A 115,343-nucleotide genomic window follows, 5' to 3' on the forward strand; every position below is an offset into this window, starting at 1 on the left:
TCATCCGATCCTGATGGAGATCGAGTGAAGTACACCTTCGACTGGGGAGATGGAACAGTATCTGTCACATCCTTCGTCGGATCTGGTGTCTCAGAGAGTTCTTCTCATATCTGGTCTGTTGCTCCCGGATCTACCAGGACCTTCAGCGTCCGCAGCCGGGCCACAGATGAGAAGGGATTGGACTCCGGCTGGTCCGGTCCACTGTCGGTCACCATAACCGGCCCGCCCGTCACCGGTGCACAGGATTCACCGACCACCCCATCAATTCCTTCCGGCCCTACAACAGGCTACTCTGGAGTATTCTATAGCTTTATCACCAAAGCAAGCAATCCCAGTGGAGGCCAGATAAGATATACATTCGACTGGGGAGATGGAACTGCTGCTACTACATGCCTGGTAGATCCAGACTGCCCCATAACAGTCGCTAATAAATGGGCTGTGGCCTCTGGATCAAAGGCCTTTGATGTCCGCGTTAAAGCCATAGATGAGAAAGGAATTGAATCCGGCTGGTCTCGACCATTATCGATCACCATAACCAATAACGAAGCTCCCATCAATAGTCCGCCTTCAGCCCCCTCGACGCCCTCCGGCTCGACATCGGGCGACTCGGGGTCATCTTACACCTACTCCACCAGGGCAACAAATCCCGATGGAGACCGGGTTAAGTACACCTTCGATTGGGGCGATGGAAGCACATCAGTCACCTCCCTGGTCAGCTCAGGTTCCACAGCCAGCACATCTCACAGCTGGACAGTTCCCTCTGGCTCGACCAGGACCTTCAGTGTGCGCTCTCGGGCCACAGATGAGAAGGGTCTGGACTCCGACTGGTCCCGACCGTTGTTGGTTACCATAACCGGTCCTGCACCAGTGAACAACCCACCGGCTGCGCCTTCGACGCCCTCCGGCTCGACATCGGGCGACTCGGGGTCATCTTACACCTACTCCACCCGGACAACAGATCCCGATGGAGACCGGGTTAAGTACACCTTCGATTGGGGCGATGGAAGCACATCAGTCACCTCTCTGGTCAGCTCAGGTTCCGCAGCCAGCACATCTCACAGCTGGACAGTTCCCTCTGGCTCGACCAGGACCTTCAGTGTGCGCTCCAAGGCTACAGATGAGAAGGGTCTGGACTCCGACTGGTCCCGACCGTTGTCGGTTACCATAACCGGTCCTGCACCAGTGAACAATCCACCGGCTGCGCCTTCAACCCCCTCCGGCTCGACATCGGGCGACTCGGGTTCATCTTACACCTACTCCACCCGGACAACAGATCCCGATGGAGACCGGGTTAAGTACACCTTCGATTGGGGCGATGGAAGCACATCAGTCACCTCCCTGGTCAGCTCAGGTTCCGCAGCCAGCACATCTCACACCTGGACAGTTCCCTCTGGATCGACCAGGCCCTCCCGTCTCCGCTCCGGGCCTACAGATGAGAAGGGTCTGGACTCCGACTGGTCCCGACCGTTGTCGGTTACCATAACCGGTCCTGCACCAGTGAACAACCCACCGGCTGCGCCCTCAACCCCCTCCGGCTCGACATCGGGCGACTCGGGTTCATCTTACACCTACTCCACCCGGACAACAGATCCCGATGGAGACCGGGTTAAGTACACCTTCGATTGGGGCGATGGGAGCACATCAGTCACCTCTCTGGTCAGCTCAGGTTCACAGCCAGCACATCTCATACCTGGACAGTTCCCTCTGGCTCGACCAGGACCTTCAGTGTGCGCTCTCGGGCCACAGATGAGAAGGGTCTGGACTCCGACTGGTCCCGACCGTTGTTGGTTACCATAACCGGTCCTGCACCAGTGAACAATCCACCGGCTGCGCCTTCAACCCCCTCCGGCTCGACATCGGGCCACTCGGGGTCATCTTACACCTACTCCACCCGGACAACAGATCCCGATGGAGACCGGGTTAAGTACACCTTCGATTGGGGCGATGGGAGCACATCAGTCCCCTCCCTGGTCAGCTCAGGCTCTACAGCCAGCACATCTCACAGCTGGACAGTTCCCTCTGGCTCGACCAGGACCTTCAGTGTGCGCTCCAAGGCTACAGATGAGAAGGGTCTGGACTCCGACTGGTCCCGACCGTTGTCGGTTACCATAACCGGTCCCGCACCAGTGAACAATCCACCGGCTGCGCCTTCAACCCCCTCCGGCTCGACATCGGGCGACTCGGGGTCATCTTACACCTACTCCACCCGGACAACAGATCCCGATGGAGACCGGGTTAAGTACACCTTCGATTGGGGCGATGGAAGCACATCAGTCACCTCCCTGGTCAGCTCAGGTTCCACAGCCAGCACATCTCACAGCTGGACAGTTCCCTCTGGCTCGACCAGGACCTTCAGTGTGCGCTCCCGGGCTACAGATGAGAAGGGTCTGGACTCCGACTGGTCCCGACCGTTGTCGGTTACCATAACCGGTCCTGCACCAGTGAACAACCCACCGGCTGCGCCCTCAACCCCCTCCGGCTCGACATCGGGCGACTCGGGTTCATCTTACACCTACTCCACCCGGACAACAGATCCCGATGGAGACCGGGTTAAGTACACCTTCGATTGGGGCGATGGAAGCACATCAGTCACCTCCCTGGTCAGCTCAGGTTCCACAGCCAGCACATCTCACAGCTGGACAGTTCCCTCTGGCTCGACCAGGACCTTCAGTGTGCGCTCTCGGGCCACAGACGAGAAGGGCCTGGACTCCGACTGGTCCCGATCGTTGTCGGTTACCATAAAGGGTTCATTGCAAGGTGCGAATAGACCACCTGCAACACCATCGATTCCCTCTGGGGAAATAGGCGGACGATCAGGAAAGACCTATAGCTACGTTACCAAAGCGACTGATCCTGATGGAGACCGGGTAAAGTATATCTTCGATTGGGGAGATGGCAGCACATCTGAAACATCCTTTGTCAGCTCTGGCACGCCTGCAAGTGCATCCCACGTCTGGATTATTGAACCTGGAACAATCAAGATCTTTGAGGTTCGCGTGAAGGCCATAGATGAGAAAGGCGCAGCCTCAGGTTGGTCTAATATAGTGTCTATCTATATATTGGCAGATAGAGAGGAACGTCCACCCACTATACCATCTAAACCGTCCGGCCCCACCTCTGGAATCTCTGGGGTGTCTTACTCCTACTCGACATCGTCCACTGATCCAGATGGTGATATGATCAAATATATATTCGATTGGGGAGATGGATCTTTCGAGACTGATTTCTTCCCCTCTGGGCAGACTGTGACTGCTACCCATAGCTGGAATGTCCCGGCTGGAACTACTAGAAGCTACAATGTGCGTGCTTTAGCTTCGGATAATAGGAATGTGATCTGTCCGTATCCGTATTGGTCAGAACCGCTGGTGGTCACCATAAGGGGCCCAGGAGCTTCGGTTGCCGCTCAAAGGTTGAGCTTGCCGGCTGAAGAAGGTGAAGCATCATTTGCTGAGACCGAAGAGGTTGTTCTCAACATCCCCCTCAATGATCTCAATTATCCGTCAGCTACGCAGATCGAAGAGAACGATCCTGTGGATACAGGGATCGAAGAGGACGATCCTATGGGTGCACTAATCGAAGAGGACGATCCTATGGATGCACAGATCGAAGAGAACGATCCTATGGATGCATGGATCGAAGAGGACGAACCTATGGATGCATGGATCGAAGAGGACGAACCTATGGATGCATGGATCGAAGAGGACGAATCTATGGATACAGAGATTGAAGAGGACTGCTGTTTTGCAGAGGATGACACATATACCATAGTATCGTGTGGTGGTGAACTGAGAATAGGTGCTCCTGGTGTGCTCGGAAATGATCAATACGGCAATGAGAAATCCTTATCCGTAAAGAGCTACACCCAGCCAGCACATGCAGCCGATTTCATCATGAATCCAGATGGCTCTTTCATATATACTGCCAATCAGGATTATTGCGGCGAAGACAGCTTTACCTACACAATAAATGGAGATTGCCCATCCAATGAAGCCACAGTCATCGTCTTCGTGGACTGCGGTTTACAGAATGAAGAAGAGGTGAGCCTTTCATAAGGAGGGAATGAGGGAGGAATAGCCGCAAATGGCTATTCTTTTCCTATCACCAAGGAATTGCCCAGCCTTGAAGTTGCCTTTATGAAAAGATTGAGGATTAGATAGATCCTCGAATGATAAAAATTTTTAAAATTTTTTTAATTAACTGTAATTGACACAGTGTCATATGTTGGATTGTTGAATCCTATATTGTCTGCCACTTCAACTCGAATGGTATATTCTCCAGGCGGCAGGGTGAACTGGCTCGTTCCCGTCGGCTCGTCGTTGACGAGGCACCTGGAGTACAGCTTGCCTACGTTAGAGGCAGATACCAGTGACCGGACTGTGATCAGATCCCCAGCGTCGAACTCAGCACCATTGGCAGGCTTAAGGATCTTTACATATTCTACTGCGGCTATTGCGCCGCCCATGATTGCGAAGAGGGCAATCAAAAGCATCAGTGTTCTCATTTCTAATTCACCCTTCTCTACAGTTAGATATTTTTTTTATTGATACTAGTGATACTTATCTGATATAAGTAACTTACGACAGTACTTAAGATATTTGCTCAGCTCTTAAATAATATGTTATGTAATAATTATCTTAACTTTAAATATTCATTTGTAGTGACGTCCTTTACCGAAAATACATAATGATGACCTCACAAATCCCAGGTCAAGAGAATGGTATATGGCTCAGGCTGCCTTCAAACGATGCCGAGGCCTGTGGAGAAAACAGCCTTAATTATTTCTCATAGGTTTTAAAGACTGGGTCCACGGATTTCAACTCAAAAAATTATCGGGCATCGCGAGATCTAGATCTGATTCCTCAAAGCTTATTTGAAGGTAAAGGTCTCAGTCCTCGGGGATCCGTCTTATAGCCCTACTCTCTTCTTCATCATCCTCCTAGCTTGGCGAAACAGGATTGCAGACACAGTGCTGAAATGTATAGATAATTCCAGGTTTTTTGCTAAATTGTGTGGAATCTCATCCCAGAGGATCTTTTCTTTGTGTTTTATTATGAAGTCTATACAACAATCGCTATCTTGAGAACATTTCATCTTTCGGTCGCGATTCCCTCGCCCGCCTTCTAAAAGAAAGAATCATTCTGTTTGATATCTCTGCAGTGAAGCTCAAATATACCGATCTCACTGCAAATGAAAAAAGGCATAAAGATGAGGGAGGTGATATCCCTGGTTTGCCCACAGAAAGCAGCGCGAAGCCGGCATAGGATTTCTGCCATGCTCAGTCAATGCTCAAGTGCAACCTTGATCCAATTGAACTCAACATCTTGACAACGCAGAGATCATGCAATATGAATGTCTCTTGGAGTGCTTCGTCCTTACCATATAATAAATTAATAAATCATAGTCGATCTTTGAAGGGTCTACTGGCCTGGTCAGCCATTCAGCATCGACTATTAGATATCATCGCCTGATGCGAGAACCGAAGATATCTCTTTAGGAACTTACATAAGGTTATAAGATACAATGATTTTAAATATCTTAGATCTAATATCTATAAGCGACGTCCTTTTAAATGGACGAGGGACAGGGCTCAATCAAACTGGTCATTTGTATTGAGCATTCCCCGGCAGGCAGAATGTATGATGAAGACCTTGGATCGGCAATTGTATCGGATAAAAGGATGGCACAGCATTCCCCAATCCTTATGCTCATCATGTGTCCCTTGTCTGGATTTAAGGTCCACAATACATTCAAGCCAGGGTACCATCATAAATCGTGGTGTATCGGAATGAAACGAGATCGGCTCATGGAGAAAGGGCATCAAGAGAATGCGTCTAATGCTGGATTGAGATTGTCGGGATCCTCTCTTCAGCCTACAAGGGCCTACTTGGACCTGAATTCTGTATCATATACAGATATGAGCCAGGATTTCGCTTGTGTAGAGGTGATTTGATTTGAGAATTAAAATATGGCTAATGGCTACTCTCCTGATCGGGCTGCTCTTAAGCTTCTCTGCATCAGCGGAGACAACGCCGCCATCTTGTGGTGAAGTGCCCATTCAGCAGCTCAACTATGCGAAAACAGCCGAAGTTGACAAGTTCGATCCGTCTTTGGGAGAGCTAAAATCTGTCACAATAACTGTGGAAGCCTGTGGCTATGCCTGGCGTACATTAACGAACCAAGATAAAATCCCAACCGGAGTAGATTACACTGCTATTCTCGTGGCAAATATGGTCTCTGACATACCAGGCGTAGGTGAGCAATATTTCGAGATCGGAGAGACTTTTAAATTTCACTTGATGCCGGGCGAAAGCTATGAGATGCTGATCGGCTCGCAGGCGAGCCCTAAATGCGATTACGGTGAGTTTACCATAAGTGATCCTGCCGATCTGGCTAAGTACGTAGGTGCCGGGCAAAGATACAGATTCCAGTTGTGACGAATAGCGGCATCCAAGTCTCAGGGAGCACTGAATGGTCATCTAGTGGTGAAACCTACATGGGCGTCATAATCTGTGTCACATATGAGTATGACGTTCCAGCTTGTATAAGCGGCAAGAAGATAAATGACCGTACAGGCCAAGGCATTGAAGGCTGGACCATCAACCTTCTCAAAGATGGAGCAGTAATCGATACCACTCAGACTGACTCTGATGGCTATTATGAATTCTGCGACCTTCTGCCAGGCAACTACAGGATCTGTGAGGAGGATAGAGATGGCTGGATGCACGTGGATTCATCCTGCAGAGATATAACCCTCAGCGGCGAGGATGTGGAAGATGTGGACTTCCATAATGTGCCACTCCTTTGCATCAGCGGCCACAAGTTCAACAGCAAGACTGGAGAGGGCCTCTCTGGCTGGACCATCCAGCTCAAGGATTCGACTGGAGCTGTCATAGCTACTACCACAACCGGCACTGGCGGCTACTACGAGTTCTGCGGGCTTGAAGCTGGCGATTATGAGGTCTGTGAGGTATTGAAACCCGGCTGGAATGCTGTAGGTCAGATCTGCATAGATGTGACACTTATCAGCCAGGATTCTACAGACAACGACTTCGAGAATGAGCCTATTATTCCGCCATGTGTGTGCCCGTTCCTGATCAAGAACGATCTGTACACTGCTTCCTGCAATGAGGTCAAAGTCGTTGATGCCGATAATGGAATCCTAGCCAATGATCCTGCTGGCTCAGTAGTGCTCAATCCGGAGTCGATAACCATTGATCCCAAGTATGGCACCCTCGAGGTCAATGAGGATGGCTCCTTTGTCTATGATCCCACTGTAGCCACTGGCCGCATCAGCTCTGGCACCTATGTGATCTTCAAGTACAACGCCAACAACGGGTACTGCGATTCCAAGTATCCTGGAATTGCCAAGATTCAGGTCAGCTGCCCCAGACGATAAACATCTAAAATTTTAATTTTTTTATACTTTTAATTTGCCATTAGAGCATATCAAGTCGATCTTTTGGGCCTTCCGTTGACATATTTGAAAAATAAAGAGCAAAAAGAGTCTTTTCGAGTTGCTCGACCACTAGCTTCAAGCTTGCAGTCAGAGCCTTGCCTATAAAGACCATTTTCGTCCCTCCTGACCATCCCAACCATAGCAAGCTGCAGGAAATTAGTTTTAAAATTAAATAATAAATTGTAATGAATCTTGATGGTCCGATGAGCTAGGCAGCCATCGGCATTGAATATTAAATATAATCGTCTGAATGCAAGAACAAGAGATACATTTTAGAAACTAACATAAGGGTATAAAATACAATGATTTTAAATATCTTAGATCTAATATCTATATGCGACGTCCTTTTAAATGGATGAGGGACTGGGCTCAATCAAACTGGTCATTTGAATTGAGCATTCCCCGGCAAGGCAGAATGTATGATGAAGACCTTAGATCGGCAATTGTATCGGATAAAAGGATGGCACAGCATTCCCCAATCCTTGTGCCCGTTTATGTGTCCCTTGTCTGGATTTAAGGTCTGTAATATATTCGAGTTAAAGCACCATCATAAGTCATGGTGTATTGGAATGAAGCGAGATTGGCTCATGGAGAAAGGGTATCAGGGAAATGTGCCGAATGCTGGATTGGGATTGCCGGGATCCTCTATTCAGCCTATTAGCACCTGAATCTGAATTCTGTATCATACACAGATATGGGCCAGGATTTCGCTAGTGTAGAGGTGATTCGTTTGAGAATTAAAATGTGGCTAATGGCAACTATTCTGATAGGGCTTCTTTTGAGCTTCTCTGCATCAGCGGAGACAATATCACCACCCTGTGGTATGGTGCCCATTCAGAAGATCAACTATGTGAAGGCAGCAGAAATTGATAAGTTCGATCCGTCTTTAGGTGAGCTAAAATCTGTCACAATAACTGTGGATGCCTGTGGTTATGCATGGCGTACATTAATGAATAAAGATCAACTCCCATGTGGAGTAACTTACGCTGTTGTTCCCTCGGCATGTGTGCTCTCTGATATACCAAGCATAGGTCAGAAGATTTTACAGATTGGAGATTTTTATGATTTTCACTTGAATCCGGGCGAAAGCTATGAAATGCTGATCGGATCGCAGGAAAGCCCCGTATGCGATCAGGGTGTGTATACCATAGGCGATCCCGCTGATCTGTTTGAGTACATAGGTGCCGGAAAAAAGATGGAAATTCCAATTGTTACGAACAGCAATATCGTAGTCATTGGGAGTTCTGACTGGTCATCCAGCGGCGAAACCTACATGGGCGTCACAATCTGTGTCACATACGAATATGACGTTCCCGCTTGTATCAGCGGCAGGAAGATAAATGACCGTACGGGCCAAGGCATTGAAGGCTGGACCATCAACCTTCTCAAAGATGGAGCAGTAATCGCTACCATTCAGACCGACTCTGACGGCGGTTATGAGTTCTGCGGCCTCCTGCCAGGCGACTACGAGGTCTGTGAGGAGGATAGAGATGGCTGGATGCACGTGGATTCACCCTGCAGAGATATAACCCTCAGCGGCGAGGATGTGGAAGATGTGAACTTCCATAATGTGCCACTTCTTTGCATCAGCGGCCACAAGTTCAACAGCAAGACTGGAGAGGGTCTCTCTGGCTGGACCATCCAGCTCAAGGATTCGACTGGAGCTGTCATCGATACTACCACAACCGTCACTGGCGGCTACTACGAGTTCTGTGGGCTTGAAGCAGGCGATTATGAGGTCTGTGAGGTATTGAAACCTGGCTGGAAGGCTGTAGGGCAGATCTGCATAGATGTGACACTAATCAGCCAGGATTCTACAGACAACAACTTCGAGAATGAGCCTATTATTCCGCCATGTGTGTGCCCGTTCCTGATCAAGAACGATCTGTACACTGCTTCCTGCAATGAGGTCAAAGTCGTTGATGCCGATAATGGAATCCTAGCCAATGATCCTGCTGGCTCAGTAGTGCTCAATCCGGAGTCGATAACCATTGATCCCAAGTATGGCACCCTCGAGGTCAATGAGGATGGCTCCTTTGTCTATGATCCCACTGTAGCCACTGGCCGCATCAGCTCTGGCACCTATGTGATCTTCAAGTACAACGCCAACAACGGGTACTGCGATTCCAAGTATCCTGGAATTGCCAAGATTCAGGTCAGCTGCCCGAGACGATAAACATCTAAAATTTTAATTTTTTATACTTTTAATTTGCCATTAGAGCATATCAAGTCGATCTTTTGGGCCTTCCGTTGACATATTTGAAAAATAAAGAGCAAAAAGAGTCTTTTCGAGTTGCTCGACCACTAGCTTCAAGCTTGCAGTCAGAGCCTTGCCCATAAAGACTACTTTCATGTATTCGCCGACTCAATTTTGACCCCCCTATTTAAGGAAACGCCAGTTCGTTTTTGACCCCCCCCCCAAAAAGGAAAGCCTTCCCTCTCCAAGTACTCTGAGAGGTGGGCGGTAAGGTGAAAACGATGGCAGATGTACGTAGAATCGTAGACCTGTACGAACTCCATAAGTCCTACAAAAAAGTAGCCCGCGAACTGAACATATCCCGGAACACTGTGAAAAAGTATCTTCATCAGGTCAAAGATGTGCAAGAAGGATTGGCGGAGGAGATCATTCCCAAAAACCGAAAGATCGTTCAACCCTCTCGCGTTCTCACTGATCTTGTCCGTCAGAAGATACATCAATATCTTGAGTCAAACATGGGATGCCCCAAAAAACAACGACTCACGGCAAAAAGAATCTGGGAGCTTCTCGTCCAGGATGGTCATAAAATAGGTTATACCACGGTCAGGACGAAGTCGTTCGCTGGAAACGCACTAATGCACCCCGAGAGGTGTTTATCTTGCAGGAGCCGCGCATTGGTCAGCGTGCAGAATTCGATTGGGGCGAAGTCACACTCAATATCGCCGGAGTATGGCAGAAATTCTACCTTGCGGTCTTCGTCTTGCCCTTCTCGCTCTATCGATTTGCTCGCCTCTATAACAGATCAACCCGTCTGGAAGTGATCCAGGCCCACATCGAATTCTTCCGCGAGATCGGCTCAGTTCCCGAGGCGATATTCTATGACAGAATGGCTGCTGTATACGATTCTCGAAAGCAGCAGTTCAATGATAAATTTCTGGAATTCTCTATGCATTTCGGTTTTCAGCCCTGTGTCTGCAATCCAGCTTCACCTAACGAGAAAGGGACAGACGAAGAAAGTGTAGGCTATGTCCGGCGTGCCACTTTCAGCGAAAGGAGTTCATTTGCATCCATAAATGAGGCTGCTGAATGGCTAAAAATGCGCCTTGGCGAGATAAACGGCCATCCTGTCTATCGTCGATCCGATGTGCCGGTCCAGGGCCTTGATCAAGAGCGAGCCTTGATGCATCCATTGCCAACACTCGAATTTGAAAACTGCGAACTGAAACGTGCAACTATTTCGCGGTATTCATTGGTAAATTTGACGGGAACTTCTACTCAATTCCGGATACATACCGTCCTCGATATATTACACTGAAGATGTTGGTGGATAGGATCGAGTTCCTTGATGGAAACGATATCATTGCAGTTCATCGTCGATTGGCTGGGAATCAGAAGTATTCGCTTGATATCGCTCATTACATCAAGACTTTTCATCGCAAACCGGGTGCGCTCCCAAATTCCAGAGTTTTAGCTCAGGCAGATGAACTGATTCGGGATGCTTTCAATCGCTATTATGCGAATGATCCAAAAAAATTTCTGCCTATTCTTGACCTGATAAAAGAGACCTCCCCTGAAAAATTTTCAACCGCTCTTGCGATCCTAAAAGAACAGAACATCCATCCGACCAGCGATAGCATTCGGTTTTGCTTCATCAAACCAATGCTCTGATGGTTGAGCCCTTTGACATCGAGGGTGGTTTCGAGGTCCTGGAGCCGGATCTCACCATATTCGATCAGTTTATGGAGGGATAGACTGTGGAACCGAATCTTGCAGATCTATGTAAACAGTTGCGACTGAGCGGAGTCTACAACTACGTCCTGGACTATCAGCCTGATAATGAGGATATGCTGCAGTTTCTGACTTCAGCATTGCAGTCCGAACTCGACAAGAGACATCTGAACCGCCAGATGAGAGCGCTTCGGCAAGCCGGCTTTCCGACAAAAAGAGGTTCGAGGATCTATTGATGGATGATTTGCCGCAAGATGGGCGAGAGGCTATTCCTGAACTAAAAGCGCTTGCGTTTCTTAAAGAAAGGAGGAATGTTATTCTCATCGGAAATTCAGGAACCGGCAAGACTCATATGGCTATTGCGGTAGGGATCAAAGCATGCGAGGAGAACTATCGAGTTGTATTTCGCTCCGCAGCGGCATTGGTCAATGAGATGATCGAAGCGAGAAAGATAACAGGCTCTCAATTTATATCAAACAGTTTAAAAGGTTGATCTCCTCATAATTGATGAGCTTGGGTACGTAACATTTGATCTCGCTGCTGCTGAATTGCTATTTCAGTTGCTTGCAGCACGATATGAGACTATGAGTACTATCATTACCTCGAACCTGGGATTTTCAGATTGGGTGAAGGTATTCCATGACAGGACTCTAACCGCAGCAATTCTGGATAGGATTACCCACCACGCGCTGATACTGAACATGAACGGAGAGTTTCCGCAGAAAGTAGCGAGACGTGAACTTTATACTCTATGAGTTAGGTTAGCCGTCTAAGGGGGTCAAAATCGGATCGGCGCGGGGGGTCAAATTTGGACCGGCGGATACACTTTCATCCCTCTTACCATCCAAACAGCAGAAAGCTGCATGATATTAGTTTTAAAATAAGTTAATAAAACATAATTGATCTTGGGGGTCTGTTTAGCTGAGCTGTCATCGGCACCGATTATTAAATATGACAACCTGAATGCGGGGAGACCCTTTAGAAACTAACATAAGGGTCTAAGGTACAATGATTTTAAATATCTTAGATCTAATATCTATTAAAGACGTCCTTTTAAATGGACGAGGGACCGGGCTCAATCAAACTGGTCATTTGCATTGAGCATTCCCCGGCAAGGCAGAATGTATGACGAAGACCTTGAATCGGTAATTGTATCGGATAAAAGGATGGCACAGCATTCCCCAATCCTTGTGCTCGTTAAGTGTCCCTTGTCTGGATTTGAGGTCTATAATACATTCGAGGCAGAGTAACATCATAAATTGTGGTGTATCGGAATGAAGCGAGATCGGCTCATAGAGAAAGTGCATCAAGGGAACATGTCGGATGCTGGATTGAGATCGCCGGGACTCTCTCTTCAGCTTTTAAATATCTACTTTCAGCCCGAAGTGTGCATCAAATACAGATATGAGCCAGGATTTCGTTTGTATAGAGGTGATTCGATTTGAGAATTAAAATGTGGCTAATGGCTACTGTTCTGATAGGGCTGCTCTTAAGCTTCTCTGCATCAGCAGAGACAATAGCACCACCTTGTGGTATGGTACCCATTCAGCAGGTTAACTATGCGAAAACAGTCGAAGTTGACAAGTTCGATCCGTCTTTGGGTGAGCTAAAATCTGTCACAATAACTGTGGATGCCTGTGGTTATGGATGGCGTACATTAACGAACCAAGATAAAATCTCAACGGGTGTAGATTATTATGCAATTCTCACGGCAAATATGGTCTCTAGCATACCAAGCATAGGTGATCATATTTTACAGATTGGAGATACCTTTGATTTTCACTTGGATCCGAACGAAAGCTATAATATGTTGATCGGCTCGCAGGAAAGCCCTAAATGCGATTACGATAAGTTTATCATAGATGATCCTGCTGATCTGGCTGCATACATTGGTGAAGGAGAAAAGCTGAGTATTCCAGTTATTACGAACAGCAATATCCAAGTCGCAGGGAGCACTGAATGGTCATCTAGTGGTGAAACCTACATGGGCGTCACAGTCTGTGTCACATATGAGTATGATGTCCCGGCTTGCATCAGCGGCAAGAAGATAAATGACCATACAGGCCAAGGCATTGAAGGCTGGATCATCGACCTTCTCAAAGATGGAGCAGTAATCCGTACCACTCAGACCGACTCTGACGGCAGTTATGAGTTCTGCGGCCTCCTGCCAGGCGACTATGAGGTCTGTGAGGAGGATAGAGATGGCTGGAAGCACATGGATGAGCCCTGCAGGGGTATAACCCTCAGCGGTGTGGATGTGGAGGGTGTGGACTTCCGTAACGTGCCACTCCTATGCATCAGCGGCCATAAGTTCAACAGCAAGACTGGAGAGGGTATCTCTGGCTGGAGCATCCAGCTTGAGGATTCTACTGGAGATGTCATAGCTACTACCACAACCGGCACTGAAGGCTACTACGAGTTCTGCGAATTGGTGCCAGGCGATTATGTGGTCCGTGAAGAGAGCAGAGATGGCTGGAAGCACGTGGACCCCGAGGATCCCTACACCGCTGTGGCTCTTGATGATAAGGATGTAGAAGGCATCGACTTCTATAATGTACCTCTCTTCAGCATCAGCGGTCACAAGTTCAACTATAATACACAAGAGGGTCTCTCCGGCTGGACAATCAGCCTTCTCAAAGATGATGTCCTAATAGCTACTACCACAACCGATGCTGATGGCTACTATGAGTTCCTCAAACTTGAACCGGGAGATTATGAGGTCTGTGAGGAGGATAGAGATGGCTGGAAGCACATGGATGAGCGCTGCAGAGATATAACCCTCAGCGGCGAGAATGTAGCAGACGTGGACTTTACCAATGCCCCACTTCTGTGCATCAGCGGCCATAAGTTCAACAGCAAGACTGGAGAAGGTATCTCTGGCTGGAGCATCAAGCTTGAGGATTCTACTGGAGATGTCATAACTACTACCATAACCGACACTGAAGGCTACTACGAGTTCTGCGGATTGATGTCAGGCGACTATGTGGTCCGTGAAGAGAGCAGAGATGGCTGGAAGCACGTGGACCCCGAGGATCCCCACATCGCTGTGGTTCTTGATGATAAGGATGTAGAAGACATCGACTTCTATAATGTGCCTCTCTTAAGCATCAGCGGTCACAAGTTCAACTATAATACACAAGAGGGCCTCTCCGGCTGGACAATCAGCCTTCTCAAAGATGATGTCCCAATAGCTACTACCACAACCGACGCTGATGGCTACTATGAGTTCCTCAAACTTGAACCGGGAGATTATGTGGTCTGTGAAGAGGATAGAGATGGCTGGAAGCACATGGATGAGCGCTGCAGAGATATAACCCTCAGCGGCGAGGATGTGGCAGGCGTGGACTTTACCAATGCCCCACTTCTGTGCATCAGCGGCCATAAGTTCAACAGCAAGACTGGAGAAGGTATCTCTGGCTGGAGCATCCAGCTTGAGGATTCTACTGGAGATGTCATAACTACTACCACAACCGACACTGAAGGCTACTACGAGTTCTGCGGATTGATGTCAGGCGACTATGTGGTCCGTGAAGAGAGCAGAGATGGCTGGAAGCACGTGGACCCCGAGGATCCCTACACTGCTGTGGTTCTTGATGATAAGGATGTAGAAGACATCGACTTCTATAATGTGCCTCTCTTCAGCATCAGCGGTCACAAGTTCAACTATAATACACAAGAGGGCCTCTCCGGCTGGACAATCAGCCTTCTCAATGTCCCAATAGCTACTACCACAACCGACGCTGATGGCTACTATGAGTTCCTCAAACTTGAACCGGGAGATTATGTGGTCTGTGAAGAGGATAGAGATGGCTGGAAGCACATGGATGAGCGCTGCAGAGATATAACCCTCAGCGGCGAGGATGTGGCAGGCGTGGACTTTACCAATGCTCCACTTCTGTGCATCAGCGGCCATAAGTTCAACAGCAAGACTGGAGAAGGTATCTCTGGCTGGAGCATCCAGCTTGAGGATTCTACTGGAGATGTCATAACTACTACCACAACCGACACTGAAGGCTACTACGAGTTCTGCGGATTGATGTCAGGCGACTATGTGGTCCGTGAAGAGAGCAGAGATGGCTGGAAGCATGTGGACCCCGAGGATCCCTACACTGCTGTGGTTCTTGATGATAAGGATGTAGAAGACATCGACTTCTATAATGTGCCACTCTTCAGCATCAGCGGTCACAAGTTCAACTATAATACACAAGAGGGCCTCTCCGGCTGGACAATCAGCCTTCTCAAAGATGATGTCCCAATAGCTACTACCACAACCGGCGCTGGCGGCTACTATGAGTTCCTCAAACTTGAACCGGGAGATTATGAGGTCTGTGAAGAGGATAAGGCTGGCTGGCAGCACATGGATGAGCCCTGCAGAGATATAACCCTCAGCGGCGAGGATGTGGAGGGTGTGGACTTCCATAATGTGCCACTCCTATGCATCAGCGGCCATAAGTTCAACAGCAAGACTGGAGAGGGTATCTCTGGCTGGAGCATCCAGCTTGAGGATTCTACTGGAGATGTCATAACTACTACCACAACCGACACTGAAGGCTACTACGAGTTCTGCGGATTGATGTCAGGTGACTATGTGGTCCGTGAAGAGAGCAGAGATGGCTGGAAGCACGTGGACCCCGAGGATCCCTACACCGCTGTGGTTCTTGATGATGAGAATGTAGAAGACATCGACTTCTATAATGTGCCACTCTTCAGCATCAGCGGTCACAAGTTCAACTATAATACACAAGAGGGCCTCTCCGGCTGGACAATCAGCCTTCTCAAAGATGATGTCCCAATAGCTACTACCACAACCGGCGCTGGCGGCTACTATGAGTTCCTCAAACTTGAACCGGGAGATTATGTGGTCTGTGAAGAGGATAGAGATGGCTGGCAGCACATGGATGAGCCCTGCAGAGATGTAACCCTCGAACTAGAGAATGTGGCAGACGTGGACTTTAGCAATGCCCCACTTCTGTGCATAAGCGGCCACAAGTTCAACAGCGAGACTGGAGATGGTCTCTCTGGCTGGAGCATCCAGCTCAAGGATTCAACTGGGGCTGTCATAGCCACTACCACAACTGGCACTGGCGGCTACTACGAGTTCTGTGGGCTTGAAGCAGGCGATTATGAGGTCTGCGAGGTATTGAAATCAGGCTGGAAGGCTGTAGGACCGATCTGCATAGATGTGACACTGATCAGCCAGGACTCTACAGACAACGACTTCGAGAATGAGCCGGATATTCCGCCATGTGTGTGCCCGTTCCTGATCAAGAACGATCTGTACACTGCTTCCTGCGATGAGGTCAAAGTCGTTGATGCCGATAATGGAATCCTAGCCAATGATCCTGCTGGCTCAGTGGTGCTCAATCCGGAATCAATAACCATTGATCCCAAGTATGGCACCATCGAGGTCAATGAGGATGGATCCTTTGTCTACGATCCCACTGTAGCCACTGGCCGCATCAGCTCTGGCAGCTATGTGATCTTCAAGTACAACGCCAACAACGGGTACTGCGATTCCAAGTATCCTGGAATTGCCAAGATTCAGGTCAGCTGCCCCAGACGATAAACCTCAAAAATTTTAATTTTTTTATTTTTTTTTAAATTGACCATCCTCGCTTATCAGCCGATCTTATGGGTTTCTTCTGATATGCTAAAGAGTAAGAACATATAAATATTTTCATTATAATTACTTAATACTTAGCTGTAAGCTTACAGTCAGGGCCATGAAGGCATTCTTAACTGGGAGATCACTCTTATCAAGCCTGATGGCGAAACGGTTCGCAGCAAAACCGATATAAATGGCGATTACTCATTCTCAGGCCTTGCCCCAGGCGACTATAAGGCCTGCGAGGAGACCCGCGATGGCTGGATTCCCAAGGATCCTATCTGCAGAGAGGCAGCTCTTGTGGATGAGGATATAGAGGGATCGACTTCCAAAATGAACCGCTCTTCTGCATCAGCGGCCACAAGTTCAACAGCAATACCGGTGCTGGAATCCCTGGCTGGTGGATCACCCTCAGCGATGCAAATGGCGCAAAGACCAGGAAACAAACCGGCACAGGCGGCTACTATGAATTCTGCAAGCTGGCATCAGGCGAATATACAGTCAGCGAAGAACTCAAGGCTGGCTGGAAGCCGATCGGGCCGGCCAGTATACCGGTGATACTTGATTGTGCAGACTCTGAGGACAACGACTTCGAGAATAAGCCGGTCACTCTCCCCTGCATGTGCCCGTTCTTCATCAAGAACGATCTGTACACTGCAAGCTGCAAAGAGGTCAAAGAGGTCAGGGCGGACAAGGGAATACTGGCCGATGATCCCGCTGGCTCAGTGGTGCTCTATCCCGAGTCGATAACTATCGATCCCAAGTACGGCACCATTTAGGTCTTCGAGGATGGCTCCTTTGTCTATGATCCCACTGTAGCTACTGGTCGCATCTATTCTGGCACCTATGTGGCATTCAAGTACAATGCCAACAATTGATTCTGTGATTCCAGGTATCCTGGGATTGCCAAGATACAGATCAGGTGCTGAAGAGAGCAAAGCGCAAATACTGATTTTTAATTTATTTTTTTTTTAAATCGGTCTTTGCAGCGATCAAGACTGTTGCCCCACGAACTCTTCTGTCATATATGAAGGGGCAAAAATGACCTCTATCCAAATGCATTAAGGCCTGCAAAAAAATGGGTTTGTGGCGAAAGCTTCAGACTCCGCTCAGATATTCACCGACGGCCCTTCCACTCAGATACTCGCCGACTTCCCTTCCACTTTGGGATTTCTCGTACAATCTATCGATATCTGCATCTGAAAGCATGTTCATATCATTGGTGCTTACTTTCATGCCCGATGATCCATCGATCTCGTGTACAATGCCTTTTGAGGGGACGGTTTTGTTGGTAATAAGAACTGGCTTGCTCAGGTCTATTGGAGCGTCCATCTTATCGTCCATCTTGTTCATCAGCATAGCTGGATCTTCTCCGAAGTTGGCCCTCACCCAGGCGTTGTACAGGTCAACCTTGGCATTGAAGCCATTGATATCCTTTCCATCAAGGGCAAGCTGGTAGGCCTGGCCCATCTCAAAGCCTCTCTTTAAGCCCTCCATGGCTCCAATCTGCCAATCAGTATATTCTGCGGCCACTGCCAGGCCTGCCAGACACAAAAGTATCGAAATATACACCATTTTATTCTTCATACTCAATCACTCCTTTTTCCGGTAAGCATCTATCTTAACACCGAGGGCAGTATGTAGCCCTTGCTCTCCCTCACAACTGGAGGTTCAACAGCCACATAACCATCTATGTAGAATGGCTCACTGGTGTAAGGATCCAGGTAGAAGTACTTCATCTCCCCTGTGTCGGGAATCTTGTAGGCATAGATCGGATAACCCTTGAAGGGGTCGACTCCCACCTGAGCTATCCCGCCCTCAGTGGCATTAAAGCCTTTCCAGGTGTTAAATGGATCAGTTAAAAGCTCCCCATCCACAAGCAGGCTTCCTTTGGGCGCCTTTCCCCAGCTCCAAAGGGTATCTTTCTCGCTCTTATTTTCTGTCGTTTTGTTCGATTGGAAATCATCTGCCTTCAGGCTTGCCAGTATAGTCCTGCCGGACTCTCCGCTCAGGCTCTGGTAGCTGCTGGCACTCTGGGCAGAGCAATCCCATAGCAATAGACAAGCTAATGCTATGACCATTACTGCCGATGCAGTCTTCATACCGAACCCACCAACTAAAGGTTGTCTCCCGACGATAAAAGGCTTTCGCAAGGCAATTCTTTAATTTTATCTGAGTATCGAAGGCAATCGATATTGTTCTTCCTGGATATAATGCCCGGAGAAAGGAGTGAAGCTAGCATATATCGGCTCGCCAGTCTCCGGATTGAAGTAAACATATACCAGTTTTCCGGTATTGGTATCCATATATGTATAGTAATGCTGCCCGGTGATCGGATCAATATAGGTTTTGACCTTCTCTCCCGTAGCCGGATCGATATAGGAATAGGCTGGTATATCTCCATATGGATCGACAAGCGAATAGCCCAGCCAATCGCGGATAATGCTCAGGTTCTTCAATCTGTACTTTGGATCGCCTACGATATTGCCGTCCACAATCAGGCTGCCTTTGGGCGCGCCTCCCCAGCTCCAGATATTTTGATTGCCCTCTTTTTCCTCTGTCTCCTCTATCTCCTGAGCATTCGAGGCTTTAAAACTGCTCAGGACATTTCTGCCGTAGTCTCCGCCAACGTTCTGAAAGCCGTCTCTCTCCTCAGCAAGAGCGCTTCCGGCCAAGAGGCATGCTATAAGCATTGCTGGTAATGCCATTGAAGCTGCAGATGCAGTTCTCATACTGACCCCATTGGCACTGGAAGGGCTCAGGGCAATAAAAAGCTTTCGAGTTCATCCTGTTTTTGTGCAGGGGGAATGATGACCGTTCTTTTCATATGCATGGCGACAATACTCATTTATCTGTTCATCTGACGAGAGGTGAGAATTATTATCATCCATCAGTTCTTCGTCCCTGGCATCGCCCATAGCTCCTACCTTGTCGCTGGAGATAATGCCTGTGCAGTCATCGACCCGGAGCGCAACATCCTCCCATACCTTGATTCTGCCCGGAGGATGGGCCTTAAGATCACCCATATCCTGGAGACGCACCTGCATGCAGACTTCATATCAGGCCATCTCGACCTGGCGGAGGCCACTGGTGCCAGGATATATGTTCCCGCATCCGGCAATTGTGCTTTTCCTCACCAACCTTTAAAGGAGGGTGATTCTATCAGTTTGGAGGATATAGCCTTCTCAGTTATCGAGACCCCAGGCCATACCCCAGAGCACATCTGCTACATTGCCGCCGACATGAGCAGGGCAGATGCTCCCGTCTCTCTCTTTTGTGGTGACACCCTCTTCGTGGGGGACGTGGGAAGGCCGGACCTCTTTCCCGGGAGGGCAGATGAGCTTGCCAGGGCCCTTTATCATAGTCTGCAGGAGAAGATCCTCACCCTTCCCGACCACTGCGAGGTCTATCCAGCTCATGGCATGGGATCGCTCTGCGGACGCTCGATGAGCGCGAAGAGGAGCAGTACCATTGGCTATGAGAGAAGGTACAATTATGCCCTGCAGATGCAGGATATCCAGGAGTTCGTGCACTCCTTAACCTCGAATATGCCTGCTGCTCCGGACCATTTCGCTCGCTGCTCTGAGATCAACCGGGTGGGCCCCAGGCTCATGAAAAGCCTATCATCTCCTCAGCCTATGGGCCCGAAGGCCTTCTTTGATAGCACCAGATCTGAAAGAACGGCCGTTTTGGATCTTCGAAGCTATCCGGCATTCTCCGGCCTGCACATCCCTGGATCCTGGAATATCGATCTTGCCGGCAGCTTCGCAACCCATGCAGGCTGGGTCATGCCTCCTGAGAGGGATATCTTCTTGGTGGTTGAAGTGAATGAGCAGGTGGAGGAGGCCGTAGTTCAGTTGCGCCGCGTAGGTCTGGACAACGTATCAGCATTCCTGGAAGGAGGCCTGCTGGCCTGGGGAGCAAACGCCCTGCCAGTAGATAGCGTTCCAGTAGTAACCCCTCAGAAGGCAGTTGATATGGTGGCAGCAGAAGATGCGGCGATCATCGATGTCCGGTCATTTGATGAGATGACCGATGATTGCGTCAGAGGCTCGATTCAGATCCCCTGGCATGACCTCAGGACCAGGCATAGGGAGCTATCCAGAGATGGAAAGTACATTTTGATGTGCAAAGGGGGGCGAAGGGCGAGCATCGCTTCCAGCATTCTCAAGATGAACGGGTTTGCAAATGTCTACAATATGGCCGGCGGCTTTGCTGCATACCAGAAGCTGGGAATCTGCACCCTCTGAGCAGGCTGGCTTAGCTTCCTGTCTCTGGGGGGCGGAGAGAGCAGCGGGAAGACTCCCTATGGGTGACAATTATGTAACAGGCAGCCATTAATAGTTCCTGTAGCCATCGAATTCATGTAGCCATCAAATTCATATAATCATCAAATTCATATAATCATCGAATTCATGTAGGCATCAAATTCATATAATCATCGAATTCATGTAGCTATTCACAATTCACGGAAGCGATCATGGAAGACGGTGTTGAAAAAAGAGACAAGCGCAAGAGGAATGTAGCTCTTCTTTCTGTTTTTTCCAATACGAGCCTGGTTTTTCTTAAGATCACCATCGGGACGATGATGGGCTCTGTCTCCGTCATCTCCGAGGCGATCCACTCCGGGATGGATCTGATGGCCGCAGTCATCGCTTTCTTTGCCATCAGGACATCGGCCAAGCCGGCTGATGAGGATCATCCCTTTGGGCACGGAAAGATAGAGAATATCTCCGGGATTATAGAGGCATTGCTGATCCTCCTTGCCGCCGGCTGGATAATCTATGAGGCAGCAGGAAAGCTGAGGAGCCCTCAGCCTTTATCTGAGCCGGTTTGGGGAGTGGCAGTCATGCTGTTCTCAGTTGCAATCAACATGCTCGTATCTCACAGGCTCTTCGTGGTGGGAGAAGAGACGGACTCCATTGCCCTGAAGGCCGATGCCTGGCACCTGAGGGCAGATGTTTATACCTCATTGGGAGTACTGATAGGCCTCCTGATCATTCTTCTGGGAGGTTATATCTCGCCCGGAACGAATCTGCAATGGGTAGATCCTGTCGCGGCGATATTGGTAGCACTGCATATCGCCCGTACCTCATATCATCTGATCATTGAATCAGCCCAGGACCTCATTGACCTCGGCCTTCCTGATGATGAGGTGGAGGAGATAAGAGGGCACATAGCCGCTTTTGCGCCCACAGTGAGAGGGGTCCACAGGCTGCGCACAAGAAAAGCGGGAGGAGACAGGTTCGTCGATTTTCATCTCCGGGTGGATGCCGCCATGTCCGTGGATGAGGCCCATCGCATTACCGATATGATCGCATGCTCCATCAAGCAGCATTATCCGGGGACTACAGTCACCATCCATATTGAGCCCTGCAATTGTGCCATGGCGAACGCGGGATCATGTGGTTGCCTGCTCTCAGATGAGGCAAGGCAAGAGATCTGCTCTAAAGCCGGGAGAAAGATATAATCAGGAGGTTCATGATATGTTCAAGAAGATAATGATTGCTTCCGATGGATCGGAGACGAGCATGAGGGCTGCTGAGCTGGCAGTTGAGCTGGCCAGGCTCTCTGAAGGCTCCATCACTGTGATTTATGTGGTGGATATCCACCGGCTGGCCAGCCTTCCTGGATATACTTCATTTCCCAGCATAAGCGGCAGGCTGATGGAACTCATGCTCAAAGAGAGCGAGCAGGCCACTGCCGAGGTGGGGGAAATGGCATGGGATGCAGGAGTGCCTTTCAGACGGATAGTTGCTGAGGGAGAGCCAAGTGATGAGATACTGAAAGGAGCCTATGAATCCGGCTCGGATCTTCTGGTTGTGGGCAGAATTGGCCGCAGTGGTCTGGAGAAGATAATGCTTGGTTCTGTGGCGGAGAAGGTGGTGCGCCATTCCAAAGTTCCTGTTCTCATTGTCCCGGCATTGAGTAGATGGCAGAATAGATTGCAGAATTGATGACAGAATTATAGCAGAATGATGACGGAATTATAGCAGAATTGATGACAGAATTATAGCAGAATGATGACGGAGTAGATGGCAGAATTGATGACAAATTACATGCGATTTATTAGGTAATAGGAATTCTTATATAATCTCCGCACATAATTGACGGCAACGGATAAGAAGATCTCATAACCGCTATGAGACTGAGTACAGAAGATAACAGATTCACTGGTTCAGGATAGAAGAAAACCAGATGATTTTCATAAGAATCAGCCATAGCCGGTTCGGATCGATCACAGACTTCTTGGCCGCAGGCCTGCGTTTCATGCTCTCAAAAAAAAGGAAGAAGAAACGCAAGTGATTGAACCTCAGGGGAGAAAGGCGATGCCGGAAAAGAGAGATAAGAAGCTGACTACCAGTGTCGGCGCTCCAGTGGCCGACAACCAGAATGTAATGACTGCAGGAATCCGCGGGCCGATGCTTCTCCAGGATGTATGGTTCCTGGAGAAGCTCGCTCACTTCGACCGGGAGGTGATCCCGGAGAGGAGAATGCATGCCAAAGGCTCAGGCGCTTATGGCACATTCACTGTCACCCATGACATAACCAGGTATACCAAGGCCAGGGTATTCTCAGAGATCGGAAAGAAGACCGATCTTTTTGCCCGCTTCTCCACAGTGGCTGGCGAGAGGGGGGCTGCAGATGCTGAGAGGGACATCCGTGGATTTGCTGTTAAGTTCTACACTGAAGAGGGAAACTGGGACCTGGTAGGAAACAACACTCCTGTTTTCTTCCTCAGAGATCCTCTTAAGTTCCCCGATCTGAACCACGCTATAAAGCGCGATCCAAGGACTGGCATGCGCAGTGCCGCGAGCAATTGGGACTTCTGGAGCTCCCTTCCCGAGGCCCTGCATCAGGTGACTATCACCATGAGCGACCGGGGTATCCCCTACTCCTTCCGCCATATGCATGGATTCGGCAGCCATACCTTCAGCATGATCAATGCCAAGAACGAGCGGGTCTGGGTTAAGTTCCACTGGATCACCCAGCAGGGCATCAAGAACCTGACCGATGAGGAGGCAGAAGCTGTGATAGCCAAGGATCGGGAGAGCCATCAACGAGATCTGTATGAGAGCATCGAGAGGGGCGAGTACCCCCGCTGGAAGCTGTTCATCCAGGTGATGACTGAGAAGGAGGCGGAGACAGTTCCCTATCATCCCTTCGACCTGACAAAGGTCTGGTATCATGGCGACTATCCCCTCATCGAGGTGGGGGTGATGGAGCTGAACCGCAACCCCGAGAATTTCTTCGCCGAGGTGGAGCAGGCGGCATTCAATCCAGCAAACATAGTTCCAGGAATAGGCTTCTCTCCGGACAGGATGCTGCATGGAAGGCTGTTTTCCTATGGCGATGCCCAGCGCTACCGCTTGGGTGTGAACCATCATCTGATCCCAGTCAACCGGGCCCGCTGCCCCACCAATGTATATCACCGGGATGGATTGATGAGGGTGGACGACAATCAGGGAGGCATCATAGCATATGAGCCAAATAGCTTCGGCGAGTGGCAGGAGCAGCCAGAGCACCGTGAGCCGCCTTTGAAGCTTGAAGGGGCAGCCTATCACTATGATTTCCGGGAGGATGATGATGATTACTACACCCAGCCCGGGAAGCTCTTCCGCCTGATGAAGCCGGAGCAGCAGCAGGCGCTGTTTGAAAACACAGCTCGCTCAATGGGAGATGCACCCAGGATGATCAAGATCCGCCATATAGGAAACTGCTATAAGGCCGATCCAGCATATGGCGAGGGCGTGGCCAAGGCCCTTGGAATACCCATGAGCGAGGTCTCCGAGTAGACATCTCCGAGCAAGACAGCACTAATTGGATTTGATATTAATAGGAAGTGAGAGATTGAAGAGCATTAAAGGCACACAGACTGAGAAGAACCTGTTGCTCTCCTTTGCTGGAGAATCGCAGGCCAGGAACAGATACTCCTACTTTGGCTCCCAGGCCAAGAAAGAGGGTTACGAGCAGATAGCTGCTGTATTCCTGGATACAGCGGATAACGAGAAGGAGCATGCCAAGGTCTTCTTCAAGCTGCTGGAAGGAGGAGATCTGGAGATCAATGGCGCCTTTCCGGCAGGAGTGATCGGGGATACAAAAACCAACCTCCTGCAAGCAGCTGAGGGGGAGAAGTACGAGAATACCGAGATGTATCCCGAGTTCGCGGCCGTGGCAGACAAGGAAGGCTTTCCCCACATCGCTGAGAAGTTCAGAAATATCTGCAAGGTGGAGAAGGGCCATGAGGACCGATACCGGGCTCTGCTGAAGAATGTGGAAGAGGGCAAGGTCTTCAAAAAGGATACGAGCGTGGTCTGGAGATGCCGCAATTGCGGATACATTCATGAGGGGCCTGAGGCTCCAGATGAGTGTCCGGCATGCGAGCATGAGCAGGCCTACTTCGAGCTGATGGCCAGGAACTACTGAGCCGTTGGGCTGGAAGGGTGGAGGGGCTGGCATGTCCTCCCTCCATCCATCAAACCTCTGTTAATCATTATTGTGTCATATTCTGTCACCTCGAAAGCATCGAGCCAAAACGCTTTATACACAGAGCCAAAAGCAGGCCGGTGATCATCATGGCTGAACTCACTGGCACACCAGGAAAAATTGAGCTTAAATTTCACTCAGGCAATGGTATCGAGGAGTTCGAGCAGAAATTCGCCCTCACCAATACCGAGGCGGCTGCCTTTTTTAAAGAACTTGCCGAGGAGATCGAGGCGGGCGGAGAGGTCTCTGTGAGGTATGGCAGCATTGATATCTCCATCAATCCCGAGCCCCCGATCGATGTTGAGGTGGAGTGTGAGAAGGATGGGCTTGAGATTGAGATAAAGCTCAAGGCCAGAAGAGAAGAAGAGAAAGGAGAGAAGAGAGAGAAAGAAGAGAAGGAAGAGAAGGGGGAGGAAGAAGAGAAGGGGGAGAAGGAAGAAAAAGAAGAGAAAGAAGAATCATCTCCCGGAAGGGCCTGAGGAATGGTTCTCATTATCTCATAAAGATTTAAAAAGAGATTAGATCTAGTTAGATCGGTTTAGATCGAGTTAAATAAATTAAAGTAGATCAAGGACCTATCTCAAACCGGTCCCACTTTAACCTCATTCATCCCGTGCTGAACGGCCTTTACACCCCTTCCCGCTTTGGCCTTCATATTCATGCTCTGGTCAAACAGGTTGCCATTTGGATCCATGATCTGACCGACATTGCTTCCCATCTGGTTCACCGGGGCATTGCTCCAACCCATTTGCACCATTCCCGCCATCTGCTGGTTGACCTGGTTGTAAGAGCCGGAGATATAGGCGGTATTGCTCATCGTCTGATTGGTATCAGCGCAGCTTTGAGCATATGAAAGCAGCCCTTGCATCAGGGTATTGCCATCCCCGGTAATTGATCCGGTGTTCCAGCCGTTCTGAAATATGTTCTGTCCAATGGCGGTCTGAGAGACCTTCTGGCCGGCTGTGTTGTTATCTCCCAAGACAGCCAGGGCATTGGCCCCGCTCTGGGTTATTGATGAGCCACAGGCCTGCTGGGCTACCCCCTGGCGGACGGCATTATCGTCCCCCACCACCACAGCTGCATTGGCCCCGCTCTGAGTGATCTGGCTGCCATATGCGCTCTGGATCACTCCCTGGCTGATATGATTATTGTTCCCCCTCACCACGGCAGCATTGGCTGCGCTCTGGCTGATCTGGCCGCCGCTGGAGGTCATGCTTATTGCCTGTTTTACTGTGTTTCCTGCAGATGCTGCTGATACCATCAATAGCAGCACCGCTATAGTTGCCACTAGCTTTTTCATCTTCTCTTACCCCACTCAAACATACTGGCTACCAATTCCAGTAGCAGCTTATTCAGATGGCTGCATCATGTGGAAAGCAGCCTATCCGGATCGGGCAGAGGGCAGGAGGATATCACCCGCCACCCGATCTATGCGGCATCATATCCCCACTCTCTTTGCCGCCAAATCCCCTTCTCCTCAGGGAGATAAAGCTTTATTTTTCATATTGCCCTGATATTGGACTGATCTGAGGCAGGCTTGAGACATATGAGACCAATCTGGACGAAAATATGGTGAGATGACAAAAGGATTGCTCTGAGGCTGGCCAATCTCAGCAGAGATCCAAAAGCCGATCCGATGATTACTGCTTGAGAATCGACCCGCCTGTGACCAGCACCCCATAAAAAAACATAAGTACATTCAAATGATAAGTATTATACATGAACGACATATTTTCTCCGATAGAGGCCCTGCGCTTCGGGTGGTATACCCTGAAAAAGAACATCATCTTCTTTTTGGTTCTGATGGTCATTGTAGCTGTCCTATATGCCTTTTCCTCTATGTTAGTGAATGTCATTGTAGCTGCCCTATATGCCTTTCCCTATATGATAGGGATGATCTTCCCGCACCTCTACGATAATCTTTCACAAGCTCCAATAAGCGGCCCTACGATTATCCTTATTATAGTGGTCACAATAGCAGCCGTGGCGATAAATATCACAGTCGAAATGGGCCTGCTGAAGATCGCCCTCAGCTTTCGAGATAATATAATGCCCGAGGTAACGGATCTGTTCAGGAGCTATCCGTTGATTCTGAACTACCTCGCCGCCTCAATAATCTACGTACTTATGGTTTTGGGTGGATTTGCATTATTAGCGGCAGGTAATTTTTTCCTGGGAAGCGGGGGAGGTGTAGGGCAGATCATATTATCATTAGGGTTGCTTTTGCTTGCCATTTACCTGGCTTTGAAATACCAGTTCTATGGTTACCTGATAGTGGACAAGGAAATGGGGCCTATTGAAGCCCTGCTGCAGAGCGACAGACTGACTGCATGCGCCCTTAAGCCCCTTCTTATTTTCTGGCTGCTGCTTTATGGCCTGATGATCATCATATACATTGTCCTTAGCGTGCTTTTTGCCCTGCCAATCGGCATTCTTGCTTTTTCCGAATTCAAGAGTCTCTTCGCGATCTTCGCAGCGGCCATCTTCAAAACGGCCATAGATTTCATCTCTTTCACCATCAAACTCTTAATTATAGTGCCCATCACCAAGCTATCCACCGCATATATTTATAGGGCTTTGGAGGAGCATCACATGTCATCAGCATCAGAAGAGGTTGAGCCAGAGGTTGAGCCAGAGGTTGAGCCAGAGGTTGATGAGATGATGGACTGAGGCCGGCCAAGGTCGGTGCAAAGAGCAGCGGATGCAAAGCCAGGAGCGAATGGAAATCGATGACCCAATAAGCAAATATCATAAAATAATAAAAATATATTCGCCCTGCCCCCCCGTGCCTCATATCTTTGCGTACATCTCAAATGCCTCTTTAGGCTTTTTCATTGCCAGCAGGGCATGTATCCGGCTAATCAGCGCAGGAGAATAGGCGGGATCGATCTCCAGGGCCTTATCATACTCCTGCTGGGCCTCTACATGCTTTCCATCAGCCTCGAGGGCCAATCCCCTGGACAAATATGCCTGCTTGAAATTGGGATCAACTTCCAAAGCCTGATCGAAGAGCGCTTTGGCATCCTCATATTTGCCCAGGGTCATTTGAGAGACCCCCATCCGGTACAGTGCCTCCTTATATTTCGGATCCAGAGACAGGGCACCATCATATTTGGCTAATGATTCCTCATACATCCCCTGCAGCTGAAGTAGATTGCCCTCCCGGTACCAGTAATATTTGCTCTTATTGTCCAGCTCCGTGGCTTTAGCAGCAGCTATGGAGGCATTGGAATAGTCCTTTGCCGCCATATACGACTCTGCTGCTCCTGACCAGGCAGCCGCTCTATCGCCGTCCAGCTGCAGGGCAGCGCCATAGGACTGGATAGATCCATTGTAGTTCTTAAGGGCCCTCTCTGCATCTCCCTTATGAATCCAGGCATCTATGTATGTGGGATCCTGGGCCACCGCCTTATCGAAATAGGCGAGGGCATCAGTATAATTCTTGGTCGCATAGAGCTGTGAGCCCTTCCAGTCGAAGTATTCCGTCTCCTCAGCGGTGCAAACGCCGCCCAACAGAGTTAAACACGCCAAAATGCTAAACAGCTTCATGATTTTAACCTCCGTATTAGGTCTCTTAAATCATAATTCTTTTCAGCCAGGTTTATCATTAGTTAAATGCGAACACCATAGTTAAAAAATTTTGTGGTTGTTTTGGCGGGGATAGATATGAATCCAACTGCAAGATAAGAAAAATACGGAAGAGATTATATAGAGGAATTATATAGAGGAATTATACAGAAATGATCATGCGATAGATAATTGATCTCATGCAGAAATAGGTCGCATCATGCCCTATCTGCCTCTTCGCCCTCGATGAGATTGCGCAATATCAGCTCCTTTTTGCAGGCCACAGCCACATCATTGTTCTGCAGATAGACCATCTTGGGGGTCCACTGCAATAGGACTGATGCATCGGATGAGAATACTATTCCCCCCTCGGCCAGGCCAGCGATCAGGGGCAGGTCCTTTCTGAAGGCCACCACTCTCCGAGCATCAAGTGATATGGCCAGTAATGCATAGTGGCCTTCCAGCCTCCTGAATGCATCCATGCAGGCATGAATGAATCTCTTGCCCTCCTCCAGCCCCTCTTCTATCAGATGTGCAATCACCTCTGAGTCAGTGCTGCTGGCGAAGATATGCCCTCTGGAGATGAGCTCCTCCCTCAGCTCCCTGTGATTCTCAATTATGCCATTTTGAACGATGGCCACCCTCTTTTTGCAATCGGTGTGCGGATGAGCATTGGCCAGGCAGATATGACCATGTGTGGCCCTCCTGGTATGGGCTATGCCGATGTTTCCCTCAAAGTCCTTCAGGCGGTCATCATCAAATGCACCATTCATTCTTCCTACCGATTTTGAGATGCACAACTGATCAGATACAGTGGCGATGCCCAGAGAATCATAATCTATTGACTCCAGATTCTTGAGGCCTTGAAGCAGGATGGGCTTAGCCTTCTCCTTGCCGATATAACCAACTATCCCGACCATTCCGATCCATCCAAGGATGATTGCAATCTATTTTTACTTTCAATTTTATATATTATTGATTCCGTTGGCTGCCCCACTGATAGACCAGACATTTTACCCCACACTATCCCGAATTCAGGACAAATGCCAATTGTCGGTCGTGAGCCTCTAATGGGTTTGAGTTTTGTAATATGGAAAAGTCAAGAGTTCCTGCAAGCTCCAGACATGATCGATTAAGCCAGCTTGCTTCGCGGGACTATTGAACTTCGTTATGCCCATCTCATTTCTATATTTTAGAGCACGATGCTTTCGGCAGTAGTTGAAGTGCGCGAAATATAGGGTCATTTGGTTATTCAATTCTGCAGTCTCCTTAGAGAAACCTATGGTTTTCCTTGATATGCGGTTATTATCTTGTCTGCATGTCAGGTTTTGCCGTTCAATGTAGCTGGTAGATATCATTTTGTGGTCTATATCTTTGCCAAATATGATTCTCTTGACCACTTTTTTTAGTCTACCGTTGACCCTCATTTTAATGACTTGAGCATATTGTAATAGTTCATCTACGATTAATTTAGGACTTCGAGGTCGCCCTCGCTTGCCTGTTGGTGCGAACGGCTGTAGTTTTCCATATTGCTTTCGAAGAGCTGCTGCATATAGTCTTAATCCATCTGTCACAAAGAGCGGCATTGATCTGAGTCTTTTGGCAGTATTTGAAACGAGCTGATCTGCATTTTCCTGAGATCGCTCACCGATAACATGTGAAAGCACCAACCTGCAATTTGCAGCCATGCTTATCCAGATCCAAGTTCCTTTATCTTCGTATTCACCTTCTCTGGGTAGTGTTTTTCCCCACAAAAGTCCATGCCTCGTCCATCTCTACCTTTGGGGTCTCTACATCCTTCAAGACAACTTCATTGACTTTTTCACTATGCTTTGCTGCTTTCGAGATCCAAGTGCTTACAGTAGATGGTTTTGACTCAAGGATCTCAGCTATTCCTAAGACACTCATTCCACGCATGGCCATTTTTAGAGCCAGCTTGATCTTTTCTTCGTTTGTTCTTGTGTCATAGAATGCAGTGTTAGTTCTATCACAGAATCTGGTACCACATGTGTGGCAAATATATTTCCTGACCTTGCCGGAGCTTATCTTGTAAGTTCCGTACACAGTGACGTTTCCTTTCCCAGCAATTCCAAATAGATTGCACTGCTCATTCGGGCATGCTACATCCAAGAATCGAGGCTTTGGACCTCTTTTGCCCATTTTGCTACACCCCATGTAGCATATAGGAATAGGTTATATAAATAACAGCCGATTGTAGATTCACGACCCAATTGTCTGCAAAAGATAAATACTTGCCGCTGGACTACACACTGGACTGCTGCAGCCTGTATGGCTCATATACTGGCCGGTGCCACCTTGAGATGCTCATCCGATCTATTCAGACCATCACCTGCTCCCTGAGGATATAACGGATGAGATCCTCTGAGAGCTTTGTCTCCCTCTGCAGCTTTTTCACAGTCTCCTCAATGCTGTTTCCCTCAGACATCAGAGTGGAGATCCGGTTCACCACCCGTTCCCCGATGGCAAAATACTCATCAATATCCTTGCGATGGCCCCAAACATCTCCCTTCAAGAGCTGAACCCCCTGAATCTCCAGGAACTGCTGAGCAGCCCGGGACAGAGTCTCATGGTAGGATGGTGGAATCTGTACTGCTCGCAGGCGGGGGCATGACTGCACCAGGTTCATAACATCCATATTGGAGGCCCTGAAGGCCAGATGAACCAGTTGCTCATTTCTGTTCAGGTCGGTGATCTCTTTTTTTGAACTAACAACCCTCAGCTTCATGGTACTCATCAATGCTCTTAAAATATTTATAGATAATGGTAATCATAGTACTCCTTAATTAGATATACTGAAATCCGAACTTGAATTTAGAAAATATTTCTTTATCGGATCATAACACCGTAAATATGATCGAATAATTGTTAAATAATTTAACATGTTTTTTCGATAAGAAAATTTTTATATTTTTTAGGATAGCAATTGCCCGGCAAGCGCCAATTAGCCAATCCATTCAGATTGAGGCGGTCCGGCTTTGAGACTCAGAGCCTCAGAGGTGCTCAGAACGAAAAGAGGCAATGGCTGCAGAGCAGTTCCTGAGCAGATCTCCCGCCAGCTCCTGGCTGGGCCAGGACCCCAATCCACAGTCCGGGCCGGTGGCAATCAGCCTCTCCCCGAACATGGAGTAAGCCTGGTCCAGTCTGCCCTTCATAACCTGAGGCGATTCCATCTTCAGGATCTCTCTTTCCAGGCGGGGCAGATCCTCCCAGAGATTGGTCCCATGTATATCATTAAGCTGGGCGGAAAGGGCGAGGATGTCAGTGCGGGCGATTCCCGCCCTCAGATAGGTCTCCGTCTCCTCCAGTAGATCTCTATCGATCAGCCTCAGATAATCCGGATGAGCAGCGGACTCGACGCCCAGGATGTTGATCCCCGATACACGCGCGCAAAGGCCGGCATAGAGGGGAGAGTGCAGATGCACCTCGCAGTCCATTTCCCGGCAGGGGCGGCTGGCGATCTCTAAAGCCTCCTGGATCTCCTCTTCAGTGAAGATTATGCTGGAGTTCAAACCGAGGCTCGGCTCATCCAGGGAGGCGAGGGCCATCTTTCCTCCCTCCTTCGCCCCCTCCAGAAACCTGGAGACGCTCTCGGCCAGAGTGTAGAGGATATCGTTGTAGGCGGTGGCTCCAAAGGCGGATATGTAGAGCTCAATCGGCCCGGTGACGCAGACCCTCACCTTCTGGCCGGCAGGGACAGCCTCCATCTCCAGGATCCTCGCCTCATCCCTCTTGATCAAGAAGGGGCTCTCAGTAATATCCGGATCCTGGATGGGATCCATGAACATGCGAATCATATCCCTCAGTTGAGGGTAGGTGGGAATCTCCACTCCAGCACTGATCTTCTCCGTCAGAACCTGGCCTGCCACCTGCAGATACTGCTCGCGGGAGAGGCCATCCAGCCGGACCCCTCTGGGCAGAGGATAGCTTCCGATATCATCGAATATTATTCCCTTTATCCCGTCATTCCCTCTGCCTTTCTGCATCCCTCATCCTCCCCTTTGCCCCTCTCCTCTCCGCTCGATCAGAAAAATTCCATTAAATATTCTTTGAGAGAGGCATAACCCCCGGCCATCCTCAGGTAGTTCTCTTCCTTCTCATCCAGGCTGGCCATAGCGGGAGGCAGCGGGGGATTGATCCCTGTGAGGCGCACGATCTCATCCGGGAACTTGGCAGGATCTGCTGTCTCCAGGGAGACCGCCGGACTCCAGTCCCCGAACTCTCTCAGATATCTCTGAAGACCGGCCCATCCCACCGCCCCGTGAGGCTCCAGGAGGACCATATGCTGGGTGTAGGCATCTTTTATTGTCTGTCGGGTCTCTTCATCGCTGATGGATACAGCATAGATCTCCTCGCGCATGGCAGAGAGTTCTGGATGCCGGATCACCCGGCCGCTCTCATCCATCTGGCCACCATAAAGAGCGAACAGCCGGGCCAGGTTGCTGGGATGGCCGACGTTCATGGCATTGGAGATGCAGTTCTTGCTCGGCTGGATGGGCTCATATCTGCCCGTCTGCATAAAGAGGGGAAACTCATCATTCTCATTGGTGGCCGCCACGAACTGCTTCACGGGAAGGCCCATCTTCAAGGCGATCAGCCCGCCCATCAGGTCACCGAAGTTGCCGCTGGGAACGGAGAATACCACCTTCTCCCCACCTGGTGCCACCCGGGAATGGGCATAGAAGTAATAAACCGCCTGGGGCAGGAGCCGGCCAATATTTATGGAGTTGGCAGAGGAGAGCGCCAGCCCGGCCAGATCAGGATCGGCAAATGCCTGCTTGACCTGGGCCTGACAGTCATCGAACTTTCCAGCCACTGCCAGGGGATAGATGTTCTTGCCCAAAGTTGTCATCTGCCGGCGCTGCCTCTCTGTGACCTCTTTTTCCGGGAAGAGCACTATCACCCTGATATTCTCCAGACCGTAGAATGCATGTGCTACTGCAGAGCCAGTATCTCCGGAGGTGGCAGTCAAGATGATTATGCTCTTGCCCTCCTCTTTGAGGAAGTACTGCATCAGCCTTGCCATCAGGCGGGCGGCAAAGTCCTTGAATGAGCAGGTAGGGCCACGATCCAGCCGGAGAAGATACTTGCCGTCATAGACCCTCTCCAGGGGGACATCAAAGCTGTAGGCATCTTTTAGCATATCCAGAAGGGCCTGCTCAGCAACCAGCTCTCCGATATAGGGTTTGATGACCTGGTAGGCGATCTGATGATAGCTCATCTGGGGGAAGCCCTGGATGATCTCCTGGGAGAGGATGGGGAGGCTCTCTGGCATGTATAGCCCCTTATCCGGGGCCTGGCCGGCCAGAAGGGCCCCTTTGAAGTCCACCCTTTCCTGGTGGCCATTGGTGCTGAAGAACTTGATCAAGGCATCAGGCTCCCGATCTTTCGCAATAGTCCACTAAAGCCAGCAGGATATCGGTGTCCTTGAGCATTCCCATCAGCTTGCGGCTGGCCCTGACCACAGGCATCTGATCGATCCGGTTCTTGCGCATCACAGCAGCGCAGTCGCTCACCTTATCCGTCTTGAAGGCCGTCTTTGGAGGAACCATTGCCTCGCTGACCGGGATATCGCGCAGTTTTATTCTGGAGACGGTGTAATACTTATTGATGATCTGCATCACCCGGTCCCACATCCAGACGTCCTCTCCCCCATCTGCGGACATATCCGTCTTCTCCACAGACTCCTCGATTACACTGGCCTTGATCAGGTCCCGGTCAGAGATGATGCCCACCAGCTTCAGATCGGTATCAATAACCGGACAGGCCTCGACGGCGGCAAACTCCATAATCGATCCTGCCACTGGAAGGGGCATCTCACTCCAGAGGACGACTGTCTCCTTCTGCAGGTAGGGCTCTATGCTCTCTGTTATCTCCATATCCACAGCCACCTGGATGATGTCCGCTACAGTGACCATTCCCACCAGCTTTTTGTCCTCCACCACCGGCAGCCTTCTTATCTTGTGCTGTACCAGAAGCCTTGCGGCCTGAACAGCGCTCTTATCCGGGCTGATCACCACTGGATCGCGGGTCATGAGCAGAGCAGTCTGATCCTCCTCCCGGTTGCGGAGCAGATCGGAGCGGGTGATGATTCCCACCACCTCGCCCTTCTTCACCACCGGCAGGCCTGATACCTTCCTATCCTGCAGGGTCTTCAGGACGTCATCCCTGTTTCCAGGGATCTGGGCATAGGCCACATCCCGGACCATCACATCCCTGACGAGAATGCTCAAGACTCCTCCCTTGGAACGGTCAGGACGGGGATCTTGGAGTTGCGTACCACCTTCTCAGCCACGCTCCCCAGGAGGAACTTATCCAGGCCTGTGCGGCCCACGGCACCGACGACGATCATATTCATATCACCCTTCTTGGCATAACGTATGATCTCATCGCTGGGATTGCCCTCTACCACCTCACCCTTGAAGTCCACCCCCTTCTTCTCCGCAATCTCTTGCACCTGATCTATTGCCTCTTTTCCCTCTTTTAGCAGGAGCTCTTTGATGCTGAACAGCAGCATATCATCGGGAAGGTGAGCCGTTCTCTGTGTATCTGCTACATAGATGGCGTAGACCCTTCCACCAGAGAGCTTGGCCAGCTCCACTGCAACTTTTGCCGCTCTTAATCCATGCTCCGATCCATCGGTTGCCGCTAGAATCTTCTCGAACATGATCCACCTCAGAACTAAGTCTAGAATATTGCTAATATATCAGTCGGCTCGGCTCTTCGCACAATGCTATGAAGAGGATGGAGCGATCCCCAGAGGTTGTCCGAGTCTTCGTTGATTACCATCACCTTAGCCTCTTTTCCCTCCTGGATGGACCCGAGCTTCTGATCAAGTCCCATTATTTTAGCGCCATTTAGAGTGCACATCTTAAATACCTGTCTGTCATCATGTAGCAAAGCCCTGCTTATCAGATGCATCTCCGCGAACATATTCGGAGAGTTGAGCATCACATTGTCCGTCCCAACCCCCAGAACTATCCCCAGCTCCATCATCTTTTTTACATTGGGAACGCCAGATCCGGTGATGAGGTTGGATCGGGGGCAGATCACCAGGGGGATGCCTGCCCGGGCCACAGATCTTAGATCAGACTCCTCTGCTCTGCTCATATGCACCAGATGATCAGGCAGCAGGGAGAGAGCATCTTGTATATCGTCTCTTGATGCCTCGCCTGCATGGATAGCCACTTTCTTTCCCGCCCGCCGGGCCTCTCCGACCATCCTCTGGACTGCTCCAGTATCATGATCCCTGGTGCTGCTCATCCCCAGGCCATAGCAGCCCTCTGGGGTCACTGTATCTCCCGGCAGGGGCCGGCCAAAGATGCGCATCAGAAGGGGTATGTCCCTTGCTGCCTCCTCGAGCATCCTGATCCCCTCCTCTCCCCCCTCGCGGAAGTCGGCAAAGGCACAGGTGCCCGAGGCCATCATCTGGAGCAGGCTTCTTCTCATGCCCTCGATGAGATGCTCGCGTGGCGTGCTGCCCAGCAGATGCATCTTCAGCCCTCCTGGACCGACGAGCTGCGGAAGGGGCTGGAAGGGAGGATCCTTGAAGGCCGAGTCGCCCAGATGAAGGTGGGAGTTGACGAAACGGGGACAGATTATCCCCTCAAAATCGGCGTCTACCCGCCCGGTGTCCACCTCTTTAATCATTCCGTCCCGGATGCTGATGTAGCCCTCCAGGAGCTGGAGATCATCGCCATAGATTATGGTCCCCTGGAGAAGGAGCTCATCCCGTCCGGGCCAGGCTCCATCAGGCATATCTCCATCGGGCTTATCTCCGCCAGGCCTGACCTCACCAGACATATCTCTGCCCGGCCCATCTCCACCTGGCCTGCCTCCGGCGGACCTGGGTGATCTGGGTATTATGACCCTTGACATGGCTATGGGTATATGAAGAGGCAATCTATTTAGCTTCTCTTGATAGCCTCTAGTGAGCGAATGGTTAGATCGGAATAAGGATGAGGAGAGTATAACGGTAGATAGTATAACGGTGGATAGTATAACGGCGGAGATCATTTGAGGCGGCCCTTTGTATTCATAAATAGCGCCATGAGCGCTGATGGAAAGATCAGCTCGATAGATCACAAACAGATAAGGATCTCAGGAAGAGATGACCTGACGAGGGTGGACGAGCTGCGGGCTTCAAGCGATGCCATCATGGTGGGAGTGGGGACAGTCCTGGCGGACGATCCCGGGTTGAGGATCAAGTCCAGGCTCCTGCAGGAGAGGAGAAAGGATATGGGGCTGGATGAGGAGCCACTGCGAATTGTGGCGGACAGCAATGCCCGCACCCCGGCCAATGCAAAGGTCCTCGGAGCGAGGTGCGTGATCGCCATCTCTCGTTCTGCCCCTGAGGAGAGGAGAGTGGGGCTTAGATCTCGCTGTGAGATGATCGAGTGCGGCGCTGAGATGGTGGACCTCTCAGAGCTCATGGGAGTGCTGTATGATCGGGGTATTAACCGTCTTATGGTGGAGGGGGGGGCTCGACTCAACTGGTCACTTATAGAGCTAGGCCTGGTCGATGAGATCTACGTTTTTATTGGAGGCTTGATCATCGGGGGGGAGAGGGCACCCAGCCTGGTGGATGGCTCTGGATTTCGCAGCTCTTTTCCCAGGATCAGCCTCCTGTCTGCTCAGAGGATGGATGAGGGCATTCTCCTCCAGTGGAGCTTCGATCGCAATAGAAAAGTTCAACAATGAGAACATCCTACATCCGTACGTAGGAGATGAATCTGATATGGCTGACTGTGATCTATGCACCCGCGCTCGACCAACACTCTATCCCATAAAGGCCCCTGTGCACAACCTGACCTATCCTGAGGGGGCTTATAAGGGAGTATGCGATATCTGTCTAGAGCATCTGGAGAAGGGATGGCAGGAGCGTTTCGGGACCAAGCCGGAGAACAAGGAGTAGATCTGTTATATCCAAGTTCCTGATAATATAAATTTATTTTTAGCATAATTATCTGGAGATTCTGTTAGCCCTGGCTATACCGGATGATGATGGCTATGAGAATGCAAAAAGAGGAGAAGATAGTGGTGATACTGCTATTCATGGCACTCGGCTCTCTGGCCGCTGCCTTCTGGGCCTTCAGTCCGGAAGAGGGCAACATCCCTGGAGGGTCAGCCTCCCAGGATGGCTCCCGATCTTCTCTGATCACCCTGGAAGGGCGGATCATCAGGGCGGAGAATACCAGGACTGGTGGCAATCTGATCCTGAAGCTGGACTCGACGGCAATGCCGGTATTCATTCCTGCCAGCGCCGGGGCAAAGGAGCTATCTGCCCGGCTTCGGACAGGTGGGAGGGTAAGGGTCACAGGAACAATTACCAGCTACCAGGGTGAGGATGAGCTCAAGGTCTCCCGCAAGGCAGATATCTTGCTTTTAGAAGGATGACCTCACTGGGAGACGATCAACGGGGCGGTCAATAAAGACATATCGATGAGATGATCAATGAGACGCATCTATGAGATGATCAATGAGCGCATCTATGAGATGATCAATGAGACATATCGATGAGATGGTTGATCTGATATTTCACAGGGAGGAGAGGATTTGAAGGCGCTCGTCCTGGGAGGGACGGGGAGGATCGGCTCTGCGGTGGCCTGGGATCTGGCCAGATATGGCGGTGTCGATGAGGTAGGAATCGTAGGTAGAAGCCGCAGTTCACTGCAAAAGGCCCTTGAGTGGATAGGGGGCGAGAGGGTTGTAGCTCACTCTATCGATATCTCTGACTCCAGAGAATCCAGGAGGCTGATGCAGAAATATGATATAGGAATCATCGCCCTTCCGGAGAGAAAGAGCAGCTATAAGGCAGTGGAGACGGCAATAGGAGCCGGCCTGGACGCTGTGGACATACTGGAGGAGTATCACCGCCGGCCCGACCCCTATGAGAAGGAGGGTATGGCGGCACCAGCGGGCATGAGCCTGGACGAGTATGGAGAGTCACTGCATAAGAAGGCTATTGAATGCGGTGTCACCCTCCTGGATGGCATGGGCTTTGCCCCTGGCCTCTCCAATGTCACCCTGGGCGAGGGCATCAGAAGGGTGGGGGCAAAGAGAGCAGTGGCGCGGGTGGGAGGGATTCCCAGCCGGGAGGCGGCCGCTCGCCACCCTCTGCAGTATATGATCACCTGGTCATTCGATCATGTCCTGCGCGAGTATATGGTTGGGGTCAGGGTGCTGGAGGATGGCCGGGTCTCAGAGGTGGAGGCGACCTCAGGCCGGGAGAGCTTCCGGTTCAAGGAATGCGGCATCGATGAGGAGCTGGAGTGTGCCATCACCCCGGGGATGCCCAGCTTCCTGTACACCCACAGCCATCTGGAGAGCTTCTGTGAGAAGACCATTCGCTGGCCGGGCCACTGGCAGGCCATCGATACCCTGAAAGAGTGCGGCCTTTTGGATATAGCCCCCATAAGCTATGCCGGCCAGGACATCTCGCCGCGGGATTTTTTCTTAAGGCTCATAGAGCCGAGGCTCAAGCCACTGCCCGGCGATGAGGATGTCTGTGTGATGTGGAACAGCGCCCAGGGCAGTGAAGAACAGGCGGACTGCTTCATGTGGGCGGAAGCAGACAGCAAGAACGGGATAACTGCCATGGCCAGGGTGACAGGCTCCGCTGCTGCCATTGCAGCGAGGTTTCTGGCCCAGGGAAGGATCGGGGAGAAGGGCATTGTGGCACCGGAGGAGGCCTTCTGCGGCGAGCTTTATGGTGAGCTCTATGGCGACCTCCTACAGGAGCTAAAGAGAAGGGGCATCAACATAGTAGAAGTGATAAAGCCAGTCGAGTCGAAAGCCTCGCTTGATGCATAATCACCGGGCGGTAGACCTTGATCATAACCCTTCTTTCCGACTTTGGCTCCTTTTATCCTGCCCAGATGAAGGGGGTGATTTTATCCCGGCTGCAGGGCGGATCAGGAGACGAGGCCAGCAAGATCACCTTCGTGGATATCGCCCACGACATCCCTGCCCAGAATGTGAGGGCAGGGGCTTTTGCCCTCCTCTCCACAGCCAGGTTCTTTCCTCCGGGCAGCATTCACATTGCAGTGGTCGACCCCGGGGTGGGGACGGCCAGGCGGGGGCTGGTGTTGGAGAGTGGAGGGCAGATATTCATAGGGCCTGATAACGGCCTGCTCCTGCCCGCTGCCCGCTCCCTGGGAAGGCCGGCAGCCTATGAGATCACCCCTCATCCGGAGGCTTCCTGCACCTTTCACGGGCGGGACGTCTTCGCCCCTGCCGCCGCCCTCATCGCCTCCGGGCAACAGCCGGAGAGCCTCGGCCCCAGGGTGAGACCGAAGGATCTGGATTTTGGCGAGGCGAAGAGGACTGCCCGCGGCCTTGAGGCTGCAGTGATCTATATCGACCGCTTCGGCAACCTCATCTTAAACCTGCAGAAGCTTCCCGGCGGGGATGTGATGCTGATGGGTATCAGGCTGAAGAGGGTGAGGACCTATGCCGAGGGACGGAGGATCGAACCGCTTATAACCCTGGGGAGTCATGGCTTTGCAGAAATTGCGATCAACCAGGGGAATGCCTCAGAGGCGTTTCGCCTGAAGGTCGGCGATCGCATCGAGCTGGAGGAGATTTAAGTGTTCGGAATTGAGTTCGTCCCTGATGAACCGGTACTGAAGATCGGCCATATGGCGAAACTGGCAGAAGATGCCGGATTTAAAAATATCTGGATCACAGATCACTACAATAATAGAGATGTCTGGACTACCCTTGCCGTGCTCTCTTTATTGACCAACAGGATTCAATTGGGAACCGGCGTCACTAACCCCTACACCAGGAATGCTGCCATCACCGCCTCCAGCATCGCCTCCATAAATGAGCTCTCCGGCGGGCGGGCTATCCTGGGCATAGGCCCGGGGGACAAGGCCACATTCGATAAGATGGGGATAGAATGGGACAAGCCCCTATCGAGGGTGAGGGACTCAGTGCTGGCGATCAGGGCCTTTCTGGCCAGGGAGCAGGTCAACCAGGCGGGGTTCAGGGGGGCACAGATCTCCTTTACCACCCCCAAGATACCGATCTATATCGGTGCTCAGGGGCCAAAGATGCTGGAGCTGGCAGGGGCGATCAGCGATGGGGTCCTGATCAATGCCTCTCATCCCGATGACTTCAAGTTCGCCCTGCCCATGATCCGCCAGGGGGCAGAGAGGGCTGGCCGGAGCCCGGAGGATGTCCAGGTATGTGCTTATGCCAGCTTCAGCGCAGACAAGGATCAGGCCAGAGCAGTGGGCGCCTCCAAGATCGTCGTAGCCTTCATCGTCGCCGGCTCGCCGGAGAATGTACTGGAGAGGCATGGAATTGGCATGGACGAGGCGCGGGCTATATCAGATGCCATCTCCCGCTTCGACTTCAAGGCGGCCATGGATGCTGTGACTCCGGGGATGACTGAGGCCTTCTCCATATCCGGATCGCCGGCGGACTGCAGGGCGCGGGTGGATGAGCTGCTGAAGACGGGAGTCACCCAGATTGTGGTCGGCTCGCCCATAGGCCCCAATAAGGAGAGCGCCATAAAGCTAATAGGAAAGCAGGTCATAGGCAGATGAGCTCAATAGCAATAAGCTCAATTGGCTAATAGGCTCAATAGCAATAAGCTCAATTGGCTAATAGGCTCAATAGCTATAGGCTCAATGGGCTAATACTCTCAACGGAATTTCACTTATGCGCGGACTGTACATCGGGCGCTTTCAGCCCTATCATCTCGGCCATCAGGCTGTCTTAGAGGAGATCTCCCGGGAGGTTGATGAGATTGTGATAGTGATCGGAAGCGCCCAGGAGAGCCATGATCCTGAGGATCCCTTCACCAGCGGGGAGAGGATGGAGATGATCTATGCCGCTCTGGGGAAGGGAGAGCTGCGCAAGAAATGTATCGTCACCACACTGCAGGATATCAACCGCAATTCGTTATGGGTCTCTCACCTTCAGTCCATGGTGCCCTGCTTCGACCTGGTCTACTCCAACAATCCCCTGGTCATCCGGCTCTTCGTTGAGGCCGGGGTTGAGGTGAAAAAGCCCCCCCTGTATCAGAGAGATGTGTACTCAGGATCGGCCATTCGCGCTCTCATGCGGGAGGGAGGGGATTGGGAGAGGCTGGTGCCTCATTCAGTGGCGGAGTTCATCCGGGAAATCGGCGGGGTGGAGCGGCTCTGTCAGGTCTCAAGGAGCGACAGCGCCTATTCCCAGGATGGGGCGATGTATAACTCCAGTATGATCTAGCGGCAATGGGATTCGGTGAGGGGGAGAATGTTGGTCAGGATAAGCTCCTCCGCCCTCCGGGCCTCGAAAAAAAAACATGGTTCATCAGTCTGCCACATCCCTCTATGCCCGTAGATCTAACGCATCCAGAGGATATGTGCATCCTCCTGGGGGATAAAAGCATCCGGGTGATAGGGCACAATGCGAGGGGTATAGTCCTCTGCCTTTCTCTCTCCCGGCACATCGGCGGAGTAGATGAACCCATTTACCGAGCCTGCGAGCAGCTCCCCTTGCTCCATTAAGATTCTCGCCGAGCTGTGCTCCTCTTCCCGGCCCGAGCGGGGCAGGGCATCGGCATAAAGCTCCACCTGGACATCCTCCGGGCTGACATCACCCAGGTAGACCTCCACCTGGAAGTGCCACCTCGCCTCCTCACGGCTTACCTTCAAGCGGCCAAAATGAATGCCGCTCCAGCTCTGGGAGATCCTCTCCTGCCAGCTCACAAGCTGCTGGGCGAGCTTTGCTCCATCTGCAGCCCTTCGCCTGTAGGCCTCCTGAGCTGGATGGTAGATCTTCTCCACATACTCTTTCATCATTCTCATGCTGCTGTAGCGTGGTGTGAGCTCAGCCATGCTGGCCTTGATCTTCGCCACCCAGGAAGATGGGATCCCCTGGTCGTTCCGCTGGTAGAAGAGAGGTATCACCACCTCCTCCAGCAGGCGGTATAGGTTCCGGGCATCCTCATCATCCCTCTCTGCGCTGTATCCTGCCCCCGGCTCACTCTCACTCTCGCTCTCTCTCCCGTCCCCAATCAGCCAACCGACCTCAGGGCTGTAGGCCTCATCCCACCATCCATCAAGGGTGGATATATTCAGGCCGCCATTGGCCAGCACCTTCATGCCGCTCGTCCCACAGGCTTCATTGGGCCGCAGCGGGGTGTTGATCCATAAATCCACCCCCGCCTGCAGGTGCTGGGCTAAATCGATATCATAGTCCTCCAGGAAGATCACTCTATCCGATACATCCCTCCGGGAGGCGAACCGGGCCATCTGCTTGACCATCTCCTTTCCGGCAAGATCGGCAGGATGGGCCTTGGCCGCCATCAAGAGCTGAACTGGCCTATCCCTATTGGTCAGGATCCTCACCAGCCTCTCCTCGTCCCTGAGGAGAAGATTGGTGCGCTTGTAGGCAGTGGCCCTTCTGGCAAATCCCATGGTGAAGGTATTGGGGTCCAGCACGTGCCTGGCCGCCTCGATCTCCTCTGGAGAGGCCCCGTGCTCCCCATCTGCCGGGCATGGCGCCTGCGGGCATATTCAACCAGATCCTTGCGGGCAACAGCCCGAAACCCCCAGATATCCTGATCGCTCTGCTCGGAGATCCTCCCGGCATCATAATCAATCCAGTCAGGATCGCAGCCTCCATCACAGCTCTGCGACCACAGGCTCTGGGCAGCGGGAGAATCCCAGGTCGGTATATGGACTCCATTGGTCACATAATTGACGGGCACCTCAATCGCCGGCCAGTTGGGATACCGGGGCTGAAAGATCCCCTTGCTCACCCGCCCATGAAGCCGGCTCACTCCATTGATAAAACAGCTCCCGCTCAGGGCGAGAAAGGCGATATTAAAGAGGCTGGTATCATCAGCATCATCTCCTGCCGTTCTCGCTCCCATGGAGGCCAGAGCATTGTGGGATAGGCGGCTGGAATCTGTATAATGCTCTGCATACTTTCTCAAGAGGGACCTCTCGAATCGATCGAATCCTGCCTCCACAGGGGTATGGGTGGTGAAGACATTTCCCGCCCGCGTGGCCCAGAGAGCGACCGGAAATGAGCAGCCCACCTCCTCCATAAAGCTGTAGGCCCTGGCCAGGACCACAAAGGCCGCATGACCCTCGTTCATATGGCAGACATCGGGCTTTATCCCCATCTTCTTCAGTGCCAGCCAGCCGCCCACCCCGAGGATTATCTCCTGGATCAGGCGCAGCTCCTGCCCGGGGGCATAAAGGCTGGCAGTGATCGCCCGGTCCCAGGGGCTGTTTAAGGGGTCGTTGGAGTCCAGGAGATAAAGGCTCACTCTACCCACCTGAGCCCTCCAGACCCTCAAATAAAGATGCCTTCCGGGAAGGTTGATCCTGATTTTGAGCCTGCCTCCCTCCTTATTCCAGGCCGGCTCAATGGGAAGGCTGTCCGGATCATTGTAGGGGAAGGCCTCGATCTGAGAGCCATCCCTGTCCAGAACCTGGCGGAAGTAGCCCTGCTGGTAGAGAAGGCCCACCCCCACCAGGGGAACGCCCAGGTCGCTGGCCGTCTTCAGGTGATCTCCAGCCAGAATTCCCAGGCCGCCGGAGTAGATGGGAAGGGCCTCAGAGAGGCCGAACTCCATGCTGAAGTAGGCGATCTGGCCCAGGTCAGAGTGCTTCTCGCACCAGCCGGGCTGGGCCAGGAACTGGGCGTTTTTCTCCTGCCATTCCCTTATCTCCTTTCCCAGCACCTCATCCCTCGCCAGCTCCTTTAAACGGCTCTTGGAGATGTTTTGCAGGATCAGATAGGGGTTTTTCGTCTTCTCCCAGGCCTCTGGGTCCAGCAGTTCCCATACCCTGTCTGTTGTCTGCCGCACAGTCCAGCGCAGGTCCAGTGCTAGGTCCACCAATCCCTCCAGCCCGGGAGGTAAATCCAGCTCACTTCGGTGGTTTATCATTCAATCATTTCCCTGTTGGCTTAAGAGCCCGGCGGGGCTTGAGAGGGCCTGCCCGCTTGGGGGCATTGACAGCTCTGCTGATCGACATCTTCTGATCTGATCGACATCTTCTGATCTGATCGACATCTTCTGATCTGATCGACATCTTCTGATCTGATCGATATCTTCTGATCTGATCGATATCTTCTGATCTGATCGATATCTTCTGATCTGATCGATATCTTCTGATCTGATCGATATCTTCTGATCTGATCGACATCTTTGGATTTCTGGTCTGATCGAGACCTTCGGCCTCTTGATCTCTCCTGATGCCCCAGCCATGCTCCCTGCATGGGCCTCGATGGGCTTGAGGAGGGAGTCAGGCAGACTTCTATCATGGATGATATCCGATATAGTCGGCTCTTTATCCTGGAGGGCCTGAAAGGCCTCCTGAAGAGCCGGCCTCTTATCCGGAGCGGGTTGCTTGGCATAGCTCCTCCTCAATGCCATCCTCAGCTCTTCTTCTCCTTTCCTCGTTCTTCGACCTCTCAACAGCGATCAATTATCATTTAGCTCTTCTGTGATTTCAAGCCTTGGGTTGACCCTTGCATTCATACTCTGAATTGGCCCCAGCAATCGGGATTGGGAAATGAGAAATATTTATTAAACATGTGCATCATCGGATGTGCATCATTAAATGATAGACTAAAGGATAAGAGAGATGACCAGAGCCCGGTCCCGCCAGGAAAAAAAGAGAGACCAGATCGATGATCTGGCCATAGCTCTCATATCCCTGATACTGCAGGCGGGCGTCCTGGTCGTATTGAGCATCTATCTTCCTGGACTTGCTGTTCTGAGCCTGGAAGGGGCAGCGCTCTTCGTCCTGGTGCTCGGACTGGCAAACAGCTTTCTCATTTTTCCCCTGATCAGCCTCTCCATTCGCCTCCATCCCCTGCTCTTTCCCCTTATGCTGTTCAGCATGAACGGCATACTGGTGCTGCTTGCGGGATCCATCTTTCCTGATGTCTCCATATCTTCCATCTGGACGGCAATTCTGGTCTCATTTGTGATCTCCACCACGGGAATGGTCGTCGGCGGAGCCTTTGCCGTGGATGACTCCCATAGCTATCAGCGCTTTGTGATCAGACCGTTGATGGAGAGGTATGGCAGCGGAAAGAGGATCGAGGTGCCGGGAGTGGTATTCCTGGAGATAGACGGACTCTCTGAAGAAATGCTGCATAAGGCTGTCTTTGAAGGCTATATGCCCACGATGAAGAGATGGCTGGAGAGCGGCAGCCACAGACTCGCAGGCTGGGATACGGATCTATCCTGCCAGACAGGCGGATCCCAGCCGGGAATACTCCATGGCAACAACTTCAACATCCCTGGATTTCGCTGGTTTGAAAAAAGCTCGCAGAAGCTCTACTCCTCCGACCGGCCCGGCAATGTCTCAGAGATCGAGGATAGGGTCTCAGATAGCAGGGGACTGCTGGCCGACAATGGTAGCAGCAGGACGAATATGTATTCAGGGGATGCGCCTGAAAGCCTGCTGACAGTCAGCACCATCGGGGCGGGAAAGAAGGGCATTACTCTGGAGTACTTCCTCTTCTTTGCCAACCCCTTTATGCTGGCCAGGACAGCGGGGATATTCGTATCCCATCTGGTGGAGGAGATGATCGAGGGCTCTCTTCAATGGGCCAGAAGAGAGAGGCCCCGCATCAACCGCTTTGGATATTATCCATTCATCCGTGCCCTTGCCACAGCCGTCCTGCGGGAGCTGGCCATCTTCGCTTTGGCCGGAGATATGATCCGCTCCCTCCCGGTCATGTATGCAACCTTCGTCGGCTATGATGAGGTCGCCCACCACTCTGGTGTAGCCCGCAAGGATGCCCTGCGCGTCCTAAGAGGCCTGGATAAGATGTTCGGGTGGCTGGAGGAGCTGGCAGAGGCTACAGACCGGCCATATAGATTCGTTGTGCTCTCCGATCACGGCCAGAGCAATGGCGCCACCTTTCGCCAAAGGACTGGAAAAACCCTGGAAGAGGTGGTAGAGGAGCTGGTAGAGCTGGAGACCTTCTCACCACCCTCAGAGGATGAGACCTGGCTGAGGGTCAATTCCCTGTTAACTGACATCTCCCGCCAGGATAGCCGCAGCGGACGGCTGGTGGGCAGGGCGGTAAGAGGAAGGATGAAGGAAGGAGGGGTGGTCCTGGGGCCAAAGGTGAAGGATCTGGGGGAGGAAGATGGAGATGATAAGAGCAGGAGAACGAGAAGGGGCACCGACAGATCCACCGAAGAATCCATCGAAGAGTCCATCGAAGAGTCCATCGAAGAATCCATCGAAGAATCCATCGAAGAATCCATCGAAGAATCCATCGAAAAAACCATCAACAGATCTATCGATAAACCCATTGACAAAGCCATCGTCCTGGCATCGGGAAATCTGGGGCTGATCTATTTCACTGCCTCAAAGGAGCGCCTGAGCTTGGAGGAGATCAACCGCCGGTATCCCCATCTGATCTCAGGCCTTTTGAGATATCCTGAGATCGGCTTTCTCATGGTTCGTTCCGCCGCCCAGGGGCCTTTAGTCATCGGGGCAAAGGGCATCTACCACCTCTGGGAGGGGTGGGCGCAGGGAGAAGATCCTCTGGAGAGCTATGGAAGGCTGGCTCCAAGACAGTTGATCTACGAGGACAGCTTCGATAACTGCCCAGATATCCTGGTCAACAGCTTCTACAGCCAGGAGACGGATGAGGTGGCGGCCTTCGAGGAGCTGGTGGGATCTCATGGAGGATTAGGCGGCAGCCAGACCAAAGGGATTCTCATCTATCCTGCAGACCTGCCCCTGAGCCTGGAGCCCATTGTGGGGGCCAGCTCTCTGCATAGAGCAATAAAACAATGGGTACCGGCGGAATAACCGATGCCGGGGCGGGCCTTCGAAGACCCAAATCTGTATTCTTGATTCCTGGCTATTTTCTATCCTCTATTTTCTATTCTCTATTCTCTATTCTCTATTCTATGGGTGAGCCTGGGATTCCATCTCTCTTCTCTCTCCCTCTGTCCCTTTGGGGTGGATTCGAGACGCCTTCCCTTACATGAAGGCTGGGAAGGACAAATGGGGTATAAACCAGGCCCAGAGGGTTGTATTCTCCGAGCAGCTTCAGCCTGGCCATTCTTATAGCATCTCCTATGCTGCACTTCTCTTTGAGGAAATAGCTCAGGCAGGCCTCGGCGAAGCTGCATGCCAGGGGCTCAAAGATGGTCGTCTCCGTTCCAACCACCCCCGCGCTGCCCGCGCTGACGAAATCGGCAACCATGTTGATGGCCTTTTCCGGATCCAGGGCGGTGGTATGGCAGCCATTGATGAAGACCAGGGGCTGAGGTCCGTCCCAGTTGATCTCATAAGCACGCAGATTCGAGCCATCTATAAAGTCGCTGCCCGTCCCGTCTCCCACCTGCAGGTATGGAAGGTTGTTGGCTGTGATTCCGCCATGGCAGTAGAAATAGATCAGATGTGTTCTTCCCTTCTCTTTCTGAAGATTATGGATGATCTCCATGCGTTTCTCTGAATAATTCCAGACTGCATCTCTCCTGATCTCTCTCAGAGCCCTCATATGATCATCGAGGCGGTCGAGGTTTGTTGCTGCACCCACCACCATCCGCGGACCTTCATCCATAGGGATTTCTGCGGGCACATCCATTCCATCGGCCAGGGATGGGGGAAACCCCAGGCTATGCCTGTAGCCCCAAAATCCGCTTGGACAGATATAGCCATCTGGATTGCCATTGGCATCTCTCCTGGAGTGGGGGCACTGGCCGGTAAAGCAGGCTGCCTGATGCAGAGGCATGCTGCTTTGGAGTGCAGCTAGAAAAGCCTCACAGATCTTATAGCCATCCGCCTGAGTATCAAGAGGATAATCGTAGAATAAAGAGGCAGGAAGGATCTGGGTGGGCGAGTCTCTGATAGCGATCTGCACCATGCCGGGATTGAGCATCAGCCGGGCCAGCTCTGAGCTCTTGCCCCGGCTGCGGGTGAACTTGTCGATGATGGCATTATAGAGTATGTACCCCCTTCTGGCCAGGAATATCAGGTCCTCTTCCAGCCTCTTGAGATCCGAAGCCCTTTCGGGAAAGCGATTCGCATAGCGGTAGGTCAGTCTCCCATCATCTCTCCATGGCTTTTCCTCGCCCCAGGAAACCTTCCACAGCCCTTTTCTGCCGTTCTCAGCTGGGATCTTCAACTCTGTCGCCGGTATCACAGCGCTGTCCTTGAAGAGATCATTCCCCTCCGCTCCCAGAAAGCTGAGGGTATGGGTGCCATCGCCATTGCTGTTCAGAAGGATGCTGAGGCGGTGGGGAGAAAGGCTCTGCAGATGCTCTGCCCACAGAGTATGGCTGAGGGCATAATCGATCACCGACTGCAAGGCTCCTTCTCTGGGCAAGCCATCTCTTGCCACCACAGCTCTCACCAGCCTGGATTGGATGAGGATCTGCTGATAGTAGATATTGCAGCGCAGGCGGAATGCTCCCTCCTTCTGCGGAGCCTTTACCGGAAAGAGCAGGCGTCGATTGAGAAGATCCCCCAACGGTACTTCTATGCCCTCCAGCGCCTGCTGGGGCTGGCGCAATACAATTGCAGTACCATCCTCTTCTAGCTCCAGCTCCCCGATATCGGCCCCGGGGACGATCTCGATCTCCTCATCGAAGGGGAAGATGGCTACCACCAGCCTGGCCTTGGGCGGTATGTAATCGGGAATCGCTGTGGGGGTGGCCTCAATAGAGCACAGAGTCGGCCGGCCAATATCCAGCCAGAAGTAATAATTCTGGCCTGGATCCAGGGGAGAGCTTGGATGCAGGGGAACAGAGGCCTGCGACAAAGATGCAAAGCCGGTATTGACAGTGCGGGTCTGGAGGCGGGCCAGAGCCTCTCTGGCCAGAGTGCTCATCTCATCATCGTCCCTGTCCGCAATCCGTTCGATCAGAGGCCTCTTTTCTGGTTTGCTCCCGCCTGGCCGCTCTTTATCTGTCGATGCCTCCAATGGGGGTTGTGCCCGCCACTTCTTCTCTCCTCTTGAGAGGCGCTCCATTCTCTGCTGCTCATACCTCAGCAAGAGATGATCCTTGCCAAATGCCAGTGGCAGAATCTTTGCAAGCACCTGCATCCTTTCAGGCTTGGATGAGATCTCATTTGCTGCATTCCGGGCAGCCTTGACCAGCAGCTCTCTCTTCTCCTCAGAGAGCTGAGCTGATCCTGCCAGGGCTATGAGTATCATAGCACGCTGGAAAGGATCAGAGACGGCATTGGCAATTGCTATCGCTCTAAAGAGAAGAGGCTCAGAGAGGAAGGGGGCCAGATGTACCAGAATCTCCGGATCGGGCCCCTTCTCGCCGAAGACCGCCTCTTTCATATCCCTTATCGACCGGCCGGTCATATGCCTATCCTCTGTTCACCATCCTGATGGCTCAATCAAGAATCTATCAGCAGGTTCAAGCTGCCCTCTGCCTAATCCTTTGGGCCCGGGGCTCCGCTGCCGCCATCAGCTCCCATTGGCCTTATGGTCTCGGCAGTACCCGGAGGAATGACGTAGTCGCCTGAGGGCTTTTTTCGCCTTCCGTCTAGGAACCAGTCAATATCGAAGTTGTCCGATATGTAGACCATCAGGACCAGGAATAGGAAGTAAGAGAAAAAGCCAATGGCAAGCCCGATGCCATAAGCTCCAAAGAGGCCACCTTCCCTGTCGAATAGAGCCAGAATAGCACTTCCGCCTATGACTCCTATCAATGCCGCCAGGTCGCCTAATTGAACATCGCCCTTGCGATAGCGGTTTATCATATACACATACCATCCTATAATGGTGCCAAACAGCAGCGCGCCTATCAACTGGATCATCTGAATTATCGATTCATCTATCATCTTCCGACCTCCTCTCCGGCCAGCCCCCCCGACGGCCCAAATCTATCCTTCAGCCCCTGAATCCAGGCGAGATGAAGATAAAGGGTCAATCCGCCTGCACATAGAAAGAACAGGATGGGGCGCAGGCCGGCATATGCAGCTATCCCCAAAGAAAATATCAGAGTTGCTGCGCCCGCTGCCAGTGCATCCAGAAGTGTACGGCGGGCCCCTCTCCCGATGCCTCCGATCCACCAGCCCCACACCAGACCTATGCACATGAATCCCAGAGATGAAATCGGCATTAGAACCCTCACGTTCTTGGCTGAAGACTGCCAGTCAGATTGGTCAGTCGGGTATCAATGAACGTAGGTCCTTTGAGTATAAATAACTAACTTAATATTCAACCTAAAAGGGTGATGGCAGGCGGCGCTCTCTCCCTTGGCACCTGCCATCAGGTGCGCCACCGCTGCCCTCAAATGCTGTTTCTCAACTTCTCTTATTCGTTTTCTCTTATCCGTTCTCTCCTATCCGTCCTCTCTTATCCGTCTAAGCTCACAAAACGCCAGCAACCTTCAAAGGATGCATGCCGGCGTTCTGCATCAGAGATAGCTTCTCCTGGTCGACCTTGAACTCCTTGATGGTGGAGACAAAGCTGTCCGGGCTGTCAGTATGGTTCAGGAGGGCCACAGCGCTGGCGATCTTGCTTCCCCAGGCAGGTCCAGTCCAGTCGCTCTCCATAGAGCTGGTGTTATAGGCCAGAACCAGAGCATCGCCATCATTGGAGGTGGAATTCCAGCGGATGAATATCCCTGCAATTCCCGGCACCGCCTTTCTCTCTTTATCGCTGAGGGCCATCACGAACATGCCGCTCTTTCCGGGAGTGGCATCCCAGCGCATCTGTAAGAGATCCTCTTTGCACCAGTTGGGGCAGGATATGACCTTGTAGCTCTCGCTGCTATTGGTTATGGGCAGCTTCTCCTCGACATACTTGGCCAGGAATAAGCCACTGGTAACGCCGGGGCAGAGGTGATCGTGGAAGCAGGTGGCCTGGACGAAATCAAAGGAGCCGCCTCTTGCCCAGACATTGGAGATGGGAATCAGAGATCCTTCATTGCCGTTGAAGGCCTTTTCGTTAAAGGTGGCATTGCCCTCATCGGTATGGCTCTCCAGATAATCGATGTCCACAAAGGCCTTTGAGATCTTGCTGAAGACCTTATCATTCTCCAGGGCAGAGAATGCCTCCGGGCTGCTCGCCAAGGCCTCACTATTCACTTCCAAGTAGACTGCTTCGCCATCGGATTTATCAAAGAAGTAGAACCACAGGGGCTTGAAATGGGCCCTCAGAACCTGGAAGAGATTGCCATCTCCTACGCTGTTCCCGCTCTCTGCCGATAGGCCCTTGATAGCGGCCTGGGTTGTCTGGCCATCGATGATGGCATGCCCAGCATCGGTCAGAATCAACAGGTTGGCATCTCCTTTCTGGACATCCAGCTCCTGCATAGCTATCCGGGCCGCCTTTGAGCCCAGCTCTTCCATCATAGCGTTATCCGCCAGGGCCATTCCTGGAATCAGTGCCAGAAGGATGGCCAGGGGGATTAACATAGATCTCTTTTGCATCTTATTCCTCCGACCATAATCTGCTCATAACACCTTATTTAAGACTTTTCCTTTGCTTTGTAATATTAATTTCGATTTTAAATCTCTGCAATGAATATCCGAGCTCTCTGAGAATCAATCTTAAATATAGCCGAAAAAATGATATGATTTGCGCGATTCTTTACGGATCGATAAACAGTCAAGAGACCATGGGAATGTATTCAATTGAGACACGGGATTTAACCAAGAGGTTTGTGCTGTATAGAGGATTCCTGGATGCCATAAGAAGATCAGAAGACAGAGAGACTCTGACCACCCTGAATAAGATCAACATCAAGGTTCAAGAGGGAGAGGTCTTCGGCCTTCTCGGCCCCAATGGAGCTGGCAAGTCCACTCTGATCAAGATACTGTGCACCCTGATCCTTCCATCGGAGGGTGAGGCTTATATCAACGGCTATGATGTGGTGGCAGAGGGTCAGAGGGTCAGGGAGTCGCTGGGGTTTGTGACCACCGATGAGAGGAGCTTTTACTGGAGGCTCTCGGGCAGGGAGAACCTGCGGTTCTTTGCCACCCTCTACAATCTGCCTCAGAGTGCCGTCCGGGCAAGAACAGAGGAGCTTTTAGAGGTGGTCCGGCTAAAACACCGGGCGGATGAGCCCTTCTACAGCTACTCTGCCGGGATGAAGCAGCAGATGGCCATAGCGCGGGGGCTTTTGAACGATCCTGCAGTCCTCTTCATGGACGAGCCCACCCGGAGCCTGGACCCGGGGGCGGCAAATGATCTGAGGAGGTTCATCAAGGAGGAGATTGTGAAGGAGAAGGGCAAGACCATCTTCATCTCCACTCATCAGCTGGATGAGGCGGAGGAGCTGTGCGATAGGTTGGCAGTGCTGGACGAGGGAAGGATCAAGGCCAGTGGGAGGCCTGATGAGCTTAAGTCCGGCCTTCCTGAGGGCAGCACTCTGGGGGATGTCTTCTGCCATTATACCGGCAAAGCATCCCTCGAGGGGCATTCGGGCTCGGGCTCAGGTTCAGGCTCACTTCCGGTGCACATTCCCAGGCAGAGGGGCAGGGGGCGGGGAATGGTCGGGAAGAGGGGGTGGTGATCATCTTCGAGAAGGCATTCTGGTTCATCAAGAAGGGCTATATGCTGCAGTTGAGCTATAAGTTCGACTTCTTCTTGAGGCTGTTTTTCATGCTCTTCAACATCCTGACCTATTACTTCATCGCCAAATTGATCGGGGATGGGGCGGCCAAGTATCTGGAGCCGTATGGCGGGGATTACTTCTCCTTTGTCCTCATTGGCATGGCCTTCTCCGGCTATCTCATGATCTCCCTGAGAAGCTTCTCTGAGAGTGTGCGGGATGAGCAGATGATGGGGACTTTGGAGGCCATGCTGGTGACCCCCACCAGCACATCGAGCATCATCGCCCTGTCCTCCCTCTGGAACTTCATATTCGCCTCCTTCCGGGTGCTGATGTATCTGATCATAGGGATCATGCTGGGGGTGGATATGAGCCGGGCCAATGTTGGGGGCGCCATATTGATTCTGATCCTCACCATAATATGCTTCAGCAGCATAGGAATACTATCGGCCAGCTTCATCATGGTCTTCAAACGGGGAGATCCGATCAATATGCTCTTAATGAGCAGCTCTGAGCTCTTTGGAGGGGTCCTATTCCCAATTGAGGTATTCCCGTCCTGGCTGCAGAACATCTCCCATATCCTGCCCATCACCTACTCAGTGAATGGCATGAGGCATGCTCTGCTGCAGGGGTACAGCGTCAGCGAGCTGGCCCCGGAGCTACTCACTCTGGCTCTGTTCTCAATTGTGCTCCTCCCGGTGAGCCTGTTCGTATTCGAGAGGGCGGTCTTGAGGGTCAAGGCAGAGGGGGGGCTGGTGCAGTACTGAAATAGCCTCCGGCTAGTGTCGTCCCAGTTGCAGGCAATCTTCAGCGGGCTACGGCCAAAATTGTCCCCTCCCGCCCCCTCAATGCCGGGGGCCATGATTTTTCGGGTTCTTTGCTCTTTTTGTGGGCAGATCCGGGGGATGTTATTCATATTCATCTCCTCTTTTCGCCTCTGTTCCTTTGTGTTGAGATCGGAGTACTTGGGGCCTGTCTCCAGGGCGCAAATGCACAAAGAAAAATCATCTGGAGGACGAAATCCGCACGATTCAGAGAAGAGCCACTCTTCAGCGGTGGAAATGCTGCTAAAGGTATCTGAAACGCACTTGGAACTGTAGGCCTCAATTGGGCCACGTCCTTTCAGACATGGATACAGTACCAGCTCGAGAGGGGAGACTCGCCCCCTGCTAGGTTTCAATTGGGCCACGACTTTTCAGCCATGGATACAGCCGCCATTTTTCGGCCTTTACTGCTATCGGAAAAAAGCCGATTTTCGCACATACCGTCAACTTTTATGAATACTTTCGGAGAGTAGGTCTCTGTTCAAGACCTTTATCGATATGTGCTGGCCTTTCGCGCATCTCCCGGGGTTTTGGATACCACCTCGATGTGCGAAATTCGTTAGAAAAACGGTTATAATTTTACCCATCCGTCTGGTCGAATGGCCCTGCACAAATAGGGTGCCTGCTCTCCAGATATCTGCATTCTATTAGTTCTCCCTGGGGCTATATATTGATTGTGCCACTGCCAATGTAGCTGCAGACTGGACAGATTGCAGATGCGATTTAGCTCAATCAGCCGGTTATCGCAGTGATAGATGACGATTATATGTTTTATGAACTCAGACTATGACTGCTTTGGGCGAGGAATCCTCCGCTCTAACCCCGATGAACTAAATTCTATCATCCGCTCCGCCATCCGCCGGTCCCAGATCAATGATCATGATCCTGTCCTGGTCGTGCTTGATGAGGCCAGTAAGGGCAGCGATCAATTCAACCCGGCCTCTATCGAGGCTGATTCGAAACCATGAAGGCTGTTTTTTCTGGGCGCCGCGAGTCGGCCCTCCGGGATGCTGGTGAAGGGGCCCCACGAAGCCAGACAGATCGGAATGAGGATGTCGATGGTTTTGGGATGCGATATATTGATGCAAAAATTCTCCAGGCGGGCCCGGCTGAAGGTTGGAATAATATTTAAGAGATCCGGGCTGTTATCAAGGCTGATTCGAAACCATACAGACTGTTTTTTCTGGGCGCCGCGAGTCGGCCCTTCGGGCCTCCCGCGCTAATGCCCTGGGCCCCCTCAACGCCGGGGAGGCTTGGATACAATCGAGGCTGGCTGTTGATAGGTTGGAGATGAAACAATACAAACATTAATTGCATGTGAAATGAACGAGCAATGTGAAAATTGATGATAAGATATAATGCCATCACATTTTACAATTGGTATTAAATTCATAAGGTGGACCGGGCCACGTCCTTTCAGACATGGATACAGCCGCCATTTTTCGGCCTTTGCTGCTATCGGAAAAAAGCCGATTTTCGCACATACCGTCAACTTTTATGAATACTTTTAGAAAGTAGGTCTCTGTTCAAGACCATTATCGTTATGTGCTGGCCTTTCGCGCATCTCCCGGGGTTTTAGAAACCACCTCGATGTGCGAAATTCGTTAGAAAAACGGTTATAATTTTACCCATCCGTCTGGTCGAATGGCCCTGCACAAATAGGGTGCCTGCTCTCCAGATACCTGCATTCTATTAGTTCTCCCTGGGGCTATATATTGATTGTGCCACGACCAATGTAGCTGCAGATCGGACTGATTGCAGATGCGATTTAGCTCAATCAACCGGTTATAGCAGTGATAGATGACGATTATATGTTTTATGACCTCAGACTATGACTGCTTTGGGCGAGGAATCCACCGCTCTAACCCCGATGAACTCAATTCTATCATCCGCTCCGCCATCCGCCGGTCCCAGATCAATGATCATGATCCTGTCCTGGTCGTGCTTGATGAGGCCAGTAAGGGCGGCGATCAATTCCACCCGGCCTTTGGGCGTTAGATTGCAGCGAAAAACGGAATAGTGGATAGGCTCACCAAAACCTTTCATGCTCTTATGCACCCTTTGCAGCCGTCTAGGATCCATGATATCATAGCTCACCACGAAACAATTTCGTCCGGACAAATGCATCACCTCCTGCTGAATGCAGGATACTCCTTTATTTCACCAAAGAGAACTCTGGAGAGAAGCCTGACTTGAACCTCAAATATACGCCTGTAGCTGACGGTGTAGCCAAATAGAGGGTGAGTGATCTCAGCTTCCATTTGCCTTTCATAGCCTCCAATGACCGTCTTCTTGCCCTTCGAGGTAAGAGCGATGCCTAGACCTGTTCGGATAAAATCCTTATCACCAAGCTCTCTTTTATTGAAGAGTGTTATTGCCGTCGAGTCTGCAATCATCGGCCTGAACTCCTCCATCATATCCAGTGCCAGTGCCGGCCGGCCATACCTCGGCCGGTGGTAGAATCCAAGGTACGGATCAAAGCCCACCGCCAGCAGGGTAACAAACATCTCCTTCGCCAGGACGGCATAAAGGTATGAGAGAACAGCATTGACCGGATCCTTTGGCGGACGCCTGTTCCTGCTCTGGAGAGAGAAGTCCTCATTCCCTTTCAACAGTCGGTCCAGCCGGCCAAAGTAAAGCTCCGCCGCCGCTCCCTCGATTCCAAGGAGCTTTTCCGCGCTTGATGCCTTCTTCGCATCACGAGAGAGTCTGTCCAGGCTCTCCAACACTGCCGCCGAAGGCTCTGGATCATTTCTGCGCAACTGAGTCCTGCAGTTTTTGATCTTCCCCGATATCATGGACCGGGCAATGGCCAGCGATCTCTTCCGGTCTGCAGCCCACTCGAACTGCTTCATCCTAAGCTCCACATTCTTGTGTGTGTGGCCCAGGCTCACCCCCTGAAACCATCCTCCCCGGGTGAAATGCAGAACCGGAATTCCCCGCTGCATCAGGTCCACCAGGGCCGGAGTCGATACATCCACTGCTCCATATAAATTGACCTGCGAGATCTCCCTCAGCCTCACCTCCTTTATCCTGCCCTCATCCCTGGACCAGATCTCCAGGACATCGCCCTTCTTTCGCAGAGAATTGCCATGTCCTACGACATAAACTGGCTGGTAGTCGTCCCGCGCTGGAATAAGCTTCCTGACCCGCACCATTATCCCTTTTTCTGATCCCCTCTTCTCCTCCATCTCTCTGAGCAGGTTCACCTCATCCGGAAGGCAGATGCCAGCCAACGAGCAGCGATTGCACTTAGGGCTCTCCTTTAGGGGTGGAGGGATCTTTTTTTCAATAGCAGCTCTTCTCAATTCGGATATCAGCCCTCGGGTCCTCTTAACCAGGGCTTTGTCGAAGGTGACCGGCACCCTCTTCCTGGAACGGACGAAATAGACGATCCCCTGCTCGCATTGAAAGCCGTTCTCCCGCAGGACCAGCCCCTGAGCACAGAGCTGCACCCGCTCCGGCTCATATGCCCCCTCCGGAATATCAGGAGCCTTTCCCCTCTTGTACTCCACCGGAGTTGCTCTCTTGCCTTCCTTCTCCAGGAGGTCTATCCTGCAGGTGACTCCCACCTCCGGACCGGCCAGGGATACTGAGCGGAGGTGGATGGCCTCCAAATCATCGTCCATCGGGTCGTTCTCTGTATCTTCATCCACCCGACGGTGTTGGAACCTGCCATCAACGGTATCCTCATTGTCCGCAAACTCCCCATCGATCCATTCGATGTAGCAGAGCCTGGGACAGTAGGCAAACTCCGCCAGCATCCTCGCCGGGATCAGATCTGGCACTTCCGCCTTCGAGCCTGGATTATCCCCACAGATCCCGCATAAGATCTATACTTCATCGAGCATCGGCATTATTCCGGCGGGGCTCTTAGACTCCCCTGGGACGGCCTCCCTCCAGGGGCATAAAAATGCCAGTCCACCCTCACCAGCAATCCTATCTGCAGGACCGGCATCGTGGATAGAGCATCCACACTGCAATCAGGAGAACAATCAGCACAATGATGACCTTGATGGCCAGGAAATATCCATCTGCCCCCGGCATATCCAGGCCATAAAGGTAATCCCCATCTATTCCCAGCGTTGACATATGATCACCCATCTGCAGGCACTACATCCAAAGTACTGCATCTAAAGGCACTGCATCTGTAAGCATTAAATCTATGAGCACAACATCAACAAAATCTTTTACCTCTAATACCTTCTCCTGATCATATAATCGGCCAGCTCCAGCATCGTCTCCTTGGCCGGTGAGGAGGGCAGGACGTCCAGTGCCCTCTTGCCCCTGACCACCATCTCCTCTGCCCTGGACCGGGCATAATCAATCGAGCCGCTCTCCTGGAGAATGGAGATCGACCGGGAGATCTCCTCCTCCGAGGCATCCTTCCTGCCGAAGACCGGCACCACAACATCATTGGCAAAGGCATGGATCATGATCAGTGTCTTCTTCCCCTCGATCAGATCCCCCCCCTGCCTCTTCCCCGAGACCCGTTCCGGGGTCATGAGATCGATGACATCATCCTGGAGCTGAAACCCCATGCCCGTCAGCCGGCCGAACTCATCCATCGCCCCTACCACCTCGGGGGACGCACCAACCAGGATCGCCCCCATACCGGCAGAAGCGCCATAGAGAACTCCCGTCTTCTTCTCGATCATCTCCATGTACTCCTGCTCAGTCACCCGCTCCCGGGACTCGAACTCCATATCCAGCCACTGGCCCTCGCATATCGCTGTGCAGGTGCGGGAGAGCATATTCATAGCAGCCAGAATTCGCTCCGGGCTGGCGGCAGTCATCCCCAGGACCTGAAAGGCCTTCGAGTATAGGGTATCGCCAGCCAGAATGGCCCCCGACTGTCCCCAGATCTTATGCACTGCAGGCCTGCCCCGCCGCACATCGGCATTGTCCATGATGTCATCATGAATGAGGGTGAAGTTATGAACCAATTCAATGGATACCGCCGCCGGCGCCAGGGCCTGAGCCTCTCCCCCGGCGGCCTGTGCCGCCAAGAGCAGCATCGATGGCCTCAATCTCTTTCCGCCGGAGTCCACCAGGTGCCGGCTCGCTTCATACAGGCCGCGCGGATGCTTCACCGGCAGCAGCTCTTCAATAGCAGCCGTCACCAGGGCAGCGCGCTCCTCCAGCTCTTTATCCATCATCCTTCTCACAACCTCCCTAACCCTCTCTTCAGTCGATGAGCAGCTCCTGGCCGTTCCTGACCAGATGGATATTGGACCCCAGGGAGTAGCCTGTCTCCTCGGCAATCATGAGATAGCTGCCATGGCTGGCCAGAGTCCCGTGGCTTGGTATGACATGCTCTGGATTGATCATCCGCAGCAACTCCCAGTGATCCTCCCGGCAGGCATGCCCGGAGACATGAACATTGTCATAGATCCTGCCTCCCCTCATCTTCAGCTTGGTCACAACGGTATGGCGGTTGGATTCATTCAGGGGCTGGGGTATGATGCCCGCAGAGAAGACCACCTTATCCCCCGACTCCACCTGAAGATCGGTCTCTCCATTGGCCACCCGGCTCAGTATCGCCCCCGGCTCACCCTGATGGCCGGTCATGATGGGCAGATACTTGTCCTTGCCCTCATTCATGATCCTCTTTAAGGCTTTGTCCACCGACTTTCTCCTCCCGAAGACAGAGACCTCACCCTGATGGGCATATCCAGTCCGCACCGCCGTCCCCCAGTACTTCTCCATGGACCGGCCCAGGAGAATAGGCTTTCTCCCCATCCTATGGGCAGCCTCGATTATCGCTCTGATCCGGGCGATATGGGAGGAGAAGGTGGTGACCAATACCCCGGACCTGGTCTCCTCAGTGCCTATGAGAACGTCCATCACCAGATCCTTGGCTATCTGCTCAGAGGGCGTCTTTCCGGAGATGGAGGCATTGGTGGTCTCAGTGATCAGAGCCAACACCCCCTCCCTTCCCAGAGCCCTCAGCCGGGCGAAATCCGGCGCCTCGCCCAGTGTCGGCGTGCGATCGATCTTGAAGTCATTGGCATAGACTATGATCCCTTTGGGAGTATGAATGGCGGCAAAGACGCAGTCCACAATGCTGTGCTGCACCCGCACGAACTCCAGCTCGATATCGGGCGTGACCTGAAACCTCTCTCCGGCATCCATAGTCTTCAGGGGATTGTTCACCCCGAAGATCTTCTCCGACCTGATCTCCTGGCTTATCAGATCTGCAGTGAAGGGCGATGCGATGATCGGAGCATGGTACTTGTGAGCCAGCTTGGAGATGGCCCCGATATGATCAAGGTGGCCATGAGTGCAGGCAATAGCTCTGACCTTTCCGTCAACGCTCTGCATTATGCTGTCATCGGGAATGGCGCCTATGCTGATCAGATCCTCGGCATGCAGGGATTCCACATCGGTATCCTCATGAATCTGCACCCGGTCCAGTCTGATCCCCATATCCATTACAATGATATCTTTTCCTATCCTTATTGCCGTCATATTGCGGCCGATCTCATTATAGCCACCGACGGCGATTATCGCAATATCTTTCATTTTGTCAACTCTCTATAAGCAGAAAACTCTCTCAAATCATAACCCCGGGCCTCCAGCCACTCTCTGGTCCTTCCTAGAACCACGAGAGGGACCCCTTCCAGCTCCCCAACCCTTCTGCAACCGGTAAGGAACATACAGATCCTCAGAGCACGCAGATAGGGGCTCAGGGCTTTGATCACCGATTCAGCATCCTTTGTCGCCGGCTTGAGCATGGGAAGGGCAATCCCGGCCAGGCCTGCCCCCAGGGAGAGGCTCTTGGCCACATCCAGTCCGCTCCTTATCCCTCCCGAGGAGATGACATCCAGGCCCGCTGACCGGCACTCGACTATGCTAACGGGGGTGGGAATTCCCCAGCTCCAAAAGAGCCTTCCCATCTCCTCCAGCTCACTGTCACCTATCTCTGCCGCCCTGTAGGTCTCAACCCCGGCCCAGGAGAGACCTCCCTGGCCGGAGACATCTATCATCTTAACGCCCGCATCCGCCAGGCTGGCCGCCGTCTCCCTCGATATGCCCGCCCCCGTCTCCTTGACGATTATGGGAACCGGCCCTTTTGCTGCCTCCCTCAGCGCCCCAGCCACCCCGAAGGCATCTCTATCCCCCTCCGGCTGGATGCTCTCCTGCAGAAAGTTCAGATGAACGGCGATGGCATCGGCATCTATCATCTCTGCCAGCTGATCCAGGATCCCGGGGCCGGACCTTTTCAGTTGTACCGCCCCGATATTCCCCACCAGAGGTATATCGGGCGCAGCATCCCGCACCACTGAGAAGGTATCCCTCAGCCTCCCGTCCTCCAAAGCCGCCCTCTGCGAGCCCACCCCCATGGCCAGCCCCAGCTCAGAGGCGGCTTTGGCCAGATTCTCATTGATCCTCTTGACGCTGGGATGGCCCCCGGTCATGGCGCTGATCATGAGCGGTGCAGACAGCCTCTTTCCCAGGAACCGGCAGGAGGTATCGATATCCTCCTCATCGATCTCCGGGAGGGCTCTGTGGACAAACACCAGATCATCAAAGGGCCTGGAGGCCGTCTCCCTGGACTCCACCGGGCTCTCCAGACAGATTCGGATATGGTCGATCTTCCGGCTGGAGGTGCTCAATCCGCCCTCCAGATCTTCGTCCCTATGGCCTCGCCCTGCAGGACCCGCACGATGTTCCCTTCCCGGGAGGCATTGAATATCATTGCGCCTATGCCCGCATCGGCCAGCTCCAGCAGCTCGTCGAGCTTTCCTCTCATCCCGCCGGTGACATCGATCCCCGCGCTTCCTCCTACTGCTCCCTCAATCCGGGGAAGATCAGATCTTTGTACCTCTGCCAGAGGCCGGCCTGAGAGGAGCACCCCGTCCACATTGCAGCCCACTGCCACCACCTCTGCCTGCAGAGCCCGTGCCAGGTAGCTCACCAGCTGGTCCCCGGAGACTATTCCCGCTCCCCCTGTCAAGTCCATGGCCACATCCCCGTGCAGGAGGGGCATGATCCCGCATTCAAGCATCTTTGTTATCGGCTCGATGGCAAAGCTCTCTATCCTTCCCCCGGAGAGGGTGAGGCAGGAGAGGGGGTGGACAGGAAGGGAATCGACCCCCGCTCCAGCCAGGGCCTCCAGCAGAAGGTGGTTGAGCCTGACCACCGACTCATGGGTCACCCTCAAGCCCTCCGGGCTGAACCTCTGAGGCAGGCCATATTGCCGGGCAGGGATATGCCCAAAGGATCCGGCTCCGTGCACCAGCACCAGATCCTGAGGCCTGGTAGCCACCTCCCTTGCCACCCGCTCGATCTCCTCCTGGATGGCCCCCCTCTCGCCGCTCTTATCAGTCAGGATGCTTCCCCCGATCTTCAAGACTCGAACCAATGCTCGCCCTCCTGGCTCAATCTCCCTCCAGCCGCACGCCCTCGCCGCCCATCATGACCGGGAATGCCACTCCCCGCGCCTGCCTCAAAGCCACCATCAGGGCATCCTTTCCCTCGATTCCGGGAAGAGCAATCATACAACCTCCTCCTCCCGCTCCAGTGAGCTTGGCTCCCAGGGCTCCTCCAGCACCTCTCGCTGCATAGACCAGCTCAGACAGCTCCATGGAGCTCACCCCCAAGGGCCTCCAGAAGGCCGTGGTTGATGTCCATAAGCCCCCCCAGCTCATCGAGGTTCATCTCTCTGACCAGAGGAAGCGCCCTCTCAGTGATCGCTCCTATCGCCTGGAATATGGGCTCCACCAGGTCCGGGTAGCGCTCTTTCAAGAGCTGGACCCTCTCTACCAATGAGAAGGTATCGTGAGGCACACTGGTGTATCCCACTACTACCTCCAGGGGGGGAAGATCGAGGGGCTGGTTGCCATCGGAGATCCTTTGGTAGCCTCCATATGTGGCCAAAGCAGTATCCATGGGGCTGCCGCGCCCCTTTTGAACCCCTCTCTCAATGCGATAGGAGAGCTGAGCAATCTCTCTTTCCGATAGGCCCAGCCCCAGGTGGCCGTTAAGGGCAGCCACAGTGGCCACCACTATGGAGGCTGATGATCCCATGCCTGCTGCCGGCGGGATGTCCGACTCGATCCGGATCCTAACATCCCTGGCCTCAAGCTCCCTTACGGCTGCCGATACATATCTGGTGGCATATGCTGCACTGGCGGAACTGATCTGTCCGCTTCCAGGATCAAAGGAGAAGCCCTGCAAGGAGAGATCGTCCGTCTCTATCAGAAGCCTTCCCGGCAGGTCCTCTACAGTGGCCCGGGCTCGCAGATCTGCTGCTCCTCCCAATGCAGCCGTGCCGGAGACGACAGCATGCTCCCCGAAGAGGATGATCTTGCCGGGTGCCGATGCCATCGTCATAAGAGAGCCCCTTCAGGTGAAGACAATCGCTCCGTATCCTACTACCTGGCTATAGTCACCGCTTACGTCGCCGCTTGTGCCGTAACTGAGAAGCTTGCCGCTGTTGGCACCCAGCAGCCGGGAGGCGGTAATGGCTGCCGCAATCGGTCCGATGCCACATGAAGAGGCATTATAGCGGTAGACCCGGGAGTAGATCTGGGGGATATCCATATTCAGGATGGCCTCAATGATCTGGGAGTCCACCTTCCTCGCCACATCCCGGGGCTCATAATGAGTGAAATCGCTGCTAGCAATCACTATGCACTGCCGATCAAGCTCCAAGGCAGCGCGGGCGATCTCCTCTCCAACCTCTGATGCCGTCTGCTCATCCTGCATCCCCATGGAGACGGCCAGGATCTTGATATCATCTCCAAAGCGCCTCTGAAGAAATGGAATCTGCACCTCAATGGAGTGCTCATGCTGGTGGGCGCTCTCATCGTGATCGATGATGCTCCCTGCCAGGAGGTCGGCCAGCTCATTGTCTGCTGCCACCACCCCCAGAGGAGTTCTCCATGAATCGCGGGATAGAGCTACCGGAGAGCCTATGCCGTGATGGTTGGGCCCCAGTATCACATAGGTCTCCCTCTTTGGCAGGCGGGAGTGGACCATAGCAGCAATCCGGCCGGAATAGATGTATCCAGCATGGGGGACAACGCCGCCCACTACCGGCATCTCCTCGGCCGGAGGCATCAACTCATCCAGTTGCCGCCCAAGCTCCCCCGGGCTGCTCGGATAGAACTGGCCGGCAACGGCTGGTGGCCGCATGGACTCAGAACTCCATCTCAAAGTCCGAGATAGTATATCTGAACCGGTCCCCTTCTCCCCTCTCATACAGAAGCTGGCGGGCTAACAGCCAGTAGATGAGGGTAAGGGCCTTTCTGCCCTTGTTATTGGTGGGTATCACCAGGTCAACATTGGAGGTCATATTATTGGTGTCGCACAGAGCGATCACCGGTATGCCCACATCCACTGCCTCATTGACCGCCTGTGCATCTCCGCTGGGGTCAGTGGCAATCATCACATCCGGCTCGATAAATCCCCGAAAGGCGGGATTGGTCAGGGTATTGGGCACAAAGCGGCCCACATTTGCCATTGCCCCTGTGGCCTTGGCAAACATCTGAGCCGGCCTTTGGCCATACTGTCTGGCGGATACGATCAGAATATTTTCGGGATCGTAATTGGCCAGGAACTTGGCGGCCATGCGGATGCGCTTGTCTGTGGATTGAACATCCAGAACATAGAGCCCATCAGATCTTATCCGATAAATGTAAGGCATCATATCGTTTGTCTTCTGTTGAGTACCGATGTGAACGCCGGCGGCAAGGTACTCATCTATCGGTATGAGAGTCTCATATTCTCCCGCTACCGTCATCACCTCATCTTCTTCCAACTAATTCACCTACCTTAATAGCGATTGCGTTTTACGGTGATGGGAATTACGCCCAGTCTCATCTCTTCAAGCGCTATTTCTAGAGGGTCGGTATGATTGGTATCGATCAGTACTGGAGCGCCCATGAAAACCTGCAAAGCTCTTGCTCCTACAATGCGCGCACGTTCATATCTGGTATATTTCTCGCCCTTCAAATAGCCACCTCAAAGGAAGAGTATGATGGGGTTGCTGAGATTCGAACTCAGGTCACAGCGTCCCGAACGCTGTAGGATGGACCAGGCTACCCTACAACCCCCTTCTACTGGTACCGCCTCAGGGTGTCCACTATCTCCACATGGGAGAGAAGCATACGCCTGCAGCAGTATTTGTCTATTCCCAGGTCATCCATGACTTTGCCGGGAGGCTCAGTCTTGATGCGCTCCCGGTATTCCTCCCATACATGGGATATCACTTTGCCGCAGGAAAAGCACCTGACTGGTATCAAGCAGTTTCACCTGTAGGACTTCTGGTACCTGGACCTGGCACCAAGGCCGCCGAACTTCTTCCTCTCTTTATGGCGGTGATCGCTGACAAGGAGGTTTCTGTCGTAATCGGAGTAGGCCTCTTTCAGTGCTGTGTCGCCTGTCCATTCCACAATGCCCTTGGCGATTGCAGTGCGAACGGCATCCGTCTGCCCCATGATCCCGCCGCCGCTGACGACGACATCGATGTTCATTCCTTTAACCAGCTCTCCGGCGATCTCGATCGGCTCTTTGATCTTGAGTCTGGCAAGCCCGGGCTCGAAGATATCCAAAGGCACCTTATTGATGCGTACAATGCCCTTTCCCTCCTTCAGAGTGGCCCTTGCAGTTGCCGTCTTCTTCTTGCCTGAGGTATTGATGATCTTCATTTTGATCCTCTCAGAAGTTTGCTCCGAGCCTCTTGCTCAAGGCGCCAAGCTCGATATATCTGTTGTTGCTCTCCGTTCTCATCTTAGCAGCATCAGGCTGGAAAAACTCCATCTCCTTGAACTCCCGGGGGATGCCCACATAGACCTTCAGCCTGGAGAATGCATCTCTTCCCCGCCTCATCTTATAGGGGAGCATGCCCCGCACTGTCCTCTTGAGGACCATATCCGGCCGGCGAGGGAAGTAGGGGCCTCTCTCTCTGCTGCCCCGCGCTCTGGTCTGGCCGTAGTCGCGGAAGATGTGCTCCTTGTCCCCGGTGATGAGAGCTTTCTCGGCATTGACGATATTGATCTCCTCTCCTGCCAGGAGGCTCTTGGCAGTGACACTTGCTAAGCGCCCCAGGACCAATCCAGTTGCATCTACTACTACCATTGCTCTCACCTCAAAATCTTTATTCCCGATCCTTTGGGGTGCTCTTGCATCAGACTCTCTATTCGGATGCACCTGCCGCCCGCCTGCCGGATCTTGGACATGGCTTGGCTGCTGAAGTTCAGGGCGGCCACGGTCACATTATGCTCCAGGTTGCCTGAGGCCAGGACCTTTCCGGCCACAAGAACAGTATCATTCGACTGGGTATGCCTGTTGATCTTGCTCAGGTTAACAGCAGCATAGTTGCGGCTGGGCTTCTCGAGCCTTTTGGCGATGTCACGCCAAAGGGGAGCGCCCGTCTCGCGAGTGGCTGCTTTGAGATCGCCGATAAGGCGGACTATCCTTGGGTTTGTCTTCTCAAACTTCATTCGAATCCTCCGCATGGCCGAATAGGCCGACTCACACGCATAGCGCGCGTTCGAACCAATATGGTTCATGCGCCCAGGGCATCTTATCCCTGTGCGGAATATGTAGCTCGACAATTCACCAGTATTTAAGGGTTTGCCAGGAGATGCCCGGACTGATTGATGGCTATATCAACCCGCAGGCAATATTAGCTGATGATATTATTGCTAGTGATATTAATATTCCCGTATGCTCCGCCGAAGACTTCTTATAAATTAAGTATAAGTTAATCTGGGCGAGGTTCATGCTCGAATTCATCGACACCACCCTGGCATTCTGCGTGATTTTGGGGTTCGTCCTGGGGATCATCAGCGGCCTGACCCCCGGCCTGCATCTGAACAACTTCGCCTCCATGCTTTTAGCCCTATCCCCCCAACTGATCCTCCTCGGCTTTACCCCCTTTCAGATGGCATCCATAATCCTTGCCGCCAGCATCTCTCAGACGTTCTTCGATGCCATCCCGGCGATATTTCTGGGCGCTCCCGACTCCGAGACCGCCCTCTCCGTCCTCCCCGGCCAGAGGCTGATGCTGGAGGGGAGGGGGATTGAGGCGGTGCGCCTATCCGCTCTGGGCAGCGCGGGATCGATCGCCTTCTCCCTCTTCCTGGTCTATCCCCTCTCCTGGATTGTATCCAGCTACTACGAATACTTCACAAAATATGTGGGCATCATCCTGCTGGGAATCGCCCTGATGATGATCAAGTCCGAGAGGGGGCCGTGGATCGAGGGGCAGGGAAGTCTGGTTCACTGGAAGTACAGACTGATCGCTGCAATGCTCTTCCTGACCAGCGGCCTTCTGGGGTTGTTCGCCTTCGAGCATGATGGCCTGCTCTCCTCCCCCCTGAATCTGGAGCCCCAGGTGCTCCTGCCCCTCCTCTCCGGGATCTTCGGCGCCTCCTCCCTGATCCTCAGCCTCTCGACAAAGGTTCAGATTCCAAAACAGACAGAGAGCAGGATCAAGATGCCCGCCCCCTCATTGATCAAGGCGGTCTTATCCGGCGGCCTGGGAGGCTCGCTGGTGGCCTGGATTCCGGGGATCTCACCATCTGTGGCCTCTATCGCCACCCGCCTGGGCTCCCCGGGAACAGCAGAGGAGTTCCTGGTCTCCATAGCGGGGGTGAACTCGGCCAATGCCCTCTTCTCCCTGGTCGCCCTCTATGTTATCGACCGGCCCAGGAGCGGGGCGGCGGCGGCCATCCAGGAGCTTATGACCCTGGACGAAAGGACGATGGCGATGATGATGGTCATTGTGATGATGGTGGTCCTGGCATCGTATCTGGCCACCGTCGGCACGGCGGACATCGCCGCCCGGACCATATCCCGCCTGAACTACACCCAGTTGTGCGTCTTTGTGCTCGTCTTCCTCCTGGTCATGACATATGCCTTCACCGGCATCTTCGGCCTGTTCATCTTACTTCTTTCCACTATCGTGGGGCTGGTCGCCCCTGTGGCCGGCATCCACCGCACGCACGCTATGGGAGTATTGATGCTGCCGCTGATTGTGATGTACATTTAGAGGCCTATGCTTCTTTGTCCACATCAGGCAAATTTTCTGATCGAAGATCATATGGTATAGGAATGCATCAATGCATCATATGAAATTAAAAGGAGGACTATGAACGGGCAGATGAAGGTTGCCAGGGAAGGGCTGCGACGACCTGCCTTCAGATCTTTCTATACCTTTCGTCCCGGATCTCTACCTTTCCCATAGCTACCAGTTCCTCCACCACCTCTAAAAGAGTGCTCTCCTCCAAAATCAGGCCATACCGCCCCTTCAGCCGCTCACCGATCTCTCCCGTGCTCAGATCCTCCTCCGAGAGAATCCTCTCTGCCAGGCCCACCAGATCCTCATGAGCCGCCCAGGGATAGATTATCCACCTCCATTCAGCCACCTTCTCCGCATAATAGTCCGGCACAAAGGGGGAGACGGTCTTGTGCTGCAAGACTCCTGTTCTGACCTCTGCTGCGCCCAGTTCTTTCATATAGTCTACAGCCGTCCTCAGGGTCTTTCCAGTGTCTGTGACGTCATCTATTATCAGCACCTTCTGACTCTGTACATCAACCGCCAGCGGGAAGCGGACAGATGCCTGGGGCCTCTCACAGGCAGCAGTATCCCAGTGCTCTATCTTGATGCTGGCCAGGAGGGAGAAGAGAAGAAAGTCCGAGACCACCCTCGCCGGAACATATCCTCCCCTGCCGATGGCCACGATCAGATCGGGACGAAATCCGGATCGCTTGATCTCATAGGCCAGCCTTCGGCCCAGCTCATAGGACTCATCCCAGCTTATGAGCTGACAGGGGAAGCTATCAGGAATCATGATAGATAAAAAGGCAGGGATGAATTAAAGGCTATCGGAGGAGGGAATATGAGCCGACCTTGGCGATCTTTCTCTCCTTATGCCACCGATGCACTGTAATAAGGCGATGGCAATGTGGGATATGCCCATAAGAGATGTTTGAACCTACATTCCGCACCTTCAGTTCATCCCGTAATAATTTTCGCATCCGTGCCCCAACAACCTTAGAATTGTGACCTGTACGCTGTTCAAGTTCACGGCATGTTCGTCGATCATACGAAGTGGCTGTTTCGCATGGAAAATCGAAAAGTCGAGAGTGTCAATATATTGAAGGGGGGAACTATCGAGAGCCACTGTGCATTTTTCACGCCAGATCATACCGCCAGCACCTCTAAGTCACTCACGATCGCCTCAAGTCGCCCATCTTTATCCCTTCCAGCCGATCGGCTCCCTTCATTTCCCTACCTCTTCCCGGCTCAACTCAGCCTCGATTTCGGCAACGCTGGGCAGACTCCTTTGCAGCTCTTCGGGCAGGTCTTTCACGAGCTTTGTTTCCCAGCTTGCCACGCCCATGGGCTTTTGAAAGCCGCGCAGGGCGTATTCGACCTCGATCTTGCTGCCTTTGCGGCAAAGCAAGAGTCCGATGCTGGATTCATCATCAGAGTGGCGGAGCTGGTCGTCCACTGCTGAGAGGTACATGTTCAGAGTGCCCACAAATCTGGGATCAAAGGGAACAGATTTCAGTTCAATCACGATGTAGCAGCGAAGCCTCAGATGATAAAAGAGCAGGTCGAGATAGTAATCACTGTCTGCAAATTCCAGGTGAACCTGCCTTCCCACAAAAGCAAAACCGGCCCCCAGTTCTAAAAGGAAGCGCTGGATGTGATCCGTCAGAGCCAGCTCCACCTCCCGCTCCCGGCGCGGGTCGGCTGTGCCCAGGAAATCGAAAAGATAGGGATCTTTGAACACCTGGGCCGCCATGTCGGAATCACCGGGCGGCAGGGTGAGGGCAAAATTGTTAATGGCTTTTCCCTGCCGATCGTGCAGTCGGCTCTCGATCTGCATGGCCAGCACATTGCGGCTCCAGCCCTCTTCCAGCCCCCTCCTCGCATACCACAGGCGGACGTGCGGGTCTCTGACCTTTTCCAGCAGGGCGATGTTGTGATACCAGGTGATTTGTGCAAGCGTCCCTTGCACAATCTCCCTGTCAGGCCAGGCCGCCGCAAAGGCGCGCATGTATTTCAGATTACGAGTCGAAAGCCCCTGCATATCCGGGAAGGCTTCTCGCAGGTCGGCAGACAGCCGGTCAATCACTTTTGTTCCCCAGCCTTCCTTTTCCTGCCGCTCAAGGATCATCCGCCCAATGTCCCAGTAAAGGAGCACCATCGCGGCATTGGCAGCATCGTCTAACCAGCTTGTCGTTCTTTTGGAGATGATAAGAGTAGCTTCTAAAGCCCTTTCCGAGAGCCTCGTTTACTTGCAGCAAAAAACCATTCTTCAGCGATGCCCTGGCACGAAGCGCCTGCTTTCCCGGCTCCTCTACCAGAACGATAACATCCACCTCAAGGATGATCTCGCTGGAAGACAAGATATCGAGTACATCCCGAATCTTCATCCCTGACTTCCTGATAATTTGCCTTCCACACTCAGCCAATAGCTTTTAGCTGACTCATAGGAATCCCAGATGATGAAGTCATCCCACTCTTCAAAGACCTCATCTTCCTTCCGCACCTCTATGCGGCGTTTGAAATCCTCAAAGCTCATATTATATTTTGACTTCATCTCCAGGATCTTGGAATCGAAGTGATGGATCTTCGCTCTTGCCTGGTCCAGGACTAGATTCTTCAAAGCCTCCTTTTCGTCTTTAAAGAGGCCAATTTTAACCAGATCGGCTATGGGCTCGAAAACATCCCTGGAGACCTCGATGGTGTCGCTCATTCTTTCCTCTATTGCTAATACATTTCTGAAGATATAAATGTATTCTCATCCAATGCGGCCTCATCTATGCTCTCCGCCGGGCCTTCTGCACTGCGCATCTTGATATTTACTGCATAAACCTCTCGATCAGCTCCAAGCACGTCGTCTCCAGGCCGCACTGCTGAAGGTGATGGGCCAGGAGGCCTGCCCTCTCGCTGGCTGGATGGTAGACCAGAACCTCTCGGGGTGATACGTGCTCGATCATCCTCATCAGCCCCCGAAAGTCCAGGTGATCGCTCAGCTGGATGGTGGGGTATGAGCTATCACGCCGCCCGGTCAGGAAATATTTTTTTCTTCCCGGCACCTGGTGAAGGCTCCAGGGGGTGACCACATTGAAGCCGCTGCCGTTGACTGGAGTCAGGGGGCCGGCCAAATCCCCCATCAGCTCCTGGGTCAGAACCAGGCTCTTCTCATCCATGCCGATCTCATCCTTATAGCCCATCGCCCTCATCAGAGCCACTGCCCTCTGCGCTTTGCCAAAGGCATAGGCCCCGAAGCTTGCCCCCTCCTCCAGAGCCTCATAGAATCCGGCCAGATCATCCTCGAAGATGCAGGAGGGATCATAAGGATCGCCATAATTGGCCTCTGTGACCAGATAATCGCAACGGGGCAACTGCTGGTAGTCCTTCACATCCCCGGTGACCAGCACCCTCTCCCCGTTCTCCGTCTGCCAGGAGAAGGCAGATGAGCCTATGGTATGGCCGGTGGGATGGGTGTCAACCCTGACCTCCCCCACCATGATGCTCTCCCCCACCTCAAAGGTGCGGCCCATGTACTCCCGCTCATATCGGATCTCCAGGGCGCGGGCGGTCTGGACTGATGCCACCGCCCGGGGGGAGTTCATGGCCGACTTGCCATGGTGATCGCTATGGGCATGGGTGATCAGATAAGCATCCGGCTGGGTGCAGGCCTTGGGGGCACGGCTGGTATCAATGGAGAAGAGGTGAGAGTCGAAACGAATGGAGAGATGAGGAGCAAAGTTGCCACGGCTGTTGATCCTTCTCAGCGGTTCAATGCCGCCCACGGATTTCATTCCCTCCTCCATTCTTCTCCTCTCCCTCCCTCAAACTCCTTCTCTCAAACCCAAGAATATGCAAATCGGAACCCTGCAGACTCAAAACGATATCCGGGCAATACAGCAACTACATCCGGAGCATATAACAGGCCTTTTTCTTCAGAGGCATCAGCTGTTGAGCTTCACAATCTCTTTTTGCTCCTCTGGAGGAAAATGCCGGCACAGCTCAGCCAAGAGCCTCATTGATGGCATCAGCCAGTTCCTTCTCAGAGGCGAGCCCCATCCACCTCTTGATCTCCACGCCGTCCTTTTCCAGTATCAATGTGGGCACCACAAATATGCCCTTCTCCATGGCCAGATCTCCCTCCCGGTCGACATTGATCTTCTTGAACTCAGCCACATCCTTCATCTTCTCAGCCAGTGCCTCAAAGATCGGGCCCTGCTGCCTGCACGGCCCGCACCAGTCAGCATAAAAGTCCATCAGTATCGGCTTTGCCATTATTCTTCCTCCTCGTCCATTATATCGAATTTGACTCCGATCTTAAATATCCTGCCCGTGGGGAGAACGAGCATCCTTCGACCAGTGCTTCTTCGGATCTCAGCCAGCACCTCTTGAATGCGCTCCTCTGTGGCCGAGACAGTAAACCACATATTATAGCCGCTCTCATTTGGCCGCAGGTAGTTATGAGAGATCTCTTGATACTGATTAACGATCTCGGCCAGTTCATCTGCCTCATCCCTGGAGACCTTCAGGGCAGCCAGGATCCCGCTCCGCCCCAGCCGGCGCATGTCGAGGATGGGGCCGATCCTCCTCACCAGCCCCCTCTCTTGCAGAGCGTCCAGCCTTTCTATGACCTCCCTCTCCCCCAGGCCCAGAACCTCGCCCAGATCCCGGAATGGCCTGGAGGTCAGGGGAAATCCCTCCTGAACCAAAGAGAGCAGCCGGAGGTCTATCTCCTCCATCTCCTCCTCCATCTCCATCTTAAGCCTCCAGGCGGCAGGAGGGATCGGACTGCAGGTAATCCCCGGTCAGGGCATAGGCCCGTGCCCGGCAGCCGCCACAGCTCCGGGAGTAGTCGCACCGGCCGCATCTTCCCTTCAGCCTTCCCTCACGCAGAGCTTGAAGCTGGGGTGAACTCTCCCATATCTCTATAAAATTCTTTTCCTTTATGCTCCCCACCTTGAGGGGCAGATAGCCACAGGGATAGACATCACCCTGGCGGGAGAGGAAGACAAACCTCCTCCCGGCCAGACAGCCGCCGCTTCCCCGGCCACGGCCTGGCTTTTTCAGGCGGGCATACTGGGGTGCGCAGGTGACCTGCACCTCCAGAGTCCTTCGATCGATCTCTCTTTCGATCTGATGGAGAATCTCCTCCTGCCGCTCTGGGGATACCACCTCCTCCTCCCTTCCCCGGCCGGTCGGAACCAGAAAGAAGAAGTGAAGGGCTGCTGCCCCCAGGCTCTCCGCCAGATCGAAGATCTCTGTGATCCCGGACTGACTCTTCCGGCTGACAGTGAAGTTGATCTGGAAGTCCACCAGGCCGCGGAGGTTCTCTATCCCCCTCATCGATCTCTCGAAGCTCCCCTGGCCGCGGACGAGGTCATGCTCTGCCGCCCCCGCCCCATCGAGGCTGATGCTCACCCGCGATACACCAGAAGCAGCAATCATCTGGGCCAGCTCCGGGGTGATCAGTGTCCCGTTGCTGGCCAATGAGACCCGAATGCCCAGTGATACGGCATGCCTGATGATCTCAAAGAGGTCAGGGCGCAGCAAGGGCTCCCCGCCGCTGAGGATGAGCATCGGCTGAAGCGGCGCAATGCTCTCCACAAACCTCATAGCCTCGTCTGTCCCCAGCTCCCCTCTGTCCGGCTCAGGGGAGGCAGAGGCGCGGCAGTACTGACAGGAGAGGTTGCAGGCAGCAGTCAGTTCCCATGCTATTATCAGCATTGCAGTCAACACAGATTGCTCTGGCCAATCTAGAGCAGTCCCTTCTTCACCAGCAGCTCGGCATTGAGGATGCTCGCCCCCGCCGCTCCGCGCACTGTATTGTGGCCCATGCAGATGAACCTGATTCCCGGCCTGATCCTCCCTACAGAGACCGACATCCCATTGCCCCTGCCACGATCCAGCCTGGGCTGGGGTCGATCTGGCTCGTCATTGACTATTAGCGCCTTCTTGGGCAGGGTGGGCAGATCCCCTAGATCAGGATTGAATTCCAGCATGGCCTTTTTCACCTCTTCTGGCGTGGGATTGTCCCTCATCCTCACCCATAGGGCCTCAGTGTGGCCGTCCATCACAGGGACCCGGTGGCAGCTTGCACTTATGGCAAAGTCGGCATGGATGATCCTCTCCCCATTGAAGTGGCCCAGGATCTTCTGGGGCTCAGTCTCACACTTCTCCTCCTCCCCGCCGATATAGGGAATGATATTTCCCAGAATCGCCATGGAGGGCACGCCCTCATAGCCTGCTCCGCTCACCGCCTGCATAGTGGCCACGTGCACCATCTCTATTCCGAACTTCATCAGGGGCTTCAGGGCCAGGGTGAACATTATGGTTGTGCAGTTGGGATTGGTGGTGATGTATCCCTCCCAGCCCCTCTTCTCCCTCTGCACCTTGATCAGATCCAGGTGCTCGTGATTGCACTCCGGTATGAGCAGGGGGACATCATCCATCATGCGATAAGAGCTGGTATTGCTGGCCACAGCACAGCCGGCAGCAGCAAAGGCAGGCTCCACTGACATAGCATCAGCAGAAGGAAGGGCGGAGAAGACTATATCGGCATCGACCTCTCTGGGATCGACATTGACCACTGTCATCTCGCCGATGTCACCGGGAAGCTCGCTCTCCAGCCGCCACCTGGCCGCATCCTTGTACCTCTTTCCCGCGCTCCTCTTCGATGCGGCAAGGCTGGTGAGCTCAAACCAGGGATGATCCTGCAGTCTCTCAATGAAACGCTGTCCCACAGCACCGGTGGCACCTAAGACGCCTGCTTTGATCTTGGCCATTATAAATCACCTAAGTTTTGACTGGGGAAGCAAAAGCCGGGGATGTATATATCTCTTGTCCGGAGGAAAAAAGGTTCTGGATTCTTTTAGAGAGGATCACCGCCCTGCGCAGGCCTTCCTTTGAATGCCGTAACTCTTGGCAAACTCGCAGTTGACCTCTACCACCTCCTCATTGAAGCCTTTGAGCCCCTCAGGCACAGGGCCCAGAGCATCCGCCTTCTCCTGGGTATCGATGACTCTTCCATGGGGCACGAAGCTTCCCTCTGCCAAAGTGACGCCTATGACTGCTGCCAGATGGCCGACGAAGCATCCCTTGCCCAGGGTGGAGGCATGAACCACGGAGTTGAAGCCCACAAAGCACTCGTCCCCCATCTTTATGGGGCCGTGAACGACTGCTCCATGGGCGATGGAGACACTATCACCCAGCTCGATGGAGCTTCCCTTGAGGCCGTGAAAGACGGCGCTATCCTGGATGTTGCACTCATCGCCGATGATAATGGGACTGGCCTCATCCGCCCGCAGGGAGACAGAGGGGGCTACATAGACATCCTTGCCAATGCGCACATCGCCTATGATTGTGGCCGATTCGTCCACATAGGATGAGGAATGGATCTGGGGCATGATCTCAGTGCAGTTCCATGAGGTCTTACAGTTGGCCTTGAGCATATTAGTACCACCATCCACAGTATTATCCATTCAGCTTAAAGAGATTGCCATTAACGATGATTGCCATTAACGATGATTGCCGAATGAAAAACTGCATCATAAGGAGATTGGCAGAGCAGTGAATAGACATGTGTAGAAATCCTTGGAATATTATAATCGATAATAGCGATAATTTGCCGCCAAATTTAAATATATGGGAGTCGAAATTAGTACAAAGTCATTGAATTATCCAGGAATGACGAGGGAGAGGATGAAAAAGATTTACAAATCAGATTTCATATCTGTATATTATCATTATATTAATTTTTATTTTTTTGATGTAGAGATGAGAACGAGCATACCGACCGGAAGGTGTTAAACTTATGGCAAATGATGTGAAGATATTTGGAATGCCGCCTGAATCAGGAAGATGGATCCTGGTTGTTGTGGGCATATTGATCCAGCTCTGTCTGGGTGCCATTTATGCGTATGGTGTTATAAGAGTCCCATTGCAGAATCATTTCACCGATGTCCTTGGATTGCAGGTCACAGCAATGGATATGACCTGGCCATTCATCGTCTTCTTATTATTATTCGCGCTGACTATGCCTTTAGCAGGCCCCTACATTCAGAAGATGGGCCCTAAGAAGGTCTGCACAGTTGGTGGAGCACTTGTGGGGATAGGCTGGATCGCCGCCTCATTCTCCTCCTCACCGCTGATATTGGCTGTTTTGTATGGTATCATTGGTGGTGTTGGAGTCGGGATCGCCTACGGCTGTCCCATTGCCGTCTCAGCGCAGTGGTTCCCTGATAAGCGTGGATTGGCGGTGGGATTGACGGTATTGGGCTTTGGATTCTCTGCTGCCCTGATCGCACCGATAAGCGATCTCTTGGTCGCAGATTATGGTGGGGTTATGAGCGCCTTGAAGATCTTCGGCATAGCATTCTTCATAATCACTGTGGTGCTCTCCCAGATGCTGAAGGTCCCTCCGGCGGGATGGTGCCCGGCTGGCTGGACAGCCCCCGCGCCAAAGCCTGGGGCGACAGCAACAGTTGACTTCATGCGCAGCGAGATGCAGAGGAACCCATCCTTCTATGGCCTGTGGTTGTGTTACACCATCGGCTCCCTTGCCGGCCTCACCGCCATAGGAATCGCCAAGCCAGTGGGGCTTGAGGTGGCGGCGGGTGCGGGCATGGCAGCTGTAGCGGCAGGAGCCCTGATGACCAGCCTGACCCTTCCCTTCGCTCTATGCAACGGCCTGGGCAGGCCCATCTTCGGCACACTCACCGACAAGCTGACGCCCAGAAATACAGCGATGGTAACCTATGTGCTCATCATCATTGCATGCCTGTTGCTCTATACAAATTATACCTCAGTCTTGATGTATACCATCGCCTTTGCCCTCCTCTGGGGATGCCTCGGCGGCTGGCTGGCCATCGCTCCTACGGCTACGGCGAGCTACTTCGGGATGAAGGATTACGCCAAAAACTATGGACTGGTATTCACTGCTTATGGTATTGGAGCAGTGATAGGTGGCATAGTCTCGGCCCAGGCCAAGGATATCATGGGAGGGTATCAGCCATTCTTCTTGATTGTGGCAGGGCTGGCGGTGTTGGGCATAATAGTCGCCTTTGTGCTGATGAAGCCACCGGTTAAGGGATAGTTCATCCTTTAATTTCAATTTTTTTATAAATTAACTTTTTTTCCAATAAGAGCACTTATCGTACATAACCTTTATTTGTTATGAACATCAATACCATTGTCATAACAGATATTCTGAGGTGAAATTATGTCCGATGTTGAATATAAGATGTTCTGCTGCAAAGATGTTGTGCCCACCTGCGGCTTTGAGGTGAAGGCAAAGACGGAGAAGGAATTGATGGAGCATATTCAGGTCCATGCTGAGAGCAGTCACGGCCTGAAGGAGATCAAGCCAAGCACCATGGAGAAGGTGAAGGCGGCAATAAAAACAGTTACGGTTAAAGAGTGATACGGGGCGGGCAGATGGGCTTTACCCTGGAATTTTTTTGTCTTGCCTTTATTTTTATCGTATTGAATTTATATCTTAATTTCTGCCTTCTTCCCGCTTTGCCAAAGCCTCATAGCCTGTCACCACATCCAGCAACTCCGATGTGATAGCCTCCTGGCGCTGCCGGTGATATTGAACATTCAGACGATGCTGATAATCCTCGATGTTCCTCTCTGCTGCCTGCATTGACGACAGTCTGCTGGCGTTCTCGCTGGCCAGGGAATCGACGAAAGCACGATAGAGGGAGAAGAAGAGATAATTCCTCACCAAGGCCGCGAATAACCGGTCAAAATCCATGGAGAAGGTGGGCAGGGTTCGAGACGGCCACTTTCTCCCGGCAAGCTCCTCAAGCCATTTGACATCCAGAGGAAAGAGCTGATCCATATGCGGGGCGAATACTGCCCCTGATGCAGGCCGGTTGTAGAACAGGAGCACCCGATCGAAGCCTCTCTCAGCCCTCCATTCCTCAATCCCTATCAACACCTCCAGCATGATGCGGGTGATGCCGGGATGGCTGCCAGAGAATGAGAACTGGGACTCTATGGCAAGCCCTGCCTCCAGGAGGCGGGAGACCACCCGCCCGCCCACGGCCAGCACTGCCAGCTCCTCAGGATCGATCTCCTTCAGTCTGGCCATGGCAAAAGAGGCGATCTGATCGTTGAAGCTGCCGCATAGACCCTGATCGGAGCCGAATATCACCGCCCCCAGGCGCAGCCTTTCAGGCTCTCTGGCGGCCAGGGGCTCGACCGGTCGATGCATTACCATGATTTAGAGCCCCATCTCTATGGTCCGGCTGTACTCCTGGAGAGATTGAACCGCCTGCTCGTAGTGATGGATATTGGAGGATGAGATGCTCTTCATTATCCCAACCACTGCATGCAGATCGGCGGCGTTCTTGGCCTTCCTTCTCAGCCTTTCCAGCCCTTCCATTTCTCTCCTCTTGTCCCCTTACGATGGCTATTTCTTCAGGACATCTTTGCACACTTCAAGAATCGCCTCTCGATCCCCGGGATTGAGCCTCTCTGCTGCCAAGATGCGCCGTCCCAGCTCAGGTAGCCGTTCTGAAAAAGCCTTCTGAATCGCCCTCTTGCTCTCTGCTATCTCTTCCAGCGGCACGCTGTCCAGAATGCCGGAGGTGGCGGCCAGGAGCACAGCCACCTGCTCTGCAGCCGGCATGGGCTCATACTGAGGCTGCTTGAGGGTCTCCCGGATCCGTCTTCCATGCTCCAGGGTCTTTCTGGTCACCTCATCGCTCCTCGCTCCGAACCTGGCAAAGGCCTCCAGCTCCTCGAACTGGGAATAGGAGAGGCGGAGGTCTCCTGCCACCTCATGGTAAGCGGGGAGCTGGCTCTTTCCACCCACCCGGGATACCGATCTCCCTATATCGATGGCTGGCAAGATGCCCTCTGCAAAAAGCTCTGGAGATAGATAGATCTGGCCGTCGGTGATGGAGATGAGGTTGGTGGGTATATAGGCGGAGATGTCCTGAGCCTCAGTCTCCACTATGGGCAGAGCAGTCAAAGAGCCACCGGTCTGCAGATGGGTGGACCGCTCCAATAGGCGAGAGTGGATGTAGAATATGTCCCCGGGAAAGGCCTCCCTGCCCGGGGGCCGGCGCAGCAGCAGCGAGAGCTCACGATAGGAGCGGGCGTGACGGGTCAGATCATCGTAGACGATCAAGACGTCCCGCCCCTTCTCCATGAAGTACTCAGCCATGCTGGTGGCGGCATAGGGAGCAATGAAATTGTGGCCCGGCGGATCCTCGCCGGTGGCCACAACGATGATGCAGTGATCCATGGCCCCATTATCTCGCAGATCGGAGATAACCCTGGACAGAGCAGACCTCTGCTGGCCAATGGCACAATAGACGCACAGGATCCCTTTATCGATCTGGTTGATCATGGTGTCCAGGGCGATGGCCGTCTTTCCGATCTGCCTGTCGCCCAGGATCAGCTCCCTTTGACCTCTGCCGATGGGGATCATGGCATCCACCGCCAGGATTCCGGTCTGAAGGGGGGTATTGACTGCAGCCCGGTCCATTATGGCCGGAGCCTCCCTCTCGATGGGCCGCCGCTCTTTGCCATGAATGGGCTGCCCCTCATCCAGCGGCCGGCCCATAGCATCCACCACCCTGCCCAGCAGCTCCTCACCCACGGGCACATCCATGACCCTTCCTGTTTTTCGCACCTCCTCCCCAGCCTTGATGTTATCGCTCTTATCCAGCATGATTGCCGCTACCTCGTCCGGATCCAGATTGAAGGCGATGGCCAATTTATTGTCTGGAAGGATGAGCAGTTCCTCTGACCTCGCATGCCTCAAGCCTCTGATGCGGGCGATGCCATTGCCCACAAAGGTTATGGTCCCCAGCTCCTCGAGCTGCAGAATTGGCCGCTGTTCATGAAGAGTCTGATCGACGGCATCAATAGCCCGGCCAACAGCCCGATCAAGGTCATCGGGTCCGGCTTTCTTCATCCTCAATCCCACCCGAGGCAGCAGCCTGTTCCGTCTTCTGATCCATGATCCGGGATAGATCCTCTCGCAATGAGTCCAGATAATCGGCGATGGACCAGGCAACCCTCAGCTCACGAGAAGCTATCTCCACCCCGCAGATCAGCTCCGGCGCAGCCACGAACTCCAGGCCGGGTTCAAGACCGGTCTTATCCCTCAGCAGTTCCCGTATCTTCTGTTTTTGGTCAGCGGGGATCTCAAAGCTGCTTTTCACCTTGACGGGCTCTCTTGAGTTCTCAAAGAATTCCTTGAGAGCCTCCCATTCCCTCTCCTCCAGATTCTGCAGATGCTGTAGATAACGATCTATCACCTTGCCCTCCAGGTCTGCATCAGCCAGATCGCTGAGCACATGGCGGGCAACAGCATAAACCTCCTCTCCCGCCCTCAGGCTCAGGTCAGCAAGCAGCACCTCCTTCTGCTCCTGCAATGACCTGAGCCAGTCCTCCTTAGCCGCCTCCACCTCAGATCTGGCACTCTTCATCAGATCGTTCTTCAGGTTCTTGGCATCCTCTGCAGCCCGGGCCAAGAGTTCCTGCCGCTGATCAGAGATCTCCTGCCTGGCCCGGGCGGAGGCCTCGGCCAGCTGGTCGGCCTGGATCCTCTTCTCTTCAGCATCCTTGAGCTGATCGCTTATCTTCTGCTCTCTCTCCTTCATGGATCTGATGACCGGCCGGTAGAGAAAGTGCCTCAGCAGAAAGACCAGAACCAGAAAGTTGATGATCTGGGCGGCAAAGGTGAAGTAATCGATCTGCACTAAGCCCTCCTATTTTGCTACATATCCCCAGAAGGGATTGGCAAAGATGAGGATAATGGAGATCACAAAGCAGTAGATAGCGATGGACTCCACCATGGCCAGGCCGACGAAGAGGGTTCGGGTTATGTTATTGGCCTCGTCCGGCTGCTGAGCTATGGCCAGCAGAGCCTTTGATAGCGCCCAGCCCTCTCCAATGGAAGGGCCAATCGAGCCTATGGCCATGGTCAGCCCGCTCACAACTATGGATGCCATGCCTATGGTATCAATGCTCGCAATATCGACAGTCATATAAAACTCCTTTTAGGATTTTATCTTCAACCTCATGGCAGTGCTCTCCTGGGCTGAGCTCGCTGAGACTATGTACACCGTGGCCAGAACGGCGAAGATGTAGGCCTGCACCTGGCCGATGAGCAGCCCCAGCAAATCCAGCAGCACCGGCAGGAACAGAGGGGCGATGGTGAGGAGTATGGCCATGAGCATGCTCTCGCTCATCATATTCCCAAAGAGCCTGACCGCCAGGGCCAGAGTACGGGAGAGCTCACCGATGATGTGGAAGGGCAGCATCAGGATTGTGGGCTGGGCATAATGCTTGAGATAGCCTCTGATGCCTGATTGGGCCACACCATAGATCGGGACGGCGAAGAAGACGCAGATGGCCAGTGCGGCAGTGGTGGAGATGGAGCTGGTCGGCGTCCTGTAGCCCGGCACAACATCCAGCAGATTGGCAAGAGAGATGAACAGGAATAAGGTGCCGGAGAAGGGCAGATATCGATCCGGATCCATCTGGGCGATCTCCTTTATCTGGCTTTGCATGTACCCGAGCAGGATCTCCAGCAGATTCTGTGAGCGGGAGAATGGCGGCTCTGGGGAGAGATGGCGTGTCGAGAGCCAGCCCAAGAGGAGCAGGATGGCCATCACCACCCAGGTGAAGAGTATGGTCTCATTGATGCTGACAAAACCCATTTGCCAGAAGACAACCTCATCCGGGCTCAACTCCACCATCGATTCCTCACCCCGCCAAGGCCCAGATGGCCAATGAGAGCAACCTTTGAGATCATGAAGCCCACCAGGCCACAGATCAGAGCACCCAGACCGCTACCGGAGATGAGGTAGAAGCCAAGAATGCAGATTGCTGACCGGACAAAGAAGCTGCCCAGGGCAAGGATCGCTGGCTGGCCCCGGGCGGGAAGATGCTTAAGCGTCAGCCATAGCCCGCCGAAGTAGAACAATCCCAGGCCGATTCCCAATGACATTGCCAGCACCAGCACAGCGAGATCAGCCATCAGAATCATTCATCATCAGTGCCCCTTATCTTCCCTTGCTCTTTCTTTACCCAGTACCAGGCATTGGCGCAGCCTGCTGCCAATCCTATGGATAGGAATGTGAGCGTCCAGGAGATCTTCCCCGGATATGATAGATCCAGCCAGATGCCGATGCCCACGCCGATCAGAGTGGGGATGGCCACTGACCAGCCAACCATGCCCATCATCCCCAGGCCGAACCAGACGCCACTCCTTCTCTCCCGCCTGGCCCTCAGCATGCGCTCCTCTTTTCTGCCCACCCTGGCGGCAAATTCGCTTCCCTCTTCTTCTCTCTGCTCAGCCATCAGCCCGACAACCTCATCTCCAGGAAATGTCTGGTGAAATCTGCCTCCAGCTTGGCCAGAATGGAACGGGTCTTTCTCTCCCCTTCATCCAGGGCCTCGAACTCCTCCTGTACCGTCCTGGACAGCCCGCCCAGATCCCTGCTGCGCACTGCTTTCCTGGTGGAGATCAGCACATCGGCGGCGCATTTGACCAGTATTCCTCCGTCCACAGCCAGGAATTCCTCGCCCTCCGCCGACTGGAAGGCGATGATGCCCGGGACCAGGGCGGTCACAAAATCGATGTGCTTGGGAAGAAGCCCAAGAGAGCCATCCTCGGCCTCGGCCACCACCCCCTTCACCTCCTCGTCCACGAGGATCTGGTCAGGAAGAATGACCTTCAGCCTCATTTTTTGGCCTCATCGATATTGCCTATCATGTAAAGCGACCCCTCGGGATAGTCCTGGAACTCGTCTTTCAGGATGCGCTCGCACCCGTCCAAGGCATCCTCAAGCTTGACCATTCTGCCCTTATGGCCGGTGAACTGCTCAGTCACAAAGAAGGGCTGGGTCAGGAACCTCTCCAGACGGCGGGCCCGATTGACGATCCTCCGGTCCTCTGCAGAGAGCTCTTCCAGACCCAGCATGGCAATTATATCCTTGAGCTCCTCATAATCCGCCAGGGTCTTTCTGATCTTCTGCGCTATGCGGTAATGCTCCCTCCCGACCACTGCCTCGCTGAGCATCTTGGAGCGGGACTGCAATGGATCAATGGAGGGATACAGCCCCTGGCTGGACATCCTCCGGGAGAGGACGATAGATGCTGATAGATGGCCAAAGGCATGGACCACAGCAGGATCGGTGAAGTCGTCTGCAGGCACATATACCGCCTGAACAGAGGTTATGGCTCCGCTCTCGGTGCTGCAGATCCTCTCCTCAAGCTCAGCCAGCTCTGTGCTCAAGGTGGGCTGGTATCCAACCCTGGAAGGAAGCTGCCCCAGGAGACCTGAGACCTCTGATCCGGCCTGGATAAAACGAAAGATATTATCGATCAGCAAGAGAACATCCTGATGGGCATCATCCCTGAAGTACTCGGCCATGGTCAAAGCAGCATGGCCAACTCGAAACCTGGCGCCAGGCGGCTCGTTCATCTGGCCGAAGACCATGACGGATTTATCCAGGACGCCCACCTCCTTTATCTCCCGGTATAGCTCCTCGCCCTCCCGGCAGCGTTCACCCACTCCACAGAAGGTGCTGATCCCCTGGTACTTGCTGGCCATGTTCTGGATCAGCTCCATAATCAGGACTGTCTTGCCGACGCCCGCTCCACCCAGCAGGCCGGCTTTGCCTCCCCTCTCCAGCGGGGAGAGAATATCAATCGCTTTGATCCCGGTCTCAAAGATCTCCGAGGCGGTGGTCTGGCGGGATAGAGGAACGGGGTTCTGATGTATGGAGCGCAGATCCTGGGAATCGATCTTCTCTCCATGATCTATGGGCTTTCCGAAGACGTTGAAGACTCTGCCCAGCAGCTTATCTCCCACAGGAACCATTATCGGCCGGCCGGTATCTATCGCCTTTGCGCCCCGTGCCAGTCCTCCTGTTGGCGTGAGGGCGATACCGCGCACCAGATCGAGGTCAAGGTGCAGCAAGACCTCAATTGCCGTCCCTTCTGCGTCAAGTAGATTGTGGATCTGGGGAAGCGATCCTGGAAACCTGACATCAACCACGCTCCCCCGGACTGATACCACCTCTCCCTCATCCTGACGTATCATGTCTCGCCCCGGCCAAACTCCAATACTGCTATGATATTAATATGTGATGAAAATATTTTTATGACAACAGGCATTCGTAAGAGGCAGTGATAGAAGACATCCCAGGGTGGGCCCTGCAATATAACCCTCATATGCTGATTGCCGGTTGGGCCGGCGGGAGCTCAGATCACTCCCCATGGACCACCAGAACGGGCACCTTTGAGTTGCGAACCACCTTTTCGGTGACGCTTCCAAGAAGGAATCTGGCCAGGCCTCTGGCTCCGATGCTGCCCATGACGATGAGATTGACCTTGTTTTCTGCAGCAAACTTCAAGATCTCATCTGCAGGATGGCCCTCGATCACCTTCGACTCGAATGGAATGCCTGCATCGTTGGCCATGGCCTTTATCCGCCCTGTAGCCTCTGCTCCCTGCTTTAGTAGCGAGCTTTTGAGTTCAGATATAACCTCATCTGCTATATTGAAGCTGAATTCGCCTGCAGCAGAATATTCCTTGCCAATATCGGCGACATACATAGCAGTGACCTTGGCCTTTGAAAGCTTGGCGATCTCAATTCCCGCCTTGGCTGCATTCTCAGCATGTCTGGATCCATCGGTTGCGATCAATATACTCTCAAACATACAGATATATTAGTTAAGAAGCATTATAAATCTGTTGCCAAGTGCCGAATCCAACGGGAACGGTTTGAGAAGTGCTGATGGATTTAGTCCAGGTACTCAGAGAGCTTCGTCTGCTCGACCAGGCACTTCTCCCCCGGTATCTCCACCGGGTACAGGCCGGTCAGGCATCCCATGCACAGGCTCTCCTTTGGCAATCCCACTGCATCCACCAGGCCATCGTGGCTCACATAGCCCAGGGAGTCGGCCTCTATCACCGCCTCCACCCCGGCGACAGTCTTATGGGCAGCGATCAGCTCCTCCCGGCTGGCCATGTCGATCCCCAGATAACAGGGGGCGAGGATGGGAGGGCTGCCTATGCGGACGTGCACCTCTCGGGCCCCGGCCCGGCGGACCATGTTCACCACCCTGCGGCTGGTGGTGCCGCGCACAATTGAGTCATCCACCAGGATGATCTTATGCCCCTCGATGTTCGGGCGGATGGTGTTCATCTTCAGGCGCACTGCCGTCTCTCTCATGTTCTGATCAGGCATGATGAAGGTCCGGCCTATGTAGCGGTTCTTCATCAGGCACTCGCGGTAGCTTATGCCGGAATGCTGGTGGTAGCCCACGGCCAAGGTTATCCCCGAGTCCGGGATGGGGGTGACGATATCGGCACAGGCAGGATGCTCCCGTGCCAGGTTGAATCCGGTGTTCAGCCGCACATCATATATCAAGCGGCCATCCATGATGCTATCCGGCCGGGCGAAGTAGATGTACTCGAAGATGCAGTGAGCCGGCTGGGGGGAACGGACAAGCTGATAGGACTTCATCTCTCCGTTCCTTAATACTATGAGCTCGCCTGGATTTACATCCCTTATCAGGCGGCCATTTAAGGTATCTATGGCCACGCTCTCTGAGGCCACCATTAACCCTGAATCGATCTCTCCTATGCACAGAGGCTTTATTCCCAGAGGATCGCGCAGGGCAAGTACTGTATCTCCCCAAAGGAAGATCAGAGAGTAAGAGCCGACGATCTTTCTTATCAGAGCGCGGACAGCTTCCAGGAGGTCATAGTGGAGAAGCTCCTTGACAAAGAGGTGGGCTATCACCTCAGTATCTGCCGTGGTGTGGAATATGTCACCTGCCTCTTCCAGCTTCTCTCTGAGTTGAGTGGCATTGACCAGGTTACCGTTATGGGCGGTGGCTATGGCGCCATCCTTGTATTTCACTAAAAGAGGCTGGCTGTTCTCTATAGTGGAGCGGCCGCCGGTTGGATAGCGGACATGGCCAATGCCAACCTGCCCGCGCAGAAGGGCGATCTGGGCTTCATCGAAGACCTCAGAGACCAGGCCCATGCCCCGATGGGTGCGAATGGACTTGCCATCATGCACTGAGATGCCGGCAGCCTCCTGCCCTCTATGCTGAAGGGCGTAAAGGGAGTAATAGATGAATTTGGCTGCGCCATTGGCCGTCTCATTTAATGAGATCCCTACAACGCCGCAGGCATCGTGCAAATCTGGCCTCTCTGGTAGTCTGCTTCTCCGGTGGTCGGCTTTTCAGGCAGTATGCCTCTCTCTATTAGTCCGCTCTTCCGGTGATCCGTTCTAGTAATCCGCTTTTCTCATCCACTTATGGCTTCTGAGTTTTGCTGATCTGCCAAAGCCGCATTGAACGCAGATCTTTCTCTTGAAATTAAACGAGATGCTGCCACAGCGCCGGCATCTGATATGCGATCTCTTATGGCGCTTTCCCATTGAAGGAGTACCCTTGGCCATCTAAAACACCTCAAGGCGATATGTATACTACATTGTCTCCGCGCACGATTACCGTTCCGATATTGCGGGCAACCGCACCTTCTGCTACCTCTTCCGTCTTATCCATCACCAGATTCATATGAATATCATAACCCTGAAGTTCTCCCCGGAAGACCCTTCCGTCCTTGAGCTTGACTATGACGGGCCCGTTCAGTGATTCATTCAGAATATCAAGCGGTCTCTGACCCATTAATCCTCTCTCCAGCATTGATAACCGCAAAAGGCTACGGTTTTCTGACTTGCTCGTTGCATATTTAAACCTATCGGGATATCTGAAGAGCATGAAGATTAAATCCAGGCACCACCTCAAAGGGAGCGATGCCAGGAAGGTTGTGGCAAGTATTGAGCCGTTCCTGGATGACTCATCTGTCCTGCACAAGGCCTCCCTGGAGAGGGCGGTCAGCGATGAGGGCATCGATCTCATATTCATGAATGGCAGACCTCTGATGATGGTCGTTGATGGTGAGCCATTCTTTACTGTCCTCGGGGCCATCGATCTGTCGCCCAGAAGGAGGCTGGTGATGGTGGATTCGGGTGCAGTGCGGTTTGTGGTGAATGGGGCGGATATCATGAAGCCGGGGATAGTCCAGGCCGATCCGGAGATCTCACCGGGGGATCTGGTGGTGATCATCGAGGAGAGGCATAAGAAGCCCCTGGCCATAGGGCGGGCCCTGGTCGCCGGTACGGAGATGCGTGGAGAGGGCAAAGCAGTGAAGTCGCTGCACCATGTCGGCGACCAGATCTGGAGGGGACTGGAGGGATAAGATGGAGGAGATTGGAGAGCTCATTGGAAAGGGATTTGCCGTCTGGCAGAGAAACCTCAACCTGTGCATACCCTATATCTTCAGCTCTTTGGCAGCGATGCTGATCTTCATGGCCTTCGCCATGGCAATGCTTGTATTCGCATTTCCCCAGATGGAAAGGTATTGGAAATTATTCCTGAGTCTTGAGGGGCTGGGAGAGGTCGGGGCGGCAGATGAGATCTATGCCCAGATGGTGGCCTCTTTGATGGATCTTGATTGGCAGTCCTATATGCCGATATTTATTCTCATCCTGGGAATGATACTGCTCCTCTCTCTCGCTGGATCGTACTTCAATGCCGGGGCCATTGGCATGGCCAGGCAGGCTCTGGAAGAGGGAAGATCTGCCATCTCTTCCCTCTGGTCTGCGGGAAGGAGGCATTTTTGGAATATGTTCCTCCTGAACCTCCTCATTGGACTGATCGTGATGGCAGGCGTGATCTTCCTCCTCCCGGGAATCGAGCAGATTGTTGTGAACCCGCCCGATTACCAGCAATATACTGAAGGGATGGGCCTGATCCTGGCCGGAGGGGCGATATTCATCATCTATGCTCTGCTCCTGTCGATTATATTCTCGCCTGCCCCCTATGCCCTGGTGCTTGAGGGACTGGGTCCGGTGGCGGCAGTCAAGGCGGGCATAGAGTTTTCCTCAACAACAAGTTCGATGTACTGATTCTATGGCTGGTGGTAGCAGCCCTATCTCTTGTCCTGCAGATGATAGGCAGCTCCTTCACGATGGGGGATGAAGTCACATACCAACCTCTATCATTGATCATCACCCTGGCGAATCTCCTGGTCTTAGCACCTCTGGCCAATCTCTGGTGGACAAGGCTTTATATGATCAGAATGAGGATGCTCAATGAGGAAGAGGTGAAGGATCCTTGGTAGATTTTCCCGGTTTGAGCTATTCGGAGATCATACTGCGCTTCAGGCAGTACAATCTGCTCTGGCAATCTGTGATTGCCGCTGTCTTTGTCCTTTTGATCTACATTCCGTACTCCTATTTTCTGCTGAGATTGAGCTTCATAGAATCGATAGCTATGGCGCTATATTCCTCTGTGCTCTTCATGGCTGTATACTATCTCACCTCCACATTCATCTTGAAGAGGGTCAGAAAGGCGGCCATTCAATCCCACGGGCCGAAGAAAGGGTTGAGAAAATAGGCCGCCGGCCAACCGGGGCAGCCGGCCAGCCGAAAGTATAAGTCCTGCCACCGGCAAATAATGATCCCGAAGGGTTGAAGATGGAACTTATGGTTGTGAAGATGGAGATCCCTGAGGGATCAAATCTTGTTTTGGGGCAGAGCCATTTCATAAAGACGGCAGAGGACCTCTATGAGGCCATGGCCGGCACTGTCCCCGGGGCGAAGTTCGGCATAGCATTCTCCGAGGCCAGTGGCGAGTGCCTGGTGCGAACCGAGGGCAATGATCGGGAGCTGGTCGAGGCAGCAAGGAGAAACTCACTTCAGCTCGCCTGCGGCCATAGCTTTGTGCTGCTGATGAAGGGGGCCTTTCCGATAAACGTTCTCAATGCCATCAAGTCCATCCAGGAGGTATGCGGGATATTCTGCGCCACCGCCAACCCCCTGGAGGTGGTTGTGGCCCAGACCAATCTGGGAAGGGGGATCATGGGGGTGATCGACGGATTCGTGCCCAAGGGGGCTGAGAGCGACCAGCAGGTCGAGGAGAGGCGCCACCTGCTCAGGAGGTTTGGATATAAACTTTGATCTGGCGGTATCAAACGGCCGGGTCTTCACCCCCCAGGGGTTGAAGAGCATTGAGATCTGGATCAGAGAGGGAAGGATTGCTGCTCTGGGCGGCTCACATCGGGCAGCAGAGAGGATTGACGCCCGCGGAATGCTGGTCCTTCCGGGATGCATAGATGCTCATGTCCACTTCCGTGATCCGGGACAGACATACAAGGAGGACTGGCTTACCGGGTCTGTCTCTGCCGCTGCAGGAGGGGTGAGCACAGTCATCGATCAGCCGAACACCGATCCCAGAACCCTGGACCGCCGGTCATTCGAGCTGAAGCTCCAGTCGGCGCGGGCCCGTTCGGTGGTGGACTACTGCATCAACGGCGGGCCGGGAAGGATCGAGGAGCTGAAGAAGGCCGGGGTTCAGGCCATCGGGGAGATATTCTCTTATGAGCACAGCGACACCGATCTGGCTGGGATTCTCGCCCGGACGAGAGGTCTGGGGCTATTGGCCACTGTTCATGCCGAGGACGGCTCAATAATCAGGGAGAGGAGAGATGAGCTATCTGAGCAGCATGATCCTTCAGTCCACTCCCTCGCCCGGCCGGTGGAGGCTGAGCTTCGAGCGATAGAGAAGGTCTTGGCCTGGTCGGATCGCCTGCATATCTGCCACCTGAGCAGCGGCCCGGGCCTCAGGCTGATCGAGAGGGCGAGGCAGAAGCGGGCGTTGGAGGGGATGGGAGAGGGAGCGGAGACGACTGGAGGGCATAGCAGCCCGGCGGGGCTCAGCTGCGAGGTCACCACCCACCACCTTCTTCTCAATGTCGATGACTACAGGAGGCAGGGCTCATATCTGAAGATGAACCCCCCCCTGCGCAGCCAGGCGGACAACGAACGGCTCTGGGATGGGCTGAGGACGGGGAGCATCGATATTCTGGCATCAGACCACGCCCCCCACCTCCCGGAGGAGAAGGCAGAGGAGATCTGGGAGGCGCCATCTGGCGTTCCCGGGGTGGAGACAATGCTGCCGCTGATGCTATTTGCTGTGCGGAGAAACTTTTTATCCCTGGAGAGGCTGGTGGATGCCCTGGCCACCAGGCCGGCGAGGATCTTCTCCCTTGCCCATAAGGGCTCAATTGGAGCCGGAATGGATGCCGATCTGGTGCTGGTGGACTCCAAGAGGGTAACTGAGATCAGAGCTGACCGGCTGCACAGCCGGGCGGAGTGGACCCCTTATGAGGGGATGAAGGCCATCTTCCCCCGGATGACGATCATCAGGGGCTCTGTGGTCTGGGATGATGGCCTGGAGGTTGAACCGGGATACGGACGCTTCCAGGGGATGCAGCTGCAATGAATGCAAAAGGCTTTATGAGAACAGAGCAGTATTTTCTCTTATGAGATCCGATTCTTCAGGCACCAGCGATCTGGAACGCATGATCGGCAAAGCAGCAGTGGAAGCGGCGCGGATGTCCAGCCAGGCGAGCCAGGCGGCAAAGAAGATCCTGGGCGATGTTACGGCTGAGATAGGGGAGGCCAAGAGCCCTGACCAGGCACCGCTTGACCTCATAGATGCCGATTCTGAGCTGATAGCCCGGGTGGCCCTGCCCGGTGCGAGCAAGGATGAGATCGACCTGAGGGTGACCGAGGACAGCCTGCATATCGATGCCAAGGCCACTCCCAGGGAGGGCAGATATCTGCGCCGGGAGCTTGGCTCCATAAGCCTGAAAAGGGAGATAAAGCTTCCCGTGGAGGTCAAGCCGGAGCAGACGAAGGCAGCGTTCAAGGACGGCATCCTGGAGGTGCATCTTCCCAAATTGGTAGTGGTTAGCGCCCAGAGGGTTCAGGTGGATTGAGGCTGGCATCCAGCTGGCCATCATTTTCCGGCTCTTCGCTGTTTTTTTTGAGCAAACGCGGGGATGCCATCCCCCTCATCAGAGCCGATATATGCATAGAAATATAAGCAACATCCGGCAAAAAGCTTTATCTACAGGCGCATATATCCCCAAGAGAGGAGGATAAAATGAGATCTCTGCCGGCCAGATGCAGACTTTATTCTGATTATCCATTAGATGATGCTGGCCATGCCTCATTCTCAGCATCATTCTCAACACCTTTCTCAACACCTTTCTCAGCATCACTTTCAGCATCATTCTCAATTCCAACCTCCATTATGGGCAGAGCGAGGGGATGGTGCTGAAGCCCACAGTGGCCCGCTATGCTCTGACCGATCGGGGCCAAAGGCCTCTCCTCACTGAGGCCCTCCCCCTGGCGGAGAGGGTTCACCGGGCCCTGGTGGAGCTATCCGATGGTTCAGCGGTGTTCACGGGCTGCGACAAGCTGCACCGCCCTTTGCAGGGCCACAGGCATGCTCATATCCTCTGTGAGTCTAATCCGGGCTCTGATTCGGAGGGCAGGGGCGAGATCACAGAGATCAGCATCTATGTTCCCATGGGCTTCGGCTCTGGGGAGCAGAATGCTCTGCAGAGGCTGAAGGAGATCTATGATGATCACGGAGGCATCTTAGACCTGCTCTATCTGGGATCGGGCAGCCTCGCAGACTATTGCCGCACAGGCGGGAGCCCTCTGTTCACCAGATCGAAATGCTGGGTCTCGCATACGCCCTTTCTGCCCACCCGCCATCCTAAGGCCACGAGGGCGGGGGTGCCCAAGCTCGATTCTAATGGGCGGCAGATCGGCAGCCCGGAGCACGATATACTGCGGCTGCTGGAGCTGGCGGGGTTTCCGGAGGTGGTGGCAATAGAGCCGGTCTCAAGCAGGCTTCTGGGGGGCAGAGCGGTTCCCTGGCAGGAGTTCGTCCGCAGGAGAGCGACAGATGAGAGGAGGCCGGCAGCCAATGGGGCCGGATATGGATTCCGGATCGAGTTTGCAGAGGCAGTGCAGGGGCCGGTGGCGGTGGGGTATGGGGGGCATTTTGGGATGGGGGGGTTTGAGGGCAAAAGCAATACTCAGATCTACGAAAAATACAAAAATATACAATAATGCGGAGAATATACTATGCATATCATTACCGAACTTTTAAATCATCCAATTCTTTCAACTGTTGGCGCTGTAACAACTCTATTTGCTCTTTTCAGTTGTATTCTGGTGATTTTAACAGGTTATCTCTACTTATAGAGCATTATTCAGGTATGGATTAGAATCGAAAGGGGTTTAGCAAAAAGAAAAATAGCTGTATTTGCAGATAGGGAGTTTAACAGCTTAAGGAGCATGCTTGTGGATTCTGGGTTATTCTTGAAGTCAAACGTCGTGCAGATTGAAAAAAATTCCATCAAGAAAGCAATGGGCATGACTCTATTCTTAGTTCATTGGGATAGTTTTGAATCACAAATAGAAAAAATCTTGGAGTTGAAAGAGGATCATGTTGGATTGATAATCTATGCTCCACAGGATGAAGGAAAAATCAATCAAGCTGAATTTAACAAAATTGCTAATGAGCGGAATACCATTGTAGTAAATCTCAGAGGGAGGCTTCTCAATGACATTTTTATTAGCATGATTACCACAGGCAATCCCCCCTCAAAATATTAATTTTTTTATAATCCAAAGGCCTAGCCTGAGCAAATCGACATCGGCGATTGGCGGAGTGGGGCCACGGCGATTTGAACGCCGGTCACAGGACCCCCAGTCCTGTAGGATACCAGGCTACCCTATGGCCCCGCGTAGCTCTCCTTAGGATGCAGAAGTGGCATATAAGTGTTTCCCATTGGATGAGATCTGCTTCCGCCTCAAGAGATATCTGCTGCCGCCTTTATGCGCCAGAGGCAGGAGAAAGCTCTATGGCTTGGACTGCTCCCCCTCCCCCGGAGAGAAGCCCTCCAGAATATAAGCGGGTTCTTATTCGATATCAGCCATTCTTCACACCCACGTAGACCATCCACAGGCCGACCACCACAGTGAAGCCGAATAGCACCAGGCTCTCGATTGCCAATCCATTGGGCAAGCCGACGAGCACCACCATCCCCATGATCACAGATCCTGCCCCCATGCTCATCACCCCAACCCTGGCAGTGAGGGGATAGGTCAGAAATCCAAGGGCTATAAAGGCAGCAGCTAACAAGAGCGGGGCCGAAAATAGAGGGATGGATATGTCCATAGCCTGCAGTCTCCGGCTGGCTACTTATAGTTTCTCCACAGCTACCTCGCCAAGATGTATGATGATTCAGCCAAGAGCCAATCCCCTTTGCCCGCAGGGCAGTGAATGAACCTCTAATCTGAGTTCGCCATCTATTTACCCTCAGCTCTCATAAGAAAGACGGATGAAGCGCATTTACATGGACCATTCCGCCACCACCCCTGTGGCGCCCGAGGTGCTGGCGGCCATGCTGCCCTATTTCAGTGAGAAGTTCGGCAATGCCTCCAGCCTGCACCAATCAGGCCGCGAGGCCAGGCTGGCTTTGGAGGAATCAAGGGAGGAGGTAGCAGGCCTGCTGGGGGCAAAGCCGGAAGAGATCATCTTCACCTCTGGGGGCACAGAGTCAGACAACCTGGCATTGAAGGGCATAGCCCGCAAAAACCGAAAGAGGGGAAGGCATATCATCACCACCCAAATCGAGCATCCGGCAATCCTGGAGACCTGCCGCAGCCTGGAGAAGGAGGGCTTTATTGTGACCTACCTGCCAGTAAGCAGGGAGGGGCTGGTCGATCCCTCCGCCCTGGAGGGGGCCATCCGCCCGGAGACCATTCTCATCTCTGTGATGCACGCCAACAACGAGGTGGGAACCATCCAGCCTCTGGAGGAGATCGGCCGGCTGGCAGCAGAAAAGGAGATCTATTTTCATACCGATGCCGTGCAGAGCGTGGGCAAGATCCCGGTGAATGTCGACGATCTAAAACTCGATCTGCTATCCCTTTCCGCCCACAAGCTCTACGGGCCCAAGGGGGCAGGCGCTCTGTACATCCGCAAAGGGACAAAGATCGAGAGCATCATCCAGGGCGGAGGGCATGAGCGCCGCCTGCGCTCCGGAACTGAGAACATCTCCGGCATTGTGGGCCTTGCAAAGGCGGCGGAGCTGGCAGGAGAGAGGATGGCTGCCGAGGGGGAGAGGTTGACCGGCCTGCGCGACCGCCTGGCTGAGCAGGTCCTGGACAGGGTCAAGGAGGCCTGGATAAATGGCAGCATGGAGCGGAGGCTTCCCGGAAACCTGAACTTCGGATTCAAATATGTGGAAGGAGAGTCGCTGCTACTCTTTTTGGACACCAAGGGCATCTGCGTCTCCACCGGTTCCGCCTGCTCATCTCATAAGCTTGAGCCAAGCCATGTCCTCCTCTCCCTGGGCCTTAAGCCTGAGGAGTGCCACGGCTCCCTGAGAATCACCCTAGGGGCATCCAACACCCCAGATGAGGTGGAGTATGTGGCGGAGAGCATAGTCGAGGCGGTGGAGAGGTTCAGGGGGATATCAGCGCTGGGAAGATGACTCTGCTATTCAAATGCCTCTTAATTTTTTATTATTTGGATTTTTGGTTTTGCCCGATCGGTCATCTCGCCCATTGTTCTTGGATTTGATCCCTCTTTTGCTGATGGATTCTCCATTCTCCAGAAGAGAATTATTCCCTACTCAAAGGAGAGTTCGGATAAATCTCTCAATAGAGGTCTCATCACTTAATTATTAGTTCTAATAGATAATAAGGATATTAAGGCCATCTTTATGTGTCCATTTTCACCTCAGCGCTTGACGTAATCGTCTATATAAATATGGAACCAAATGGATATGTATGTAGCATATGCGTTAGCAGATGAAAGATTATTTATCTGTATATCTATTCAGGGGATCATGCCTGCTTAATATCAATCTGCTTTTTGATCTGCAAGCTATGCTGAGACTCTGATGATATGCATGGAGATATACTGATGGCAAGAAAGCTACTTCGGCTGGATTGCACCATGAGTTCGCAAGGAGAGAGACAATGAAAAGAAGCAGACAAGAGATCTTCTCCCAAATCCTGAAAATATGCCTGGATGGAGCAAATAAGACCAAAATCGTATATCAAGCTAATCTGAATTTCAGAACAGTAAATTCGTATCTGGAAATACTCATCAAGAATCAACATCTAATAGAGACCGGTCAGGGAGAGCTGGTGTTGTACAAAACCACAAGAAAGGGGGAGGATCTCCTGGAATGTATAGACAAGGTCAACGATACATTATTTCAGAAATGATATGCAGCCTCATTGAGGACAAAGAGAGATGGCCTTTCTGGTTGCATATCGATTCCTGGAGGCCGGCATCCTGGCCTCAGGAAAGCCAGCCTCCCGATCTCAGGAAAGCCGGCCTCCTCAAAATTCCATCCCGCCTCACATAATATCGTTTGTGGCAAGCGAGGTCACAGTGGGCTCAAGAGTATCCGGCGAGGCATTGCCAGTCTCCTTACCCTCCTTGGTCTTCTGATTCAATCTCTCTCTCATAGCGGCAAGCCTCTCCTTGCTCTTGCTGACGCTGGTATTGATGTTAGTGGCCACAGTGGCATTCAGGCTGGTGGTATTGTTGTCAGGGGCCTCTGCTGTTGCACTCTCGTTTGTCGTTGCAGCCACCGCAGGCAACGGCTGGACAGCTCGCCCGGCGGGCTGAGATACGCTCGCATTCTTCGCTCCAGCCGCCCCATAGACCTGCTCATCTGTGAGCGGGATGTAATCGATATCAAAATCGATGACAATGGGATTGCTGGTATAGTAGCCATATACCAGAGCCGCAGGCCTGCTCTGCAGAGAGATGCCGCTGAAGCCCACCAGCACCCGTTCCCTGCTTGCTCCTCCTTGAGCTATGACCTCAGCATCGAATCCTGCTGTAGCACTGTAGGGCCAGCCCCACTGATCAAGAAGGACGAAATCCTCCGGGCTGAATACCACATCCTGGGTGCCATTGTTCTGGCCACGGAGCTGTACCACTATTCCCTGCTCATCGGGATTGATCAGCCAGTCTACGATCCCATAATACCTTATCAACAGATCCTGATTGCTCGCTTTGGGTGTGGCCCACCAGTTGATATCGATCGGCCTTCCCCCTTCAGGAGTTGCAGTGATCAGCTTGAAGAGGCTGTTCTTTGGGACCACGAAGTAGACCAACTGCCTTCCCTCGTTCAGGGGTTTGTACATCGCTGGATCGTAAACCGAGCCATTCTGATCCATCATCTGATAGGTGGCATTGGGGGCATTCAAAAGCCCGGTGTCCACCTTCAAGATCTCCTCGCTGTAATTCAGATCATAGGGCATCCTGATTGCTCCAAACAGGATGACTGTAGCATTTCCATCACTGGCCTGCAGAGGTCGGGCTCCAGCCGTGCCCATGGCCAGAGCCAGTAAGAAGGTCAGAGTAATTATGCACATCTTATTCATTGAATATCCCCACTATTGTCATCATCTCTTTAATAGGGCAGATTTAATGCTCTCTGCCTTATCTACATTTTGCCATTGTCTGCATTCCATCACCCGTTATATACATTTTATCCAGGACTCTGCATCCAGGACTCTATTGGGAAATCTATATCTCCCTGTTCTATCATATCGATCGGCGGTGTTCTCAATTGTCAATGCCTATCCTTGTAACCTGCGGCCTCCCTTATGCCAATGGGCCCTGCCACCTGGGCCACCTAAGAACCTATGTACCAGCGGATATCTTCGTCCGGGGATTGAGAAAGATGGGCAGAGAGGTACTCTTCGTCTGCGGCTCAGATGCCCATGGGACCCCGATAGTGGTCAACGCCGAGGCCCAGGGAATGACTCCCAAGGCTCTGGTCACCAAATATCATCAGCACTTCGATGAGATCTTCCAGGGAATGGAGGTCGATTTCGATTTCTTCGGCGATACCGATGGCCCTGTCAGCCACAACCGCACCAGAGAGGTGGTGGAAGCCCTCATGGAGAATGGCTACGTCTATCCCAGGGAGATAGATCTGGCCTACTGCTCAGAGTGCGAGCGCTTCCTGCCAGATAGATATGTGGAGGGGGAGTGCCCCTACTGCGGCAAGCCCGCCCGGGGCGATGAGTGCGACCTGGGCTGTGGCCGCCACCTGGAGCCAGGAGAGATCAAGAATGCCATCTGCAAGGTCTGTGCCGGCAAGGCGGAGTACCGCAAACAGACTCACTACTTCTTCCGCCTCTCCGGATTTCAGAATTTCCTGCTTGAGTACCTGCAGACCCTGGGAGGAACAGCCTCGGCCAGAAATTATGCCATTGAGTGGGTGCGCTCAGAGCTCAAAGACTGGTGCATAACCCGCAATATGACCTGGGGGGTCAGATTTCCAGGCAACGATGACCTGGTGGTATATGTTTGGGTGGACGCTCCTATAGGCTATATCGCCTTCACTGAGGAGTGGTGCACCAGATCGGGCCGGGACTGGGAGGATTACTGGAAGAAGCCTTCCCAGATCATTCACTTCATCGGCGGAGATATCGTCTACCATCACTGCATCTTCTGGCCGGCGATGCTCGAAGGAGCGGGATACACCCTCCCCTCAGCAGTGGTCGCCAGCGGCATGCTCAAGATCGATGACAAGAAGTTCTCCAAATCCCGGGGCAATGTCATCTGGGTGAAGGACGACTACCTGGACCAGAGATTGCATCCCGACCTCCTCCGCTATTATCTGGCCAGTTACACTGCTCATAACAAGGAGGTCAACTTCGCCTGGAATATATTTGCCGATAAGGTCAACTCCGAGCTGGTGGGGGCCTTCGGCAACTTCCTCAACCGTGCTCTGACCTTCAGTGTGAAGAACTTTGAAGGAGAGGTGCCGGAGGGCAAGATCGATGCCGATGTCCTGGCCAGGATAGAAAAGACCCTGGCCGAGGTTACATCAAGCCTGGAGGAGTATGAGTTCAAGAAGGCTGCAGACAGTGTGATGGCCCTGGCCGATTACGGTAACACCTACTTCCAGAGCCATGAGCCCTGGAAGCTGATCCGGAGCAACAAAGAGGAGGCAGGATCGGTTCTTAAGAGCTGCCTGCAGATCGCCAAAGCAATGATCATTCTGATGGAGCCGGTCATGCCGGCAAAGATGCAGGAGGCCTGGAGGCAGCTGGGCATGCCCGGGGAGGTCAAAGAGAGGGCCTTCAGTGATGCCATAGCACCCCTGGCCTCCGGCCAGAGCCTGGGCACCCCCGAGATACTCTTCGATCGCCTGGAAGAGAAGTTCGTCAAGGACCTGGAGAGCATCTTCAGGGAGAGGATTAAAGAGGCCGAGTCCAGGGAGAGAGAAAAAACAGATAAGAAGGAAGAGGTGGAAAAGGAAGAGGTGAAAAAGGAAGAAGCGAAAAAGGAAGAGGCGAAGAGGGGAGAAGCGAAGGAGGGAGAAGCGAAGGAGGGAGAGGCGAAGAAGGAAGAGATCTCCTTTGAGGACTTCCAGTCCATGGATATAAGGATCGGGGAGATCAAGAGTGCAGAGGCCATCAAAGGCTCAAACAAGCTTCTCAAGCTCAAGGTGGATATAGGGGGAGAGGTCCGCCAGGTGGTGGCAGGCATTGCCCAATCTTATTCAATGGATGATCTGGTAGGAACACAGGTGGTGGTTCTGGTCAATCTGCAGCCTGCCAAGCTCTTTGGAATAGAGTCACAGGCTATGCTCTTAGCAGCGGATGTGGCAGGCAGAGCAGTGCTGCTCAGGCCGAGAGAGGCTGTGGAGACGGGAACTAAGGTGCGTTAGGAGGTTATTATTTTGCTCCAGATAGAGAATCTTTCCAAGACTTACAGGTTAAATGACAGAGATGTTGAGGCCTTAAAAGAGATAAACTTCATCGCCCAGCCGGGCGAGATTCTGGGGATAGTGGGCAAGAGCGGTGGCGGAAAGAGCACCCTGATGAAGATACTGCGAGGCATGGAGAGCTTCGATTCCGGCAGGATCCTCCTGGATGACATCACCATCACTCCCACCTCCAGCGAGGAGGAGATAAGGGCGCAGATGGCAGCCACAGCCATACACCTGCAAAGAGACTTCGCCCTCTGGACGGAGTCCGCCCTCAACAACATAGTAAGAAGAATCCATTCACGCAAGACCGGCTATGAGGTTCTGCCAATACCTGAGGATGCTGATTACGAAGAGATGTACAGAGAGGGGCTCTTCTACCTCAGCCTGGTGGGCCTGGAGAAGAAGGCCAACCACCTGGCCACCATCCTCAGCGGCGGGGAGAAGCAGAGGCTTGTCATTGCCAGGCAACTGGCCAAGAAGCCCAAGGTCCTATTGCTGGATGAGCCGGCCACTATGGCCTGCCCGGCGACAAAACAGGAGGTCTTGGATTCCATAAAAAATGTCCGGGATAAGCTAGGCCTGACCATCATCGTCGTCTCCCATCTGCCTGAGATCCATGAATATCTGGCAGACAGGCTGATCTGGCTGGAGAAGGGGAAGATCGTTGCTGATGGTAAGCCAAGAGAGATACTGAATAGGTTCCTGGCAGGAATTGGAAAGCCCGAGCCTCTGGCGCCAAGAAGGAATCTCGGTCCGGCGATCAAGGTGAGAGATCTATCCAAGAGGATCTGCCAGGTCTGCACGGGAGAGGTTCTTGAGGTCCTCAGGATGGAGAAGCTCAACCTAGACATAAACAAGGGAGAGATAACCTCATTCATAGGCAACAGCGGCGGGGGGAAGACCACCCTCCTCCAGATAATGCAGGGTATCAGGCTGCCCGATGAGGGGGCAGTCTATTATCGCTATGGTGATGACTGGGTGGATATACTCACCTACTCACCCCAGAGGATGAATGTTCGCCGAACTTTGGGAATTATGTATCAGGAGTTCGCCCTTTATGCCGGTGAGACCATCATCGATCAGATCGCTTATCATATGGGCATAAAGAGCACTGATGTGATCGGATATGCTCGTTCTGTGGCTGAGGAGATGGGCATAAGCGACAAGGTGCTCGATATCATCTATGCCATGACGGATATGTCAGAGGAGGACGCCAAGGCCGCACTCGAGTCTTTGGGGCTTACCAGAGATATATTCAATGACCTATTCCCCCGTTTCCCGAGCAGCGAGGCGCAGAGGTTTGCCGAGCCGATCTTCGAATTGCTCTCTTTGGATAAGAGTGTGATGTGGAAGCTCCCCGGACATCTGTCCGGCGGGGAGCTGGTTAGGGCCTCACTGGCCATTCTTCTCGCTGCCAGGCCAGAGGTTATGATCCTGGACGAGCCATTTGGAGATATCGATCCCATCACCTTGCGGGAGGTCTCCAATGCCATAAAGAAGATCAACTCTGAGCTCGGCACAACCATCATCCTGGTGAGCCATCATGTCGACTTCGTGGAGGAGGTCTCCCACCGGGCTATTCTCATGGAGAACGGGGCTCTGATTGCGGACGGCGATCCCAATGAGGTCTGCAATGCTTTCATCTCTCGCTGCAATGCCCCCTATCTGATAAATATGCAGGAGCGCTATGCTGTTCATGGATGATCGCTGATGGATTCGGATATAGAGGAGATCTACTGCCAGGTGGCAGAGAGCATATCGCCTGAGGAGTTCGAGGAGCGGGTGAAGGAGAAGGTAGCCCTGATGGCCGGTCTGTGCGACCAACGGACTGCGGCCATGCTGGTGGCCAGAGATCTGGGCAGCCCTGAGGTTCTGACTAAGATCGGTAGCATCAGGCCGGAGATGGGAAATGTCACCTTCAGCGGCAAGGTGATCGCCGTCTCTCCGCTGCGTGAGTTTCAGCGATCAGACGGATCTTTGGGCAGAGTGGCCAACATCACCCTGGGAGATGAGACCGGCTCAATCCGTGTCGCCCTCTGGGATGAGGAGGCGGAGCTGGTCAGGTCGGGAGACATTGCCGTCGATCAATGCCTCAAGGTGAAAGGGGTGGCCAAAGAGGGGTATGCCGGAACTGAGGTGAGCCTGGGCCGCAGCGGCGGATTCGAGGAGATAGATCAGGATATTCGTCCCCGAATCGAGCCGTACATGATCGGTGAGCTGAAGAAGGACATGAGCGATGTCAGCCTTCTGGCGGTGGTTGTAGATCCGGGTGAGATAAGGGAGTTCGAGCGCCGAGATGGTGGCAAGGGGCTGGTTCGAGGGGTGACGCTGGGGGATGAGAGCGGCAAGATCCGGCTGACCTTATGGGATGAACAGGCTCAGATGCCCCTTCTCAAGGGGGAGACTCTGGAGATCGTGGGGGGCTCTGTGCGGGAGAGATATGGCCTGCTGGAGATCCAGACGACAGGGAGCACGGCGGTGCGCAAGAGCAGCAAAAATCTCGATTTCTGTGAGAAGATAACCCCCATCGATGAGCTGAAAGAGGGAATGCTCTGCAGCGTATCCGGCTTCGTCTCCGGCTTAGGAGAGGTGCGGGAGTTTCAAAGGGATGATGGTAGGACTGGGAGGGTGGCGAATATCTACATCTCTGATGAGACCGGCCGGATCCGGGCTGCTCTATGGGGTGAGCATGTCGATCGACTGATGGAGGTGGATCTTGGATACAGGGCGGAGATCATCGATGCACAGGTAAAGAGCGGCTGGAACGAGGGCCTGGAGCTCTCCTGCGGATGGCGCACCAAGATTACTTTCGCCCCGCCTGAGTAAGGGAGTTAAGTGAATCATGAGATCATCTAACAGAGGAACTGTGAAGATGGCAATAAAACTACTGGAAGACCTGCCGGGCGTTGGTCCGGCCACTGCAGAAAGCTGCGCGATGCGGGGTACAGCTCAATTGAGGCCATTGCCGTTGCCTCCCCTGGTGAACTGGTTGCTGCGGCTGAGGTCGGGGAGGCCACTGCCGCCAAGATCATAGCCGGCGCCAGAGAGGCAGCAGACGTAGGGGGCTTTGAGACCGGAGACCGCATCTTAGAGCGGAGAAAACAGGTGGGTAAGGTCACTACCAGCAGCAAGAACTTCGATGAGCTGTTGGGCGGTGGCATGGAGACTCAGGCCATAGTGGAGCTTTATGGAGAGTTCGGATGCGGCAAGACCCAGGTCGCCCACCAGATGGCAGTAAATGTCCAGTTGCCAGTGGAGATGGGAGGACTGAACGGCTCCGTCATCATAATTGACACTGAGAATACCTTCCGTCCAGAGCGCATCGACCAGATGGTCAAGGGGCTGCCCCCCGCACCCGATGGCCGGATCTGGGAGACGAAGGACTTCTTAGAGAATATCAATGTAGCCCGGGCCTTTAACTCCAATCATCAGATCCTCCTGGCGGAGAGCGCCATGGACCTGGCGGAGAAGGCTAAGGAGTCTGAGAGGCCAGTGCGGCTGCTCATTGTGGACTCAGTGACCTCTCACTTCCGGGCAGAGTATATAGGGCGGGGCACATTGGCAGAACGCCAGCAGAAGCTCAACAAGCATCTGCACGACCTGATGCGTTTCGGAGATCTGAACAATGCCCTGATCCTGGTGACCAACCAGGTAATGTCCAAGCCGGACACCTTCTTCGGAGATCCGACCAAGCCCGTGGGAGGACATGTCCTGGGTCATACCTCCACCTTCCGGATATATCTAAGAAAGTCAAAAGGAGAGAAGCGGATCGCCCGTCTGGTGGATTCGCCCAGCATGCCCGATGGGGAGGCTGTCTTCTCAGTGACAACAGAGGGATTGAGGGACTGAAGACAGGGAAGGTCCCCTGTAGCTTCCCATGGGCAATCCTGGGATCGCTGCCTGTCCCGTCATGGCGTCTTTTCCATAAAAACATGCCTCAAAAACCGGGGGATACCAGCCATATCCACCCGGCCAGACTCCTCTGATCAGGGCCACCTTATTGATCATCATATGCTTAGCTCTGATCCGCCTGCGACCAACTGCAAATTAAGCTGATCCGGGTACGGATTCAGGGGGATGATGGCCAACTCAACCCAAAGCTTTAACGTCTCCAGCGCTCTTCTTCTGCCATGAACCTAGGTCGCCTCTTCAAACCGAAATTCAAACCACGCATAGCGGAAAGCCCGCCATTTAATTATCTGGAACTGAGGAGCAAACCCTTCTACATTGTGGCCTCAGTGGAGGTGGGCAATACCACCACCAAGTGCATCCTCACTGCTACTGATCTGAATACCGGCAAGACCTACATCGTGGATAAGACGGTGAAGATGACCAGAGATGTGAGGTCGCCAAAGGCTGGAGAGGAGATCTTCGCCCATACCATCAGCGGCACGCCCCTCACCAAGGAGTCCGTTGCCGAGCTGGTGAAAGACACTCTGATTGAGAGCCACGAGAGAGCCCGGCTGGACATCAAGACCGATCTGGACTTCGTGGTGCGCTCAACTGGTGTTGTAGCTGAGCTTGACTCCCCTGAGCAGGTGGGGATATTCATTCAGGCCCTGGCCCAGGGCTGCCTCGATGCCGGTGTCCCCCCCCGGCTCATGACTCCGGCGATGAGCATCCATAACATCCTGGATAAGTTCAAGAGATATACCATGATCGAGAAGGTCATCTTCATGGGAGCAGTTGCCTCATGCTTCCCTCCCCAGGGGTCCACTGGAGTGGAGGTGGTGGCCAATGAGATGGAAGGTGAGCTTGCCACTGCCGGAATAAAGGAAGGGAGCCGCTGGACAGATGTGGACTTCAGAAACCCCTGCCTCTCTATGGACTTCGGCACCACCCTCGATGGCAGGGTGACCAGTGAAGAGCTGCCCTATGCCCATACCATAGGCAACCTTCTGGGCCTGGCAGGGGCCATACCGGACGCCGTAGTCCAGGGAACGGGGCTGGTGGACAGGAAGATAGGTGCTACCCTGGACATATTCGATGCCGGCCTGAAGCCCGACTATGGAAAGAGGGCTCAGGATTATGCCGGCCGGATCGAAGAGCTGGTGATAATCGAGAAGGTTCCGCAGAACCGCAATAAATACGGCCTGGTGCCGGTTAACCCGGAGGCTGCAGCCAAGAACAATGTGGTTCTCATCGGCTGCGATGTGGGGGTTAACGGCAGCGACCTGGAGAAGCTCTCCGAGATCGGCGCGGATATCAATAGCGCCAAAACCCGTGACCTGCGGGTCCTCTTTGGCGCTTTGGACCTGGTCATGGCCCGGGTGGCCCGCCGGCTGGTCCAGGTCGGGATCGATGAGGGCATAGTCACCGGCCACACTGCCATCGGTGTTACAGGAAGAGCGGGCATCACCGGCAACAAACCCCGCCTGATCTTGGAGGAGATAGACAAGCTCGGGCTGTATGACCAAACGGACAGGAATGTGGTCTTCGTGGATGATGGCCTGGCCAGGGGAGCAGCGGTTATGGCCCGCTGCATGAACTCCATGGGAACTCCCAGAAATCCACTGGGCGGAATTCGCAAAGGGGGATGCATCCTCAAGAAAAGGATGAGCTATGAGGCGGAAAAAGGCCTGGTCCCCGCCCCCCAGGAGGCCCGACCGGACAGGGACACTCATGCTTATTTTGAGGGAGGGCATAGACGATAGAAAAGATATACGATAAATAAGAAGGATTAAGCAGAAAATGCCATCGTCCAGATCGCACCCACCGGCCAGGTCAGAGGAGGAGACCCCTGTATCAGTGCTGGCTGTAGAAGAGCAGGAGGAGGAGATATGGATCTCTTCAGAGGCGGTTGCTGCCAGCGGATTCCCCCCCTGTATAAAAAGCATAATAAGCGGTGTTGAGGGCAAAAAAGGCATGCACAGGAGGGGAGCGATCCTGGCCTCATTCCTGGGTCAATGCGGCTGGAGCCATGAGGAGGCGGGCGTTCTGTGGCAGAGTGCAATATCAGCAGAGGAGAGGATCTTCAGGAAATGGTTCCGGAGGATGAATTGCCCGAGATGTGAGACTATGAATAAGCAGAGCAGAGGCTATCCTGATCTGGGAGTTGCGGATCTGATGCTATGCAGACCGGATGAGGTGTGCCAGAGGATCAAAAGCCCGGTAGAGTACGCCGCCCGGCTGTTCTCCCAGGATGACCACTTCAAAGGAAGACAGGAGCATATTCGAACCACATTCCTGGTTCGTCTTTTCAACTGGAAGACAGGCAAAGAGTTCGATATCAAACTGACAGAAGCTGAGAAAGAGGAATTGGAGAGCCTGAAAAAGAAGCAGATGGAGAGGAACAGCCTCAATACCATATTGACCTTCAACTGGTCCAAGTCCAGGGGGAGGCTCCGTCCCAGGTTTCGCCTTATGGAGAGGGAGAAGTATCCGCTCCGAAGGCGGATTCTATCTGAGCTTCTTTAGGGCTCTTCGCTATTCCATGTGGGCAACTTCAGGATAGCAGTAAGCGGACTCAATCATTATGATATCAGGCATGAATCCCGGCGCAGAGTCAGCAGGCAGCGACATATCCCATGATAATCCCAAATCCCGGCAGTCATGACGTTGTAAGGACCAAGCTATAGGATTAGAGATCCCTTAAATCCACCCACACGAAACAGCGAGGAGCCTTCTTTAATGGCTCAAGAAGGACCAGGGTCCGGTTCGAGGACATTTATCTGCAGAGCATCGTTGAAGCTCTCCCTTCCCTGCAATGATGTAGCAGATATACTGATGCTGTACCTGCCCGGTGGGACGCTGGCAGTCCAGATGCCGGTGTACTCATCCTCCAATCCCTTGATCAAGACTATATTCCCAGAATTGATTCCGGCAGAATTCCTGATAGTGGCGCTGGCGGTGATGCGGTTTTTGCTGTTGGAACGGCTGAGATTACCGGCATTCTCTCCCTCACTGACAGTGGCAAAGAGAGCAGTGATATTGACGGTGCCACCGGCGGTCACATTTATCGGATCGGCATTGATTCTTTCCAGGATGATGGAGGGGGTGGCGGCAGTGCCGAGAATGGCTCTCGTCTGAGCGGAAGTGGTAGCTGCTTTGTTCTCTTGATCTTCGGATTCTTTCTCAAACTGAGAGCTGGTCATGCGCGCCACCTTGGGCCCATAGTCCTGTTGGGTTTCATTGATGGGAATACCCTCCAGAAAGCTGGTCGCGCTCTTAGACCAGTCCTCTTCCTTGGAGCAGGTTGAGCAGGCGGCTGAGGCGCTGAAGCTCAGGGCTGATATGATCATTATAACCATGATGCCAAGCGATATGAACGCGGATTTCTTCATATTCGGGCCCGTTTGCACTTTATTTATATCATCCTAGCGCCCGAGAATGCTCCATCAGCAATCTCTCTCATCCATCCATGGCAATGATTATCCGGGCAAACGATATAATCATATATAAGGAGCATCAAATTTCTATACAGATGAAGAGGCTAACTGCTTATGTCTCTGGCAATGTGCAGCATAGCGGATATCGTGCCAGGGTCACGGATATAGCCCGCATGCTGGGATTCAAGGGGACTGTCGAGAACCTGGATGATGGCCGGGTTAAGATCATAGCCGAAGGGGATGAGGACAAGCTGAGGTGGTTTGAAGAAGCCATCTGCATCAAAAATTCCCTGATTAACGTATCCAGCATAGAGAAGGAGTACTCCTCGCAGAGAGGTGATGTCAACCGGTTCTATAAGCTGGCGGAAAAAGGAGAGACTGATTCTCGTCTGGATACAGCCGCGGATCACCTTAAAAGTCTGATCGTTGCTGTGAACTGTATGAATGATAACCTCGGCGGCAAGATCGATCAGATGAATGATAATCTCAGCAGCAAGATCGATCAGATGAATGATAATCTCAGCAGCAAGATCGATCAGATGAATGATAATCTCAGCAGCAAGATCGATCAGATGAATGATAATCTCAGCAGCAAGATCGATCAGATGAATGATAACCTCAGCAGCAAGATCGATCAGATGAATGATAACCTCAGCAGCAAGATCGATCAGATGAATGATAATCTCAGCAGCAAGATCGATCAGATGAATGATAACCTCAGCAGCAAGATGGATGTGATGATCGATCTGCAAAAGGATGCACTCTCCGGCCAGGAGATTCTCATTGAAGAGGTGAGGCAGTCCAGGGAAGATATAAAGGGAGGCCTGGACCAGAGGTTCGATAAGCTGGAGAGCGAGGTAGCAGAAATGAGGGGCGCCCTTAAAAGCAAGGGCATCATATAAAAAATTCTGTGATATTTTAAAGCATCGGGTAGCCCTTTTTTCTTCCTTAACCTCCTGGTCTTACGCTTCCGCAAGCCATGCGAAATCCTGGATGTATCTCGTCTGTGTGCAGCAATAATTCTGAGGAGCAAATGATTCAGTCCTGCTCATATTGGCCCAACCAATGTGGTTTTTTGCGAACTAAATTCTACTCGCCTTCGATCCTCCTCTTCCATTGTTTTGCCTCCGCTGCAACCTCTGGCTTTTCCAGCACACCGGCAACAGATTCTATCGCCTCCAGATAACGCACCATCTGGTCTAAGTAATTGATCAGATCGCCCTGGTAGGCATACATACCATATCGATCGCTGAAGGAGTTGATTATCTCCTCCGGGCTATTGCCCTCTGCTCGCAGATCGAGGATGGACAGTGATATGCTCTTTTGGACGCAGCCGCAATAGGGAGACTCTTTGCAGCTGCAGCGGAGAAAGTCGCGGATGAAGTCCAGACAGTACCTCTGAATCTTCCTTTCCAGCTGGTTGATATCGGAGCTGCTTAATAGATCCAGGAATGAGCCGTGCATTGCCCTCTGGGAGATCTGCATACGCAGCTTGGTGGATATATGCTCAGCAAACTTCAAATAGAGGGCCTCAAAGCCCTCCAGCTCCACTGCCACCTCCAGAGCAGATCTGCCTTTGCCGATCATCCGGGCGATGATATCTGCCTGGTCCGGGGTGAGAAAATGGGCCGCGGCTGCCGCCCCCAAGCGGGTGGGCTCAAAACCTCTGATCAGACCGCCCCTCTCCAGAGAACGCAGAGTGCTGTCCAGGTCATCCAGGCCCAGAGTCAGATGATGCAGCCTCTCCAGCTCCTGGCGAGACCGGGCAGCCACTGCATTTGCCAAGACCTCCTCTTGCTGCTGCTCATCAGAGAACTCCGGGGCCACATCCTCCATAGCGCCATGCAGAAGGGCGAGGGCCACCTCATCCTCTGACTCCCCCCGGCCGGAGCTGAAGCGGCGGCCCGGCTCGGCCAGGATATAAACCAATCCCAGGTCATGATAGCCCGGCCTGCCTGCCCTTCCCAGCATCTGGTTGAACTCGTGCACATTTAGCCAGTTGATGCCCATGGCCAGGGACTCGAAGACCACCTGAGAGGCAGGAAAGTCCACCCCAGCCGCCAAAGCAGCCGTCGTCACCACTGTACTGATCTTTCCCTGGCCAAATAGCTCCTCAATCCTCTTCCTCTCAGGGTACTGCAGGCCGGCATGATAGGCTGCCGCCCCGGGTATGGCCTGAGCGAGATTATAGCAGTTTTTGCGAGAGTTGGTGAAGATGATGGTCTGGCCGTGGTAGCCGGTGGACGAGGTCAGCCTCTCCGCCTGAGCAGCCAGCTCCCGCAGGAGCTTTCTCTTCTCCTTTCCCGCAGAGAAGATGAGATGGCGTTCAATGGGCACCGGCCGCACCTCATACTCCACCAAGGCTACATCCAGCCGCCTGGCCAGAGCCCCCGGATTTCCCACTGTGGCGGAGAGAAAGATGAACTGCGCCTCCGGAGCGGCATTTCTCAGGCGGGCGATCAGTCCCGCCAGACGGTGGCCCCGTTCAGCATCCTCCAGCATATGCACCTCATCTATCACCACCGTTCCCACCCGCCCCAGGCTCTTTTTTGTGCGGATCACCTGATCGATGCCCTCATAGGTCCCGGCGATGATATCGGCGTCCAGCCTCTGAGCAATCCTCCTGCTCTTCCCCAGACGGATGCGGCTTGTTCCCACCCGGATGGAGGTCTGAAAGCCCAGCTCATTATAGGCAGAGAGCTGATCATACTTCTGGTTGGCCAGGGCCACCAGGGGGACCAGAAAGAGGAGCTTGCCCTTTCCCTGCAGAAGATTCTTGACCCCCGCCATCTCGCCGATCAGGCTCTTGCCAGTAGCAGTGGCGGAGACGACCAGTTGACTTCTTCCCTCCAGGAGGCCAGCCGAGATCGCCCTGGACTGAACGGGCAGGAGCTTGGTCAGCCGGCGGCGCAACAGCTCCTTGAGGGGGGCAGGCAGTTCGATTGAATCCAGGGGTAGGCTGGAATCCTCCTGGCTCGCGGGAATGAGGTCAAACCGGGTCAGCTCCGGCTGGAGCCTCTGCAAAGATAGCAGGCCGATGACATCATCCAGGATTCGTCTCTTCTTCAGAATCCGGGCCAGATGAGACCGGGCGGGGCGGCTCAGATGATGAAAATCGGCCTCTCTGAGAAGCTCTGCAGCTGCACAGTTCTCACAGATCCGGGCTCCTTTGTAGGTTATGGCATCCTGCCCCACATAGGTCACCCTCTTCTGCCCCAGGCAGTGGCCGCATACCTGGACGAAACGATAGGAGAGCTGATAGGAGTCCAACAGCTCCTGGAACTTCTTTTCCAGTGCCCCATCTCCCCGCACGAGGTAGATGGCCGCCGCTTTACGAAGCAACCTTACGGCATCCTCCGGAGGAAGATACCTCTCCCCTTCATTCTTTTTTCTGACCAGGAACTTGAAGACCCGTGGACCCTGAGGCATATCCTTCAATCGCAACTGGCCCTCAAAGAGGACATTATTCCCGCTTTGGGGCAGAAGAAGTATGCGAGATCTGTCCGCCTGGGCAAGAACCTGAAAAGTCATATTTGGATCTGCGCATCCAGTTCAATCAAGGGTGAGGTCTACCAGCTCGTACTTCAGACCCTCGGACTCCAGACGGGTGAGAAGGCTGGGAATCTGCTCGTCCACGCTCACCACCAGAGAGCTGATGCCATGATATGCCGCCTCCACTGCGAACTCCTTGGCTCCAAAGAGAACATCCGGCTCCCGTCCGGCTTTTCTCAAAGCCACCAGGGCCTCAACCCCCAGGCATCCCACCATCCTCTCCTCCGAGAGCAGTCTCTTTAAGATCGCCAGGTCAATGCCTCTCGATCCCCCCATCTGCACTCGAGGGACCTTGCACAGGGTCACCCTCCCCTCCTCCAGGCTTATCATTCCCTTCAGGTCTGATACGCCCACATCCTCTCCTGCGCAGACGCTGGCGATGACCGTCCCGCTGGCCTCGATATCCTCTCTCCTGTTGGCATACAATAGACCATTTCTCATCTCTAAAGAGACCCTCTCTCCCTCGGCCAGCTCGGATTCGGCTATCGCTGTCCAGACGGATACATGGCTGATTATCTCCTCCATCACCACTCGAGCATATCGCTTCAGCTCGGCAGCATTCTCCAGCAGCCACTCCACCCCCTCTTTGGTGATGCTGTAACGCATCCGGCCGTCGGTGGTGACCAGGCCGTCTGCCACCAGCTCCTTGATGTACTCTGAGATCGCCTGAGGGGTGACACCCAGCTTGTCTGCCACCTCCTTTTGGCGGAGGTTGGGCTGATGGGCGGCGATCTCTACTAAAATCTGAAAACGGGAGCTTTCCCTCTTACTCTGCAGAACATTGACCATCAGAAATCCTCTTCATAGGGCTCTATCCTCTGCCCTCGCACCGCCAGGCCTTCTGCCCTCTTGGCCACGCCACGAATGAAGACCTGACTGAGTCCCAGCTCCCGGGAGAGGTTGGAAAGCGATCGATTGCCTTTGTTGACCATCTTCTGCAGATCCTCAGTTGCCTCCCGGAGCTCCTCATCGGACATGAAGGTGAGACTGATCAGCTCGCTCAGATCCTCCATGGTCGCCCCGAAGTTGGCCTGGATGCGGGAGTAGGTGGAATGATACTCCTTCTCCGGGCTGGCGCCGGGCTCCGGCACCCTCCATTTCGTCTCTATCAGGCCGCTCTTGCGCAGGAGAGCTATGCTTCTGTGAACACCTGCCTCATCGCCAAAAAGGTCAACCAGCTCCCGCTCAGTGTGCCATTCCCGGCTCAGTTCATCGAACACCTTTTTGTGGACGGCTGAGCCGAAGGCCTGCAATAATGGAACCAGATCTGATGGATCATTGATGATCCGTGTTCTTTTTCCAGTCACTAGAACCTCGCAGAGATAACCGGGATTGACATTATGTCTTTTCTTTGATAAAGCTTTTGAGGATCAGATCAGCCTGATCGTCTCCAGGTTCATGGGAGCCATGGTGGGAATGCGGAATCTCTTATAGATGGAGCTGGCCAGATCCAGGCAGTTGCCCTCTTCGCCGTGGTTGGTCAGGACCCGGCCCGGCTTGGGATAGATGCGCCGTATGTACTCCATCAGTTGCTGGCGATCGGAGTGGCCGGAGAAGCCATCGACTGTGGTCACCTCCAGGTTGATCTTAACCGTTTGGGTCTTTCCATCCACAGATAGCGGAACCTCCTTCCAGCCCTTCTGGATCCGCCTGCCCAAGGTCCCCTCCGCCTGATAGCCGACGATGACCAGGGTATTCTTCTCATCCGGGCCCAGGCGCTTGAGATACTCGATCACCGGCCCACCATTGAGCATGCCGCTGGTGGCCAGGATCACACAGGGCGGCCCCTCTACTATCTCCGTCCTCTGCTTGGGAGACTCCACCTGCACAAAGCACTCCGCCAGGAATGGATTGATGCCCTTATGGAATATCAGATCCCGCAGATCGCTATTGAGATACTCAGGATAGGTGGTATGAATGGCAGTGGCCTCATAGATCATGCCATCCAGGCAGACCGGCACCTCATCGATCACCTTCTTTCTGATGGCCTCCTCCAAGACGACCATAACCTCCTGGCTGCGGCCCACAGAGAAGGCGGGGATGATGACCTTGCCCCTCCGGTTGATGGTCTCCCGCACCACCTTGATCAGATTTACCTCCGCCTCCTTGCGAGAGGGCTGAAGGCTGTTCGCCCCCCCGTAGGTGGCCTCGGTCACCAGGGTCTCCAGGCGGGGGAAGTTGCATACCGCCGGATCGAAGAGCCTGGTCCTCTCGAACTTAAAGTCTCCAGTGAAGGCCACATTGTACAGGCCGTCACCGATATGGAAATGAGCTATGGATGAGCCCAGGATATGCCCGGCGTTGTGCATGGTCAGCTTGGTATCGGGAGCAATGTCGGTAACATCACCATAATTGAGGGTGATGGTATGCTTCAGCGCCTCGCGAATCATCCCTGAGTCGTAGGGAAGACGGTTCCCTTCTCGACCGGCGATCTCGATATAATCCAGTTGCAATAGAACGAAAAGATCCCGGGTGGGAGGGGTGCAGTAGATGGGGCCCTCATAGCCGTACTTATAGAGCATTGGAACAAGGCCGGCATGGTCCAGATGAGCATGGGTCAGGACTACGGCATCGATCTGGTTTAAGGGATAGACCTCGGGCACATAGAGGTAAGGGGTGGCTGAATCATCCGATCCCACATTTATTCCGCAGTCGATGATGATCCTGGACTCTGGTGTGGAGAGAAGCATACAGCTCCTTCCCACCTCGCGACAGCCGCCCAGGGTGGTTATTCTAACCCACTGATCCTTGGAGGCGATATCCCGATGGATCTTCCTGCCCACAGTGCGCAGGATGCTCTTTCTCTCGCTCTGTACGCTGCGCAGGTAATCCTTGATATTGGCTATGGTCGCAGATCTCACCGGCGGGGTTCTGACCACCTTTGGCGTCCAGCCGATGAGCTTTGTTATCTCTCGCAGGGTGGCGCCATGGCGGCCGATCACCAGCCCAGGCTTCTCCGCCTCGATCTGCACCTCTCCGGTCTCGCCATCGAAGTAGTAGTTGGTGAGGACAGCCTCTTTGGGCACCACCTCCTGAATCTTGATTATTGCTGCTTCAGGGTCTGCCAATACCTTCAGGTCAGGCCGGACCACCACTCTCTTGCGAAGCTCTTTGGCGAGATTTCTTATGATCTCGCCATCATCTGCCAGCTTCCTGGGATCATCGGTGTATATGACCAGCTCCGGGCCCTCGAACTCCAGCCCCGTGACGTTTATCTCCGGGGGCAGCTTGCTCTGCACCTTGCGTTTGAGCTCAAAAAGTACTTCTTCCACCGACAATATTACACTTCCAAAAAAGATTAAATGATATTCATTATCTCCGTGTACTCCGGCTCGCCTACCTCCTCATATTTATCTGTAATCCTAACGAGCTCGATCTTATCGCCGGAGGCTGAATCCCGCTTCAGAGCATTGCGAATTGCCCTGGCCGCGAGGATTGTGCCCTCCTCGACGCTGATTTCAGGTTTGTACATGGCCTCCAATACTCCATAGGCGACTGGAGAGCCGGAGCCTGTAGCGACGATCCTCCGTTCCTCTATCTGGCCTCCCAGGGCATCAAGAGAATAGATCCTGGGGCCATATCTATCCACGCCGCCCATGATCAACTGAACCATGAAGGGATAGTATCGCCTGGATGAGAGTATATTGGCAAGCATGGTGGAGACGGCCTTGACCGTCATCCCCTCGCCCCTCTGCATCTTATAGAGCCTGGCCTCCACCTGAACCATCCGGACCAGAGACTGGGCATCACCTACACCTCCCGCAGTGGTCATAGCTACCAGGTCGTCGATCTGATATATCTTCTTGGCCTGGCTGCTGGCTATGAAGCTGCCCATGGTAGCACGGCTCTCCGATGCAAGGACCACACCTCCATCACAGAGTACACCTACCGTAGTTGTACCTTTGAACACCTCGACCATTCAATTACCTCAGCTAAAATCAGAAAATGGACAAGCATGCTAGGGGTTCTGCAATATAAATACTTTTTGCAAGCCCTTCGATCGGCTGAAATACGAGAGAGGGCAATGGCATGATGTGATCGATTCAGGAGGCTGGATATAGCAGAATGGAATGCGTCTGGCTGGGATATAGCAGAATGGAATGCAGCAGGCTGGAATATAACCGATTGGATATACAGATACTACATCCACCCCATAATCTATGACACCAGCTACAACCCGGTGGACACGATCACCTGGGGGCTGCTGCTGGGACTGGCCGTACTTGGACTGGTGAGGCTCTTTCGCCGCTATAACCTGGTGATGGACGAGCGGCTGGTCTTATCCACCCTGCCCTACATCCTGGCGGGATCGAGCTTGAGGGTGGTCGAGGATGCAAGGCTGATCGAGCCGCCCTGGAGCTATCTCTTGATCACCCCCATCATCTTCTTCCTGGTCTTCTTGGTCACAGCCGGATCCTTGGTCATCACCAGAAGGCTTCTGGGGGAACAGTTCCACCACTGCTACGCCGCCATAGGATTTGTCTGGACTCTGCTCAATCTCATATTGCTCAGTGGGGTGGGCCTGGAGAACGGCTGGGTCATCGGGGCGGTATTCCTCCTGGGCTCCGCCCTGGCTGGAGGATTGCTCCTCTGCCGCCGGGCTCTGCCCGCTCTCTCCTTCCTGGACGATGGATTCAACCGGACGATCATCTACGCCCATATGCTTGATGCCAGCTCAACCTATTTGGGAGTAGACTGGTTTGGCTACTATGAAAAGCACGTCGTCCCCACATTCCTCATCGACCTTACTGGAACGGCGGCAGTGATGTTCCCCCTGAAGCTGCTGGTGCTCCTGCCCGCCCTTGCCCTGATCGACAAGACCATTGAGGACCGATCCTTGAGAAACCTCACCAAGCTGGCCTTGATCACCCTGGGCCTGGCCCCGGCGGTGCGAAACACCCTGCGGCTGGCACTGGGAGTGTGAAATGCCATTGAGATGGGGATAGAAGATCGGGAACTCAATGCAAAAGCAGGGCGGCCGCGCCGGCAACCAGCGGACGAAAGGGATAGAGGCGATGAGCAGGGCGGCGAACCGGTCAGTCGCGGTTCAATCCAACCACAGAGAGATGAAGGGCAAGCAAGCCTCGCCCTCTTCCTGTTAGACCCATCTCACATACTCTATCCCGCATACTCTATCCCGCATACTGGATCGATTGCCATCCTCTTCATCCCCCAGTGCCCTCAATCCTGATGGCTTTCTGTCTCGTTGCTGGAGGCACATACCTTTTGAGCAGCAGGGAGAGGGTGACCACAGTCACAGAGGAGAGGGCCATGGCAAGTCCGGCCAGCTCCGGCCGGAAGGTGATGCCGTAAACAGGGTAAAGAGCCCCTGCAGCCACTGGAACCAGCAGGGCATTGTAGGCGAAGGCCCAGAAGATGTTCAGCTTGAT

Annotated in this window: 118 protein-coding genes, 2 tRNA genes and 6 pseudogenes (2 of these 126 running past the window's edge); 55 read left to right on the top strand and 71 right to left on the bottom strand. The window is 53.3% G+C overall.

What is annotated here, in order from left to right:
• Both IPI63_RS10155 and IPI63_RS10160 read left to right on the top strand, forming a co-directional pair.
• Window positions 1-1,797: the 3' portion of a hypothetical protein gene (locus tag IPI63_RS10155; protein WP_292478303.1), read on the top strand. 1,455 nt of this gene lie to the left of the window's left edge; 1,797 of the gene's 3,252 nt are visible here — the last part of the coding sequence; its start codon lies off the left edge, out of view; its stop codon occupies window positions 1,795-1,797.
• A complete protein-coding gene (locus IPI63_RS10160; RefSeq protein WP_292478304.1) occupies window positions 1,728-4,052 on the top strand; it encodes an Ig-like domain-containing protein in 2,325 nt (774 codons plus the stop codon). Before IPI63_RS10155 ends, IPI63_RS10160 begins: the two co-directional genes overlap by 70 nt.
• A 137-nt stretch (window positions 4,053-4,189) precedes the next feature.
• Here IPI63_RS10160 and IPI63_RS10165 read toward each other — a convergent pair whose 3' ends face one another.
• The gene (locus IPI63_RS10165; protein ID WP_214066225.1) at window positions 4,190-4,501 is read right to left on the bottom strand and encodes a hypothetical protein; all 312 of its coding nucleotides are present in this window, start codon (window positions 4,499-4,501) and stop codon (window positions 4,190-4,192) included.
• A 1,450-nt stretch (window positions 4,502-5,951) separates the two neighbouring features.
• Between IPI63_RS10165 and IPI63_RS10170 the strand changes: the two genes are divergently transcribed.
• From IPI63_RS10170 to IPI63_RS10210, 13 genes and pseudogenes are all read left to right on the top strand, one after another.
• Window positions 5,952-6,434, top strand: a complete 483-nt coding sequence (locus IPI63_RS10170) for a choice-of-anchor E domain-containing protein (RefSeq protein WP_292478305.1) — start codon at window positions 5,952-5,954, stop codon at window positions 6,432-6,434.
• Window positions 6,435-6,493: 59 nt separating this feature from the next.
• Window positions 6,494-7,396, top strand: coding sequence for an SdrD B-like domain-containing protein (locus IPI63_RS10175; RefSeq protein ID WP_292478306.1), 903 nt, complete (start codon window positions 6,494-6,496; stop codon window positions 7,394-7,396).
• 1,132 nt (window positions 7,397-8,528) lie between these two features.
• Complete coding sequence (locus IPI63_RS10180; protein WP_292478307.1) at window positions 8,529-9,632, top strand: SdrD B-like domain-containing protein; 1,104 nt, start codon at window positions 8,529-8,531, stop codon at window positions 9,630-9,632.
• 302 nt (window positions 9,633-9,934) lie between these two features.
• Window positions 9,935-10,036: pseudogene (locus IPI63_RS13000) on the top strand (sigma factor-like helix-turn-helix DNA-binding protein); the annotation flags it as partial.
• 239 nt (window positions 10,037-10,275) lie between these two features.
• Window positions 10,276-10,968, top strand: a pseudogene (istA, locus tag IPI63_RS10185) (IS21 family transposase); the annotation flags it as partial.
• 2 nt (window positions 10,969-10,970) lie between these two features.
• On the top strand, window positions 10,971-11,321 hold the full coding sequence (locus IPI63_RS10190; protein ID WP_292478308.1) for a hypothetical protein: 351 nt from the start codon (window positions 10,971-10,973) through the stop codon (window positions 11,319-11,321).
• Between the two features lie 86 nt (window positions 11,322-11,407).
• Window positions 11,408-11,617: a hypothetical protein gene (locus IPI63_RS10195; protein WP_292477182.1), complete on the top strand. Its 210-nt coding sequence runs from the start codon at window positions 11,408-11,410 to the stop codon at window positions 11,615-11,617.
• Entirely contained in the window at window positions 11,617-11,874 is a 258-nt protein-coding gene (locus IPI63_RS10200) for an ATP-binding protein (RefSeq protein ID WP_292478309.1), read from the top strand. Before IPI63_RS10195 ends, IPI63_RS10200 begins: the two co-directional genes overlap by 1 nt.
• Window positions 11,875-11,884: 10 nt before the next feature.
• Window positions 11,885-12,136: an ATP-binding protein gene (locus tag IPI63_RS13005; protein ID WP_366851055.1), complete on the top strand. Its 252-nt coding sequence runs from the start codon at window positions 11,885-11,887 to the stop codon at window positions 12,134-12,136.
• A gap of 779 nt (window positions 12,137-12,915) precedes the next feature.
• A complete protein-coding gene (locus tag IPI63_RS10205; RefSeq protein ID WP_292478644.1) occupies window positions 12,916-16,947 on the top strand; it encodes an SdrD B-like domain-containing protein in 4,032 nt (1,343 codons plus the stop codon).
• Between the two features lie 162 nt (window positions 16,948-17,109).
• A pseudogene (locus IPI63_RS13120) lies at window positions 17,110-17,325 on the top strand (hypothetical protein); the annotation flags it as partial.
• Between the two features lie 11 nt (window positions 17,326-17,336).
• A pseudogene (locus tag IPI63_RS13125) lies at window positions 17,337-17,483 on the top strand (hypothetical protein); the annotation flags it as partial.
• A 57-nt stretch (window positions 17,484-17,540) separates the two neighbouring features.
• Window positions 17,541-17,765: a hypothetical protein gene (locus IPI63_RS10210; protein WP_214065819.1), complete on the top strand. Its 225-nt coding sequence runs from the start codon at window positions 17,541-17,543 to the stop codon at window positions 17,763-17,765.
• Between the two features lie 319 nt (window positions 17,766-18,084).
• On the opposite strand, the gene IPI63_RS10215 is transcribed toward IPI63_RS10210, so the two are convergent.
• The 3 genes from IPI63_RS10215 to IPI63_RS10225 all read right to left on the bottom strand — a co-directional run bounded on the left by IPI63_RS10215 (window position 18,085) and on the right by IPI63_RS10225 (window position 19,679).
• A complete protein-coding gene (locus IPI63_RS10215; protein ID WP_292478311.1) occupies window positions 18,085-18,573 on the bottom strand; it encodes a hypothetical protein in 489 nt (162 codons plus the stop codon).
• A 29-nt stretch (window positions 18,574-18,602) separates the two neighbouring features.
• Window positions 18,603-19,088: a hypothetical protein gene (locus IPI63_RS10220; protein WP_292478312.1), complete on the bottom strand. Its 486-nt coding sequence runs from the start codon at window positions 19,086-19,088 to the stop codon at window positions 18,603-18,605.
• A gap of 66 nt (window positions 19,089-19,154) precedes the next feature.
• Window positions 19,155-19,679 carry a hypothetical protein gene (locus IPI63_RS10225; protein ID WP_292478313.1) on the bottom strand — a complete coding sequence of 175 codons (525 nt, stop codon included), beginning with the start codon at window positions 19,677-19,679 and terminating at the stop codon, window positions 19,155-19,157.
• 177 nt (window positions 19,680-19,856) lie between these two features.
• Between IPI63_RS10225 and IPI63_RS10230 the strand changes: the two genes are divergently transcribed.
• From IPI63_RS10230 to IPI63_RS10255, 6 genes are all read left to right on the top strand, one after another.
• Complete coding sequence (locus IPI63_RS10230; protein ID WP_292478314.1) at window positions 19,857-21,236, top strand: rhodanese-like domain-containing protein; 1,380 nt, start codon at window positions 19,857-19,859, stop codon at window positions 21,234-21,236.
• Window positions 21,237-21,466: 230 nt separating this feature from the next.
• Window positions 21,467-22,456, top strand: a complete 990-nt coding sequence (locus IPI63_RS10235) for a cation diffusion facilitator family transporter (RefSeq protein ID WP_292478315.1) — start codon at window positions 21,467-21,469, stop codon at window positions 22,454-22,456.
• A gap of 16 nt (window positions 22,457-22,472) precedes the next feature.
• Window positions 22,473-22,943 (top strand): universal stress protein, encoded by a 471-nt coding sequence (locus IPI63_RS10240; RefSeq protein WP_292478316.1) that lies wholly within the window; start codon window positions 22,473-22,475, stop codon window positions 22,941-22,943.
• 372 nt (window positions 22,944-23,315) lie between these two features.
• Window positions 23,316-24,782 carry a catalase gene (locus IPI63_RS10245; RefSeq protein WP_292478317.1) on the top strand — a complete coding sequence of 489 codons (1,467 nt, stop codon included), beginning with the start codon at window positions 23,316-23,318 and terminating at the stop codon, window positions 24,780-24,782.
• A 55-nt stretch (window positions 24,783-24,837) separates the two neighbouring features.
• Window positions 24,838-25,413 carry a rubrerythrin gene (gene rbr, locus IPI63_RS10250; RefSeq protein WP_292478318.1) on the top strand — a complete coding sequence of 192 codons (576 nt, stop codon included), beginning with the start codon at window positions 24,838-24,840 and terminating at the stop codon, window positions 25,411-25,413.
• A gap of 17 nt (window positions 25,414-25,430) precedes the next feature.
• A complete protein-coding gene (locus IPI63_RS10255; RefSeq protein ID WP_292478319.1) occupies window positions 25,431-25,952 on the top strand; it encodes an amphi-Trp domain-containing protein in 522 nt (173 codons plus the stop codon).
• 101 nt (window positions 25,953-26,053) lie between these two features.
• Here the strand turns inward: IPI63_RS10255 and IPI63_RS10260 are convergent, their stop codons facing one another.
• Window positions 26,054-26,773, bottom strand: a complete 720-nt coding sequence (locus IPI63_RS10260) for a hypothetical protein (protein WP_292478320.1) — start codon at window positions 26,771-26,773, stop codon at window positions 26,054-26,056.
• A 419-nt stretch (window positions 26,774-27,192) separates the two neighbouring features.
• Between IPI63_RS10260 and IPI63_RS10265 the strand changes: the two genes are divergently transcribed.
• A complete protein-coding gene (locus IPI63_RS10265; RefSeq protein WP_292478321.1) occupies window positions 27,193-28,143 on the top strand; it encodes a hypothetical protein in 951 nt (316 codons plus the stop codon).
• Window positions 28,144-28,263: 120 nt separating this feature from the next.
• Here the strand turns inward: IPI63_RS10265 and IPI63_RS10270 are convergent, their stop codons facing one another.
• The 9 genes from IPI63_RS10270 to IPI63_RS10310 form a co-directional block, all read right to left on the bottom strand.
• A complete protein-coding gene (locus IPI63_RS10270; protein ID WP_292478322.1) occupies window positions 28,264-28,986 on the bottom strand; it encodes a lipopolysaccharide assembly protein LapB in 723 nt (240 codons plus the stop codon).
• 272 nt (window positions 28,987-29,258) lie between these two features.
• A complete protein-coding gene (locus IPI63_RS10275; RefSeq protein WP_214065209.1) occupies window positions 29,259-29,960 on the bottom strand; it encodes a hypothetical protein in 702 nt (233 codons plus the stop codon).
• Window positions 29,961-30,107: 147 nt separating this feature from the next.
• Window positions 30,108-31,200, bottom strand: a protein-coding gene (locus IPI63_RS10280; RefSeq protein ID WP_292477007.1) for an IS1 family transposase whose coding sequence is annotated in 2 segments (ribosomal slippage) — window positions 30,108-30,780 and window positions 30,779-31,200 — 1,095 coding nt in all. Because the reading frame shifts where the segments join, the coding sequence is not laid out codon by codon here.
• Window positions 31,201-31,378: 178 nt separating this feature from the next.
• The gene (locus tag IPI63_RS10285) at window positions 31,379-31,786 is read right to left on the bottom strand and encodes a DUF1699 family protein (protein ID WP_214065082.1); all 408 of its coding nucleotides are present in this window, start codon (window positions 31,784-31,786) and stop codon (window positions 31,379-31,381) included.
• A 265-nt stretch (window positions 31,787-32,051) separates the two neighbouring features.
• Window positions 32,052-33,044 carry a 5-methyltetrahydropteroyltriglutamate--homocysteine methyltransferase gene (locus IPI63_RS10290; RefSeq protein WP_292478324.1) on the bottom strand — a complete coding sequence of 331 codons (993 nt, stop codon included), beginning with the start codon at window positions 33,042-33,044 and terminating at the stop codon, window positions 32,052-32,054.
• A 38-nt stretch (window positions 33,045-33,082) separates the two neighbouring features.
• The gene (thrC, locus tag IPI63_RS10295) at window positions 33,083-34,426 is read right to left on the bottom strand and encodes a threonine synthase (protein WP_292478325.1); all 1,344 of its coding nucleotides are present in this window, start codon (window positions 34,424-34,426) and stop codon (window positions 33,083-33,085) included.
• Between the two features lie 4 nt (window positions 34,427-34,430).
• Complete coding sequence (locus tag IPI63_RS10300) at window positions 34,431-35,291, bottom strand: CBS domain-containing protein (RefSeq protein ID WP_292478326.1); 861 nt, start codon at window positions 35,289-35,291, stop codon at window positions 34,431-34,433.
• The gene (locus IPI63_RS10305) at window positions 35,288-35,725 is read right to left on the bottom strand and encodes a universal stress protein (protein ID WP_292478328.1); all 438 of its coding nucleotides are present in this window, start codon (window positions 35,723-35,725) and stop codon (window positions 35,288-35,290) included. Before IPI63_RS10305 ends, IPI63_RS10300 begins: the two co-directional genes overlap by 4 nt.
• 20 nt (window positions 35,726-35,745) lie before the next feature.
• Entirely contained in the window at window positions 35,746-36,936 is a 1,191-nt protein-coding gene (locus tag IPI63_RS10310) for an amidohydrolase family protein (RefSeq protein ID WP_292478329.1), read from the bottom strand.
• 138 nt (window positions 36,937-37,074) lie between these two features.
• Between IPI63_RS10310 and IPI63_RS10315 the strand changes: the two genes are divergently transcribed.
• From IPI63_RS10315 to IPI63_RS10345, 7 genes are all read left to right on the top strand, one after another.
• Window positions 37,075-37,758 (top strand): 2,5-diamino-6-(ribosylamino)-4(3H)-pyrimidinone 5'-phosphate reductase, encoded by a 684-nt coding sequence (locus IPI63_RS10315; RefSeq protein WP_214065077.1) that lies wholly within the window; start codon window positions 37,075-37,077, stop codon window positions 37,756-37,758.
• A 37-nt stretch (window positions 37,759-37,795) separates the two neighbouring features.
• Window positions 37,796-37,972, top strand: a complete 177-nt coding sequence (gene fpoO / locus IPI63_RS10320; RefSeq protein WP_214065076.1) for a F420H2 dehydrogenase subunit FpoO — start codon at window positions 37,796-37,798, stop codon at window positions 37,970-37,972.
• A gap of 95 nt (window positions 37,973-38,067) precedes the next feature.
• Window positions 38,068-38,454 (top strand): hypothetical protein, encoded by a 387-nt coding sequence (locus tag IPI63_RS10325; RefSeq protein WP_214065075.1) that lies wholly within the window; start codon window positions 38,068-38,070, stop codon window positions 38,452-38,454.
• 159 nt (window positions 38,455-38,613) lie between these two features.
• Window positions 38,614-39,870 carry a saccharopine dehydrogenase family protein gene (locus IPI63_RS10330; protein WP_292478330.1) on the top strand — a complete coding sequence of 419 codons (1,257 nt, stop codon included), beginning with the start codon at window positions 38,614-38,616 and terminating at the stop codon, window positions 39,868-39,870.
• A gap of 17 nt (window positions 39,871-39,887) precedes the next feature.
• Entirely contained in the window at window positions 39,888-40,646 is a 759-nt protein-coding gene (locus IPI63_RS10335; protein WP_214065073.1) for an S-adenosyl-l-methionine hydroxide adenosyltransferase family protein, read from the top strand.
• A 51-nt stretch (window positions 40,647-40,697) separates the two neighbouring features.
• The gene (mer, locus tag IPI63_RS10340; protein WP_394357589.1) at window positions 40,698-41,612 is read left to right on the top strand and encodes a 5,10-methylenetetrahydromethanopterin reductase; all 915 of its coding nucleotides are present in this window, start codon (window positions 40,698-40,700) and stop codon (window positions 41,610-41,612) included.
• A gap of 115 nt (window positions 41,613-41,727) precedes the next feature.
• On the top strand, window positions 41,728-42,282 hold the full coding sequence (locus IPI63_RS10345; RefSeq protein ID WP_292478331.1) for a nicotinamide-nucleotide adenylyltransferase: 555 nt from the start codon (window positions 41,728-41,730) through the stop codon (window positions 42,280-42,282).
• A 116-nt stretch (window positions 42,283-42,398) separates the two neighbouring features.
• On the opposite strand, the pseudogene glgP reads toward IPI63_RS10345, so the two are convergent.
• Window positions 42,399-44,959 (bottom strand): annotated as a pseudogene (gene glgP / locus IPI63_RS10350) (alpha-glucan family phosphorylase).
• On the bottom strand, window positions 44,960-45,490 hold the full coding sequence (locus IPI63_RS10355; protein ID WP_292478332.1) for a hypothetical protein: 531 nt from the start codon (window positions 45,488-45,490) through the stop codon (window positions 44,960-44,962).
• A 169-nt stretch (window positions 45,491-45,659) separates the two neighbouring features.
• Here IPI63_RS10355 and IPI63_RS10360 point away from each other — a divergent pair, with 169 nt between their 5' ends.
• On the top strand, window positions 45,660-47,855 hold the full coding sequence (locus IPI63_RS10360; protein ID WP_292478333.1) for a phage holin family protein: 2,196 nt from the start codon (window positions 45,660-45,662) through the stop codon (window positions 47,853-47,855).
• A gap of 94 nt (window positions 47,856-47,949) precedes the next feature.
• Here the strand turns inward: IPI63_RS10360 and IPI63_RS10365 are convergent, their stop codons facing one another.
• From IPI63_RS10365 to IPI63_RS10380, 4 genes are all read right to left on the bottom strand, one after another.
• Window positions 47,950-50,370 (bottom strand): CHAT domain-containing protein, encoded by a 2,421-nt coding sequence (locus IPI63_RS10365; RefSeq protein ID WP_292478334.1) that lies wholly within the window; start codon window positions 50,368-50,370, stop codon window positions 47,950-47,952.
• A gap of 71 nt (window positions 50,371-50,441) precedes the next feature.
• A complete protein-coding gene (locus IPI63_RS10370; RefSeq protein WP_214064482.1) occupies window positions 50,442-50,852 on the bottom strand; it encodes a hypothetical protein in 411 nt (136 codons plus the stop codon).
• Window positions 50,849-51,133 carry a hypothetical protein gene (locus IPI63_RS10375; RefSeq protein WP_292478335.1) on the bottom strand — a complete coding sequence of 95 codons (285 nt, stop codon included), beginning with the start codon at window positions 51,131-51,133 and terminating at the stop codon, window positions 50,849-50,851. The genes IPI63_RS10370 and IPI63_RS10375 overlap by 4 nt, the downstream gene beginning before the upstream one ends.
• A 250-nt stretch (window positions 51,134-51,383) precedes the next feature.
• A complete protein-coding gene (locus tag IPI63_RS10380; protein ID WP_292478336.1) occupies window positions 51,384-52,448 on the bottom strand; it encodes an FmdE family protein in 1,065 nt (354 codons plus the stop codon).
• Between the two features lie 194 nt (window positions 52,449-52,642).
• On the opposite strand from IPI63_RS10380, the gene IPI63_RS10385 reads away from it, so the two are divergent.
• Complete coding sequence (locus IPI63_RS10385) at window positions 52,643-53,533, top strand: ABC transporter ATP-binding protein (RefSeq protein WP_214064479.1); 891 nt, start codon at window positions 52,643-52,645, stop codon at window positions 53,531-53,533.
• Window positions 53,527-54,339: an ABC transporter permease gene (locus IPI63_RS10390; RefSeq protein ID WP_292478337.1), complete on the top strand. Its 813-nt coding sequence runs from the start codon at window positions 53,527-53,529 to the stop codon at window positions 54,337-54,339. The genes IPI63_RS10385 and IPI63_RS10390 overlap by 7 nt, the downstream gene beginning before the upstream one ends.
• 1,881 nt (window positions 54,340-56,220) lie before the next feature.
• Here the strand turns inward: IPI63_RS10390 and cas2 are convergent.
• The 17 genes from cas2 to IPI63_RS10475 all read right to left on the bottom strand — a co-directional run bounded on the left by cas2 (window position 56,221) and on the right by IPI63_RS10475 (window position 66,848).
• Complete coding sequence (cas2, locus tag IPI63_RS10395; RefSeq protein WP_342673192.1) at window positions 56,221-56,523, bottom strand: CRISPR-associated endonuclease Cas2; 303 nt, start codon at window positions 56,521-56,523, stop codon at window positions 56,221-56,223.
• Window positions 56,523-58,184, bottom strand: coding sequence for a CRISPR-associated endonuclease Cas1 (gene cas1, locus IPI63_RS10400; RefSeq protein WP_292478338.1), 1,662 nt, complete (start codon window positions 58,182-58,184; stop codon window positions 56,523-56,525). The genes cas2 and cas1 overlap by 1 nt, the downstream gene beginning before the upstream one ends.
• Window positions 58,185-58,335: 151 nt before the next feature.
• Entirely contained in the window at window positions 58,336-58,488 is a 153-nt protein-coding gene (locus tag IPI63_RS10405; protein ID WP_214066031.1) for a hypothetical protein, read from the bottom strand.
• 104 nt (window positions 58,489-58,592) lie between these two features.
• Complete coding sequence (locus tag IPI63_RS10410; protein WP_292478646.1) at window positions 58,593-59,555, bottom strand: polyprenyl synthetase family protein; 963 nt, start codon at window positions 59,553-59,555, stop codon at window positions 58,593-58,595.
• A gap of 28 nt (window positions 59,556-59,583) precedes the next feature.
• Entirely contained in the window at window positions 59,584-60,921 is a 1,338-nt protein-coding gene (locus tag IPI63_RS10415; RefSeq protein WP_214066032.1) for an RNase J family beta-CASP ribonuclease, read from the bottom strand.
• Entirely contained in the window at window positions 60,918-62,015 is a 1,098-nt protein-coding gene (gene fni, locus IPI63_RS10420) for a type 2 isopentenyl-diphosphate Delta-isomerase (protein ID WP_292478339.1), read from the bottom strand. The genes IPI63_RS10415 and fni overlap by 4 nt, the downstream gene beginning before the upstream one ends.
• Window positions 62,012-62,764: an isopentenyl phosphate kinase gene (locus IPI63_RS10425; protein ID WP_292478340.1), complete on the bottom strand. Its 753-nt coding sequence runs from the start codon at window positions 62,762-62,764 to the stop codon at window positions 62,012-62,014. The genes fni and IPI63_RS10425 overlap by 4 nt, the downstream gene beginning before the upstream one ends.
• Window positions 62,765-62,780: 16 nt before the next feature.
• Window positions 62,781-62,987, bottom strand: a complete 207-nt coding sequence (locus tag IPI63_RS10430; protein WP_292478647.1) for a hypothetical protein — start codon at window positions 62,985-62,987, stop codon at window positions 62,781-62,783.
• Window positions 62,974-63,735 carry a mevalonate kinase gene (gene mvk / locus IPI63_RS10435; RefSeq protein ID WP_292478341.1) on the bottom strand — a complete coding sequence of 254 codons (762 nt, stop codon included), beginning with the start codon at window positions 63,733-63,735 and terminating at the stop codon, window positions 62,974-62,976. Before mvk ends, IPI63_RS10430 begins: the two co-directional genes overlap by 14 nt.
• A gap of 12 nt (window positions 63,736-63,747) precedes the next feature.
• Complete coding sequence (locus IPI63_RS10440) at window positions 63,748-64,539, bottom strand: MEMO1 family protein (protein ID WP_214066036.1); 792 nt, start codon at window positions 64,537-64,539, stop codon at window positions 63,748-63,750.
• 4 nt (window positions 64,540-64,543) lie between these two features.
• Window positions 64,544-65,146 (bottom strand): 30S ribosomal protein S2, encoded by a 603-nt coding sequence (gene rpsB, locus IPI63_RS10445; RefSeq protein WP_342673193.1) that lies wholly within the window; start codon window positions 65,144-65,146, stop codon window positions 64,544-64,546.
• A gap of 32 nt (window positions 65,147-65,178) precedes the next feature.
• Window positions 65,179-65,358 carry a DNA-directed RNA polymerase subunit K gene (locus tag IPI63_RS10450; RefSeq protein WP_013720015.1) on the bottom strand — a complete coding sequence of 60 codons (180 nt, stop codon included), beginning with the start codon at window positions 65,356-65,358 and terminating at the stop codon, window positions 65,179-65,181.
• A 26-nt stretch (window positions 65,359-65,384) separates the two neighbouring features.
• A tRNA-Pro gene (locus tag IPI63_RS10455) sits at window positions 65,385-65,459 on the bottom strand.
• 3 nt (window positions 65,460-65,462) lie between these two features.
• Window positions 65,463-65,648: a DNA-directed RNA polymerase subunit N gene (locus IPI63_RS10460; RefSeq protein WP_214066038.1), complete on the bottom strand. Its 186-nt coding sequence runs from the start codon at window positions 65,646-65,648 to the stop codon at window positions 65,463-65,465.
• Between the two features lie 6 nt (window positions 65,649-65,654).
• Complete coding sequence (locus IPI63_RS10465) at window positions 65,655-66,053, bottom strand: 30S ribosomal protein S9 (protein ID WP_214066039.1); 399 nt, start codon at window positions 66,051-66,053, stop codon at window positions 65,655-65,657.
• 10 nt (window positions 66,054-66,063) lie between these two features.
• Entirely contained in the window at window positions 66,064-66,483 is a 420-nt protein-coding gene (locus tag IPI63_RS10470) for a 50S ribosomal protein L13 (protein WP_214066040.1), read from the bottom strand.
• A gap of 5 nt (window positions 66,484-66,488) precedes the next feature.
• Window positions 66,489-66,848: a 50S ribosomal protein L18e gene (locus tag IPI63_RS10475; RefSeq protein ID WP_214066041.1), complete on the bottom strand. Its 360-nt coding sequence runs from the start codon at window positions 66,846-66,848 to the stop codon at window positions 66,489-66,491.
• A 281-nt stretch (window positions 66,849-67,129) separates the two neighbouring features.
• Here IPI63_RS10475 and IPI63_RS10480 point away from each other — a divergent pair, with 281 nt between their 5' ends.
• Window positions 67,130-68,401 (top strand): tripartite tricarboxylate transporter permease, encoded by a 1,272-nt coding sequence (locus tag IPI63_RS10480; RefSeq protein ID WP_292478344.1) that lies wholly within the window; start codon window positions 67,130-67,132, stop codon window positions 68,399-68,401.
• Between the two features lie 148 nt (window positions 68,402-68,549).
• On the opposite strand, the gene IPI63_RS10485 is transcribed toward IPI63_RS10480, so the two are convergent.
• The 10 genes from IPI63_RS10485 to IPI63_RS10530 form a co-directional block, all read right to left on the bottom strand.
• Window positions 68,550-69,203, bottom strand: coding sequence for a phosphoribosyltransferase (locus IPI63_RS10485; protein WP_214080075.1), 654 nt, complete (start codon window positions 69,201-69,203; stop codon window positions 68,550-68,552).
• Window positions 69,204-69,635: 432 nt separating this feature from the next.
• Window positions 69,636-70,538: a YhcG family protein gene (locus IPI63_RS10490; protein ID WP_292478345.1), complete on the bottom strand. Its 903-nt coding sequence runs from the start codon at window positions 70,536-70,538 to the stop codon at window positions 69,636-69,638.
• Complete coding sequence (locus IPI63_RS10495; RefSeq protein WP_292478346.1) at window positions 70,528-70,797, bottom strand: hypothetical protein; 270 nt, start codon at window positions 70,795-70,797, stop codon at window positions 70,528-70,530. The genes IPI63_RS10490 and IPI63_RS10495 overlap by 11 nt, the downstream gene beginning before the upstream one ends.
• Window positions 70,794-71,120 carry a hypothetical protein gene (locus tag IPI63_RS10500; RefSeq protein WP_292478347.1) on the bottom strand — a complete coding sequence of 109 codons (327 nt, stop codon included), beginning with the start codon at window positions 71,118-71,120 and terminating at the stop codon, window positions 70,794-70,796. Before IPI63_RS10500 ends, IPI63_RS10495 begins: the two co-directional genes overlap by 4 nt.
• Before the next feature lie 106 nt (window positions 71,121-71,226).
• Window positions 71,227-72,204 (bottom strand): MBL fold metallo-hydrolase, encoded by a 978-nt coding sequence (locus IPI63_RS10505; RefSeq protein WP_292478348.1) that lies wholly within the window; start codon window positions 72,202-72,204, stop codon window positions 71,227-71,229.
• A gap of 196 nt (window positions 72,205-72,400) precedes the next feature.
• On the bottom strand, window positions 72,401-72,673 hold the full coding sequence (locus IPI63_RS10510; RefSeq protein WP_214066048.1) for a co-chaperone YbbN: 273 nt from the start codon (window positions 72,671-72,673) through the stop codon (window positions 72,401-72,403).
• Window positions 72,673-73,155 (bottom strand): AsnC family transcriptional regulator, encoded by a 483-nt coding sequence (locus IPI63_RS10515; protein WP_292478349.1) that lies wholly within the window; start codon window positions 73,153-73,155, stop codon window positions 72,673-72,675. The genes IPI63_RS10510 and IPI63_RS10515 overlap by 1 nt, the downstream gene beginning before the upstream one ends.
• A 1-nt stretch (window position 73,156) precedes the next feature.
• Window positions 73,157-74,122, bottom strand: a complete 966-nt coding sequence (locus IPI63_RS10520; protein WP_214066073.1) for a radical SAM/SPASM domain-containing protein — start codon at window positions 74,120-74,122, stop codon at window positions 73,157-73,159.
• A 29-nt stretch (window positions 74,123-74,151) separates the two neighbouring features.
• The gene (asd, locus tag IPI63_RS10525) at window positions 74,152-75,180 is read right to left on the bottom strand and encodes an aspartate-semialdehyde dehydrogenase (RefSeq protein WP_214066049.1); all 1,029 of its coding nucleotides are present in this window, start codon (window positions 75,178-75,180) and stop codon (window positions 74,152-74,154) included.
• Window positions 75,181-75,276: 96 nt separating this feature from the next.
• The gene (locus tag IPI63_RS10530; protein ID WP_292478350.1) at window positions 75,277-75,876 is read right to left on the bottom strand and encodes a DapH/DapD/GlmU-related protein; all 600 of its coding nucleotides are present in this window, start codon (window positions 75,874-75,876) and stop codon (window positions 75,277-75,279) included.
• A 332-nt stretch (window positions 75,877-76,208) separates the two neighbouring features.
• Between IPI63_RS10530 and IPI63_RS10535 the strand changes: the two genes are divergently transcribed.
• Together IPI63_RS10535 and IPI63_RS10540 are read left to right on the top strand one after the other, a co-directional pair.
• A complete protein-coding gene (locus IPI63_RS10535) occupies window positions 76,209-77,489 on the top strand; it encodes an OFA family MFS transporter (protein WP_292478351.1) in 1,281 nt (426 codons plus the stop codon).
• Window positions 77,490-77,615: 126 nt separating this feature from the next.
• On the top strand, window positions 77,616-77,816 hold the full coding sequence (locus tag IPI63_RS10540) for a DUF1059 domain-containing protein (RefSeq protein WP_214066051.1): 201 nt from the start codon (window positions 77,616-77,618) through the stop codon (window positions 77,814-77,816).
• Window positions 77,817-77,891: 75 nt separating this feature from the next.
• Here the strand turns inward: IPI63_RS10540 and IPI63_RS10545 are convergent, their stop codons facing one another.
• The 14 genes from IPI63_RS10545 to IPI63_RS10610 form a co-directional block, all read right to left on the bottom strand.
• Window positions 77,892-78,620: a F0F1 ATP synthase subunit gamma gene (locus IPI63_RS10545; RefSeq protein ID WP_292478352.1), complete on the bottom strand. Its 729-nt coding sequence runs from the start codon at window positions 78,618-78,620 to the stop codon at window positions 77,892-77,894.
• Between the two features lie 3 nt (window positions 78,621-78,623).
• Window positions 78,624-78,785, bottom strand: coding sequence for a hypothetical protein (locus IPI63_RS10550; protein ID WP_292478353.1), 162 nt, complete (start codon window positions 78,783-78,785; stop codon window positions 78,624-78,626).
• Window positions 78,786-78,812: 27 nt separating this feature from the next.
• On the bottom strand, window positions 78,813-80,327 hold the full coding sequence (locus IPI63_RS10555; protein ID WP_292478354.1) for an alternate F1F0 ATPase, F1 subunit alpha: 1,515 nt from the start codon (window positions 80,325-80,327) through the stop codon (window positions 78,813-78,815).
• The gene (locus IPI63_RS10560; RefSeq protein ID WP_292478355.1) at window positions 80,305-81,117 is read right to left on the bottom strand and encodes a hypothetical protein; all 813 of its coding nucleotides are present in this window, start codon (window positions 81,115-81,117) and stop codon (window positions 80,305-80,307) included. Before IPI63_RS10560 ends, IPI63_RS10555 begins: the two co-directional genes overlap by 23 nt.
• A gap of 9 nt (window positions 81,118-81,126) precedes the next feature.
• Window positions 81,127-81,405: a F0F1 ATP synthase subunit C gene (locus tag IPI63_RS10565; RefSeq protein ID WP_214066055.1), complete on the bottom strand. Its 279-nt coding sequence runs from the start codon at window positions 81,403-81,405 to the stop codon at window positions 81,127-81,129.
• A gap of 12 nt (window positions 81,406-81,417) precedes the next feature.
• Window positions 81,418-82,116, bottom strand: a complete 699-nt coding sequence (locus tag IPI63_RS10570) for a F0F1 ATP synthase subunit A (protein ID WP_214066075.1) — start codon at window positions 82,114-82,116, stop codon at window positions 81,418-81,420.
• The gene (locus IPI63_RS10575) at window positions 82,107-82,400 is read right to left on the bottom strand and encodes an ATP synthase subunit I (RefSeq protein WP_214066056.1); all 294 of its coding nucleotides are present in this window, start codon (window positions 82,398-82,400) and stop codon (window positions 82,107-82,109) included. The genes IPI63_RS10570 and IPI63_RS10575 overlap by 10 nt, the downstream gene beginning before the upstream one ends.
• 5 nt (window positions 82,401-82,405) lie before the next feature.
• Window positions 82,406-82,723, bottom strand: a complete 318-nt coding sequence (locus tag IPI63_RS10580; protein ID WP_292478358.1) for an AtpZ/AtpI family protein — start codon at window positions 82,721-82,723, stop codon at window positions 82,406-82,408.
• Window positions 82,723-83,109, bottom strand: coding sequence for a F0F1 ATP synthase subunit epsilon (locus IPI63_RS10585; RefSeq protein ID WP_292478359.1), 387 nt, complete (start codon window positions 83,107-83,109; stop codon window positions 82,723-82,725). The genes IPI63_RS10580 and IPI63_RS10585 overlap by 1 nt, the downstream gene beginning before the upstream one ends.
• Entirely contained in the window at window positions 83,106-84,470 is a 1,365-nt protein-coding gene (gene atpD, locus IPI63_RS10590) for a F0F1 ATP synthase subunit beta (protein WP_292478360.1), read from the bottom strand. The genes IPI63_RS10585 and atpD overlap by 4 nt, the downstream gene beginning before the upstream one ends.
• Window positions 84,471-84,636: 166 nt before the next feature.
• Entirely contained in the window at window positions 84,637-85,089 is a 453-nt protein-coding gene (locus tag IPI63_RS10595; protein ID WP_292478361.1) for a universal stress protein, read from the bottom strand.
• Window positions 85,090-85,172: 83 nt separating this feature from the next.
• Window positions 85,173-86,582 carry an amidophosphoribosyltransferase gene (gene purF / locus IPI63_RS10600; RefSeq protein WP_292478362.1) on the bottom strand — a complete coding sequence of 470 codons (1,410 nt, stop codon included), beginning with the start codon at window positions 86,580-86,582 and terminating at the stop codon, window positions 85,173-85,175.
• Window positions 86,583-86,672: 90 nt separating this feature from the next.
• The gene (locus IPI63_RS10605; RefSeq protein WP_214066062.1) at window positions 86,673-86,843 is read right to left on the bottom strand and encodes a 50S ribosomal protein L37e; all 171 of its coding nucleotides are present in this window, start codon (window positions 86,841-86,843) and stop codon (window positions 86,673-86,675) included.
• Window positions 86,844-86,853: 10 nt separating this feature from the next.
• Entirely contained in the window at window positions 86,854-87,072 is a 219-nt protein-coding gene (locus IPI63_RS10610) for an LSM domain-containing protein (protein WP_048131937.1), read from the bottom strand.
• A gap of 91 nt (window positions 87,073-87,163) precedes the next feature.
• Here IPI63_RS10610 and IPI63_RS10615 point away from each other — a divergent pair, with 91 nt between their 5' ends.
• The 9 genes from IPI63_RS10615 (at window position 87,164) to IPI63_RS10655 (ending at window position 92,927) form a co-directional block, all read left to right on the top strand.
• The gene (locus tag IPI63_RS10615; RefSeq protein ID WP_214066064.1) at window positions 87,164-87,646 is read left to right on the top strand and encodes an RNA-binding protein; all 483 of its coding nucleotides are present in this window, start codon (window positions 87,164-87,166) and stop codon (window positions 87,644-87,646) included.
• A gap of 1 nt (window position 87,647) precedes the next feature.
• Window positions 87,648-88,355 carry a hypothetical protein gene (locus IPI63_RS10620; protein ID WP_292478363.1) on the top strand — a complete coding sequence of 236 codons (708 nt, stop codon included), beginning with the start codon at window positions 87,648-87,650 and terminating at the stop codon, window positions 88,353-88,355.
• Window positions 88,356-88,366: 11 nt separating this feature from the next.
• The gene (locus tag IPI63_RS10625) at window positions 88,367-88,570 is read left to right on the top strand and encodes a hypothetical protein (RefSeq protein ID WP_292478364.1); all 204 of its coding nucleotides are present in this window, start codon (window positions 88,367-88,369) and stop codon (window positions 88,568-88,570) included.
• Complete coding sequence (locus IPI63_RS10630; protein ID WP_214066066.1) at window positions 88,564-88,845, top strand: hypothetical protein; 282 nt, start codon at window positions 88,564-88,566, stop codon at window positions 88,843-88,845. The genes IPI63_RS10625 and IPI63_RS10630 overlap by 7 nt, the downstream gene beginning before the upstream one ends.
• An 80-nt stretch (window positions 88,846-88,925) precedes the next feature.
• Window positions 88,926-89,408, top strand: a complete 483-nt coding sequence (locus IPI63_RS10635; protein WP_292478365.1) for an adenosine-specific kinase — start codon at window positions 88,926-88,928, stop codon at window positions 89,406-89,408.
• Window positions 89,392-90,732 (top strand): dihydroorotase, encoded by a 1,341-nt coding sequence (locus tag IPI63_RS10640; RefSeq protein WP_292478366.1) that lies wholly within the window; start codon window positions 89,392-89,394, stop codon window positions 90,730-90,732. The genes IPI63_RS10635 and IPI63_RS10640 overlap by 17 nt, the downstream gene beginning before the upstream one ends.
• A 40-nt stretch (window positions 90,733-90,772) precedes the next feature.
• Window positions 90,773-91,231, top strand: a complete 459-nt coding sequence (locus IPI63_RS10645; RefSeq protein WP_292478367.1) for an Hsp20/alpha crystallin family protein — start codon at window positions 90,773-90,775, stop codon at window positions 91,229-91,231.
• Window positions 91,232-91,565: 334 nt separating this feature from the next.
• The gene (gene csb2, locus IPI63_RS10650) at window positions 91,566-92,378 is read left to right on the top strand and encodes a type I-U CRISPR-associated protein Csb2 (protein ID WP_292478368.1); all 813 of its coding nucleotides are present in this window, start codon (window positions 91,566-91,568) and stop codon (window positions 92,376-92,378) included.
• Window positions 92,379-92,630: 252 nt separating this feature from the next.
• The gene (locus IPI63_RS10655; RefSeq protein ID WP_292478369.1) at window positions 92,631-92,927 is read left to right on the top strand and encodes a hypothetical protein; all 297 of its coding nucleotides are present in this window, start codon (window positions 92,631-92,633) and stop codon (window positions 92,925-92,927) included.
• 56 nt (window positions 92,928-92,983) lie between these two features.
• Here IPI63_RS10655 and IPI63_RS10660 read toward each other — a convergent pair.
• Window positions 92,984-93,056 (bottom strand) — tRNA-Pro (locus tag IPI63_RS10660).
• 25 nt (window positions 93,057-93,081) lie between these two features.
• On the opposite strand from IPI63_RS10660, the gene IPI63_RS10665 reads away from it, so the two are divergent.
• On the top strand, window positions 93,082-93,225 hold the full coding sequence (locus tag IPI63_RS10665; RefSeq protein WP_292478370.1) for a hypothetical protein: 144 nt from the start codon (window positions 93,082-93,084) through the stop codon (window positions 93,223-93,225).
• Between the two features lie 18 nt (window positions 93,226-93,243).
• Here the strand turns inward: IPI63_RS10665 and IPI63_RS10670 are convergent, their stop codons facing one another.
• Complete coding sequence (locus tag IPI63_RS10670; RefSeq protein ID WP_214064962.1) at window positions 93,244-93,492, bottom strand: hypothetical protein; 249 nt, start codon at window positions 93,490-93,492, stop codon at window positions 93,244-93,246.
• Window positions 93,493-93,655: 163 nt separating this feature from the next.
• Between IPI63_RS10670 and nifS the strand changes: the two genes are divergently transcribed.
• Window positions 93,656-94,813, top strand: coding sequence for a cysteine desulfurase NifS (gene nifS, locus IPI63_RS10675; protein WP_292478371.1), 1,158 nt, complete (start codon window positions 93,656-93,658; stop codon window positions 94,811-94,813).
• Window positions 94,814-95,303: 490 nt separating this feature from the next.
• On the top strand, window positions 95,304-95,555 hold the full coding sequence (locus tag IPI63_RS10680) for a winged helix-turn-helix domain-containing protein (protein ID WP_214080071.1): 252 nt from the start codon (window positions 95,304-95,306) through the stop codon (window positions 95,553-95,555).
• A gap of 135 nt (window positions 95,556-95,690) precedes the next feature.
• On the opposite strand, the gene IPI63_RS10685 is transcribed toward IPI63_RS10680, so the two are convergent.
• Complete coding sequence (locus IPI63_RS10685) at window positions 95,691-96,728, bottom strand: hypothetical protein (protein WP_214066410.1); 1,038 nt, start codon at window positions 96,726-96,728, stop codon at window positions 95,691-95,693.
• A 167-nt stretch (window positions 96,729-96,895) separates the two neighbouring features.
• Between IPI63_RS10685 and metG the strand changes: the two genes are divergently transcribed.
• The 6 genes and pseudogenes from metG to IPI63_RS10715 all read left to right on the top strand — a co-directional run bounded on the left by metG (window position 96,896) and on the right by IPI63_RS10715 (window position 105,490).
• Complete coding sequence (gene metG, locus IPI63_RS10690) at window positions 96,896-99,031, top strand: methionine--tRNA ligase (RefSeq protein WP_214066418.1); 2,136 nt, start codon at window positions 96,896-96,898, stop codon at window positions 99,029-99,031.
• A gap of 12 nt (window positions 99,032-99,043) precedes the next feature.
• Entirely contained in the window at window positions 99,044-100,777 is a 1,734-nt protein-coding gene (locus tag IPI63_RS10695; protein ID WP_214066411.1) for an ATP-binding cassette domain-containing protein, read from the top strand.
• Window positions 100,778-100,783: 6 nt separating this feature from the next.
• Window positions 100,784-101,899: an OB-fold nucleic acid binding domain-containing protein gene (locus tag IPI63_RS10700; RefSeq protein ID WP_292478372.1), complete on the top strand. Its 1,116-nt coding sequence runs from the start codon at window positions 100,784-100,786 to the stop codon at window positions 101,897-101,899.
• Window positions 101,900-101,945: 46 nt separating this feature from the next.
• A pseudogene (gene radA, locus IPI63_RS10705) lies at window positions 101,946-102,922 on the top strand (DNA repair and recombination protein RadA).
• Between the two features lie 281 nt (window positions 102,923-103,203).
• Window positions 103,204-104,727 (top strand): methanogenesis marker 14 protein, encoded by a 1,524-nt coding sequence (locus IPI63_RS10710; protein WP_292478373.1) that lies wholly within the window; start codon window positions 103,204-103,206, stop codon window positions 104,725-104,727.
• A 37-nt stretch (window positions 104,728-104,764) separates the two neighbouring features.
• Window positions 104,765-105,490 (top strand): hypothetical protein, encoded by a 726-nt coding sequence (locus IPI63_RS10715; RefSeq protein ID WP_292478374.1) that lies wholly within the window; start codon window positions 104,765-104,767, stop codon window positions 105,488-105,490.
• Window positions 105,491-105,708: 218 nt separating this feature from the next.
• Here IPI63_RS10715 and IPI63_RS10720 read toward each other — a convergent pair whose 3' ends face one another.
• A complete protein-coding gene (locus tag IPI63_RS10720; protein ID WP_292478376.1) occupies window positions 105,709-106,356 on the bottom strand; it encodes a hypothetical protein in 648 nt (215 codons plus the stop codon).
• Between the two features lie 140 nt (window positions 106,357-106,496).
• On the opposite strand from IPI63_RS10720, the gene IPI63_RS10725 reads away from it, so the two are divergent.
• Window positions 106,497-107,303, top strand: coding sequence for an acylphosphatase (locus IPI63_RS10725; RefSeq protein WP_292478377.1), 807 nt, complete (start codon window positions 106,497-106,499; stop codon window positions 107,301-107,303).
• Window positions 107,304-107,490: 187 nt separating this feature from the next.
• Here the strand turns inward: IPI63_RS10725 and IPI63_RS10730 are convergent, their stop codons facing one another.
• The 5 genes from IPI63_RS10730 to psmB form a co-directional block, all read right to left on the bottom strand.
• Window positions 107,491-109,932 carry a DUF5814 domain-containing protein gene (locus tag IPI63_RS10730; RefSeq protein ID WP_292478378.1) on the bottom strand — a complete coding sequence of 814 codons (2,442 nt, stop codon included), beginning with the start codon at window positions 109,930-109,932 and terminating at the stop codon, window positions 107,491-107,493.
• 21 nt (window positions 109,933-109,953) lie between these two features.
• The gene (locus tag IPI63_RS10735; RefSeq protein WP_214064541.1) at window positions 109,954-110,742 is read right to left on the bottom strand and encodes a MarR family transcriptional regulator; all 789 of its coding nucleotides are present in this window, start codon (window positions 110,740-110,742) and stop codon (window positions 109,954-109,956) included.
• Window positions 110,742-111,260: an ArsR family transcriptional regulator gene (locus IPI63_RS10740; RefSeq protein ID WP_292478379.1), complete on the bottom strand. Its 519-nt coding sequence runs from the start codon at window positions 111,258-111,260 to the stop codon at window positions 110,742-110,744. Before IPI63_RS10740 ends, IPI63_RS10735 begins: the two co-directional genes overlap by 1 nt.
• A gap of 63 nt (window positions 111,261-111,323) precedes the next feature.
• A complete protein-coding gene (locus IPI63_RS10745; RefSeq protein ID WP_366850987.1) occupies window positions 111,324-113,231 on the bottom strand; it encodes a beta-CASP ribonuclease aCPSF1 in 1,908 nt (635 codons plus the stop codon).
• Between the two features lie 20 nt (window positions 113,232-113,251).
• Entirely contained in the window at window positions 113,252-113,872 is a 621-nt protein-coding gene (psmB, locus tag IPI63_RS10750) for an archaeal proteasome endopeptidase complex subunit beta (protein ID WP_214064538.1), read from the bottom strand.
• A gap of 210 nt (window positions 113,873-114,082) precedes the next feature.
• On the opposite strand from psmB, the gene IPI63_RS10755 reads away from it, so the two are divergent.
• Window positions 114,083-114,877, top strand: a complete 795-nt coding sequence (locus tag IPI63_RS10755) for a DUF63 family protein (RefSeq protein ID WP_292478651.1) — start codon at window positions 114,083-114,085, stop codon at window positions 114,875-114,877.
• Between the two features lie 241 nt (window positions 114,878-115,118).
• Here IPI63_RS10755 and IPI63_RS10760 read toward each other — a convergent pair whose 3' ends face one another.
• A protein-coding gene (locus tag IPI63_RS10760; protein ID WP_292478381.1) for a heavy metal translocating P-type ATPase crosses the window boundary here: on the bottom strand, window positions 115,119-115,343 show its 3' end. It continues 1,260 nt past the right edge of the window; 225 of the gene's 1,485 nt are visible here — the last part of the coding sequence; the start codon falls outside the window, past its right edge; its stop codon occupies window positions 115,119-115,121.

It is taken from the genome of Methanothrix sp. (assembly GCF_016706325.1).
Lineage (GTDB): Archaea > Halobacteriota > Methanosarcinia > Methanotrichales > Methanotrichaceae > Methanothrix.

Coding starts and splice junctions, on each gene's coding strand:
- IPI63_RS10530 (WP_292478350.1), bottom strand. CDS start 75,876: ATGGATAATACTGTGGATGGTGGTACTAATATGCTCAAGGCCAACTGT.
- IPI63_RS10725 (WP_292478377.1), top strand. CDS start 106,497: ATGAAGAGGCTAACTGCTTATGTCTCTGGCAATGTGCAGCATAGCGGA.
- IPI63_RS10245 (WP_292478317.1), top strand. CDS start 23,316: ATGCCGGAAAAGAGAGATAAGAAGCTGACTACCAGTGTCGGCGCTCCA.
- IPI63_RS10370 (WP_214064482.1), bottom strand. CDS start 50,852: ATGATAGATGAATCGATAATTCAGATGATCCAGTTGATAGGCGCGCTG.
- IPI63_RS10720 (WP_292478376.1), bottom strand. CDS start 106,356: ATGAAGAAATCCGCGTTCATATCGCTTGGCATCATGGTTATAATGATC.
- IPI63_RS10505 (WP_292478348.1), bottom strand. CDS start 72,204: ATGGAGGAGGGAATGAAATCCGTGGGCGGCATTGAACCGCTGAGAAGG.
- IPI63_RS10735 (WP_214064541.1), bottom strand. CDS start 110,742: ATGGTCAATGTTCTGCAGAGTAAGAGGGAAAGCTCCCGTTTTCAGATT.
- IPI63_RS10485 (WP_214080075.1), bottom strand. CDS start 69,203: ATGATTCCTGATAGCTTCCCCTGTCAGCTCATAAGCTGGGATGAGTCC.
- IPI63_RS10605 (WP_214066062.1), bottom strand. CDS start 86,843: ATGGCCAAGGGTACTCCTTCAATGGGAAAGCGCCATAAGAGATCGCAT.
- IPI63_RS10365 (WP_292478334.1), bottom strand. CDS start 50,370: ATGACCGGCCGGTCGATAAGGGATATGAAAGAGGCGGTCTTCGGCGAG.
- IPI63_RS10380 (WP_292478336.1), bottom strand. CDS start 52,448: ATGCAAAAGAGATCTATGTTAATCCCCCTGGCCATCCTTCTGGCACTG.
- cas2 (WP_342673192.1), bottom strand. CDS start 56,523: ATGCATTTGTCCGGACGAAATTGTTTCGTGGTGAGCTATGATATCATG.
- IPI63_RS10620 (WP_292478363.1), top strand. CDS start 87,648: ATGGAGGAGATTGGAGAGCTCATTGGAAAGGGATTTGCCGTCTGGCAG.
- psmB (WP_214064538.1), bottom strand. CDS start 113,872: ATGGTCGAGGTGTTCAAAGGTACAACTACGGTAGGTGTACTCTGTGAT.
- asd (WP_214066049.1), bottom strand. CDS start 75,180: ATGGCCAAGATCAAAGCAGGCGTCTTAGGTGCCACCGGTGCTGTGGGA.
- IPI63_RS10520 (WP_214066073.1), bottom strand. CDS start 74,122: ATGCTGATAATAGCATGGGAACTGACTGCTGCCTGCAACCTCTCCTGT.
- IPI63_RS10260 (WP_292478320.1), bottom strand. CDS start 26,773: ATGAAAAAGCTAGTGGCAACTATAGCGGTGCTGCTATTGATGGTATCA.
- IPI63_RS10730 (WP_292478378.1), bottom strand. CDS start 109,932: ATGACTTTTCAGGTTCTTGCCCAGGCGGACAGATCTCGCATACTTCTT.
- IPI63_RS10375 (WP_292478335.1), bottom strand. CDS start 51,133: ATGCCGATTTCATCTCTGGGATTCATGTGCATAGGTCTGGTGTGGGGC.
- mer (WP_394357589.1), top strand. CDS start 40,698: ATGGCGAAACTGGCAGAAGATGCCGGATTTAAAAATATCTGGATCACA.
- atpD (WP_292478360.1), bottom strand. CDS start 84,470: ATGATACGTCAGGATGAGGGAGAGGTGGTATCAGTCCGGGGGAGCGTG.
- IPI63_RS10275 (WP_214065209.1), bottom strand. CDS start 29,960: ATGGTCGGGATAGTTGGTTATATCGGCAAGGAGAAGGCTAAGCCCATC.
- IPI63_RS10240 (WP_292478316.1), top strand. CDS start 22,473: ATGTTCAAGAAGATAATGATTGCTTCCGATGGATCGGAGACGAGCATG.
- IPI63_RS10495 (WP_292478346.1), bottom strand. CDS start 70,797: ATGAAGATTCGGGATGTACTCGATATCTTGTCTTCCAGCGAGATCATC.
- IPI63_RS10610 (WP_048131937.1), bottom strand. CDS start 87,072: ATGGGTCAGAGACCGCTTGATATTCTGAATGAATCACTGAACGGGCCC.
- IPI63_RS10385 (WP_214064479.1), top strand. CDS start 52,643: ATGTATTCAATTGAGACACGGGATTTAACCAAGAGGTTTGTGCTGTAT.
- IPI63_RS10515 (WP_292478349.1), bottom strand. CDS start 73,155: ATGGAGATGGAGGAGGAGATGGAGGAGATAGACCTCCGGCTGCTCTCT.
- IPI63_RS10555 (WP_292478354.1), bottom strand. CDS start 80,327: ATGAAGAAAGCCGGACCCGATGACCTTGATCGGGCTGTTGGCCGGGCT.
- nifS (WP_292478371.1), top strand. CDS start 93,656: ATGAAGCGCATTTACATGGACCATTCCGCCACCACCCCTGTGGCGCCC.
- IPI63_RS10645 (WP_292478367.1), top strand. CDS start 90,773: ATGAGATCCGATTCTTCAGGCACCAGCGATCTGGAACGCATGATCGGC.
- IPI63_RS10215 (WP_292478311.1), bottom strand. CDS start 18,573: ATGAAGAATAAAATGGTGTATATTTCGATACTTTTGTGTCTGGCAGGC.
- IPI63_RS10165 (WP_214066225.1), bottom strand. CDS start 4,501: ATGAGAACACTGATGCTTTTGATTGCCCTCTTCGCAATCATGGGCGGC.
- IPI63_RS10310 (WP_292478329.1), bottom strand. CDS start 36,936: ATGTCAAGGGTCATAATACCCAGATCACCCAGGTCCGCCGGAGGCAGG.
- IPI63_RS10285 (WP_214065082.1), bottom strand. CDS start 31,786: ATGAAGCTGAGGGTTGTTAGTTCAAAAAAAGAGATCACCGACCTGAAC.
- IPI63_RS10360 (WP_292478333.1), top strand. CDS start 45,660: ATGACCAGAGCCCGGTCCCGCCAGGAAAAAAAGAGAGACCAGATCGAT.
- IPI63_RS10510 (WP_214066048.1), bottom strand. CDS start 72,673: ATGGCAAAGCCGATACTGATGGACTTTTATGCTGACTGGTGCGGGCCG.
- IPI63_RS10205 (WP_292478644.1), top strand. CDS start 12,916: ATGGTACCCATTCAGCAGGTTAACTATGCGAAAACAGTCGAAGTTGAC.
- IPI63_RS10325 (WP_214065075.1), top strand. CDS start 38,068: ATGAGAATGCAAAAAGAGGAGAAGATAGTGGTGATACTGCTATTCATG.
- IPI63_RS10480 (WP_292478344.1), top strand. CDS start 67,130: ATGCTCGAATTCATCGACACCACCCTGGCATTCTGCGTGATTTTGGGG.
- IPI63_RS10565 (WP_214066055.1), bottom strand. CDS start 81,405: ATGACTGTCGATATTGCGAGCATTGATACCATAGGCATGGCATCCATA.
- IPI63_RS10175 (WP_292478306.1), top strand. CDS start 6,494: ATGGGCGTCATAATCTGTGTCACATATGAGTATGACGTTCCAGCTTGT.
- IPI63_RS10670 (WP_214064962.1), bottom strand. CDS start 93,492: ATGGACATATCCATCCCTCTATTTTCGGCCCCGCTCTTGTTAGCTGCT.
- IPI63_RS10550 (WP_292478353.1), bottom strand. CDS start 78,785: ATGGAAGGGCTGGAAAGGCTGAGAAGGAAGGCCAAGAACGCCGCCGAT.
- fpoO (WP_214065076.1), top strand. CDS start 37,796: ATGGCTGACTGTGATCTATGCACCCGCGCTCGACCAACACTCTATCCC.
- IPI63_RS10470 (WP_214066040.1), bottom strand. CDS start 66,483: ATGGTAGTAGTAGATGCAACTGGATTGGTCCTGGGGCGCTTAGCAAGT.
- IPI63_RS10540 (WP_214066051.1), top strand. CDS start 77,616: ATGTCCGATGTTGAATATAAGATGTTCTGCTGCAAAGATGTTGTGCCC.
- mvk (WP_292478341.1), bottom strand. CDS start 63,735: ATGACGATGGCATCGGCACCCGGCAAGATCATCCTCTTCGGGGAGCAT.
- IPI63_RS10545 (WP_292478352.1), bottom strand. CDS start 78,620: ATGGTAATGCATCGACCGGTCGAGCCCCTGGCCGCCAGAGAGCCTGAA.
- IPI63_RS10700 (WP_292478372.1), top strand. CDS start 100,784: ATGGATTCGGATATAGAGGAGATCTACTGCCAGGTGGCAGAGAGCATA.
- IPI63_RS10410 (WP_292478646.1), bottom strand. CDS start 59,555: ATGATGGATAAAGAGCTGGAGGAGCGCGCTGCCCTGGTGACGGCTGCT.
- IPI63_RS10685 (WP_214066410.1), bottom strand. CDS start 96,728: ATGAATAAGATGTGCATAATTACTCTGACCTTCTTACTGGCTCTGGCC.
- IPI63_RS10575 (WP_214066056.1), bottom strand. CDS start 82,400: ATGGCTGATCTCGCTGTGCTGGTGCTGGCAATGTCATTGGGAATCGGC.
- IPI63_RS10535 (WP_292478351.1), top strand. CDS start 76,209: ATGGCAAATGATGTGAAGATATTTGGAATGCCGCCTGAATCAGGAAGA.
- IPI63_RS10290 (WP_292478324.1), bottom strand. CDS start 33,044: ATGCAGAAAGGCAGAGGGAATGACGGGATAAAGGGAATAATATTCGAT.
- IPI63_RS10475 (WP_214066041.1), bottom strand. CDS start 66,848: ATGAAGTTTGAGAAGACAAACCCAAGGATAGTCCGCCTTATCGGCGAT.
- IPI63_RS10490 (WP_292478345.1), bottom strand. CDS start 70,538: ATGATCCTTGAGCGGCAGGAAAAGGAAGGCTGGGGAACAAAAGTGATT.
- IPI63_RS10265 (WP_292478321.1), top strand. CDS start 27,193: ATGAACGACATATTTTCTCCGATAGAGGCCCTGCGCTTCGGGTGGTAT.
- IPI63_RS10235 (WP_292478315.1), top strand. CDS start 21,467: ATGGAAGACGGTGTTGAAAAAAGAGACAAGCGCAAGAGGAATGTAGCT.
- IPI63_RS10305 (WP_292478328.1), bottom strand. CDS start 35,725: ATGTTCGAGAAGATTCTAGCGGCAACCGATGGATCGGAGCATGGATTA.
- IPI63_RS10440 (WP_214066036.1), bottom strand. CDS start 64,539: ATGCGGCCACCAGCCGTTGCCGGCCAGTTCTATCCGAGCAGCCCGGGG.
- IPI63_RS10615 (WP_214066064.1), top strand. CDS start 87,164: ATGAAGATTAAATCCAGGCACCACCTCAAAGGGAGCGATGCCAGGAAG.
- IPI63_RS10220 (WP_292478312.1), bottom strand. CDS start 19,088: ATGAAGACTGCATCGGCAGTAATGGTCATAGCATTAGCTTGTCTATTG.
- IPI63_RS10710 (WP_292478373.1), top strand. CDS start 103,204: ATGAACCTAGGTCGCCTCTTCAAACCGAAATTCAAACCACGCATAGCG.
- IPI63_RS10415 (WP_214066032.1), bottom strand. CDS start 60,921: ATGAAAGATATTGCGATAATCGCCGTCGGTGGCTATAATGAGATCGGC.
- rpsB (WP_342673193.1), bottom strand. CDS start 65,146: ATGACGGTAGCGGGAGAATATGAGACTCTCATACCGATAGATGAGTAC.
- IPI63_RS10405 (WP_214066031.1), bottom strand. CDS start 58,488: ATGTCAACGCTGGGAATAGATGGGGATTACCTTTATGGCCTGGATATG.
- IPI63_RS10200 (WP_292478309.1), top strand. CDS start 11,617: ATGGATGATTTGCCGCAAGATGGGCGAGAGGCTATTCCTGAACTAAAA.
- IPI63_RS10190 (WP_292478308.1), top strand. CDS start 10,971: ATGTTGGTGGATAGGATCGAGTTCCTTGATGGAAACGATATCATTGCA.
- IPI63_RS10635 (WP_292478365.1), top strand. CDS start 88,926: ATGGAACTTATGGTTGTGAAGATGGAGATCCCTGAGGGATCAAATCTT.
- IPI63_RS10430 (WP_292478647.1), bottom strand. CDS start 62,987: ATGGAGCTGTCTGAGCTGGTCTATGCAGCGAGAGGTGCTGGAGGAGCC.
- IPI63_RS10225 (WP_292478313.1), bottom strand. CDS start 19,679: ATGCTTATAGCATGCCTCTTGGCCGGAAGCGCTCTTGCTGAGGAGAGA.
- csb2 (WP_292478368.1), top strand. CDS start 91,566: ATGGTGCTGAAGCCCACAGTGGCCCGCTATGCTCTGACCGATCGGGGC.
- IPI63_RS10585 (WP_292478359.1), bottom strand. CDS start 83,109: ATGAGGCTGAAGGTCATTCTTCCTGACCAGATCCTCGTGGACGAGGAG.
- IPI63_RS10715 (WP_292478374.1), top strand. CDS start 104,765: ATGCCATCGTCCAGATCGCACCCACCGGCCAGGTCAGAGGAGGAGACC.
- IPI63_RS10595 (WP_292478361.1), bottom strand. CDS start 85,089: ATGTTTGAGAGTATATTGATCGCAACCGATGGATCCAGACATGCTGAG.
- IPI63_RS10680 (WP_214080071.1), top strand. CDS start 95,304: ATGAAAAGAAGCAGACAAGAGATCTTCTCCCAAATCCTGAAAATATGC.
- IPI63_RS10345 (WP_292478331.1), top strand. CDS start 41,728: ATGCGCGGACTGTACATCGGGCGCTTTCAGCCCTATCATCTCGGCCAT.
- IPI63_RS10465 (WP_214066039.1), bottom strand. CDS start 66,053: ATGAAGATCATCAATACCTCAGGCAAGAAGAAGACGGCAACTGCAAGG.
- IPI63_RS10580 (WP_292478358.1), bottom strand. CDS start 82,723: ATGGCTGAGCAGAGAGAAGAAGAGGGAAGCGAATTTGCCGCCAGGGTG.
- IPI63_RS10500 (WP_292478347.1), bottom strand. CDS start 71,120: ATGAGCGACACCATCGAGGTCTCCAGGGATGTTTTCGAGCCCATAGCC.